Origin of the sequence: Enterobacter sp. BIDMC 26, assembly GCF_000534435.1 — a bacterium.
GTDB lineage: Bacteria > Pseudomonadota > Gammaproteobacteria > Enterobacterales > Enterobacteriaceae > Enterobacter > Enterobacter ludwigii.
Genome location: NZ_KI973182.1, coordinates 560,630 through 675,721 on the forward strand (window position 1 = coordinate 560,630; position 115,092 = coordinate 675,721).

Consider the following 115,092-nt stretch of genomic DNA (forward strand, 5'->3'; position numbering starts at 1 on the left):
GACGTGCTTTGACGAGGGAATAGCTTTGATATTAAGCCAGTAAAGAGATTCACGATCCTCGGGCAAATTTCCGCCGGTGCGCACGACACGCAGGACGTTATCCTCTTTCGCATCGAGACGAAACAGCGGTGGGGTGATCAGGAAGGGGGCTTTAGCCGGGTTTTTACCGCCAGAATCAACCCAGGACTGTACCAGATAATCCGTGGCATCTGGGTTTGAAAGACCCAGAGACGACTCCTTTTTGTCGCCCTGATAGACCAGGCGTGTGCCATTAATAACGACACCGGCATGGGAAGTGGCGGCTACCAGTAAAAGAGCACTCAGTAAATAACCGTGGCGCATAAAGGTATCTCAATAAAAGAAGAGATATTAACTCTCAGAACAGAGCTAATATCTCAGGATGGATAATATCAGTTATAAATAACGGTGAAGGTCGACACGGCGTTTGCCAGTCCTGCGGTGATTGCGGCCTGGGTCTGAATATAACGGGCTCCAAACTCCAGGTTATTGACCGCCGTACCGGAGGCTAACGGATATTGCTGAGAGGGCGTATACAAACTCACCGGTTGCTCAGACGCGTCCACCAGCTGAATAGCGACACCTATTGCAGCATCAACATCCGGCGTTAATGCAAGCGTAGTGTTGTTATCCGGATCCGGCGTGCCACCGAAGTTAATGGCGGCGGAAGTCACGGTCTCCGGGCAATTCTTTAATTGAATATCAAACTTGGTTAATGTGCTGGTTGATCCAGCCCCGGTAAATACCGTTTTAGACACTTTGCCTAACTGAACATTTAATGGATTACTTAACCCGTTCACTACCTGACAAGCAGAATCAATAATTTCACCGGTGAAGTTAATCTGACCTTCACCGTTTGTTGCCGCAAATGCGGATGCAGAACATCCTGCCGTTGCGGCGATAAATAAACCTATAGCAACCTTGTTCATAACAAATCCTGGTATGTTTCTGGTGAGAACGTTGCCTGGACGTTTTCACCGTTGACCTTAAATGATTTTCCGTTGGTTATTTAATCAGAAACGGGTGGGGTAAGAATCTTCAACGGCAATCACAAATAATTGAAATAGTGCTTGAGTTTCTTTTTTCATCATAAAAACAGAAGGATGATCCGGTTCAAAAACACTAACGGCCAGACGTTCTTCAGGGCTATATTGTTAACAAGAAGAAGCTGTCAGGAGAGATGTCGTGGATTATCGCAAAATTATCAAAGAGGTAGGACGAGGGAAAAATCATGCCCGCGATCTGGACCATGAAACCGCTCGTGCGCTCTATACGCATATGCTCAACGGTGACGTACCCGACCTTGAAATGGGCGGTATCCTGATAGCGCTGCGTATCAAAGGAGAAGGCGAAGCGGAGATGCGCGGCTTCTACGAAGCAATGCAGGCGCAGACCCTGCGCTTAAACGCGCCAGTGGCAAAACCGATGCCGATTGTGATCCCGAGCTACAACGGGGCACGCAAGCAGGCCAACCTGACGCCGCTGCTCGCTATTTTATTGCACAAGCTGGGCTTCCCGGTGGTGGTGCATGGCGTAAGCGAAGATCCAACCCGCGTGCTGACCGAAACGATTTTCGGCATGCTGGGTATCGAACCCACACGGCATGCCGGCCAGGCACAGGCGAAGCTTGATGGCCATCAGCCGGTTTATATCCCTGTCGGAGCACTCTGCCCCCCGCTGGAGAAGCAGCTTGATATGCGCTGGCGCATGGGCGTGCGTAACAGCGCGCATACGCTGGCGAAACTGGCTACGCCGTTTGGCGAAGACGCGGCGCTGCGTCTTTCCAGCGTCTCTCACCCGGAGTACGTGACGCGCGTGGGGAAATTCTTTGAAGACATAGGCGGCAGGGCCTTGTTGATGCACGGCACGGAAGGCGAGGTGTATGCTAACCCGCAGCGCTGCCCACAGATGATGCTGATTGATTCCGCTGGCACGCGCGCCATTCTCGAGCGAGGGGAAGAGCGCTCCGACGCGATCCTGCCTGACGCAAAAGATCCGCATACCACCGCCCACTGGATTGAGCAGTGCCTGGCCGGAAAGGTTCCGGTACCGCACGCGATCAAGTTGCAGATGGCCTGTTGCCTGCTGGCGACCGGTGAAGTTGAATCCGTAGAGGCAGGGATGGAACGCGTCGGGAAGACGTTTTAAGCCCAAAAAAAAGCCCGTCCAGTGGCGGACGGGCAAGCAAGGGTAACAACAACAGGGTCAATGAGGGTTGGAGCAGCTCACCAGAGGGTATGGCGAGGGTGGAGCATTCAGTCAATTACTTATAGATAACCGCAGTACCGCTCAGTTTGTTATTGGTGTTCGCGGAGGTGATGGTGTATCCGCTTGCACCGGCAGCAGCAGCTTTCTCAGCCAGTTTCGCTTCCAGACCGTCCAGAGTGGTCGCGCCTTCAGCACTTACCACACCGAGTTTGTTCATGCTCTGCGCCTGAGATGGAGACACAGGTTCTGCAGCAAAAGCGCCGAAAGACAGAGCGGACAGGGCAACAGCAGCAACAGCATATTTGATGGTTTTCATAATTAATCTCTCGCAGGTGATTCTGTTAAGGGGACGATGTTCCGTCGATGTGATAAGTATCACGTTTTTTTATGCGAGAGAAAATCGAAGAGAATTGACGTGGTTGCTCAAAAAAATTGAATGACAAATAACTTATTGAATATTAATAAATTCAGAGGACGACTTTACACTTCTTGTAGCTGCGCTTTACAGAAGCGACGAGAAGGGCACATTTTGCTACGCGGTTCGCAAAAAACCGTGAGCGTAAAGGTAACCGCTTGCGCCGTTAACTTCGGTAAAGGAAAGTCAACGTAGCTGGCTGTCTTTCGATCCTCTGCGATTATATCCTGAGTGTGCGCTATTTTTCGAATCTTTCTCCTGCTGGCAGGCGATGCATAACCGTACGCCCGGTATGGCTTTGCGCCGCGCTTCCGGGATCACTTCTCCGCACTCTTCACATTCATAGAGACTTTCACCGCGCGGAATTTCACCGCGAGCGCGCGCAACCGCATCTTCAATTGTACTGTTGATTTGTTCGTTAACGGCGTCATCATTCGCCCAACCGGAAGCCATGGTTTACTCCTGGGATCTGTTAAGCCCTGTTTTTACTATGGGGTGAAAAAACGTGCAGTCAAGGCAGAGAGGAACTGCATCTGTCAGGCAGATGCAGTTTGTTTATAGAAAGAGACCTTATTTATAAATGGTCGCCGTGCCATACATATGGTTATCCCCGCCCGCGGCGTTAACCACGAAACCTTTAGCCCCTTCCTGGCGGGCTTTTTCGGCGAGTTTATTCTGGAGATCGTCAAGGTTACTTGCGCGGCTTACCGAGACGGTGCCCGCAGGCTTGAGCTGGCTGGTATCTGTATTGTCGGTCAATGACTGTACCGCCATGGCAGAGAATGACGCGGTAGCCAGTGCACCCGCGAGAACAACAAGGGTCAGGTATTTTTTCATAATCACATCCTCATGAGGAAACAACAGGTGATTCCCTTTAAGTTTAGAAGCCTGGCGAGTGTGATTTAGCGCAAAAATTTGATGATGATCTGCTTATTTTTTGAACGATATAAACTGACGTTTTACTGACAGATCATAGACATAAAGGTGTTTGATTTATGACGGGTTTTTGAGCGTCGCAGAGAAATATTTACCGTTGAGCCTGCAAAGGGTATCTTACGCCGCTGTTTAAAGGAGAAAGCCATGACTTCCCAAAAGCCGGGATTGCACCCACGAAATCGCCATCGTAACCGCTATGACATGAATGCGTTATGTCAGAGCTGTCCTTCGCTGCAGGACTACATTGTGCAGACACCTGCCGGTGAACCTTCGGTCAACTTTGCCGATCCGCAGGCGGTTAAAATGCTCAATAAAGCCCTGCTGGCACGCTATTACGGTGTGGCGCACTGGGATATTCCGGAAGGCTTTCTCTGCCCACCCGTGCCGGGGCGGGCCGATTATCTCCACCATCTTGCCGATCTTCTCGCTGACGATCGCAACGGTGTCATCCCTGAGCAAGCATCCGTGCTTGATATCGGTACCGGGGCGAACCTGATTTATCCGTTGATTGGCGTTCATGAATATCACTGGCGCTTTACCGGCAGTGAAATCGGTAATGAGGCGTTTTCCAGCGCACAGGCGATTATCAACGCCAACCCTGGGTTAAGCCGGTCTGTCCGCTTGCGTCGGCAGAAAGATGCCGCATCGATCTTCAACGGGATTATCCACAAGAACGAAAGCTACGATGCCACCCTGTGTAACCCACCGTTCCATGACTCCGCGGCCACCGCCCGTGCGGGCAGCGAGCGCAAACGCCGCAATCTCGGTCAGGCGGAAGATGCCGCGCTGAACTTTGGGGGGCAGCAACAGGAACTGTGGTGCGAAGGGGGAGAAGTGGCATTCATCCTGCGAATGATTGAGGAAAGTAAAGTATTTGGCCGTCAGGTTAAATGGTTCACGACGCTGGTATCCCGTGGGGATAACCTGCCACCCCTCTACCGTGCACTGACCGATGTGGGTGCCGTTAACGTGGTGAAAAAAGAGATGGCGCAAGGCCAGAAGCAGAGCCGCTTTATCGCCTGGTCATTTATGGACGCTAACAAGCGCAGTAAATAACCCACAGGCAGGCCGGGTAAGGCGACGCCGTTACCCGGTCCCCACGCTATAAGGTGGGCTCCTGTGGCGGTGTGGGGGACGCCGGTGAGGGTAATACCTGATAGGTCTGCACCGGCATCCGCACCGCGGCCAGGTCAAAGTGTTTTTTCACCATACTGTCGAGCGCAAAGCGCACCGTCCACTGCTTCAGTGGCTGCGTGGTGAACGACACGCGCAGGGTAAATGCCGTGTTCGTCAGGCCGACAATACCGGCAAACGACGGCTCTCCAATCACCAGCCCGCGAATATCCTCCATCGCCATCAACTCTTCCACGGCGTCCCGTAGCGCCTGTTTCGCTTTATCTGCATCTTCATGACGGTCAACGTCGTAGTTGGCCACTACCGAACCAATGCCTCGGACAAAGTTAGCGAAAGTGGTTATCGATGACCATGGAATTATGTGGTACGCCCCGGTGTCCTGGCGCACGCCGACGGAACGAATGGACATGCGCTCTACTGTGCCGGTTAACGGCCCAATCGTGACCAGATCCCCGGTGTTCATCCCGTTCTCAAACTGGATAAAGACGCCGGTGATTATATCCTTCACCAGGGTTTGCGAACCAAAGGAGATAGCCAACCCCAGCGCGCCGGCACCTGCCAGCAGCGGCGCGATGTTCACGCCGATTTCCGAGAGCACAATCATGATGGTAATGGTGCTGATAATAACCGCCAGCGCATTGCGAAACAGCGTCAGCAGGGTGCGGGCACGGGCGCTGGGCAGGGGGCGGCCGTGAATGTCGGAGACCAGACGGTTCTCGATAAGGCTCGCCAGCAACGTCCAGCCAACCGCAGAGAAGAAGAGGATCAGCGCGATGCGAATTAAAATATCGACGGTCTTTTCGCCCGCGCCGTTGTGCAGCCAGTTCCAGAAGTCAAACAATCCCCATGCGTTAAGCAACAGCATAATCGCCACGCAGACGGTGAGAATGCGCGCCACTTTCAGTGATACCGAGATCCAGCCGTTGACCCTTTTTTGCAGTTCCGGATAACTGCGCTGCACCTGTGGCGAGAGGGTGAAGGTTTTCGATAGCCAGCGCGACAGCAGGCCAGAGACAAATGCCGCAATGCCAATGATGGCCAGGCTCTTGAACGTCGCCCCCATCATAAATTTCAGGCTGTTGCCCGGGTCGAACAGCGAGAAGAAGCACAACACGATAAAGTAGGCGCTCGCCAGCCAGTGCCACACCAGCGCGAAGGCGCGGATAAAGAGACTGAAAAACGACAGGGAACGATCGGCCAGATGCAGCAAGCTTTGGGTAATGGTCTTTTTGTTATGGAAGATAAGGTACAACGCCCAGACGGTAATGCAGATCATAATCAGCACATTCGCCAGGGCGCCAAACTGCACGTTGACCTGGTTAGAGATGATCGGCACGGCAACCAGCAGACCGTAACCAATCAATCCACTGAGCACGCTGAGGCGCAGCGCCCAGTATCTGGCGCTCTCATCCCGAATTGAGAAGGGGCGAAGATCCGGTACGTGCGGGCAAAATATCAAACGCAGCAGCGCCTTAAAGAACTCGATCAGCGCAAAGGCGTTGAGGAAGAGCGCCTGCTGGAAAGCGATGGTTTTATTGCCGGCGTTAAGCCTGTCGGCCAGGACCTGGCCCATAAACAGCGTCAGCGCCAGCAGCAGTAAATCGATGATAAACGCCGACGCTATCATCAGCGGCAGGTGTAACCAGCTGCTTTTCTGCTGGTTCTTCTTGCGCCCCCATTGCCCCATCTTACGGTAGAGCGGCCATGCGCACAGGCGTACCAGCCAGTAAAACAGAAATACAGCGCCCGCCAGCATCAAAAACTGCGTGGCGGCTGTCGTAAACGTATGGGGATTAAACGGTTTATGGGGCGAACCAATCAGGTTGCGATAGAGCTGGGCAAAGCGCGAGGAGAGCTCGCTTCCATAGTGACGGCTCACGTCGGTGACATTTTCCAGCACCGTTTTTTGTTCTTCCACTTGCGGAGGGGTAATTGTCGGCACCGGTTCCTGCGGTGGCGTGGCGGCGACTTTTCGCAATTGTCCGATTAACTCCTGCCGGGAGGTATCGTTTTCAAGCACATCGGCAAGGGCACTGTAGGCGGCTTTTTTCTGTTCAACATCCGGCTCTGGGGGCGGTGTCGTTTGCTGTGTGGCGGTCGTGCCGGTGGTGACGCCGGGGATGGAAACGGCGAACGATGGCGCACAAAACAGGCTAAGCAACAGCAAGATCCACGGCACGGCATCCTCCGGTGAAAATAATGAACAAAAAGATAAGTATAGAGGGCGAGGCGCGCGGGAGGATTTTTGGGAACAATCTGGCGTAAAAAAGCCGGGCATGCCCGGCTCAGAATGGCGTAACTGAAGCGCTATCAGGAGACGTGCTGCAGGAACTCCTGCAGGCGCTGGCTCGGTGGATTAGCGATCAGCGCTTGTGGGTTACCGTCTTCAGCGATACGGCCCTTATCAATAAAGATCAGGCGGGAAGCCACTTTCTCAGCAAAGCCGATTTCGTGGGTCACGATGACCATTGTCATCCCTTCTTCAGCCAGATCCTGCATGACTTTCAGCACTTCGTGACGCAGTTCCGGGTCAAGCGCCGAGGTTGGCTCATCGAACAACATCATCTTCGGTTTTACCGCCAGTGCGCGGGCGATAGCCACACGCTGCTGCTGTCCACCGGACAACTCAGAAGGGTAGTGATGAGCACGTTCCGCGAGGCCGACTTTAGCCAGCAGATCTTTAGCCAGCGTTTCCGCCGCCGCTTTGCTGGCGCCACGTACGCGCAGTGGACCAAACATTACGTTTTCCAGCGCCGTCAGGTGCGGGAACAGGTAGAACTGTTGGAACACCATGCCGGCTTCCTGACGAATCAGACGGTCGTCGACTTTCGGGTCATTCACCTTCAGGCCATCGACAATCAGATCGCCGCTGGTGATCTCTTCCAGCTTGTTGATGCAGCGCAGCAGGGTCGATTTACCGGAACCGGATGGCCCGATAATGACCACCACTTCACCCTGTTTGATGTTCAGATCGATATTGTGCAGCACCTGGGTTGGGCCAAAGTGCTTGGAAACGTTTTTAAATTCAATCACAGGATTTTCATCCTTCTTTCAAGACGACGCAGAACGAAACTCAGAACCAGAGTGATGATCAGGTAGACAACGGCTACCGCACTCCAGATTTCCAGCGCACGGAAGTTGCCCGCAATGATCTCCTGGCCCTGACGGGTCAGCTCAGCAACGCCGATAACGATGAACAGCGACGTATCCTTAATACTGATGATCCACTGGTTCCCCAGCGGTGGCAGCATGCGGCGCAGGGCCAACGGCAGAATGACGTGGCGGATCGTTTCGCGACGAGAAAGGCCTAACGCCAGACCCGCTTCACTGAAACCTTTATGAATCGACAGGACCGCACCACGGGTAATTTCCGCGATATAGGCACCTGAGTTGATCATAATGGTCACGACAGCGGCGCTGAACGGGTCAATGCGCAGGTCGGTGAAAGCCATTGGCAGGGCGAAGTAGATGAACATGACCTGAACGACAATTGGGGTGCCGCGGATCACTTCGATGAAAACCAGTGCGATGTGGTTTGCAATCCAGCCGCCGTAGGTGCGGGCGAAACCGGCGACAAGACCGATAATCAACCCACCAACCAGACCGAGGACCGAAATCCACAGGGTCATTTTAGCGCCTTCAAGCAAGATAGGAATGGCAGGCCAGATGGCGCTCCAGTCAAACTGCATGATAGTTTCCTGTTACTGTTACCGTGTTTCTAAAATAGCAGGGGCGAAAGTTCGCCCCCGAGTGAACGTCATTTTTAAGAATTATTATTTAGGCTCGGTACCGAACCATTTTTTATAGATTTCGTTGTAGGTGCCGTTCTCTTTCAGGGTTTTCAGCGCGCCGTTAACTTTCGTACGCAGGTCGTCGCTGCCTTTCGGGAACGCAATACCGTACTGCTGGGCTTCCAGAGAATCACCGACGGCTTTGAACTTGCCGTTGCCCGCCGTTTTGATGAAGTACAGGATGTTAGGGGTATCGTGCAGCACCGCGTCAGCACGGTTGGTACCCAGCTCCATGTAGGCGTTATCGATGTTCGGGAACTGACGCAGGTCTTTGGTTTTGATGTTTGCTTTCGCGTAATCAACAGAACCGGTACCGCCTTTCACCGCGACGACTTTACCGTCGAGGTCTTTCACGCTTTTTACGTCGTTATTATCGGCTTTCACCATCACCAGCAGGCCGCTTTTGTAGTAGCCGTCAGAGAAGTCGATCGCTTTTTTACGTTCTTCAGTAATGGTGATACCGGCCAGGGCCAGATCAACGTTTTTCGTTTGCAGTGCCGGGATGATGCCGCTGAAGTCCATTGGCTTCAGGGTGTAATCCAGTTTGAGTTCTTTTGCGATAGCAGCCCACAGATCAACATCAAAGCCAACGTACTTATCACCCTGTTTGAATTCAAACGGAACGAACGCCGTGTCGGTCGCCACAACCAGTTTGTCGGCAGCCTGGGAAGAGACCGCAAAAGCCAGGGTAAGTGCAGCCAGTGAAACTTTTAATACAGACTTCATAGCATTTCCTTTTATATCCACGGGGCGATCCCCTGCGAGAACGAGTGGCACAATGAAAAAATCGTGCCAACTTTACAAGCTGTTGTTTTACAAAGGGGATGATGTCATGCATTGCACAGAAAACGGGGCAATGAACTTTTATTGCACCAAAGTGGAGCACTGTTTTGGTGCGCGTCATTTGGCTCAACAGACGAAGCGTTATTTAGCGTAAATTCTGACGAAAAAACAATCTTCCGTTAACGGTTGTGTGAGGTGATTATTACAATTTTTTCACTTTTGCAGCGTCTCAGGCCAAAAACGTGCACCATAGATGTGCAAAACCCTCACCGGAGGGCGAGGGTTGTATAGGAAATTCTTATGAATTATTCGATGTTGGACTCAATGAACCACAGGAACTGGTCCAGGTCGCGGGAAGCGGCGGTGAAGATATCGGCTGTATCTTCGTCTTTCGCTTCGCCGATAGCTTTACGCACATCATTAGCCACTATCGCGTAGCGGTCTGCCAGCTCTTTCAGGTGATCCTGAACGGTATGGATATCCAGCGGATAACTTTTCAGTGGCGTCTTACTGTTAATCACCTGCGTGGTACCCAGTGCCACACCGCCTAACTGTACGGCACGTTCGGCCATGGTATCGAGGTGGGTAACCAGTGCTGTGCGGAAGCCATCCAGCATTTCATGAACGGCGATAAAGTTTGCACCGCGCATATTCCAGTGGGCCTGTTTGGTGATCAGCGAAAGATCGATGAACTGGATCACCTGGCGATTCAGCAACTCAATGGTCGCTTTTTTGTCGCTATCCGATACATCGTTACGGGTATAAAGCAGATTAGACGCTTTCGTTTTCACCAGTTTAGCGGTACTCATAATCTCATATCCTCTTGATGTTTGTGTCCCAGGTAATTTCGGGATTAAGTATAGCACCGGATTTTTTCCCTGCGGGGAGGCTCTGCCTATCAGTTTAATAGCGAGAAGGACGTTGTGTTTGTAATGATATGAAATTAAAGGGATTGTTTAAAATTGATGCAGATCAATCCTAATTCAGGAAAACGTTATCGACAGCGGGGGAAATATTTCACGAAGAGTGCAAAGTATGTAAAAAAATATTTTAAACGGGAAGCTGGCCTTTATTCTGCATGGCTATAAAGCCACGCAGAATATAGAGCGCTAATTGAGGTCAATTTTCTCAACTTTAGGTTCCGGGCGCATCGTCAGCGTTGAGCCCATTGAGGCGGCGATAATCGAACACAGGGCCAGCGTCTGGGCGAAGGTCAGGGTTTCCCCGAGGAAGACCATCCCTGACAGGGCGGCGAGCGCGGGCTCCATGCTCATCAGCGTGCCGAAAATGCGCGTCGGCAGGCGCGTAAGGGCTATCATCTCTAAAGAGTAGGGGAGTGCTGTGGAAAGAATGGCGACCGCCAGCCCGATGGGCATGACTGACCATTGCCAGATGGACTCGGTGGCCTGAGCCATACCCACCGGCACAAAGATGATAGCGGCAATTAATGAACCGATTGCCACCGTCGCCGGGCCATGCTCTTCCCCGGCGCGCTGTCCGGTCACTATATAGATAGCCCAGCAGGCACCCGCCCCCAGAGCCAGCGCCGCGCCCGTGAGATCGATCTCTGAGACGCTCTGACCCAGCGGCAGCAGGAACCACAGGCCAAGAACGGCTAAAATTACCCAGATAAAGTCAACGGGACGACGGGACGAGAAAAGCGCTACCGCCAGCGGGCCAGTAAACTCCAGTGCCACGGCAATCCCCAACGGAATTGTCTGGATGGAGAGATAGAACATGTAGTTCATCGCTCCCAGGGCCAGCCCGTAAAAAAGCAGCGGTAAGCGTTGTTCTTTTTTAAAGCGTAAACGCCAGGGTTTGAAAATCACCACCAGGATCGCGGTTCCGAGGGCAATACGCAGGGCCGTGACCCCGGGCGCACCGACCAGCGGAAAGAGAGATTTGGCCAGCGAGGCACCGCTTTGAATGGACAACATGGCGATGAGTATGACGACAACCGGCAACCAGACCGACGACGAGCGGGATAACCCAGGCATCCTTTCTCCTGTCAACTTATGTCAAATGAAGTAAAGGTTGCAGTGTAAAGGAAATAAGCTGCAACGGTTGAGAGACCGTTGAAAAAAAAACGTGTAAATTCCGTAAAATGGTTAAGCGCTGGTGGATTTATCGCCTGTCAGATTAGGAATAATCTGGATGAATGTAACGGCGCAGGCGCGCAGTATGAGCGTTTTATAGCGAAAATTGTATGTGATTTGAATGAGATAGCTGACACTGGAAACGTTCTGTTACAGGAAAGGTTCAGTTAGACATCACGAATCACAAAGAGTTTCGCAAATTTTTTTGATATATTTAAAACTTACGGACTTACTTGAAGCACATTTGAGGTGGTTATGAAAAAAATTGCATGTCTTTCAGCACTGGCCGCTGTACTGGCTGTTTCCGCAGGTACCGCTGTAGCTGCTACTTCTACTGTAACTGGTGGTTACGCTCAGAGCGATATGCAGGGCGTGATGAACAAAGCTAACGGTTTCAACCTGAAGTATCGTTACGAGCAGGATAACAACCCACTGGGCGTGATCGGTTCTTTCACCTACACCGAGAAAGATCGTTCTGAAAACGGCGCATACAACAAAGGCCAGTACTACGGCATCACCGCTGGTCCAGCTTACCGTCTGAACGACTGGGCAAGCATCTACGGTGTTGTAGGTGTTGGCTACGGTAAATTCCAGCAGACCGAAAACCAGGGTCTGAACCGCACTGCAAGCAACAGCGACTACGGCTTCTCCTATGGCGCGGGTCTGCAGTTCAACCCAATCCAGGACGTCGCTCTGGACTTCTCTTATGAGCAGAGCCGTATCCGCAACGTTGACGTTGGCACCTGGATCGCGGGCGTAGGTTACCGCTTCTAATCACTTCGGTGAGCCAGTAAAAAATCCGCCCAATGTGGCGGATTTTTTTTACGTTAACCCCTCGCCTTGCAGGAGAGGGTAGCAGATTGCCCGGATTATTTACTCTTAATATCGAAGATATCGGTTCCCAGATGGTTATAGTCAACTTTCTGTAACTTGAAGTTGGTAACGTAAACTGGGGGAGCCTTCTTGTTAGAGACAAACGGGTACGCATTTTTTATCTGCTGTGCCGAAATCCCCGTCCACTGCGAGAAGAAGGTCAGGAAATCATTGGCCGAACGCCGCGCTTTAATAATGCGATGCGTTTTATCATCACTCGACACAACCATAAACGGTACCTGGAAGTTCTGCTGGAACTTATCATCGTGCGCCAGATACTGCACCTCTTTACCGCGCTCTTTAAACGCCAGCCCGTGATCCGAGAAGTAGACCATCGAGAAACTGTCACCCGTATTGCGTAACTGATCGTACAGTTTGCTCAGCAGGTCGTCGGTTTGCGTCATGGTGTAGAGATAGCATGAGGTCTCCTTGGACTGCACAAACTCTGCGTATTTACCGCCGGTCCGATCGCAGGCCTGCGGGTGAGACCCCATCAGGTGCAGAACAATCAGCTGCGGCTGGGTACGCGGAGAGGCAAAGACCTGCGCCGTCATTTTCAGCAACGCTTCATCTTTCGTATTCTTGTCCGCTTCAAAATCACCGTTCTTCAGGAACTGCACTTCGTCGGCGCGTCTGGCGATACTGGCAATGGCCGTATCGTATTCGCCAATTTGGCCCTGATTGGAGAACCACCAGGTCTGGAAACCTGCGCGGTTCGCCAGGGTAACAAAGTTATCCTGAAACTGAGGTTTGTCGTCGACCACCCGGTTCAGCGTCAGGCCGAGAGATTTCTGCGTTGAGCCGCTGGCCGCAACATAATCGGTAAACAGGGTGCCTTTGACCGAACTGGCGAACGGCGTGTTGTCCCAGTGTCCGCCAAAGGCTCCCATGGCGTCGCGACGTGCACTTTCACCAATCACCACCACATAGGTGTGATATTTGGGCTTCACGGCCAGCACGTTCCAGGTGTCTTTCATATTTGAAAGCTCAGCCATACGTGCCTGTTCGTCGAGCACCTCTTTATTGTTAACGACGACGTCTTTCACAAAACGGAACACCGGATAGCCGGTATCCTTCAGCTTGAACACCCCACCCCAGGCCAGGTTTTGTACTGGTGCGACAAAGAATGCCACCACGCTAAACGCCAGGCACAGGTGCTCAATTTTTCCCCACGTTTTTTTCTCTTCCGCTTTACGGCGAACGGCTATCACGCCAAGGGCAAAGATAAAGAGGCCGACCACATAGCTGTACCAGGGGAAGATCGTCAGGATCTCTGTTGACTCTTCCATATTGGTCGAGTGCAGCGCCAGCAGGGTATTAAAGTTCGGCGAGCCGTAAGCCTGACCAAACGGGAAATAGAGTGCAGCGACCAGAGAACAGATTCCGACTAACGTTTTTTGCGCGCGCGGAGCCGTTCGCCACAGCACATGCAATATGCAGGTAAAGGCCACGGCATAGAGCAGGCTAAAGGGATAGCCCAGCGCAAAGTTAATCAGTAATGACTGCAAAAAGTAAAATCCCGTCCACGGGCTTAAGGCCCGGCTACGGGTAACAACGGTGTCTATCAGGGTTAAATTCATAGGTCACTATCATGGATAAAAACGCCATGTGCTCACCCTGGCGTCAAGGGTCATAACCTGCCTGACAGTGCGTGGAGAGGGAATGAGGGTCCGCTTCAGCGAGCCGCAAATTGTGCAGGGCTGCAAGAAGATAGTGCGAGCGCTAAATAATAGCAACAGTTGCTAAGCAGATGTTTTGCGAAGGGGATTGCAAATCCGTAAAAAAGATCGGGAATAGGGCGGCTAAAAGCCAGTGTACAGAGGGTTTGTGACGGAAAAATGAAGCGGCGTACCGCAACGCCGCTTAGTGGGAAGGTTTGTCGTCCTGATGCGGGGGTTTGTTGTTAAACATATCGCACAGCATGTTCAACAGCATCAGGCGTACTTTAAAGGGGGAGTGGGTAAACACGTTCATACACCTCTTGAATTCGTTCATGAGACCTCCTGATTTTTGATCCCTTCGATCCGTGAAGGGTGACTGCATTACATACAGATATAGCACAGGCTATATTGTATAGCTATGGCTATTTCGTTAATTTTTTGTGCTTGTAGAGGGATGGTTTACAATGTGCGCTCTCGATACCGGGCGCTGGAAGCGTCACCCCACTGAGGAAGTACAATGAACCGTCGCGCAGGTAAGCCAACAATCAGAAAAACGACGCAACTGGTGAATGTTGAAGAACATGTCGAAGGTTTTCGCCAGGTACGTGAAGCGCACCGTCGTGAGCTGATTGATGACTATGTTGAACTGATTTCCGATTTGATTCGCGAGGTCGGGGAGGCGCGCCAGGTGGATATGGCTGCACGGCTGGGCGTTTCCCAACCGACAGTGGCAAAAATGTTAAAACGTCTGGCCTCCGTGGGCCTGATTGAAATGATCCCCTGGCGCGGCGTCTTTCTGACGCCGGAAGGGGAGAAACTCGCCCAGGAGAGTCGCGAGCGCCACCAGCTCGTCGAAAACTTCTTACTGGTGCTGGGCGTAAGCCCGGAAATTGCCCGCCGGGACGCGGAAGGAATGGAACACCACGTCAGCGAAGAGACGCTGGTTAAGTTTCGCGAATTTACCCTTAAATATGGTCCCTCCGCTGAATGAACATCCCCGGACTGCAGGCCCTGGCACGCGATCGTTTCTTCCATCTCTTATTCATCATTGGCGCAGTATTAAGCATCTTTGTGCCGTTTGCGCCACACACCTGGCCTGCGGTGATTGACTGGCGCACCATCATTACCCTCAGTGGCCTGATGATGCTCACCAAAGGGGTAGAGTTGAGCGGCTATTTTGACGTCCTGGGACGTAAAATGGTGCGCCGCTTTGCCACTGAACGCCGTCTGGCGCTGTTTATGGTGTTCTCTGCTGCGGTGCTGTCGACGTTTCTGACCAACGACGTGGCGCTGTTTATCATCGTGCCACTCACGCTCACGTTGCGTAAGCTCTGCGAGATCCCGGTTAGCCGGCTGGTCATTTTCGAGGCACTGGCCGTTAACGCCGGTTCGCTTCTGACCCCTATCGGCAACCCACAAAATATTCTCCTGTGGGGACGCTCCGGGCTGTCGTTTGCCGCTTTTACCTGGCAGATGGCTCCGCTGGCGCTGGTGATGATGGTGTCGCTGCTGGCGGTCTGCTGGTTCGCGTTCCCGGTTAAAAAACTGCAGTACCACAGCGGTACCACGGGCCCGCAGTGGCAGCCGCGTCTGGTGTGGAGTTGTCTGGCGCTGTACATCGTTTTCCTGTTCGCGCTGGAACTGAAGTATGAACTGGCGGGCGTACTGCTCGTCGCCGCCGGTTTTTTATTCCTGGCGCGGCGCGTGCTGGTCAGCGTGGACTGGACGTTATTGCTGGTCTTTATGGTGATGTTTATTGATGTACATCTGCTTATCCAGCTTCCGGTACTGCAACACGTTTTGCACAGCGTCAGTGGCCTGTCGCAGCCGGGATTGTGGCTCACGGCGATTGGTCTGTCACAGTTCATCAGCAACGTGCCTTCCACCATTTTACTCCTCAACTACGTTCCCCCTGACACGCTGCTGGCGTGGGCGGTGAATATCGGCGGGTTTGGGCTGCTGCCCGGTTCGCTTGCTAACCTGATTGCCCTGCGTATGGCTAACGATCGTCGTATCTGGTGGCGTTTCCATGTCTGGTCGATCCCGATGCTGATTTGGGCCGCGGCGATCGGTTTCGGAATTTTCCTTCTCATATAGTGCGCAATTTGTCAGTTTTTCCTGGCAAACGTATAGCAACGTCCTAGCTTTAGTGAACGGCATAGTGTGATGCCGCTCACTGACAGGACTGTTGCTGACCTATGGCTGAAGATCAAAACCTGCCTGCTGACGAGCAGGAAAACAACACTAAACAGCGTAAGCGCCCGGGCAAAAAACCGTTAATCATCCTTGGCATTGTCGTGGTGGTGATGGTTATCGTGGCGCTGGTCTGGTGGTTTTTAACCCGTAACGAAGAGACCACTGACGACGCCTTTACCGACGGTGATGTGGTGACGATTGCCCCGAAAACGGCAGGCTATGTCACCGAGCTGCGTGTGCGCGATAACCAGCGGGTGAAAAAGGGCGACCTGCTGGTGGTTATCGATCCGCGTGATACCACCGCCCAGCGCGATCAGGCGCAAGCCCAGCTTGGGCTGGCGATCGCCCAGCTGCATCAGGCTCAGGCGCAGCTGGCGCTGTCAAAAGTCCAGTATCCCGCTCAGCGTGATGAAGCCAAAGCGCAGGTGATTAAAGCGCAGGCCGATCTGGCCAATGCGCAGGCGGAGTATCGCCGCCAGCGAGGCGTTGACCCGCGAGCGACCACCCAGCAAAGTATTGATACCGCCAATGCCCAGCTGCGCAGTGCCCAGGCGGGCCTGGCAAGTGCGCAGGCGCAGCTTGAAGTGGCAGAGCAGGTACAGCTGCAGATCCGCCAGCAGGAAACCAATGTGGAAGCGCGTCAGCGCCAGGTCGATCAGGCCAAAGCGCAGCTGGAAACCGCGACGCTGAACCTCTCTTACACCGAAGTCCGCGCCCCGTTTGACGGTTTTGTCACTAAACGCAACGTCCAGCCCGGCACCCTGGTGCAGGCGGGTACCGCGCTGTTTTCACTGGTCTCGCCGAATGTGTGGGTGGTGGCGAACTTTAAAGAGTCGCAGCTCGAACGCATGAAGCCGGGCGATAAGGTCGAGGTGTCCGTAGATGCCTGGCCGGATATGGCGCTCGAAGGCCATGTTGACAGTATTCAACAGGGCAGCGGCTCGCGCTTCTCCGCCTTCCCGTCGGAAAACGCTACCGGTAACTTTGTCAAAATCGTTCAGCGCGTGCCGGTGAAGATCGTGATTGATAAAGGGCTGGATCCCAACAAACCGCTGCCGCTTGGGCTGTCGGTGGCACCGAAGGTGACAGTGGAATGACGGATCACAGCCACGACAACTGGCGACCTGCCAGTAATCCGTGGGCGGTGGCGATTGTGGTCACGCTGGCGGTGTTTATGGAGATCCTCGACACCACTATCGTTAACGTGGCACTCCCGCATGTGGCCGGGTCGCTCTCGTCCAGCTACGACGAATCCACCTGGGTATTGACCAGCTACCTGGTGGCAAACGGCATAGTGCTGCCGATATCGGCTTTCCTGAGCCGGGTTTTTGGCCGCAAGCAGTTCTTCCTGATCTGCATCGTGATGTTCACCGTCTGTTCGTTCCTGTGCGGGATCGCCACCGAGCTGTGGCAGATCATTCTTTTTCGCGTAATGCAGGGCTTTTTCGGCGGCGGGCTGCAGCCCACGCAGCAGTCGGTGCTGCTCGACTACTTTAAACCCGAGGACCGGGGTAAAGCGTTTGGTCTGTCGTCAATCGCCATCATCGTTGCGCCGGTACTTGGCCCGACGCTGGGCGGCTGGATCACCGATAACTACTCCTGGCGCTGGGTTTTCTTCATCAACATTCCGGTGGGGATTGTAACGGTGCTGGCGATCTACCAGCTGCTGGAAGACCCGCCATGGGAAAGCAAATCGAAAGAGAAGCTGTCTATCGACTGGACGGGGATCGGCCTGATCGCGCTGGGGCTGGGCTGCCTGCAGGTGATGCTCGACCGGGGAGAAGATGAGGACTGGTTTTATTCGAACTTTATTCGCACCTTCGCCGTGCTGACGCTCATCGGCATTATTGGAGCGATTTACTGGCTGGTGTATGCCAAAAAACCGGTGGTAGATCTGCACTGCATGAAAGATCGCAACTTCGCCATCTCCAGCCTGCTGATGGCGGGCATGGCGATGATTCTGTACGGCAGTTCAGTGGTGATTCCGCAGCTTGCACAGCAGGATCTGGGCTACACCGCCACCTGGTCCGGGCTGGTCCTTTCGCCGGGCGCCGTGTTAATCGTATTGACTATCCCGTTGGTGCTGAAGCTGATGCCGGTGGTGCAGACGCGCTGGATTATCGCTTTTGGTTTTACCTGCCTGGCGGTGTCGTTCTTCTGGTCATGTACGCTGACCCCGGATATCGATTTCGAAACGCTGGTGCTGTTCCGCAGCGCCCAGTCGATAGGGCTTGGGTTCCTGTTTGTTCCTCTCACCACCATTGCTTTTATTTCGATACCGAGGCGGCTGAACGCCGATGCGGCGGCACTGTTTACCATGTTCCGCAACGTGGCGGGCTCAATTGGCATCTCGCTTTCTACGGCGGCCATTACCGAACGTTCCCAGGCGCACAGCGCGCATCTGGCCTATCACGCGTCACCGTTTAATGAACAGTTCCAGCTGGCGATACGCGAAAGCGCACAGGCGATCCAGAACTTCACCACTCAGGTCGGGGACCCTACCGGTATCGCCACCGGGCGCATGTACCAGACCATGATCGAGCAGTCGCGCTTCCTGGCGTATATCGACGTGTTCACCATTCTGAGCGTGGTAGCCATGTTACTGATTCCGTTTTGTTTGTTGCTCTCGCCGGTTAAGAGCGAGGGGAGTGCAGGAGCACATTGATGATACACAGACGTTTAACCCCCCTGATGATCATGCTGCTGGCAGGCTGTGCCGTGGGGCCAGATTACCAGCCGCCGGCGTCGCAGACCCCGACACACTGGAACGACCCGGGTGACAGCGGCGTGAAGTCAAAAACGGCCTCGACGGCAACCAACCCACGCTGGTGGAAAACCTTCGGTTCACCGCAGCTGGACAGCCTGATAAAGCGCGCGATCGCGGGAAATTTATCCCTGCAGCAGACGGTGTTGCGTATTGCCGGGGCGCGCGAACAGATTAACCAGGCGGGTGGGGCGTTTTACCCTTCCATAAACGGTAATCTGCAGGCAACGCGCCAGCAGCTTGGGCTGGAGGGAGAGCTGAAATCCCACGGCGTGTACGACCAGCTTGATAACGTGGATCCTGAACTCAGGGGCGCGCTAGGACCGCTGACGCAGCCGATCAATCTTTACCAGGGGAGCTTCGATGCGCAGTGGGAAATCGACCTGTGGGGCAAGGTGCGCCGACAGGTAGAGGCTGCCGAAGCGCAGCAGAAAGCGGCGATAGAGCAGCGTAACGACGCGCTGGTGTCGCTGGAGGCGGAAGTGGCGCGCGCATGGCTGCAGCTGCGGGGTGCGCAGAGCATCATTGCCACGCTGAACACCCAGATTAAGAGCGCGCAACAAACCCTGGAACTCACCGAAAGCCGCCAGCGGGGCGGGCTGTCACCGCAGATGGACGTTGAAAACGCGCGTGCCCAGTTGGGGAACCTCGAAGCGCAGCTTCCTCAGTATCAGGCCCAGGCACGGCAGGCAATGAATGGCCTCGCGATTTTACTCGGCAAGCCGCCGGGGGCGCTGGATGCGGAGCTGCAGTCGGCACAGCCGATGCCCGCCCTGCCGGATATCGTACAAACGGGTATCCCATCCACGCTGGCCCGTCGTCGTCCTGACGTACGCGAGGCGGAAGCCAATCTCCACGCCGCCACGGCGCAGATTGGCGTTTCCGTGGCGCAGCTGTTCCCGAGCTTTACCCTCTCCGGGCAGTTTGGTCTGCGAAACAGCGAAACCAACTGGCTGACGGACTGGAGCAGCCACTTCTACAGCTTCGGCCCGCAGGTCTCGATACCGATTTTCCAGGGCGGAAGACTGGTCTCGAGCGTGAAGGTGGCGCGTGCGCAGCAGGGCGCGGCAGTGCTCGACTACCGCCAGACAGTGCTCACCGCGCTCGGGGACGTAGAGAATGCGCTGGTGAGCTACCGCACCGATCAGCAGCGTGAAGCCGGCCTTGCTAAAACCATCAATGCGTTGCAAAACGCGTTTGATTTGGCAAGCGACAGCTACCGGCAGGGGATCGCCAGCTTTATTGACGTGCTGGATGCCCAGCGGCAGCTGGCGCAGGCGCAGCAGCAACGCGCGCAGGCGCAGGTACAAAGCGCTCTCGATCTGGTGGCGCTCTACAAAGCGCTGGGCGGCGGCTGGGAGCCGTATCAGCAGGTGCAATTACCGGATTACAAGGTCTTTGGTGAGGCTCCTCGTGGATAAGATTCAGAGGATTGGGCAAGAAACGGACAGGAACACCACATTCGCGATGGCTATGGGGCGGGTATAACTATCGGGTACCCATCGAACGACATGCGAGGATTATCTTATGCGTTATCAAAAACTGGGCAATACCGGTCTGTTTGTGTCTGAACTGTGCCTTGGCACCATGACCTTCGGCGGAGAAGGCGGCATGTGGGGCAAGATTGGTCAGCTGCAGCAAAGTGAAGCCGAGCAGCTGGTGGGCCGTGCACTGGATGCCGGAATTAATTTCATCGATACCGCGGATGTGTATTCGGAAGGGCGCTCGGAGGAGATCACCGGCCAGGCGCTGAAGAACCTGAAAATTCCGCGCGAAAACGTGGTGGTTGCCACCAAAGTGTTTGGTGAAACGGGCACGGCCGGGGTGAACTCCCGCGGCAGTTCGCGCTATCACATCATCAGTAGCGTCAAAGAGAGCCTGCGCCGTCTGCAGCTCGATCATATCGATCTGTATCAGCTCCACGGTTTTGACCCGGCAACCCCGGTCGAAGAGATGCTCTACGCGCTGGATAACCTGGTGCAGCATGGGCACGTGCGTTATATCGGCGTCTCTAACTGGGCGGCGTGGCAGATTGCCAAAGCGCTGGGCATTTCCGAACGCCTTGGACTGGCGCGTTTTGCTTCGCTGCAGGCGTATTACACCATCGCCGGGCGCGATCTTGAGCGTGAACTGATACCGATGATGCAGAGTGAAGGCGTCGGGTTGATGGTCTGGAGCCCACTGGCAGGTGGTCTGCTTAGCGGAAAATATGGCCGTGACGGGCAGAGTGAATCCGGCGGTCGCCGCCTGGAATTTGACTTCCCGCCGGTGAATAAAGAGCGTGCTTTCGATTGCGTGGATGTGATGCGCACCCTGGCCGAGCGCAAAGGTGTCTCTGTGGCGCAAATTGCGCTGGCGTGGTTGCTGCATCAGAAGGCCGTAACCAGCGTCATTATTGGTGCCAAACGTGTCGACCAGCTGGACGACAACATTGCCGCCACCGGGATCCGTTTAAGCGAAGACGAGCTTAAACAGCTTGATGCCGTCAGCGCGCTGCCGCGTGAATACCCGGGCTGGATGCTGGAGCGGCAGGGTGAATATCGTCGTCATCAGCTCGCACAACAATAACCGTCCTTCCCCCCGGTCTCGCTTCGCTGACCGGGTTTTTTTCCCGCCTTGCTCACAAAAAACGATCCTCCTCTTTGATTGATTTTTCGTCTTCGCCTATATGACTAGTCATGAAATTTTAAATGACTAGTCATATAGGGAGCGATCATGAATCAATTTCTGCCAGCCAATTTTTTATGGGGCAATTCCGTATCCAGTATGCAGACGGAAGGGGCCTGGAATGAGGGAGGAAAGGGAATGTCGGTATATGACATTCGCGAAGCCGGGGAGAACGTTTCTGACTGGAAAGTCGCGACCGATTCCTACCACCGCTATCGGGAAGATTTCGACCTGATGCAGGATCTGGGCATGAACTGCTACCGCTTTCAGATCGCCTGGAGCCGCGTATGTCCACAGGGCGACGGTGACTTCAACGACGAAGGTATCGCCTTTTATGACCGCTTTATTGACGATTTAATTGCCCGCGGCATTGAGCCGATGATCTGCCTCTACCACTTCGATATGCCGCTGGCGCTGGCGCAGGAGTACAACGGTTTTAACGATCGCCGTGTGATGGACGCGTTTATCCGCTACGGCAAAAAGATGATCGACTGTTACGGCGACCGGGTGAAGTACTGGCTGACGTTTAACGAGCAGAACATCTTCCACATGCCGGAAGCCTTCCGGATCTCGGGCTATATGAAAGGCGAGAAAACCCTGCGCGAGCTGTATGAACTGCAGCACCACACCATGGTCGCGCATATGACCCTGACCGAATACCTGCACCAGACCCGTCCGGGCCAACTGATGGGCGGTATGCTGGCGCACCAGTTGGTCTATCCGGCGACCTGTAAACCGCGTGATATCTTCTGCGCCCAGCAGTATGACGAATTCCTCAACCAGAACCTGCTGCGCGTCTTTGCCGGCCAGGGTTACAGCCCGGCGGTGATGGCGGTCGTTGAACAGCAAGGTTTTGCGGATATCTACCGCGCTGAGGATCTTGCGCTGCTGGCGCGTACCAAAAACGACTATATGGCCTTCAGCTACTATGCCAGTAAAACGCTCGACAGTGATGCGATCCCCGAAGGAACGCCGGTCAACGATTACCTTCTGCACGGTGATAAAAATAACCCGTACCTGAAAGCGACCGAATGGAACTGGCAGATTGATCCGCTGGGCTTTCGCACCATCATCACCCGCTATTACAACGACTGGCGTATGCCAGTATTCCCGATTGAAAACGGTATTGGGGTGATCGAGTCCTGGGACGGTGTGAATCCGATTGAAGATACCTACCGTATTGACTACCACCGGGCGCATATCGAGGCGATGAAACAAGCCATGTTTGAGGATGGCGCAGAGGTGATCGGTTACCTCGGCTGGGGCTTAATCGACATTCTGAGTTCACAGGGAGACATGCGTAAGCGTTACGGCGTGGTCTATGTGAACCGTGAAAACCACGACCTGAAAGACTTAAAGCGCGTACCGAAGAAGAGCTACGCATGGTTGAAACAGGTTATCCATACCAACGGACGCGAGATGTAAGCCGTACGCTGCCGGGCCGTTTTTGTGACTGATTGAAGGGAAATATCCGCTATGTCTGAAACAAAAATAACACCGCATATGCAGTCTTTTGTCGACAGATTTGTTGAGTTCTCGGCGCGCCTGGCAAACCAGGTGCACCTGCGTTCCCTGCGCGATGCCTTCGCCACGGTCATGCCCATTTTCATCCTTGCCGGTCTGGCGGTGCTGGTGAATAACGTGGTATTCCCATGGATTTTTGAAGGCGACACGCTGGCGCATTTTAAGGTGTGGGGCGAGGCGATTATTAACGGTACGCTGAATATCGCCGCGCTGTTGCTGGCACCGATGATTGCCTGGTCGCTGGCACGCAACAAAGACTTCGACAACCCGGTCTCGGCAGTGGTTATCGCCATCAGCAGTTTTATCATTATGATGCCGATGCGCTTACAGCTCACGCCCGTCGGCAGCGACGCCACGGTGAACGTCACGCAGGTGCTGACGTTCTCCAATATTGGCTCAACCGGCATTTTTGCCGGGGTGCTGATTGGTCTGCTCTCAACGGAACTGTTTATCGCCATTTCTCGTCTGAAAGCGCTGCACATTTCTTTAGGTGAAAATGTACCGCCGGCGGTCAGTAAATCGTTTACCGCGCTGATCCCGACGATCCTGACGCTTTCCCTGTTTGCCATACTGGCCGCGCTTCTGGCAAACGTGTTGCACACGGATCTCATCCATCTGATCACCACTTTTATTCAGCAGCCGCTGCGCCTGATCAACACCAGCCTGCCGGGCACGATTTTTATCTATAGCTTTGGTAACTTCCTGTTCACGCTTGGGATCCATCAGTCGGTGGTTAACAGCGTGGTGCTGGAGCCGTTTCTGCTGATCAACACCAACGAGAATATGCTGGCCTTTGCCAACGGTCAGCCTGTCCCACATATCATCAATAATATCTTTGTACCGACCTTTGGTATGGTGGGGGGCACCGGCAGCACGATTTCTCTGTTGATTGCCATTTTCGTCTTCTCACGGCAAAAATCGGCGAAACAGGTGGCCCGTTTGTCGCTGGCGCCGGGTCTGTTTAACATCAACGAGCCGGTCATTTTTGGCCTGCCGATTGTGTTCAACCTGCCGCTGATGATCCCCTTTGTGCTGCTACCTGCCATAGGTATCTGGTTTGCGTGGTTCTGCACGACCCTGGGGTTAATGTCGCGCTGTGTGGTTATGATCCCGTGGACAACTCCGCCCATTCTGAGCGCCTGGCTGGCAACGGCAGGGGACTGGCGCGCCGTGGTCGTGCAGTTGGCAATCATTGTATTTGGTGTATTCTTCTACCTGCCTTTCCTCAAAATTGCCGAGAGAGTGGCATTAAAAAACAGCGGGACAGAAAACTAACAGAAAGGAAGGACGATGGCGGCGAAGTACATCACCATAGCGCGGGAAATTAAGAAACGCATTATTAGCTCGCAATACGCCGCCAACGAACCGCTCCCGGACCAGTTTGCCCTGGCGGCGGAGTTCAGCACCAGCCGGATGACCATACAGCAGGCCATACGCCAGTTAATCGTGGAAGGGCTGATCTATACCCGTCAGGGGCAGGGGACGTTTATCCGCAAAAATTTCCTGCAACTCTCGCAGTGGGATCTTTCCGGCAGCGACTACTTCGGCGCAACAAAAACCTGGGAGCATCTGGGCACCGTTTCCAGCGTCGTGGTCCATTTCGAGTTGCGCTTTCCGAACGAGAAGGAGCAGGCCTCGCTGATGATTAACGCCGATGCGCCTGTCTATGACTTTGTTCGTCTGCGTCTGCTCAACGGTGAGCCGATGTCGCTGGACTCCACCGTAATGCCGCTTAATCTGGTGCCCGGTCTGAATAAAAGCCATCTTGAAGGCTCCGTGTTCCGCTACGTGCAGGAGACGCTGGGGCTGAAAATTATGGGGTCGTACCGGGTGGTGCGGGCGCTAAAACCGAACGCGCTGGATATGCAACACCTTATCTGCGAGCAGACCGATCCGGTGCTGGAGGTGGAGCAGGTTATCTATCTGGAGGATGGCACACCGCTTGAGTATGCCCACTGTCATTACCGTTACGACCACGGTGGGATAGTTATCGTCAATAACGGATAAAAAAAGCGGGCATCAGAGCCCGCTTTTTTATTCTCAGACCCGGTCAGCAAAGCGCCACCGGGCAGAGGGTCAGTTCAGACGCACTGGCATACCAGAACGGTTCTGAACGGCCTGGTCAACAATCGCAGTCTCTACATCCGGCTGAGAGGTCACGGACTGCACCGCGCTGTTCAGCGTAACCGGAACGACTTCGTTGTTGTTGATCTGGTCTTCGCTGGTGGACAGCGGGTTATGTACTTCAATGTAACGGCTGCCATCCGGCTCAGACGTCGCTTTAACCGGTTCGTTGATGAACTGGACGCGGGTACCGACCGGCACATTTTCGAACAGGAATTTGATGTCTTCGTTACGCAGTCGTACGCAGCCGTGGCTTACGCGCAGGCCGATACCGAAGTTGGCATTGGTCCCGTGAATCGCGTACAGACGGCCAATGTACAGCGCGTACAGACCCATTGGGTTATCCGGGCCTGCCGGTACAACAGCTGGCAGGGGTTCACCCGCAGCGATGTACTCTGCGTGCATTTTGGCGGTTGGCGTCCAGGTTGGGCCTGCTTTCTTACGCTCAACTTTGGTCGTCCAGTTCATTGGGGTGTCTTTACCCAGCTGGCCGATACCGATTGGCAGCACGATAACCGTGTTGGTGCCTTTCGGGTAGTAATACAGACGCATTTCCGCGCTGTTGATGACGATACCTTCATGGACGGTATCCGGCAGGATCAGCTGCTGAGGAATGTTCAGCACGGTACCGGCTTTAGGCAGATACGGGTCAACACCCGGATTCGCTTCCAGCATGTTAGACAGGCCCAACTGGTACTGCGCCGCGAAATATTCCAGTGGCTGAGCGTTACCTTCAGGCACCGTGACCACCTGGTTTTGACCAACCAGACGGCTACCGTCTGTCGGCAGCGGATAAGTCACCGCAGAAGCGGTTTTGCAAAAACCTACTACGGCTAACGCCGCCGCAAAAAGCGTTGTTAATTTCATGTTCATGTTGTGCGAGGTATCTAAGCCATTCCGGCGATGAGTTGATAAGTCTGAATCTTGATGGGAGCGCATTATATGTGCATTCCCGCTAACAGGGAATTCAGATGTGTACGAAATCACATTTTTTTCGATTTTGTTAAAGTTTAGCGGATTGCCGCAACGCGGGATCTCAATTCGGAATTGTGGCATAATGCCGTGTTTATCACACTTTTCGCAGGAATCTCCCCGTGTTAGTTACCAGCAACGTCACTATGCAGTTTGGCAGTAAGCCGCTGTTCGAAAACATTTCCGTCAAATTTGGCGGCGGCAACCGTTACGGCCTGATTGGCGCCAACGGTAGCGGTAAATCTACTTTTATGAAAATCCTCGGCGGTGATTTAGAGCCGACGCTGGGCAACGTTTCGCTCGATCCAAACGAGCGCATCGGTAAGCTGCGTCAGGATCAGTTCGCCTTTGAAGAGTTCACCGTCCTTGACACCGTTATCATGGGACACGCGGAGCTGTGGGAAGTGAAGCAGGAGCGCGATCGCATCTACGCTCTGGCGGAGATGAGCGAAGAAGATGGCTACAAAGTGGCCGATCTCGAAGTGCTGTACGGCGAAATGGATGGCTACTCTGCGGAAGCGCGTGCGGGCGAGCTGCTGCTGGGTGTGGGTATTCCGGTAGAACAACATTACGGCCCGATGAGCGAAGTCGCGCCAGGCTGGAAACTGCGTGTTCTGCTGGCGCAGGCACTGTTCTCCAATCCGGATATCCTGCTGCTCGACGAACCAACGAACAACCTGGATATCGACACCATCCGCTGGCTGGAGCAGACGCTGAACGATCGCGACAGCACCATGATCATCATCTCGCACGACCGTCACTTCCTGAACATGGTGTGTACACACATGGCGGACCTGGACTACGGCGAGCTGCGCGTTTATCCGGGCAACTACGATGAGTACATGACGGCAGCCACGCAGGCGCGTGAACGTCTGCTGGCGGATAACGCCAAGAAGAAAGCCCAGATTGCTGATCTGCAGTCTTTCGTCAGCCGCTTCAGCGCGAACGCCTCTAAATCTCGCCAGGCGACCTCTCGTGCGCGTCAGATTGACAAGATCAAGCTTGATGAAGTGAAAGCGTCCAGCCGTCAGAACCCATTCATACGCTTCGAGCAGGACAAGAAACTGTTCCGTAATGCGCTGGAAGTGGAAGCTCTGGCTAAAGGTTTTGAAAACGGTCCGCTGTTTAAAAACTTTAACCTGCTGCTGGAAGTGGGCGAGAAGATTGCCATTCTGGGTGCCAACGGCGTGGGTAAATCCACCCTGCTGAAAACCCTGGTCGGCGAACTGCAGCCGGATAACGGTACCGTGAAGTGGTCTGAAAACGCGCAGATTGGTTACTACGCACAGGACCATGAATACGAGTTCGAAAACGACCTGACCGTCTTCGACTGGATGAGCCAGTGGAAGCAGGAAGGCGACGACGAGCAGGCGGTGCGCAGCATTCTGGGTCGTCTGCTGTTCAGCCAGGACGACATCAAGAAGCCTGCTAAAGTGCTTTCCGGTGGTGAAAAAGGGCGCATGCTGTTCGGTAAGCTGATGATGGAAAAACCTAATATCCTGGTGATGGATGAACCGACTAACCACCTGGATATGGAATCTATCGAATCGCTGAACATGGCGCTGGAGATGTATCAGGGGACCCTGATCTTCGTCTCTCACGACCGTGAATTCGTCAGCTCGCTGGCGACCCGCGTGATCGAAATTACGCCTGAGCGCGTGGTGGACTTCACCGGTAACTACGAAGATTACCTGCGCAGTAAAGGTATCGAGAGTTAAAAAAAGCCCGGTGGCGCTACGCCTACCGGGCCTGTGTTTGATGCCCTCTCCCTGTGGGAGCGGGCATCAGGCCGCACTAGACCACCCATTCACTCCCTTCAATACCATTCACCAGCAGCGTGCGTTTTTCCCCGACCGGTAACGATATCTTCAGCGCTTTCCACGCCGGACGATAATCTCCCCGCGCACTGACCTTCAGGTTGATGGTGGCACCGTCGCATGCCATGTCCCATTCCACCCACAGCGCATTGCCGTTCTGATAGCCCCAGCTTTCACCATCGTCTTCAAACAGCAGGCCCGCGGTTGAACCGACGCCTTTCACCGGGAACAGTTTCAGCTCACGGGTAGTGTCTTTTTCCGCGCTGACATGCGTAATGCGTTCGCTGAGCGGCAGACCCGCACCGGCACGTACCAGCAGCGGCAATTTCTCCAGCGGCGCATCACGTACGATCCACTGCCCGCCAGCGAACCACTCGTGGGTGTAAAAATCGTACCAGCCTGTTTCGTTATCCGGCAGCCAGACGCGTCGCTCGCGCTGCCCGGCCTCCACCACGCTGGCCACCAGCAGGTCGCGACCCAGCAGGAAATCATCGTTCTCTTCAAACGTCTGCGCATCGTGTTCGTGGTCGAGGAAGGTCGGGCGTAGCATCGGTTCGTCGTCAGCATGCGCCTGCCAGAGCAGGGTATAAAGGTACGGCAGCAGACGATAACGTAATTCAATGGCACCACGAATAGCCGGCGTCACGCCCGGATACATCCACGGCTCGTTAACGGTGTGGTCATCATTCCATGAGTGAATGGTAAAGCGCGGATGCATCACGCCGTTTTGCACCCAGCGTACGAACAGTTCCGCGTCGGGTTTGTCGCCAGAAAAACCACCGACATCATGCCCCACATTAAACAGCCCGGACAGGCTCATTCCCAGACCCATGCGGGTGTTATAGCGCAGGGTATCCCAGCTGGTACGGTTATCGCCGCTCCAGGTCTGGACGTAACGCTGCATGCCCGCGCAGCCGGAGCGGGAAATGAGATACGGACGTTTTTCCGGGGCAAAACGCTGCTGCGCTTCCAGCGAGGCACGCATCATCAGCAGCGGCATCACCGGGCGAATGTGCTTGATCGCGATTTCCTTGCCAAAGCCGTGGCAGCGGGCTTCGCCATCCCACACTTCATATTCGTTGTTGTCGTTCCAGGTGGAGTCAATCCCCATCTCAAGCAGCTGCGTGGTTACCCCTTCCTGCCACCATTTCACCGTCTGTGGATTGGTAAAATCGAGGTGAGAACCTTCGTCATCCCAGAAGCTGGAGCGTTCTGGCGCGTCGGTTTCTGAATCGCGGATGAACAACCCGTTTTCCGCAACTTCGTTATAGCGCGGGTGATCCTGCAGCAGGCATGGCTTGATGTTGGCCGCCAGCTTTAACCCCGCGTCGTGGAAAGCCTGGGTCATCACCTTCGGCTGCGGCACCTTGTCGTGGTTCCAGTTAAAGACGTAGCGCTTGCCGTTGATCGAGGTATAGCCCGAAGAGAGCTGGAACGAGTCGCAGGGAATAGCATGTTCTTCGCACAGACGAATAAAGTTCATCAGCTGGTTCTGCGCATCCGGCGCGTCGGTGTAATGCATGGTCGAACCGCTGTAACCCAGGCTCCATTTCGGCCCGAAGAGCGTTTTCCCGGTCAGACGCACGAAAGCTTTGGTCACGTCCAGCGCCCGTTTGCCCGTGAACAGGTAGTAATCGATGTCGCCCGCTTCCGCCTGCCAGCGACGATAGGCGGTGTGATAGTTGTCAATCTCGTTGCCCAGATCCAGCCAGCAGCTGCTCAGGTTGTCGTAGAACAGGCCGTAGCTCACGTCATCGCGACGGGTGAGGGTGAACGGAATATGTTTGTACAGAGGATCGGTGCTGGCCGCGTTGTAGCCCATTGCATCGAGGTTGCGCATCTCGTAGCGTTTACCGTTACGCTGCAGATCGCCGGCTTTCTCACCCAGACCGTAGAAGCGTTCATCCTTGCGGCGGCTCAGGTAGTGCGCCGCACCGTCGCCATGGGCATTCAGCAGATAGGCACTGGTTGGACGGTCGTTGACCAGCGGCTGCCACTCACCCGCCTCATTGCGGTAGTGCCACTCCAGCCACAGCGGCTGATGCACGGTCACACGCAGCTGTTCGGTAGCAACCGTCAGCACGTCGCCCTGCTGCGTTAGCGTCCAGGCGGGGCAGGTGAAACCACTCAGATCGTCGCGGCGGCGACCTTCCCACGGCACATCTTGCTGCGGGGCGATGCTCCAGGTGCGATCCAGCGTCAGCTCACCTTTGCGTTTAATCAGCACGCGGAACAGATTTTCTTCCAGCACATACAGGCACAGACGGTGCTGGTTATCGACCAGCAGTTCCAGATGATTTGCCGACTGCTTATCAACGGTCCAGTTTTTCAGGGTTTTCATATGCAATACATCCACTATCAGGCGCGCTTGGCGCGACGTTCAGCAATAAATGCCACCAGGAAAACAGCGCCAATCAGGTCAAAGAACCCCATGGCAATAAAGAGCGGGTTAAAGCCGATTTTGTCGGCGGTCACTCCAATTAACAGAGAGAACAGGAAGCTGGCGATCCAGGCCGCCGAGCCGCGCATGCCGTTAACGGTCGCCATCTGACCTTTATCAAATGACTCCACGACCAGGGCGCTGAGCATGCAGGAGATGATCTGATGCCCGAAACCGCCGATGGAGATCAGCACGATGGTGATATACGGGTCGCGGGTAATGGCCACGACGGCCAGGGAGATCATCAGGAATGCCCCGGTGACGGAGCTGGCCACCACCGAGTTCACACGGCTGCAGCCGAACAGTCGGGCATACAGACGGGTGAGGTAGCCGCTTGCCACGCTGCCGAGGTCCGCGGCAAGGAACGGCAGCCAGGCAAACATCGCAATCTGCTTCAAATCCATGCCGTGCTCTTTGGCGAGATACAGCGGAACCCAGAAGCTCAGCACGGCCCAGGCCGGTTCGGCCATAAACGCCGGAAGGGCGATACCGTAGAAGCGCTTATTTTTGGAGACATTTTTCAGCGCGGTGAGGAAGGGCAGTTTTACCGCAGGCGGTTCGTTATCCTGCTTGATAAACGCCAGCTCGTCCTTGCTCAGGTTCGGATGCTGTTCCGGGTTGTGGTAAAAAGCCCACCAGAGGATCACCCACAGCAGCGCCAGCACGCCGGTAAACATAAACGCGCCCTGCCAGCCAAACGAGGCGTGCGCGAAATAGATGATGGGCGGTGCCAGCATCGCGCCAATGGAGAACCCTACGCCCGCCCAACCGGCCGCGACAGGACGTTCCGATTTCGGGAACCATTCGCCAATGGTTTTCGCATTCGCCGGCGTGGCGGCCGCTTCAGAAGCACCCATAAAGAAGCGCAGAATAGCCAGGTGCAGCCAGCTGCCCGCCCCGGCGTGGAAAATACACATCAGCGCCCAGATCCCGGCGCAAACCATAAAGCCAATCTTCAGACCAATCACGTCGATCAACCAGCCGCACAGAGGCTGGAAAATGGTGTAGGCAATCTGAAATGCCCCGACGATCCAGGAGTATTGCTCGGTGGTGATCCCAAGGCTCTCTTTCAACTCAGGGGCGAGAATACCCAGCGAGTTTCGGGTGATGTAGTTAACGGTGACGCCCAGTAAGAACAGCACCAGCACATACCAGCGCAGGTTCTTAATGACGCGACGGGTTTTGCTTGTCGCAACGGTATTATTGATGTCCTGACTCATTTTACTCTCCACAAGACGGACGGTAAGGGGACGGAGGTTCAGGTGTCACACAGATTTTTATGGCTTTGATTTCTATCCGTTTTAATTTAGAAGTTGCTATACAACTAGTATGGAAGTGGTGTGACAAATTCACCTTAAGGGAGAAAATGAGCAGGCAATAGTGGATTTTGTGCAAAATTTCTCATCAATGACATAAATCATCTGGCATGATGCTTTTTATGCCCGTTACTGCCTGATGAGTACGCTATGAAAATTTTTTCATTTCGCAAATGGAGCTAGATCACAAAATGGACAAAAGGCTAAAAATCACCGAAATTGCCGCCCGCACGCAGCTCTCCATCAGCACCGTGTCGCGGGTGCTGGCAGGAAAAGCGAACACCAGTGAAAAAGCGCGCGCCAGGGTACTGGCCTGTGCGCGGGAGCTGGGAGTGATGGACGGTCTGGCGGCGGGGCGTCTGCTGCTCAACAGCCTGGTGGTTTTTGCGCCACAGCGCGCCTTTGACGAGCGGTCCGACATCTTTTACTACCGCGTGATCCAGAGCGTGAGTAAAGGCCTTGCTTCCCACGATGTCCGTCTGCGTTATTGCGCGCTGGAGGAGAATGACAGCGACGCACAGCTTTTTCTGGCACGGATGAACGAGCCGGAGACACAGGCCGCTATTCTTCTCGGTATCGACGATCCGCATATCCACGATCTGGCGGTGGATGTGGGTAAACCCTGCATGCTGATTAACTGCCGCGACCGGCATATGCGCCTGCCTGCAGTGGCACCGGACCACCGCTCGATAGGTGAGCGGGCCGCGGACTATCTGTTTGAAATGGGACACCGTGAGGTGATGAATGTCCTCTGCCTGCGGCGTTACACCATGGAACTGCGTCTGGCCGGGATCCGCGATGCGTGGCAATCTCACAACCTGAAATTCAACGATAAACGCGATCTGCTGGTGGCTCCGAGCTTCAGCGCGCGTGAAACGGAAGAGCTGGTCACCTCCTGGCTCCGTCAAATGCAGGGTAAGGATCTGCCCACCGCATTTTTGGTCGGCGGCGATTTTATGGCGGCGGGCACCATCAGTGCGCTGCAAAAACAGGGCTTGCGCGTGCCGCAGGATATCTCGGTGATGAGCATTGACGGGTTTAATCTGGCGGCCATTCAGGATGTTCCGCTCACGGCGGTGCACGTACCGCGCGATGAACTGGGAACCGAAGCGGTGCATATGCTTCAGCAACGGCTGATGCGCCCGGATGCGCCGGTGGGAACATTATTGCTTAACGGCACGCTGGCCGTGCGGGGATCTGTCCGGCGGATACGTCAGGGGAAACGACGCACCGCCGTGGAGCGGGAAGGGTTATACGACAGTTAAGCCATACCCAGTGCACGCTTGCCGTGAATATTCAGATCGTTCACGGTAAAGCGGTCCTGCCAGTTTTTTTCATAATCTTCGCGCGGGAAATCGCCCGGCGATGCACCGGTTTCCAGTGCTGCTTTCACTTTTTTCGCATAGGCGAGGTTTTTCTCGCACATCGGGGCGGCAGGGATATACATTACGTTGCCCCAGCCTTGCTGATTTTCCACCGGTGCAACGGAGTGGATGACGTCACAGTGCCACCACACGGAATCGCCTGCTTCCAGTGCAGGAATGCTGCTCAGCGCTTCGATTAGCAGCGGATGCCATTTCTCGGAGACCGGCAGGACACGTCCCGGCGCGACGCCGCAGAGTTCATCTTCCGGGACATCATCCAGCAGCGGACGCAGCAGAATGTAGGCCATCGCTTCCGGAATAGGCACCACATGCAGCAACCCCTGACCCGGGATCATATCTGACAGCGCCGTCCAGCCCTGGAAGGTACGGAATACAGAACATTTTGTGGTGTTATCCACGGTGTACTCTTCCACTTCGGTACGGTGTGCGGCGTTCCACGGATCGTATTTATCCACGTTGCCGTCAAAAACGCGGGCAAAGACCTGCTGATAGGCCGGCAGCAGCCAGCGTTCCAGCGCGCCGGAATCGGTATGCGCACCCAGCCCTTTAGAGGTAGTACCCGGTGGGCGACGACGAATACGGTCCGGATAAATGACGCTGACGTCCGGATCGAACCACTGTTTGCCATTACTCTCGAAGGTCCATAAACGGTTCAGGAACGACTGTACCTGCGCCATCTCTTCACTCTGGCGGGCCTGCATTTGCGCCTGCGACCAGTAGATAGGATAAATTTCCGGACGTGAGGCGGTTAAGGTACCAAAGAAGTTATCGCCCGGACCTTTATAGACCTCATCAAACCGGTTGAGATCGAGGTAGTCGAGCATCGATTGATCCCACGCCAGCGCCTGCTCGCGAGGGAAGTGACCTTTAATCACCGCGCAGCCACGGCGTTTGACCGCGTCACGCTGTGCCTGGGTGATCGTCCCGTTTTTCACATCCGCAAACGGGATAACCGGCCAGACGGTTTCACCTTTGTTCTTCAGGGCATTAATTTCCGCCACGCGGGTCGCGATTTTATCGCTGAGCGTGTCGAATACCGCCTGAACGTCTCCGATCTGCGCACGTAATTCACGCTTCAACTGACGAATCGCTGCTTTATGGTCCGCAGGCAAACTTTCACTGGTAAACGTCATAACTGCCTCGCATCTTTCATTCGAAAGTAAAAATATCTACAAGTGATACTTTAAGTTAAAAATTAGTTAATGCAAGTTTAAATATTTGACGTGTGCCACAGGATGGAAAAAGAGTGAGGTGCCGGAGCAGTGCTCCGGCAAGAGAGAGATTACGCGTCGAACGGGGAGTGGTCGTCAAGCACGGCCTGAATCACATTCAGTGCGCCCTGGTGGTTGTTGTCATCCGTGCTGTAGCGGCAGATCGTTTTGATGCTCTGCGCCGCGTTGCCCATGGCAAAATTGTATTTCACCAGCTTCAGCATTTCCGCATCGTTGCCGCTGTCCCCGATTGCCACGCACGCCTGCGGCGAGATTTTCCAGCGCTTCAGCAGACGGCTAATGCCGTTGGCTTTGTGCAGGCCCGGGATAATCAAATCGACAAACCCAAAACCGCTGGTGACGGGTTTCATAATCCCGTCGAGGGAGACGTGCAGTTTGTCGACAAGATTCGGGATATCGCTGTCCGGCAAATTCAGGGAGAATTTGAACAGCACGTCGTCAATTTCGCGGTAATCACGGATGCGTTTTAAGCGGTGGTAGTGCTTTGACATGAGCGCCACAAACGCGTCCGGCGCCCGTTCGCTGACGTAGGCGCTCTCCAGCCCACAGGCCACAAAGTTGAGAGCGTTGTCTTTCAGCAACTCGCCAATGACAATTTGCGACTCATGGCGGGTCAGTTCACCGTGAAAAATCTGCTCACCGTGATCGAACACCAGCGCGCCATTTTCCGCCACGAAGGAGATCTGATCTTTCAGTTCCGGGAAGAAGGAGATGAGCTGGTAATACTGGTTGCCGCTGGCGACAACAAATTCAATATTACGGGTTTTAAGCTGCTCAAACTGTGCCTGAAAGCGGTCGCGGTCGTACTGCTTGGCATCATCAAGGAAAGTTCCGTCCATATCGGTGACGATAACTTTTACGGTCATACTGTGCTCCTGAGTCACTGCGTTTGAAACATTCTAATAACAAGGTGACGGAGAGCACAAATTTAATTTCATTCGAAAGTCAAAGCAAAGCGGCAACCGAAATTGCCGCTTAAAGACAGGTTCCCTCTCCTTGATGGGAGAGGGCATAAGTCTGAAAAGAGTTAAAGCGTGTGCTCGGTACGCGCAATAATATCGTCCTGCGCATCCGGCGACAGGGCGGTAAAGAACGCGGAGTACCCTGCGACGCGCACCACCAGGTCACGATACTGGTCCGGGTGTTTCTTCGCTTCCAGCAGCGTTTCACGCGAAACGATGTTGTACTGAATATGCCAGCCTTTGTGCACTTCAAAGAAGGTACGCAGAAGCACCATCAGTTTCTGACGGTCACTGTCATTTTCCAGCGTCGAAGGATTGAGCTTCTGGTTTAACAGTACCCCGCCGAGGATCGCTTCGGTTGGCAGTTTGCCGACAGAGCCAATTACCGCCGTCGGGCCGAGGTGGTCAGTACCGGAGGCCGGGCTGGCTCCTTCTGCCAGCGGAGTATGCGCCTTACGTCCATCCGGGGTTGCCATCGTTGCCGCGCCAAACGGCACGTTCGCGGAGATAGATGACGTGCCGGCATAGTAGTTACCGCCAATCGGACCACGGCCATAGCGCGGGTTATGGTACTGCTTCAGCTCGGCGATATAGGTTTCGTAGGCACGGGTCAGCAGCATATCCACGCTGTCGTCATCGTTACCGTATTTTGGCGCGCCGTTGATCAGCCGCTGACGCAGCTGCTCGTGGGTCAGCCCGTCGAAATCATCGGCCAGAGCGGCGGCCAGCTGTTGCTGACCTATCGTACCCTGTTCGAAGACCAGTTTTTTCACCGCGGCCAGGCTGTTGCCCAGGTTAGCAATACCCACCTGCAGGCCTGACACCCAGTCATACTTCGCGCCGCCTTGTTTGATGCTTTTCGCGCGTTCTATACAGTCATCCACCAGCGCTGAGCAGAGAATATCGGGGACGTTCTCTTCCAGCATCGTGTCCACCACATACTCAATCTCGATAGATTTGCGGGTGTAGTAGCGGATCTGGGTATCCCACGCTGCCATCACCTCTTCGAAGTTATCGAAGTTACCGGCAGAGAGTGCTTTCTCCTGTGGCAGGAATACCTTACCGCTGGTGGCATCGCGGCCGCCTTCCAGCGCTGCCAGCATCACGCGGGCGAAGTTGATAAAGCTCATGCCGGTGCAGCGATAACCCCATTTGCCACCCACTGCGGTTTCGATGCAGCCAATCGCGGCATAGTCATAGGCATCCTCTTTTTCGACGCCGAGCTTGATAAATTCCGGAATGACAATCTCATCGTTGTTGAACGCGGGCATACCAAAGCCGCAGCGGATCACCTGCACGCAGGCGTCGAGGAAGTCATTGCTCATGCCCGCATGATAACGCACGCTCAGGTTTGGCTGCGTGGAGCGCAGGCGACCGCAGGATTCCAGAATCGCGTAGCTGAGCGGGTTGACCGCGTCCATAGGCTCACCGTTGATCAGCGTCTGTCCACCGATGGTGACGTTCTGATACAGCGGGCTACCCGCTGAAGCTTTGGAGTGCGAACCGGAGCGGATTTTGTTCACTTCCAGCAGCTTCAGCCAGCAGCTGTGCAGCAGCTCGATGGCATGTTCGCGGTCGAGGCTCTGGTTCAGCTCCACGTCGCGGCGGTAGTACGGATAGAGGTACTGGTCCATGCGGGCAAACGAGACGGAGTGGCCGTTGGACTCAATCTGCAGAATCAGCTGAATGAAGTAGCACAGCTGCAGCGCCTGCCAGAAGGTTGTTGGCGGCTGATGGGCGATTACATCACAGTTTTCTGCCATCGCCAGCAGCTCGTCGCGACGGCTTTCACGGGATTCGGTTGCCGCCATTTCACGCGCCAGCGCGGCGAAACGTTCGATGTGCAGGCTGACCGCTTCCAGCACAATATCGATCGCTTTCAGGAACTGTTCCCCGTGAAGGTCGTCGAGCACCGTCAGGTTGATACGCGAACGACGCTCGGCCACTTTGTCGCGCAGACCATCGAGGCCTTTCTCCAGCAGCAGCGGGAAGTTAACCGCCAGGTGTGCGTCGCCGGAGGTCATGTTACCTTCCGCTTTGATAATGCCGGTTTCCAGCAGCCCTTTTTGCTCGTCGGTGAACATGCCGTAGCAGCGATCCTGCACCGTCTGGCCGCGCCACCATGGGCAGATCTCATGCAATACGCGCTTGTTTTCTTCGCTCACCGCAAAGCCTGCGCCCGGACGGTCCGCCAGATCGTCAATCTCTTTTTCAATCCACGAGACGGTGTATTCCGGGAAAATTGGCGCGGCGCGGACTTCACTGGCCTGGTTACCGATGATCAGCTCATCGTGTTTTATCCAGATGGTGCGCTGCGCGAGGTGATGCGCCAGCGCCAGCGCGCGACGCACCGGGATCGGCTTGTCCATATGCTGCTGGTACATCTCGGTGTAATGCAGGGCGCGCTCGGTACAGACCGGCGGCTTCACGATATGCACCAGGGCCGTTTTGTGTGCTTTTATGCGCTCGCTAAGGGTGCTGAGATTCAGGGTCGTCATAAGTTTATCCTCGTAAGGTCGCGGTTAACCCTTTCTGGCAGGCGTACTGCTGTGCGAAGTCCAGAAGCGCAGGATCATCCAGCGGTTTATCAGGGGCAGAGTAGGGTTGGCCGAGCAGGGTATATTTGTTCATGCCCAGCGTGTGGTACGGCAGAAAATGGATCTCGCGGACGTTGAGTTCGTCTGCGGCAAAGTTAGTGATGGCGGTAATCGACGCTTCATCGGCGTTGAAGCCCTGAATCAGCGGTACGCGGATGGTGACCTGTTTCCCGGCGGCGGCCAGGCGTTTCAGGTTATCAAGGATCCGTTTGGCGGAACCGTCGGTCCACTGTTTGAACGTCCTGCCATCAACGTGTTTCAGGTCCGCCAGGAACAGATCGACATACGGTAATGAGGGTGCAATATAATGCCATGGCACGTGGAGACAGCTTTCCACGGCGGTATGTATGCCTTGCTCATGGCTGGCTTTAAACAGGGCATGAGCCAGATCGGGATTCATAAACGGTTCACCGCCGGACAGGGTTATCCCGCCGCCGCTGCGGTCATAGAACGGTTTGTCGCGCAGTACGGTGGACATAATCTCTTCAACCTGCTTTTCTTCACCACAGACGGTGAGCGCCTGCGTCGGGCAGCAGTCGGTGAGGGCGTCGAGAGTCTTTTCGTTAAGCTTTTCACGGTGGATAACCAGCCCATTCAGCGCACGATCGATAATGCCCGGCGCCGCTTTCTGGCACAGGTCGCAGCCTTCCAGGCACAGCCGTGCGTCAAAGAGCACATCCCGGTGGCGGGAGCGGCTTTCCGGATTCTGGCACCAGCGACAGCCCAGCGAGCAGCCTTTCAGGAACACAACGGTACGAATACCGGGGCCATCGTGGGTAGAGTAACGCTGAATATTGAAGATCATGTTTTCGCCTCTCATCTTGCATATGAAGATTAAATTACTTTCGAATGAAAGTTATCTTGATGCAGGTCAACTCCTGAGCAGGTTTTGTCGTGATAGGGTAAGTGCAGGCTAAATTTGAGGGTTACATCATGGAACTTTATCTCGATACTTCCGACGTCGCGGCAGTGAAACGGCTGGCGCGTATCTTCCCGCTGGCGGGCGTGACCACGAACCCCAGTATCGTGGCGGCAGGGAAAACGCCGCTCGAGGCGCTGCTACCGGCGCTGCAGGATGCGCTCGGTGGGAAAGGTCGCCTGTTCGCGCAGGTCATGGCGACCACCGCTGAAGGGATGGTGGAAGAGGCGCGTAAACTGCGCACCATTATCAACGACCTGGTGGTAAAAGTGCCGGTAACGGCGGAAGGCCTGGCGGCGATCAAAATGCTGAAAGCGGAAGGGATCCCGACGCTGGGTACGGCGGTGTACGGTGCAGCACAAGGGATGCTGTCCGCGCTGGCGGGCGCTGAGTATGTTGCCCCTTACGTTAACCGCGTGGACGCGCAGGGCGGGGACGGGATCCAGACGGTGGTTGAACTGCAGCAGCTTCTGACGCTGCATGCCCCGCAGTCAAAAGTGCTGGCCGCGAGCTTCAAAACGCCGCGTCAGGCACTGGACTGCCTGCTGGCAGGTTGTGAATCCATCACCCTGCCGCTGGATGTTGCTCAGCAGTTTATTACTTCGCCTGCGGTGGATGCGGCAATAGTAAAGTTTGAGCAGGACTGGCAAGGGGCGTTTGGCAGAACGACGCTCTGATACGGTTGCCGGGTTATGCTAACGCTTGCCCGGCTACCATTTAGCGTCCGCATACCTCACAGCCGGGGTTGCGCATCAGTTTCATCTCGCGGAACTGGCAGGTCATCGCGTCATACATCACGATTTTCCCCGCGGCAGGCGTCCCGTAATGCGCCAGCACTTTGATCGCTTCCATAGCCTGCAACGAACCTATGACGCCGACTAACGGAGCCATGACGCCCGCCTCCACGCAGGTGAGGGCGTTCTCGCCAAACAGACGGCTCAGGCAGCGATAGCAGGGTTCGCCCCCGGCGTAGGTAAAGACGCTGATTTGGCCTTCCATTCGAATGGCGGCACCGGAGACCAGCGGCGTTTTGTGGGCAAAACATCCTGCATTCAACTGATTGCGAATGGTGACGTTATCGGTACAGTCCAGCACCAGATCGTGTCGTGCTATCTGTGCCGACAGCGCCTCATCATCCAGCAGGGCGTCAATCAGGGTGAACTTCACGTTAGGATTGATGCGCGCCAGCGCCGCGCGGGCAGATTCCACTTTTGGCTGGCCGAGGGTCGCGTCGCTGTGCAGTGTCTGGCGCTGAAGGTTCGACACTGACACGGTATCAAAATCCAGCAGCGTCATATTGCCCACCCCCGCCGCAGCCAGATACTGGGCCGCAGCGCAGCCCAGCCCCCCCAGCCCCACGACCAGCACCCGTGCTGCCTTAAGCGCTTCCTGGCCGTCGAAATCAAAACCGCGCAGAACAATCTGGCGGTTATAGCGCATCATCTCCTGGTCGCTGAGTTCAGCCGTCATGTTAGCCTCCGAAGAGGTGGTTAAAGCTTTCCACCTCAACCCATTCACCCGGCTCCACGCTGCCGCGTTCACGCTCGAGAACGATAAAGCAGTTGCCCTGGCTGAACGAGCTGAAGATGTGCGAGCCCTGGTGTCCGGTGGTGCTCACTTCCAGCTCGCCTTCAGCGTTGCGCGTCAGAATACCGCGCTGGAAATCAAGACGGCCCGGTGATTTCTTCAGGCGCGTCGCCGCTCGTACGCGCTGGCGAACCGGCAGCGGGTGGGCCTGGTTACCAGACAGTTTTGCCAGCAGCGGAATCACCAGCTGGTAGAAGGTCAGGGCGGCGGAAACCGGGTTACCCGGCAGGCCGCAGAACCAGCTGTGTTTCAGCTGACCAAACGCGAACGGTTTGCCCGGCTTGATGGCCAGTTTCCAGAAGCCGATCTCCCCCAGCTCTTCAAGAATGGTTTTGGTGTAATCCGCTTCACCTACGGAAACGCCGCCGGAGCTAATTACCACGTCCGCCGACCGGTCCGCTTCAATAAACGCGGCGCGCAGTTTCTCCGGATCATCCGCAATGATGCCAAGGTTAATGACCTCACACCCCAGCTGTTCAAGCATCAGGTGTACCGCGAGGCGGTTAGTGTCGTAAATCTGGCCGTCCTGCAGTGGCTGGCCCGGAAGCTGGAGTTCATCGCCTGTGGAAAAGACCGCCACGCGTACCTTGCGGATAACGTCAATTTCTGCGATGCCGAGCGAGGCCAGCACCGGCAGTTCGCCCACCGTCAGTTTCTGCCCGGCGGCAAATACCGTTGCGCCACGCGTGATGTCTTCACCGGTACGACGGATATTCTGTCCCGCTTTAACACTCGCGGTGAAGCGGATGCCCGCTTCCGTTTGTTCGGTCTCTTCCTGCATCACCACCGCTTCGCAGCCTGGCGGTACGGGGGCACCGGTCATGATGCGTATGCAGCTACCCGCAGGCCACTCACCGTTAAATGGCTGACCGGCAAATGCCTTACCCGCCACGGGCAGCGCCGTATCCGTCCGGATATCCGCCAGGCGTACCGCGTAGCCGTCCATTGCGGAGTTATCGAACCCAGGCACGTTAAGAGGAGAGACGATATCGCGCGCGGCAATACGACCAAAACAGCGCACCAATGGCAGCGTCTCGTGGTCGTGCAGGGGGGAAATTCGGTCAAGCATCTGCGTGAGTGCCGCCTCAAGCGGCATCAGTCCGGCGGTAAAATCCATGGTGGGCTCCTGCGGAGTAACGACGAAAGCGTCCATTATGGCAGAAAAGTGCCACTAACTGTATGACCCGATGGGTGTACGCTTTACATCACAGTTGCGTCTTTCTATATTCAAAAATCATCTGAAGTTTCAGCGACGATAATGATATTTATAGAAAAAGCCGCAAATCAGGCTAACGGGTGATGGGAATGGTTAATGCGGTAATCGCAATTCATGGTGGCGCCGGGGCAATCACCCGTGCCCTGCTCAGTCCCGAGCAGGAAAAACGTTATATTGATGCGCTGTATGCCATTGTGGAAACGGGCCAGCGGATGCTGGAGGCGGGCGAGAGCGCGCTGGATGTGGTTACCGAGGCGGTACGTCTGCTGGAAGAGTGCCCGTTGTTTAACGCGGGCATTGGTTCGGTCTTTACCCGCGATGAAACGCACGAGCTGGATGCCTGCGTCATGGACGGTGTCACCCTTAAAGCGGGCGCCGTCGCGGGGGTGAGCCATCTGCGTAATCCGGTGCTGGCCGCGCGTCTGGTGATGGAGGCGAGCCCGCATGTTCTTCTGACCGGGGCCGGGGCGGAGACGTTTGCCGCGGAACATGGCATGACGCCAGTTTCTCCCGATCTGTTTTCAACGCCGGAGCGTTATCAACAGCTGCTTGAGGCGCGCTCGGCAAACGTGACGCAGCTTGACCATACCGCGCCGCTCGATGAGCGCAGCAAAATGGGCACGGTAGGGGCGGTGGCTCTTGATAAAGCCGGGAATCTGGCTGCGGCTACGTCGACCGGCGGAATGACCAACAAACTGCCGGGCCGGGTCGGTGACAGTCCATTGCCGGGGGCAGGGTGCTATGCCAATAACGCCACGGCGGCAGTGTCATGCACCGGAACCGGTGAAGTGTTTATTCGCGCCCTCGCGGCGTATGACATCACCGCGCTGATGGATTACGGCGGGTTAAGCCTGGCCGAAGCCTGTGAGCGCGTGGTGATGGAGAAACTGCCCGCACTGGGGGGTATCGGTGGGTTAATTGCGGTGGATCGTGAGGGCAACGTGGCATTGCCGTTTAACAGCGAAGGTATGTACCGCGCGTGGGGTTATGCCGGTGATGAACCCAGTACGGGGATCTATCGTGAATAAGGGGGCAAAGCGTGCCGCACAGTGAAGAGCTGGACAACCGTGAAGTGCTGGCTGTCCATCAACTGAATATTGCGTTTCAGGAAGAGCGGCAGTTCATCCCCGCAGTACAGAATTTATCGTTCTCGCTCAACCGCGGCGAAACGCTGGCGATTGTGGGCGAGTCCGGTTCAGGGAAATCGGTCACCGCACTGGCACTGATGCGCCTGCTGGAACAGACCGGCGGACAGGTCAGCTGCGAAAAAATGCTGCTGCGCCGGCGTAACCACCAGGTCATTGATTTAAATGAGCTGAGCGCCTCGCAGATGCAGAGCGTGCGCGGGGCCGATATTGCGATGATCTTCCAGGAGCCGATGACCTCGCTGAACCCGGTCTTTCCGGTCGGTGAACAGATTGCCGAGTCCATCCGCCTGCATCAGGGGTTGAGTGGTGATGAGGCGCTTCGTGAAGCGAAACGCATGCTTGACCTGGTACGCATACCGGAAGCGCAGGCCATTCTGGGACGCTACCCGCATCAGCTTTCTGGCGGTATGCGTCAGCGCGTCATGATTGCGATGGCGCTCTCCTGCCGTCCCGCGGTGCTGATTGCCGACGAACCCACGACGGCACTGGATGTGACTATTCAGGCGCAAATTCTGCAGCTTATCAAAGTGCTGCAGCAGGAGATGGAGATGGGGGTGATTTTCATCACCCACGATATGGGCGTGGTCGCCGATATTGCCGATCGCGTGCTGGTCATGCACAAGGGCAACGCCGTGGAAACCGGCACGGTTGAGCAAATTTTCCATGCGCCGGTTCATCCTTACACCAAAGCGCTGCTGGCGGCGGTTCCGCGGTTGGGGGCGATGAATGGCAGTGATTTACCGCGCCGGTTCCCGTTGATTTCTCTCGAAGCGGCAGGCCAGCAGGAAGATGAAATCGAGCAGGATACCGTGGTACCCGGCAAGCCGATTCTGGAAGTGCGCGATCTGGTGACCCGTTTTCCCCTGCGCAGCGGAATGTTTAACCGCGTGAAGCGCGAGGTGCATGCGGTTGAAAACGTCAGTTTTGATTTATGGCCAGGCGAAACGCTGGCGCTGGTGGGAGAGTCAGGCTGCGGCAAATCCACCACCGGGCGGGCGCTGCTCAGGCTGGTGGAGTCCCAGGAGGGCAGCATAACCTTTAACGGGGAACGCATTGATACCCTTCCGGACAGCAAACTGCAGGCGGTGAGGCGAGATATCCAGTTTATTTTCCAGGATCCGTATGCCTCCCTCGACCCGCGCCACACGGTGGGGTATTCACTTACGGAGCCGCTGCGGGTGCATAACCTGCTCGACGGTGAAGCCGCGCAGCGTCGGGTGGCCTGGCTGCTTGAGCGTGTGGGGCTGAAGCCAGAACATGCCTGGCGTTATCCGCACGAGTTTTCGGGCGGTCAGCGGCAGCGTATTTGCATTGCCCGCGCGCTGGCGCTTAACCCGAAAGTGGTGATTGCAGATGAATCCGTCTCGGCGCTGGATGTCTCTATCCGGGCGCAAATCATTAATTTACTGCTCGATCTGCAGCGGGATATGGGAATTGCCTTCCTCTTTATCTCACACGACATGGCGGTGGTTGAGCGTATCAGCCACCGTGTCGCGGTGATGTTTATGGGACAAATTGTGGAGATAGGACCGCGCAGGGCGGTATTTGAAAATCCACAGCACCCTTACACACGCAAGCTTATCGCCGCAGTGCCGGTTGCCGACCCTGAGCATCGCCACGGCCAGCGTGTGCTGCTGCAGGACGAAATGCCAAGCAATATTCGTAAACGGGGCGAGGCGGTGGAGCGCGTGGCGCTGCGCGAGGTTGGCCCGGGGCATTTTGTGGCCCCTCCGCGTCAGGACAATGCATTCTCGCGGTTATAACTTAAAACAGGCAGGAGAACACAATGGTTAAATTTGTAGCGCGCAAATGGTTACTCGCCGCGAGCGTGACGGCAGCCCTGGCCGCCGCGCCGGCGTTCGCTGCCAAAGATGTGGTGGTCGCCGTCGGTTCCAATTTCACCACGCTGGATCCGTATGATGCCAACGATACGCTCTCCCAGGCGGTGGCGAAATCGTTCTATCAGGGGCTGTTTGGCCTGGATAGCGAGATGAAACTTAAAAATGTGCTGGCGGAAGGGTATACCGTTTCCAGCGACGGGCTGGTGTATACCCTTAAGCTCAGAACCGGCGTGAAGTTCCAGGACGGTACAGATTTCAACGCGGAGGCGGTGAAGATAAACCTCGATCGCGCCAGCAACCCGGAAAATAGCCTCAAGCGCTACAACCTGTATAAAAACATCGCCAGCACCGAGGTGGTCGACCCGACGACGGTGAAGATCACTCTGAAAGAGCCGTTCTCGGCGTTTATCAATATTCTGGCGCATCCGGCCACGGCGATGATTTCGCCTGCCGCGCTGAAAAAATACGGCAAAGAGATCGGGTTCCATCCGGTGGGGACCGGCCCCTACGAGCTGCTCACCTGGAACCAGACCGACTTTGTGAAGGTTAAGAAGTTTGCGGGTTACTGGCAGCCGGGTCTGCCGAAGCTGGACACCATTACCTGGCGTCCGGTGGTGGACAACAACACCCGCGCGGCGATGCTGCAGACCGGCGAGGCGCAGTTCGCGTTCCCGATCCCCTATGAGCAAGCCGCCATTCTGCAGAAAAACAGCAAGCTGGAGCTGGTCGCCAGCCCGTCCATTATGCAGCGCTATATCAGCATGAACGTGACGCAAAAGCCGTTTGATAATCCAAAGGTGCGAGAGGCCATCAACTACGCCATTAACCGCCAGGCGCTGGTAAAAGTCGCCTTTGCTGGCTATGCCACGCCGGCTACCGGCGTGCTGCCTCCGGCGATCGCCTATTCGCAAAACTATCAACCGTGGCCTTACGATCCGGCCAAAGCGCGTGAGCTGTTAAAAGAGGCGGGCTTCCCGAACGGCTTTAGCACCACGCTCTGGTCGTCGCATAATCACAGTACCGCTCAGAAGGTGCTGCAATTTACCCAGCAGCAGCTGGCGCAGGTAGGTATCAAGGCGCAGGTCACCGCGATGGATGCCGGTCAGCGTGCGGCTGAAGTGGAAGGGAAAGGGCAGAAAGAGAGCGGCGTACGGATGTTCTACACCGGCTGGTCGGCCTCTACCGGTGAAGCGGACTGGGCGCTGTCGCCGCTGTTCGCCTCACAGAACTGGCCGCCGACCCTGTTCAATACGGCCTTCTACAGCAACCCGAAGGTGGATAAAGACCTGGCGGATGCCCTGAAAACGACCAAACCGGAAGAGAAAGCGCGCCTGTATAAAGAGGCGCAGGATATCATCTGGAAAGAGTCACCGTGGGTACCGCTGGTGGTGGAAAAACTGGTTTCCGCGCATAACAAAGCGCTGACCGGGTTCTACATCATGCCGGATACGGGCTTTAGCTTTGATGAAGCAGATTTAAAATAATACTCATGCCCGCAGGCCACCGCCTGTGGGATGAGAGGGAAAGGCATGCTGAATTATGTTTGTAAACGCCTGTTGGGGCTTATCCCGACGCTGCTGATTGTGGCGGTGCTGGTGTTTTTGTTTGTTCATATGCTGCCGGGCGATCCGGCACGTCTGGTTGCAGGGTCAGATGCGGATGCAACGGTTATCGCGCTGGTGCGAAAACAACTGGGCCTCGACCAGCCTTTGTATATGCAGTTTCTCCACTATATTGGCAACGTTCTGCAGGGTGACTTTGGCACTTCTATGGTGTCACGTCGTCCGGTTTCGGAAGAGATTGCCAGCCGCTTTATGCCCACGTTCTGGTTAACCATTGCCAGCATGAGCTGGGCGGTGCTGTTTGGTCTTGGCGCAGGAATTGTCGCTGCCGTCTGGCGCAACCGCTGGCCGGATAAGCTGGGTATGGCTCTGGCCGTCACGGGCATTTCCTTCCCGGCATTTGCACTGGGGATGCTGCTGATGCAGATATTCTCCGTGGAGCTGGGCTGGCTGCCGACGGTCGGGGCCGACACCTGGAAACACTACATTCTGCCCTCGATGACGCTGGGCGCGGCCGTTGCGGCCGTGATGGCCCGCTTTACCCGCGCCTCGTTCGTTGACGTGCTGAGCGAAGATTATATTCGCACCGCCCGGGCGAAAGGGGTCAGCGAGAAATGGGTCATCCTCAAACACGGCTTTCGTAACGCGATGATCCCGGTGGTGACGATGATGGGGCTCCAGTTTGGTTTTCTGCTGGGCGGCTCGATTGTGGTAGAGAAAGTCTTTAACTGGCCGGGGCTGGGACGTCTTTTGGTGGATTCAGTCGAAATGCGTGATTACCCGGTTATTCAGGCCGAAGTCCTGCTTTTCTCACTGGAATTTATTCTTATCAACTTAGTGGTGGATGTGCTCTACGCCGCCATTAACCCGGCCATCAGGTATAAGTAAAATGCGATTGTTGAACTGGCGTCGTCAGGCCATGTTAAACGCTATGCCGGGGCTAAAGCCGGACCATATCCGCACGCCCTGGTCTGAATTCTGGCGGCGTTTTCGCCGTCAGCCGGTCGCCATGACGGCGGGGCTGTTTGTCCTGCTGCTGATTGTGGTGGCGGTCATTGCGCCGTGGGTCGCACCGTTTGATGCGGAAAACTATTTTGATTACGACCGTCTCAATGATGGACCGTCGATGCTGCACTGGTTCGGCGTGGACTCGCTTGGGCGCGACATCTTCAGCCGCGTGCTGGTGGGGGCGCAGATCTCTCTCGCCGCCGGGGTTTTTGCGGTACTGATTGGCGCGGCAATCGGCACCGTGCTGGGTCTGGTCGCCGGATATTACGAAGGCTGGTGGGACCGCATCATCATGCGTATCTGCGACGTGTTGTTTGCCTTCCCGGGCATTCTGCTGGCGATTGCGGTAGTGGCGATAATGGGCAGCGGTATGGCTAACGTCATTATTGCGGTTGCGGTCTTCTCAATACCGGCGTTTGCGCGTCTGGTGCGAGGCAACACGCTGGTGCTCAAACAGCAAACCTTTATTGAGTCTGCGCGCAGCATGGGGGCCAGCGATGCCACTATCCTGTTCAGCCATATTCTGCCGGGGACGGTGTCGTCTATCGTGGTCTATTTTACCATGCGTATCGGCGTGTCGATTATCTCGGCGGCCAGCCTGTCGTTTCTGGGGCTGGGTGCGCAACCGCCTACACCGGAGTGGGGCGCGATGCTGAATGAAGCAAGAGCGGACATGGTCATTGCACCGCACGTGGCCATCTTCCCGAGCCTGGCCATTTTCCTGACCGTGCTGGCGTTTAACCTGCTGGGTGACGGGTTACGCGACGCGCTGGATCCGAGGATTAAGGGGTAGGATGGAAACCCTCTCCCGGCGGGAGAGGGTGAAGGGAAGGGTAAACGCCTTTAAACCCGGGTTCCCCACAAATCATACTCGTCGGCGTTTTCAACTTTCACGCGGACAATATCGCCCGGCTTGACGCTGGTTTCGCCGTTCAGGTAGACCGCGCCGTCGATTTCAGGGGCGTCCGCCATGCTGCGGCCAATTGCGCCTTCTTCGTCCACTTCATCGATGATGACCAGAATTTCGCGGCCCACTTTTTCCTGCAGACGTTCAGCAGAGATCTGCTGTTGCAGCTGCATGAAGCGGTTCCAGCGCTCTTCTTTCACCTCTTCCGGAACCTGATCCGCCAGTTCGTTGGCGGTCGCGCCTTCGACCGGGCTGTATTTGAAGCAGCCTACGCGGTCCAGACGTGCTTCTTTCAGGAAGTCGAGCAGCATCTGGAAATCTTCTTCGGTTTCGCCCGGGAAGCCCACGATGAAGGTGGAACGCAGGGTCAGGTCCGGGCAGATTTCACGCCACTGTTTGATGCGTGCCAGCTGGCGATCGACGGAGCCAGGACGCTTCATCAGCTTCAGAATACGTGGGCTGGCGTGCTGCAGCGGGATATCCAGATACGGAAGAATTTTCCCTTCTGCCATCAGCGGGATGACATCGTCAACGTGCGGATACGGGTAGACGTAATGCAGACGTGTCCAGATACCCAGTTTGGCAAGCTGTTCGCACAGGCCAACCATGCTGGTTTTCACCGGCTCGCCGTTGTGGAAACCAGAGCGATGCTTCACGTCGACGCCATAGGCCGAGGTATCCTGGGAAATGACCAGCAGCTCTTTAACGCCTGCGTCTGCCAGACGTTTGGCTTCTGCCAGCACTTCACCAATCGGACGGCTGACCAAATCGCCACGCATGGACGGGATAATGCAGAAGGTGCAGCGATGGTTGCAGCCTTCGGAAATTTTCAGGTACGCATAGTGACGCGGGGTCAGCTTCACGCCCTGTTCTGGCACCAGGCTCAGGAACGGATTGTGCTTAGGTTTAGGGACATAGTGATGAACATGCTCCAGTACCTGCTCGTAGCTGTGCGGGCCGGTGATCTCCAGCACTTTCGGGTGCACTTCGCGGATCTGGTCCACTTTCGCGCCCAGACAGCCGGTCACAATCACTTTGCCGTTTTCCGTCAGGGCTTCGCCGATGGCTTCCAGTGACTCCTGAACCGCGCTGTCGATAAACCCGCAGGTGTTAACGATCACCATGTCGGCGTTGTCGTAGCTTGGCACCACGTCATAGCCCTCGGTGCGCAGTTCGGTCAGGATGCGTTCAGAATCCACCAGGTTTTTTGGGCAGCCCAGGGAGACGAAGCCGATTTTAGGCTGGTGCGTAACATTGCTCATAGGTTAAAAATTCATCAATTATGGAGTTATCAGGGCGGGATTTTACAGCGTTCCGCGGGGGATTTATACACTCTTTGCGAGGCGGATGACCGGCGAGAAGGTTGTAACATTGTAAATAATGTTAATCAGTTAAGAATTATTGATCTCAGGCATTAAACTGTACAAAAAATAACCTTATTCTGAATGTGCACAATGGCTGACAGAGGAGGAAAGAGCATGTCCGTTGACAGACTGAAACGCGATCTGCTTAACAAGCTGATCAATGCCCGAATCGACCTTGCCGCGTACCTGCAGTTGAGGAAGGCAAAAGGGTATATGTCAGTCAGCGAAAGCGAACATCTGCGTGATAATCTCTTTGAACTTTGCAACTTCATGCGTGAAAAAGCACCCGTCCTGAAAGCGGAATACGCCGAAAGCGAACTCGTTGCGCTGCACCGCGCCGCCGAGGTGCTCTCCATTGCAGGGGTATGTTTGATGAACGGACGCCACGACTGCCCGAATTTTATCGCTGTTAACGCGGAGAAGCTTGAAAACTGCCTGACCACGCTCTCTCTATGCATCATGTGTCTGAACAAGCACGAGACGCTTGAACAACACTGACACCGGGGGAGGCAACTCCCCCTTCTGATTAAGCTTTTGTAAAAGTGATAACGTGCCCGGACCCAGTGGCTAACCTTTATGCCATAAACCGATAAAGGAGCGCGTTATGCATCGATCTTCGCTGATTTTCCTGCCTGCGTTATTTTTCCCGATTTCTCTCCTCGCCGCCCCTGACGCGGTAAAAGTCGACGTTGTGCAAAACCGGCTCGATCATCCCTGGTCGATGGCGTTCCTGCCGGACAATAAAGGGCTGCTGGTGACCCTTAAGGGAGGCCAGTTAAAGCACTGGCAGGCCGGAAAAGGGCTTTCCGACCCGATCGTCGGCGTACCCAAGGTCTGGGCAAACGGCCAGGGCGGGTTGCTGGACGTGGCACTCGCCCCGGATTTTGAAAAATCACGCCGCGTCTGGCTGAGCTATGCCGAGGCGGGGAATGACGGCAAAGCGGGAACGGCGGTTGGCTATGGCCGCTTAAGCGATGATCTCTCCCGAATTGACGGTTTCCAGGTGGTCTTCCGTCAGATGCCGAAACTGTCCACCGGTAACCATTTCGGTGGCCGACTGGTCTTCGACGGCAAAGGCCATCTGTTTATTGGTCTGGGCGAGAACAACCAGCGTCCGACGGCGCAGGATCTGGATAAACTGCAGGGCAAAGTTGTGCGCCTGACGGAGGACGGCAAAGTGCCTGCCGATAATCCGTTTGTGAACACTCCCGGCGCACGGCCCGAAATCTGGTCTTACGGCATTCGTAATCCGCAGGGGATGGCGATGAACCCCTGGAGCGACACGCTATGGCTTAACGAGCACGGTCCACGCGGCGGGGATGAAATCAATATCCCGGAGAAAGGCAAAAACTACGGCTGGCCGCTGGCGACGCACGGTATCAACTACAGCGGTCTGAAGATCCCGGAAGCCCAGGGCGAGCACGTCGAGGGAACGGAAAAGCCGCTCTTTGTCTGGAAAGTCTCCCCCGCCGTGAGCGGGATGGCGTTTTACAACAGTGACGTATTCCCGCAGTGGAAAAACACGCTGTTTGTCGGGGCGCTGAAGGAGAAAGACGTTATCGTGCTGAGCGTAGAGGGCAACACGGTTACCGAGAAGGGGCGAATTTTAGGTGACAGAGACCAGCGCATTCGCGATGTGCGGGTGGGGCCGGATGGGTATCTGTATGTCCTGACCGATGAGACGGACGGGCAACTGTTGAAAGTCAGCCCGTCCGGATCGTAATCAGGTCACCGGGATCATCACCACGTGACGGTATGCCGGGCGCTCGCTCAGTTGCGTCAGCCAGCGCTCAAGATGCGGGCGCGGCGACCAGGTAACGTCAATGTTGGTCAGGTTCCAGATGAAGGGCGCAACGGCAATATCGCCTACGCCGAAGCGTTCGCCTGAGAACCACGGATGCTTCGCCAGTTCGTCGTCCATCATCGCAAACAGGTTTTCACAGGTGTCCTGGGCTGCATGAATGGCAGGATAGTCGCGGTCAGCTTCGGGGGTTCTGACAAGCCCCATCAGGATCACGCGGTGTGCGGGGGAGAGCGTCTGGTTTGCCCAGTCCATCCACTTTTCACCCTGAGCGCGTTGGGCAGGACTGTCCACCCACAGGCGGCTCTGACCATACTGTGCCGCGAGGTAACGCACGATGGTGTTGGACTCCCACAGCGTCACGTCGGTCTCTTCGTCGCGCAGCAAGGGCACCAGACCGTTTGGGTTCATGGCCAGATAGTCGGCATCTTTATTTACCCCAAACTGCAAACCTGCCATCACCTGCTTAAACGGTAAATCCAGCTCCTCCAGCGTCCAGAGGACTTTCTTAACGTTGGTTGAATTGTTCCTGCCCCACAGCGTAATCATAGAAACTCCCGAAATAGTCAAACAACCTGAGATGTGAATCAACGCCAGCGTTTTGCCATGGTGAGATAAACCTAACAATTACGCAACAGAAGACAAAAAAATCGCCTGAATCAAAGCGTATCTGAATGTTATTGCATAAACTTTAATAACTTTACCTTGGTTAGGTTTCTTTAACCGTTTTAGTGCGCTATTACTCATCGCTTCTTGCGACACGGTGATGTGACGTAATTTTTGAATGGACACTCGGGTGGCATTTATGACGCGAAAAATGACTTCTCTGCGCAGCCTGGCGGCAGGCTCTGCGCTCCTTTTCCTGTTTGTACCAACTCTCTACGCAGCGGAACAGGCTGCGCCCGAAGCGCCGCCTGTGGATGCGCGCGCCTGGATCCTGATGGATTATTCCAGTGGTAAAGTGCTGGCGGAAGGCAATGCGGATGAGAAACTTGACCCGGCAAGCCTGACGAAAATCATGACCAGCTATGTGGTGGGTCAGGCGCTGAAAGCGGGCAAAATCAAGCTTGACGATATGGTCACCATCGGGAAGGACGCCTGGGCGACCGGCAACCCGGCGCTGCGTGGGTCATCGGTGATGTTCCTCAAACCCGGCGATCAGGTATCAGTGTCTGATTTGAATAAAGGGGTTATTATCCAGTCCGGTAACGATGCCTGTATTGCGCTGGCCGATTACGTTGCGGGCAGTCAGGACTCCTTTATTGGCCTGATGAACGGCTACGCGCAAAAACTGGGCCTGACCAATACCACCTTTAAAACCGTGCACGGCCTGGATGCGCCGGGTCAGTTCAGTACCGCGCGCGACATGGCGCTGTTAGGCAAAGCGTTGATCCACGACGTGCCGGATGAATATGCCATCCACAAAGAGAAAGAGTTTACCTTCAACAAAATCCGCCAGCCGAACCGTAACCGTCTGCTGTGGAGCAGTAACGTCAACGTCGACGGTATGAAGACCGGCACCACGGCTGGCGCGGGTTATAACCTGGTCGCTTCCGCAACTCAGGGCGATATGCGCCTGATCTCGGTCGTGCTGGGCACCAAAACCGACCGCATTCGTTTTAATGAATCAGAAAAATTGCTGACCTGGGGTTTCCGCTTCTATGAAACCGTCACGCCCATTAAACCGGATGCCACGTTCATCAGCCAGCGCGTCTGGTTTGGTGACAAGAGTGAAGTGAACCTGGGGGCGGGTGAAGGCGGGTCGGTGACCATTCCCCGTGGTCAGCTGAAAAACCTGAAAGCCAGCTACACCCTCACCGACAGCCAGCTCACCGCGCCGCTGAAAAAAGGCCAGGTGGTCGGGACGATTGATTTCCAGCTTAATGGCAAATCGATTGAACAGCGTCCGCTGATTGTGATGGAAGCGGTAGAAGAGGGCGGTTTCTTTAGCCGGATGTGGGACTTCGTCATGATGAAATTCCACGGATGGTTTGGCAGCTGGTTCAGTTAAGCCTCCATTGTCGGGTGGCATCGCGCCACCCGGCATGACCTCTGCACCTGACTCAGTACATCAACTTCACCTGCTGCGCTTTCGCGTAGGCCACGGTCTCTTCATCCGGACGGCAATCGCTGACGATGGCGTCAAAGAGCGACAGCTCACCCATTCTTGCCGGACGAACCTTGCCAAACTTGCTGTGATCGACCACCAGCACATGGTACTGCGCGGCGCTTAATGCCCAGTGCTTGACCGGCAACTCTTCCAGGTTAAAGCAGGTTGCTCCCTGACGGACAGTGACCCCCGCTGCGGAATAAAACGCGATATCCGGACATACGTTGCTGAGCGTATCCTGCAGATTCAGCGGCTTAAAGATGGCATTGCTGGCGTGAAACTCACCGCCACAGAGGATCACCCGGCACTCGGGTTTCTCCTGCAGTGCCAGAAAGGTATTCAGCGAGTAACACACCGCCGTAAACGGGATGCTGCTGTCGATCGCTTCGATTATCCACGGCGTGGTGGTGCCGCAGTCAAAAAACAGCGTCTGATGCGGCTGCACCAGCGAGGCCGCAAGCCGGGCGGCTTTGCGTTTCTCTTCCACCAGGCGCGTCTTTTGGTCGCTGATCAGATAATGGCTGGCGCTACGCGGCTCAAGCACAATGTATCCGCCCAGCAGCACGACAGGCGCGCTCTCGCTGTTCAGATCCCGGCGAATGGTCATCTCAGAGACCCCGAGGAGGCTGGCGGCTTCCTTAAGATGAAGCTTATCACTGCGCTTCAGCGCCTGTATCAGCTGAGCAATGCGGTCATCGCGACGTGTTTCCATAGTTCCTCGGGATAAAAAAGTGAACCCCCGCAGGGCGGGGGTTCAAGTGTAACCTGTCAGACTGGGGTTAGTCACGTACCCAGCCTTTGCGGATCGGGATAGCAAAAAGGGTGCGATAAAGATAAGACAGGCCGCGGTAGAGCGCTTCACCGAAGAGATTCCACAGGAGCGCTGCGCTGACGCAGCCGATGAGACCGACCAGCAACCCCCCCACCATATCCATCGGCCAGTGGACGCCGAGATAAACGCGAGACCAGGCGATAGCCCCGGCCACCATCATCAGCACCGCACCCGACCACAGACGATGCCAGAACAGGAAGGCCAGCGCGAAGGTAAAGATAACCGTCCCGTGATCGCTTGGGAACGAGTCATCCGGAGCATGGTGCAGGAAAGTATACCCCGCGTGGTCGACGAAGGGGCGGTCGTGCGGGAACGTCAGGCCCAGAATGTAGCTGACCAGCACGCTGATCCCGAGGGCCATCGCCATCTTAATTACCAGCTGGCGCTGCGCCTTCACCTGGCTTCTCGGCCCCCACAGCCAGAGGATCGCCGCCAGTACCGGCACGATACTGATCAGATCTTTTGCCAGGAAGGTGGCGAAATCAATCATCCACTCTGGCGAGGCCGGAGTGGCGTTGATGAGATAAAACAGCTGGTAATTCAAATTCTCTAACATAGCGTTGTCACTCTTTTGCAAACCAGGTGGAGACCAGACCGTAGACCACCAACTGGGAAAACCAGACCCACCACCCAGCCCACAGGTTGTGAGAGAAAAAATGCGCCCCGCGCATGACCTGGCCGTAACCCATCGCCAGACCTAAAACGACGCCCAGCACGACGAAGCACCAGGCAAGACGCGGACGCTCGCGCCAGAAGGCAAAGAACAGTCCCATCACCATAAAGCCGCTGGAGGCATGACCGCCGGGGAAACAGCGCCCCGGACCGCTGTCAGCGGGAGCGGCACTGAACAGCGGATAAGAAACGGCCTTACCGCCATACTCCACCAGATCCCACGGGCAGCTGTGATGGCTTATGCTTTTCAGTACGCCAACCACCAGCGCGCCAAGCCCCATCAGCAGCGCGGCCGTGACCAGTCTCGCATTGCGCCTGAACGCGCCATAAATGAGCGCAACAGCACCTGCGGCGATGGCGATGTACTTCGCCAGTCGATGGTTCAGCAGGTCCAGCAGGTGGTCTTGCTGCAGTGGAAAACGGTGAGCAGCCGCGTCATACCATAAACCGGTGATCCATTTGTCGAGCGTTTCATCGCGGGATAGCCAGGTAAACAGCACGGCAAGGGCTATCAGTATTAAAAGCTGATAACCATAAAAGCGGGGTGGTAGACGGTAAAGTCGTTTTGTCTTATTTGTCTGTAAGTTAGACAATTCTGAACGGCTGGAAGTGGGTGCCATAATCCGGAGTCGTTGACGAGAAATGGGGCTATCATAAATCTGTCAACTTAAGGAAACCTTAAACAAAGACGATATGTGCTTTATTTCTGTTTCTTCTGGATAAATCACTATCTCGGGCCAGGGCATTTCATTACACTCGTCGCGATTTTGTCACGATAAAGAGATTGCATGTTAAACCGTTCTTCTTCTGGTTCACGTCTGGGTCGTCAGGCGTTGCTTTTCCCCTTATGTCTGGTGCTCTACGAATTCTCTACTTACATCGGCAACGATATGATCCAGCCCGGCATGCTGGCCGTTGTCGAACAGTACAACGCAGGGATCGAATGGGTACCGACCTCCATGACTGCCTATCTGGCTGGCGGCATGTTTTTGCAGTGGCTGTTAGGGCCGCTGTCGGATCGTATAGGCCGTCGTCCGGTGATGCTGACGGGCGTGGTGTGGTTTATCGTGACCTGCCTCGCCACGCTGCTGGCGCAAAATATTGAGCAATTTACCCTGCTGCGCTTCCTGCAGGGGGTGAGCCTCTGCTTTATCGGTGCCGTCGGGTATGCCGCCATCCAGGAATCGTTTGAGGAAGCGGTGTGTATCAAGATTACCGCGCTGATGGCGAACGTGGCGCTGATCGCGCCCCTGCTGGGGCCGCTGGTGGGCGCTGCCTGGGTACACGTTGCACCGTGGGAAGGGATGTTCGTGCTGTTTGCCGTGCTGGCCGCCGTCGCTTTCTTTGGCCTGCACCGCGCGATGCCGGAAACCGCTACCCGTCTGGGTGAGAAACTGTCGCTAAAAGAGCTGGGCCGGGATTACAAAGAAGTGCTGAAGAACGGCCGCTTTGTGGCGGGCGCGCTGGCGACGGGGTTTGTTAGCCTGCCTCTGCTGGCGTGGATTGCCCAGTCGCCGGTCATTATCATCAGCGGCGAGCAGCTCAGCAGCTATGAGTATGGCCTGCTGCAGGTGCCGATTTTTGGCGCGCTGATTATCGGTAACCTGGTGCTGGCGCGTCTCACATCCCGCCGTACGGTGCGTGCCTTGATCATTATGGGCGGCTGGCCCATCGCTGCCGGGCTGGTTCTGGCGGCGGTCGCGACAGTGGTGTCGTCCCATGCGTATCTGTGGATGACCGCAGGATTAAGCGTTTACGCGTTCGGTATCGGTGTGGCGAATGCCGGGCTGGTGCGCCTGACGCTGTTTGCCAGCGAGATGAGCAAAGGCACGGTGTCAGCGGCGATGGGCATGTTGCAAATGCTGATTTTCACCGTTGGAATCGAGGTGAGCAAACACGCCTACGCATTTGGCGGCAACGGTCTGTTCAGCCTGTTTAATCTGGCTAACGGCGTGCTGTGGGTTGGGCTTATCGTGGTGTTCCTGAAGGATAAACGCGTCGGGAATGCTTTACAGCCGTAAGCTGTTTTCCCTCTCCCGGTGGGAGAGGGCCACGGTGGCGTCAATGAAACGGCGCTTCGCCGTTCAACACCTTATCAATTACATCCAGCACGCCTTCGTCGTTATTGTGCGGGGCTTCAAAGCGCGCCACCGCCTTAATATGCGGCCTGGCGTTTGCCATCGCAAAGCTGAATCCTGACTGGCGCAACATTTCTACGTCGTTCCCGCTATCGCCAAAAGCCACCACTTCGCTGTCGTCGATGCCCCAGCGCTTTTGCAATATTCGCAGACCGTTGGCTTTATGCACCCCGGGGATGATGAGGTCGATACTGCCGTGGCCGGTCGTGACGGGCACCATAATGTCGTTCAGCTTTTCGTGCAACATCGCCTGAATACGCGGGATGTCGTCGTCAGAGACGTTAAGCCCGAATTTGAAGAAAATATCGTTCAGGTTGCCGAAATCACTCACCATTTCGAGACGGTGGTAGTACTTTGCCGCGATATCCTTAAAGCCGTCGTCATAATGCTTCAGCGTATAGGCGCTGCTTTTTCCGCAGGCGATAATCTCAATGCCCGGCACATCGTTTAACACGGCGGCAACGGTGTCGAAGTGCGTCTTCGACAGTTCACCGTTGAAGACATCTTCCCCGGCGCTGACCACCCAGCCGCCATTTTCCGCGACAAACGCAATTTCATGGGCAATCTCCGGGAAAAAGGAAATCAGCTGGTAGTACTGGTTGCCGCTGGCAACCGCAAAGCGAATGCCTTGCGCTTTCATTCGTGCATATTGCGCCAGAAAACGCGGGCGGTTATAGGTCTTGGCATCGCTCAGAAACGTGCCATCCATGTCGACGGCGATCAGTTTAACGCTCATATCCCTTCTCCAGTGTCGTTTGTTCCGTTTCCGGCTTCGCGACCGCGCGCGCTACCAGCGCTGCGATGATCACTAACCCTAACACCACCAGCATGGCGCTGCGCAGCCCGTAGTGCTCACCGAGGAAGCCAAGCAACGGTGGCCCCACCAGGAAGGCGAGGTAGCCCGTGGTGGCCACCACGCTGACGCGGGTCGGTGCATCCGGGCCAGTGTCGCTGGCGGCTGAAATGGTGAGCGGGAAGCCAAGCGATGCCCCCAGACCCCAGAGGATCACCGACACGCCGGCAATCCAGTCCACGTCCACAAAGATGATCATCGCAATCCCCAGCCCGCCCAGCAGGGCGCTGGCACGCACCACCGCCACGCGGCTGTAGCGGTCAATAAACCAGCCACCGGTAAAGCGCCCGACGGTCATCCCGAGGGTGAAACCGGCGTAGATCAGGGAGCCGGAGGTTGGGCTAAAACCGTGGCCGTCAACCATCAGCAGCGGCAGCCAGTCGTTAGCGGACCCTTCCGCAAAGGCCATCGCCAGCACCACCACGCCGATCAGCATCAGCTGAATGTCGCGGTAAAACGGCAGCCCTTTTTCCGCGGTGGCGTGTTCGTCAGAGGTGTTCTTGCCGGTGCCGTCAGGGATCGCCCGGATACCGGTCAGAATGGGGATAATACATACCAGTGCGGCCAGCAGAATATGCAGGTTCGCGGCGACGCCCGAGGCCGTCAGCGCCATCCCCACACCCGCACCGGCCAGCGTGCCAAGGCTGTAAAAGCCATGCATCATCGGCAGTACGGTTTTATTCATCTCACGTTCAACCGATGCCCCTTCAACGTTAATGGCCACTTCAGCGGCACCGAAGCTGCCGCCAAACACCGTCAGCCCAAGGGCAAACAGCACCGGCGAGGCAAGCCACAGCGCCACGCTCAGCACCAGCATCCCGAACACGGCACAGCACATGGTGGTGCGGATGACCGCCCGTGTACCGAAGCGTTTGACAAGCCACGCGGAGCACAGAATACCGCTCATAGAGCCTATCGACAGGCCAAACAGCACGATGCCCATCTCGGCCGTTGAGACGGATAAAATATCGCGAATGGCCGGGGTACGCGTGGCCCATGAGGCCATCAGCAGACCGGGAATAAAGAAGAACATAAACAGCGCCCACATGCGCAGCTGCAGGGTTCTACGGGGGGAGGTCAGAGTCATTGAAGTCAGCACCGGAAGTACAACAATAGCGACAACACTAGCAAGTTTGTGTACATTTGTACACAAACCACGTGGGGAATTTATGAGCAGAGCACCGAACGATCCTCAACGCCGGGAGAAGATCCTGCAGGCGACCCTGGACACCATTGCAGAGCACGGTATTCATGCCGTGACGCACCGGAAAATCGCCACCTGCGCGGGCGTGCCGCTGGGGTCGATGACCTACTATTTTGACGGTATGGAGTCGCTGCTGGAAGAGGCCTTTACGTGGTTTACCCGGCAGATGTCGCAGCAGTATCGGGATTTCTTCGCCGGCGTGACCGGGCCAGAAATGGCGTGCGAATCCATCACCACGCTGATCCACAGTTCGCAGGTCACGACGCCGCAGAATATGGCGCTGATGTACCAGCTCTATGCCTTTATGCACCGCAGTGCGGCGCTCAAAACGGTAATGCAGGACTGGATGAAGATGAGCCAGACCACGCTTGAGCAGTGGTTCGACCCGGTGACCACCCGCGCGCTGGATGCCTTTATCGAAGGGATGACGCTGCACTTTGTGACCGACAGAGCCCCGCTCACCCGGGAGGAGATCCGGGCGATGGTCGGCAGGATAGCGGGCGAGAGCGGACGTTAGATTGTGGTCGCGCCGGCCGTCATGTTTACCGTTGTGCCCGTGATGGCACCGGCTGCATCTGACGCCAGAAACGCGATGGTGTCTGCCACCTGCTCCAGCGTCGGCAGGCGATTCAGCATCGTGCTCTGTGCCGCGCCCTCCAGAAACTGCTCCACGGTGATGCCCATCGCCTGTGCCTTGATGGCGAACAGGTCACCCACACCGGAACCGGCCTGAACCGCGTCGGCTATCGCATGCGAACGTACGCACAGGACACGAATATTCTTTGCCCCCAGCTCCGCCGCGAGCGCACGGGTTAACGCTTCCGTCCCCGCACAGCCGACGATATGCCCGAGATGTCCCGGCATCGCCATATTTGCAGCCGGAGCAACGACGGTGATAAGCGTTCCGGCACGCTCACCGCCCATACGGGGTGCGACAGCTTTGGCGATGTTGAAATAGGCGGCCAGAAAAGGGTCGAACCCCTGTCTGAATTCACTGAGCGTTAATGCGTCGAGGCGTTTACCCTGGTCGTGCATAAAGCCCGTGGCATTCACGACGATATCAATCCCGGCAACGTCCGGGAGCGTCGCGTCGGCATTGAGAGCATCGAAAACAAACAGCCGGGCTGACCCGCCAGCGGCGTGAATGCGGTTAGCGACGTGCTCCAGCCTGGCCTGATCGCGTGCCGCGAGGTAGACCGTTGCCCCTTCACAGGCGAGCGCGTACGCAGTGGCGCTGCCAATAGCGCCGCTGCCACCAAAGATAACGGCGGTTTTATTTTTGAGACTCATACCTGCATCCCCTCACCAGACCGGTCCATCAAATTATGGGTCGGGTGACGGCGGATGCAACTCCGCCACGGGGCAGGGTATGTGACTGACAAGACTTAGGGCATCACTATCAGCGGATTAGCTGCCGGAGATTTTTTTTCCGCTGGCGTCCACCACCGCTTCGCCATCTTCTTTCGTAAACGCTCCTTTCTGTGCATCAGGCAGGATATCGAGTACGACTTCGGAAGGGCGGCACAGGCGAGTGCCCAGCGGCGTCACTACGATCGGACGGTTAATCAGGATCGGATGCTGCAGCATAGAATCGATAAGCTGGTCGTCGGTAAACCGGTCCGCGGCGAGGCCCAGCTGTTCATAAGGTTCGACATTTTTGCGCAGCAAATCCCGCACGGAAATCCCCATCTCAGCAATCAGTCTGGTCAGTTCATCACGAGACGGTGGGTTCTCAAGGTACAGAATAATTTCGGGTTCAGTGCCGCTGTTGCGGATCATCTCCAGCGTGTTGCGCGAGGTGCCGCAGGCTGGATTGTGGTAAATGGTGATATGGCTCATATCCGTTACTCATTACAGTGTGAAGGAGAGACGTAACGCCAGCGCGGCGAGCGTCACAAACAGAACCGGCAACGTCATGATGATGCCTGTCCGGAAATAATAGCCCCAGGTGATCGTCATGTTTTTCTGCGCCAGGACATGGAGCCAGAGCAGGGTGGCCAGGCTGCCGATAGGCGTGATCTTCGGACCCAGGTCGCAGCCAATCACGTTGGCATAAATCATCGCGTCTTTAATCACACCCGATGCCGTGCTGCCATCGACAGACAGTGCCCCAATCAGGACGGTCGGCATATTGTTCATTATGGATGACAGGAACGCCGTGATGAACCCGGTACCGAGCGTGGTGGCCCACAGGCCATGCCCGGCGAGGAGATTAAGAACCCCTGACAGATACTCCGTCAGCCCGGCATTGCGCAGGCCATACACCACCAGATACATCCCCAGCGAGAAGATAACGATCTGCCACGGTGCGCCACGAAGCACTTTTCCCGTATTAATGGCATGCCCGCGCTTTGCAACGGCAAACAAAATCAACGCGCCTGCTGTCGCGATAGCACTGACCGGAATACCGAGCGGTTCAAGTACAAAGAACCCGACAAGGAGCAGTAACAGAACAATCCAGCCCGTTCTGAAGGTTGGAAGATCGTTGATCGCGCGGGAAGGCTCGCGGAGTTTTGACAGGTCGTATGCTGGCGGAATGTCCTTTCGAAAGAACAGGTGCAGCATCACCAGCGTGGCCGCAATCGCGGCGAGATCCACGGGGATCATCACCGAGGCGTATTCGCTGAACCCCAGCGAGAAGAAGTCTGCCGATACGATATTCACCAGGTTCGAAACGATCAGCGGCAGGCTGGCAGTGTCGGCGATAAATCCAGCCGCCATGACAAACGCCAGCGTGGCCTGCTTGCTGAACCCGAGGGCGAGCAGCATGGCGATAACGATGGGCGTGAGGATAAGCGCCGCGCCGTCGTTGGCAAAAAGCGCCGCAACGGCCGCGCCCAGCAGAACGATATACGTAAACAGCAACCGGCCCTTGCCATTACCCCAGCGGGCCACGTGCAGCGCCGCCCACTCGAAAAATCCGGACTCATCAAGCAGCAGGCTGATGATGATGACGGCGATAAACGTGGCCGTCGCGTTCCAGACAATATTCCACACCACCGGAATATCGTTAATGTGGATCACGCCGCTGACCAGCGCCAGTACAGCACCCATCGTGGCGCTCCAGCCGATACTTAACCCTCTGGGCTGCCAGATGACCAGCACCAGTGTAAACAGAAAAATTGCCCCAGCCAGAAACATCGTGAACTCCGTTATATCTGTTTTTATGAATGTGTTTTAACACGCGCCCGGAAGGCGGTTTTTCAGCTTTGTGCGGGTCTCTTCCCGCAAGCAGTTCCAGCTGTTGTCAATCACGGTGGCAGCCCATGCCGGCATAGTGGGGGACAAACGGTAATAAACCCATTTCCCCTCCCGGCGATCGCTCACCAGCCCGGATTCACGCAGCAGCGCCATATGGCGCGATACCTTGGGCTGTGATTCAGCCGTGGCGGAACAGAGATCGCAGACGCACAGTTCCCCGGCTTCGCGCAGAAGCATGACGATGGACAGGCGAGTCTCGTCGGAGAGGGCTTTGAAAAGTTGGACCGGATGTAGCATCGGCTTTCCTGCGGTTGGTTATATATATGGTTAAGCATATATGTTTGGGTGGAAAGAGGGAAGGCGGAATGTTGAAGAGGGGAATTTCAGGCAACAAAAAACCCATCAACCTTGAACCAAAACGGCGGGGTTGATGGGCTCCACAAATTGGGGACATCAAAGAAAAGCAGTGGCAATAGTTATGACTGCCCCCTGATAAAAAAGTTCTGCGCGTAACGAAAATTTTTTCGTCGTGCGCAGAACTTAAGAGTTATCCGAGTCCAGGCCAGATGATGATGATCAGCGTACCCGCCAGCGTAAGCAGTACGTTAGCGATAGCGTAGGTGCCCGCATAGCCCAGCGCAGGAATATTGCTGCGTGCGGTATCACTGATAATTTCCATTGCCGGGGCGCAGGTACGGGCCCCCATCATTGCCCCGAAGAGCAGGGCGCGGTTCATGCGAAGCACATAAGCACCGAACAGGAAGCAAATCACGACCGGTACCAGGCTGACGATAAGTCCGGAAACCAACATCTGCCAGCCAACAGCACCCAGGCTGTGGCCAATGCCGCTACCGGCGCTTAAGCCGACACCCGCCATAAAGACCATCAGACCAAACTCTTTCACCATATTGAGCGCACCCTGCGGAATGTAGCCGAAGGTCGGGTGGTTCGCTCGCAGGAAGCCCAGCATGATGCCGGCGAACAGCAGCCCGGCAGCGTTACCGATGCCAAAGCTAAAGTTGCTGAACTGGAAGGTGATCATCCCGATCATCAGGCCGACGATAAAGAAGGCGCAGAAGGCCAGCAGGTCGGTGACCTGGCTGTGAATAGAGATAAAGCCGATGCGGTCCGCAACGGTTTTCACGCGTCGCGCATCGCCGCTGACCTGCAGAACATCGCCTTTGTTCAGCACGACGTTGTCGTCGATTGGCATCTCAATCTGGCTGCGGATCACGCGGTTGAGGAAGCAACCATGATCGGTCAGCTTCAGCTGCGCCAGACGACGGCCGACGGCGTTATGGTTTTTCACCACAATCTCTTCGGTGACGATACGCATGTCGAGCAGATCGCGGTCAAACACCTCTTTACCGTTGCGGAAGCTCGGGTCGAGGCGGGCGTGGGCATCCGGGTAACCGACCAGGGCAATGTCATCGCCCATCTGCAGCACAGCGTCGCCGTCCGGGTTTGCCAGAATGCCGTTACGGCGAATACGTTCGATATAGCAGCCTGTCTGGCGGTAAATCCCCAGCTCGCGGAGGTTTTTCCCGTCCGCCCATGCAACCAGCTCGGGCCCAACGCGGTAGGCGCGAATCACGGGCAGATAGACTTTACGCTTGCTGTCGGTGTCCAGACCGCGTTCGCGGGCAATTTGCTGGGCGCTGGTCTGCAAATCCTGGTGCTGCAGTTTTGGCAGGTAGCGGGCGCCCACAATCAGGCTCACCAGACCAATCAGATAGGTCAGGGCATAGCCCAGGCTCAGGTGGTCGAGCGCGGTAGAGAGTTGCGCACCGGCCATGCCGGAGTGGCGCAGAGTATCGCCTGCACCCACCAGCACCGGCGTGGAGGTCATCGAGCCGGCGAGCATACCGGCCGTCAGCCCGATATCCCAGCCAAACAGTTTACCCAGCCCTAAGGCGATCAGCAGCGCGCTGCCGACCATGACCAGCGCCAGCATCAGATAATTTTTGCCGTCGCGGAAGAAAATAGAAAAAAAGTTGGGCCCGGCTTCCACACCAACACAAAAAATAAACAGCATAAAACCTAAGTTGAGCGCGTCCGTGTTAATGCTGAAATGCTGCTGGCCTAATAATAGTGAGACGACTAAAACGCCAATGGAATTACCAAGTTGAACCGAACCAAGGCGCAATTTACCCAGGCAAAGGCCCAGCGCCAGTACCACAAATAATAACAGGATGTAATTCCCATTTAACAAGTCTGCGACGTTTATATTCACGGAGGCTAACTTCTTGTTTACCAGTAAGTTGTTGAATGAAAGGACTTTTTGGGCTACTGTTTTCTGGGTCAGGGAAAGGCTTTAACGCTCCCTGTTTCCAGCTTTATTCCCTAAAACATTAGCTGGCGGTTAGTTTAATCGTATTAGCTACTGACAGCCACCTATTATCGCTTCACCCTGTGTGTACTTTGGCAAGGATTGCCGCATTGCTTTATCTGACTGGGCGTCTACCCGACGAAAGTGTATTTGATAGAGATAAGTCAGGAGGATAGTTTGAACATTAAACGAAACTGGGCGGGGGTGATCAGCTGCTTTTTGCTGTTCATTGTCGTTTGCATGTCCCTCGCTTTTAATGTGAAGGGGGCGTTCAGGGCGTCGGGTCATCCGGAGCTGGGGTTGCTCTTTTTCACACTGCCAGGGGCTGCTGCCAGTTTTCTCTCCCGCCGGGGGGAAGTGGTGAAACCGTTACTGGGCGCAATACTTGCAGCGCCGCTGTGTCTGCTGCTGATGCGGTCACTGTATATTTCAACGCGAAGTTTCTGGCAGGAGCTGGCGTGGTTGCTGAGTGGCGTCTTCTGGTGCGCACTGGGAGCGCTATGCTTTTTGTTTGTCCACAGCATGTTGGCCCGGCGCAGACACCACAAATAAAAACGCCCTCAGGGTGAGGGCGTCTTAGCATTACTGAGCGGCAAACAGGCCCAGATGTTCTTTAGCGTATGCTTCAAAGTCTGTGCAACCGCCGATGTGTTTCTGATCGAGGAAAATCTGCGGTACGGTTTCAACCGGTTTACCCACGGTTTTTTCCAGATCGGCTTTGCTGATCCCTTCCGCGTGGATATCAACATAACGGAAGTTAAAATCATCACGCTCTTCGGTCAGTTTCTCAGCCAGCTCTTTCGCGCGCACACAGTAAGGGCACCCTGGACGACCAAAAATTACTGCAAACATTTCTCTCTCCTCGAAAACAAGCCTGACGGCGAATGGGTCTATAGTGCCCGATAACCTGCCGTCATTAAAGAAGGTTTCGCCTGTCGTTATAATACCTCTCAGCTATGTTTCGCCAATTACATCGCGCGCATCATTGCCTATACTGGCTGCGATATGATTCACGCAAGACAAAGAGAGACAAGATGACGCCAACCATAGACCTGCTACGTTCCCATCGTTCAATTCGCCACTTCACCGACGAGCCGATAACGCCGGCGCAGCGTGAAGCCATTATTGACAGTGCAAGGGCGACATCCAGCTCCAGCTTCCTGCAGTGCAGCTCCATTATTCGTATTACCGACCCGGCAATGCGTGAACAACTGGTGACACTCACCGGTGGACAAAAGCATGTGGCACAGGCAGCCGAGTTCTGGGTGTTCTGCGCCGATTTTAACCGCCACCTGCAGATCTGCCCGCAAGCCGAGCTTGGCCTTGCCGAACAGCTGCTGCTGGGCGTCGTGGACACCGCGCTGATGGCGCAAAACGCCTTCACGGCGGCGGAGTCGCTGGGGCTGGGCGGCGTATACATCGGCGGGCTGCGTAACAATATCGAAAGCGTTACCGAACTGCTGAAGCTGCCAAAACATGTTCTGCCCCTGTTTGGCCTGTGCCTTGGCTGGCCTGCGGATAACCCGGACCTCAAGCCGCGCCTGCCTGCGGCGATGCTGGTGCATGAAAACCACTACCAGCCTGTCGATCAGGATGTGCTGGCGCAATACGATGAAGAGCTGGCGCACTACTACATGACGCGCGACAGCAATAACCGTCGCGATACCTGGAGTGACCACATTCGTCGCACCATCATTAAAGAGAATCGCCCGTTTATTCTCGACTATCTGCATAAACAGGGCTGGGCGACACGATAGCCCATTCATCCTGCGCCTGCCTGCGTGTATGATACGCAGGCTTTTTCCATGTCTTTAGAGAGGTGCAGGGTGAAAATTGCCATTTTGTCCCGGGATGGAACGCTCTATTCATGTAAACGCCTGCGAGAAGCGGCGGCAAAACGGGGGCATCAGGTTGAGATCCTCGATCCGATGTCCTGCTATATGAACATTGATCCTGCTGCCTCATCGATTCATTACAAAGGCCGCAAGCTCCCGCATTTTGATGCGGTTATTCCCCGCATCGGCTCCCAGATAACCTATTACGGCACGGCCGCGTTGCGCCAGTTTGAGATGCTGGGCAGCTATCCGCTCAATGAATCCGTTGCGATATCTCGCGCCCGCGATAAGCTCCGTTCGCTGCAACTGCTTGCCCGGCAGGGAATCGATCTTCCGGTTACCGGCATTGCGCATTCACCGGACGACACCAGCGATTTAATCGATATGGTGGGTGGCGCACCGTTAGTGATCAAGCTGGTGGAAGGCACTCAGGGCATTGGTGTGGTGCTGGCCGAAACGCGGCAGGCGGCGGAAAGCGTGATTGACGCCTTTCGTGGGCTGAATGCCCATATTCTGGTGCAGGAGTACATTGAAGAAGCCAAAGGGCGCGACATTCGCTGTTTTGTTGTCGGTAACGAGGTGGTTGCGGCCATCGAACGCCAGGCAAAAGAGGGCGACTTCCGCTCTAATCTGCACCGTGGCGGCGTGGCGAGAGTCGCGGATATCAGCGATCGCGAGCGTGAGATTGCCGTGAAGGCGGCGCAAACGCTGGGGCTGGATGTGGCGGGTGTTGATTTACTGCGGGCGACGCGCGGACCGCTGGTGATGGAGGTGAATGCCTCACCGGGACTGGAAGGGGTGGAAAAAACCACCGGGGTCGATATTGCGGGTAAAATGATCTCATGGGTCGAGCGCCATGCAACGCCGGGCTACTGTCTGAAAACGGGCGGTTAAATGGATTACAGCGCACTTTTTGCGTACTCTATGCGAAGTTTTTATTAAAGAGGCTGCACCGCGATGGATTTACAGGTCGTTCCAACACTGGATACGTTACGTCAATGGCTCGATGATGCCGGTATCACTTTCTTTGAATGTGATTCCTGCCAGGCGCTGCATTTGCCTCATATGCAAAATTTCGATGGTATTTTCGATGCCAAAATCGATCTCATTAACGACGTGATCCTCTTCTCTGCGCTGGCCGAAGTGAAACCGTCTGCGCTGCTGGCCCTGGCCTCTGACCTGTCGGCCATCAACGCCAGTTCTTTGACGGTGAAAGCATTTCTCGATATACAGGATGATAATCTGCCCAAACTGGTCGTTTGCCAGTCTTTATTCTCCGGTGCCGGCCTCTCTTTCAAGCAGTTCTCCTGGTTTATGCGCTTGAGTGAAGAGCAAATTTCGATGGTAATGATGGAAGCCAATGCGCACCATTTGCTGTATAGCGCGGAAGATGATGCAGAGAATAATGATGCATCTCCCAATTTTCTTCACTAAGCCTGTCTGACTTTTGCGCAGTCGCTGCCATAGCGGCTGCATAACGCCATTTTTTCTGCTGCTTTTAACCTTTCTTTAAAGAATTTTTCACCTCCCCAAGCGCCATTTCGGCTTATCACGTAGACATAACCTGCATAAAAAATTGATAAAAGGCGTTTTTTCGTCTGGGCTATAGCCGGAGACACGGGCTACAGTTATTCTTGCGATGCTTAAAAAAGCGAGCGGATCCTGCCGGGTAAAGAGGTTTCTTTTTATTTCGTGCAGAGCGACAAACTATGCATGATTATTGCATATCTTCAGATTGCACAGTTTTAGTTCGTTTGTTAACGAGCTTTCAGAAGGAATAACGATATGATCGCCTTGAATAAAAAATGGTTATCGGGTCTGGTTGCGGGTGCTCTGATGGCCGTCTCTGCCGGCACGCTCGCTGCGGAACAAAAAACGCTGCACGTTTATAACTGGTCTGACTATATCGCGCCGGATACCGTCGCTAATTTCGAAAAAGAGACCGGCATTAAAGTGGTCTATGACGTTTTCGATTCCAACGAAGTGCTGGAAGGGAAACTGATGGCGGGCAGTACCGGTTTTGACCTGGTGGTACCTTCCGCAAGCTTCCTTGAGCGTCAGCTGACGGCAGGTGTTTTCCAGCCGCTCGATAAGAGCAAATTACCGAACTGGAAAAACCTCGATCCGGAAGTGCTTAAGCTGGTCGCCAAGCATGACCCGGACAACAAATACGCGATGCCGTATCTGTGGGCGACCACCGGTATTGGCTATAACGTCGATAAAGTCAAAGCGGTGCTGGGTAAAGATGTCAAACTCGACAGCTGGGACGTGGTGCTGAAGCCGGAAAACCTTGAGAAGCTGAAAAGCTGCGGCGTCTCTTTCCTGGATGCGCCAGAAGAGATTTTCGCCACCGTGCTGAACTACCTGGGCAAAGATCCTAACAGCAGCAAGGCCGATGATTACACCGGCCCGGCAACCGATCTGCTGCTGAAGCTGCGTCCGAACATTCGTTACTTCCACTCCTCGCAGTACATCAACGACCTGGCAAACGGTGATATCTGCGTGGCGATTGGCTGGGCAGGGGACGTATGGCAGGCGGCTAACCGCGCCAAAGAAGCCAAAAACGGCGTGAATGTTTCCTACTTCATTCCGAAAGAGGGCGCGCTGGCGTTCTTCGACGTCTTCGCCATGCCGGCTGACGCGAAAAACAAAGACGAAGCTTACCAGTTCCTTAACTACCTGATGCGTCCGGAAGTCATCGCGCATATCAGCGATCACGTCTATTACGCTAACGGCAACAAGGCCTCTGTGCCGCTGGTCAGCGAAGAGATCCGCAATAACCCGGCTATCTATCCGCCGGCGGATGTGTTTGCCAAGCTGTTCACCCTGAAAGTTCAGGATCCAAAAATTGACCGCGTACGTACCCGTGCGTGGACCAAAGTGAAAAGCGGTAAATAACGGCGTCCGGTACGGTTGCCCGGTGGCGAAAACGCTCACCGGGCCTGCTAAACCCGTCGGTCGGGCTGGCGTGAGCGCCGCCCGACGATGCGCACCCTGATGGTGCGTTTGCACCAGTTTTGATTTCTGCCGGAGAGCACCCCGTGAATGACGCGATCCCCCGCCCGCAGGCGAAAGTCCGTAAAGCGCTGACCCCGCTTCTTGAAATTCGTAACCTCACCAAATCTTTCGATGGTCAGCATGCCGTGGACGACGTCAGCCTGACTATCTACAAAGGTGAAATTTTTGCCCTTCTGGGCGCATCTGGCTGCGGTAAATCGACCCTGCTGCGTATGCTGGCCGGTTTTGAACAGCCTACCGCCGGGCAAATCATGCTCGATGGTGTCGATCTCTCCCGCGTGCCGCCGTATCAGCGCCCGATAAACATGATGTTCCAGTCTTACGCGCTCTTCCCACATATGACGGTGGAGCAGAATATCGCCTTTGGTCTTAAGCAGGACAAACTGCCGAAAGCCGAAATCACCGCCCGCGTGGCGGAGATGCTCAGCCTGGTGCACATGCAGGAGTTCGCGAAGCGTAAACCGCATCAGCTCTCTGGTGGCCAGCGTCAGCGCGTGGCGCTGGCCAGAAGCCTGGCGAAACGGCCAAAGCTGCTGCTGCTCGATGAACCGATGGGGGCCCTGGATAAAAAACTGCGTGACCGTATGCAGCTGGAAGTGGTGGATATCCTTGAGCGCGTGGGGGTGACCTGCGTGATGGTTACCCATGACCAGGAAGAGGCGATGACCATGGCCGGGCGTATTGCGATCATGAACCGCGGTAAGTTCGTACAGATTGGCGAGCCGGAAGAGATTTATGAGCATCCGACCACCCGCTACAGCGCGGAGTTCATCGGGTCGGTCAACGTTTTCGAAGGGCTGCTGAAATCGCGCGAGGATGACGGTCTGGTGATCGAGTCGCCGGGGCTGCAGCATCCGCTTAAGGTCGATCCGGATAGCTCGGTGGTGGATAACGTGCCGGTGTATGTCGCGCTCCGCCCGGAGAAGATCATGCTGTGCGAAGATCCGCCTGCCGATGGCTTTAACTTCGCCGTCGGGGAAGTGGTGCACATTGCTTACCTGGGCGACCTCTCCATCTACCATGTGCGTCTGAAAAGCGGGCAGATGCTCAGCGCCCAGCTGCAGAACGAACATCGTTATCGCAAGGGACAGCCGACCTGGGGCGATGAAGTGCGCCTGTGCTGGGATGCGGACAGTTGTGTAGTGCTGACGGTATAAGGAGCGGACAATGAGTACCTTAGAACCTCCAGCCCGCGTTGAAAAACCGGGTGGCTTTGCGCACTGGCTGGCGCGCATGCAGATGAACCACGGACGCAAGCTGGTGATTGCCATGACTTACGTGTGGCTGATCCTGCTGTTCCTGCTGCCGTTCCTGATTGTTTTTAAGATAAGCCTGGCGGAAATGGCGCGGGCGATCCCGCCCTATACCAACCTGCTGGACTGGGCTGACGGACAGCTGACGCTGACCCTTAACCTCGGCAATTTCCTGCAGTTGGCGGAAGATCCGCTCTATTTCGAAGCTTATCTGCAGTCGTTGCAGGTGGCGGCGATCTCGACGATCTGCTGTCTGCTTCTGGGTTACCCGCTGGCATGGGCCGTGGCGCACAGTAAATCCTCGACGCGCAACATTCTGCTGTTGCTGGTGATCCTGCCGTCATGGACCTCGTTCCTGATCCGCGTCTACGCGTGGATGGGGATCCTGAAAAACAACGGTGTGCTGAATAACTTCCTGATGTGGCTTGGGGTTATCGATCAGCCCCTGACGATCCTGCATACCAATCTCGCGGTCTATATCGGGATTGTTTACGCCTATCTGCCGTTTATGGTGCTGCCAATTTATACGGCGCTGACGCGTATCGATTATTCGCTGGTGGAAGCATCGCTTGACCTTGGTGCCCGTCCGCTTAAAACCTTCTTCAGCGTTATCGTTCCGTTGACCCGGGGCGGCATTATTGCCGGGTCGATGCTGGTCTTTATCCCGGCGGTAGGGGAGTTTGTGATCCCGGAACTGCTCGGTGGCCCGGACAGCATCATGATTGGGCGTGTGCTGTGGCAGGAGTTCTTTAATAACCGCGACTGGCCTGTGGCGTCTGCGGTGGCGATCGTGATGTTGCTCCTGCTGATCGTACCGATCATGTGGTTCCACAAACATCAGCAGAAACAGATGGGAGACCACGGATGAACAACTTACCGGTAGTGCGCTCCCCGTGGCGAATTGCCATCCTGGTGATTGGCTTTACTTTCCTGTATGCACCCATGTTGATGCTGGTGATCTACTCGTTCAACAGCTCCAAACTGGTAACGGTATGGGCCGGCTGGTCGACGCGCTGGTACGGCGAATTGTTCCATGATGACGCGATGATGAGCGCGGTGGGGCTGAGCCTGACCATCGCCGCGCTGGCGGCCACGATGGCCTCCGTGCTGGGGACCATTGCCGCGCTGGTCATGGTGCGCTTCGGGCGTTTTCGGGGGTCGAACGGTTTTGCCTTTATGATCACCGCGCCGCTGGTTATGCCAGACGTTATCACCGGTCTGGCGCTGCTGCTGCTGTTCGTCGCCCTGGCGCATGCCATTGGCTGGCCGGCAGATCGCGGCATGCTCACCATCTGGCTGGCACACGTCACCTTCTGTACCGCGTACGTGGCGGTGGTTATCTCTTCGCGTTTGCGCGAGCTGGACCGCTCCATTGAAGAGGCGGCGATGGATCTCGGAGCGACGCCGCTGAAGGTCTTCTTCATCATCACGCTGCCGATGATTATGCCGGCGGTGATCTCCGGCTGGCTGCTGGCGTTTACGCTGTCGCTCGACGACCTGGTTATCGCCAGCTTTGTCTCAGGACCGGGCGCGACGACGCTGCCTATGCTGGTCTTCTCCAGCGTACGCATGGGGGTCAATCCGGAGATTAACGCCCTGGCCTCGATTATCCTCGGGGTGGTCGGAATTGTCGGATTTATCGCCTGGTATTTGATGGCGCGCGCGGAAAAACAACGTGTGCGTGATATCCAGCGTGCAAGACGCGGCTGAAGGATTTAAAATTTCCAGTGATGTGCCGCGCATGACGCGGCACTGTTTTTCAGGGAAGTAAAACATTGGGATTATTAAAAAAATCACGTCTTACGCACGCTCGTCCAAACGTTCCTGCACTGGTGCAGGTGGCGGCGCTCGCTATTATTATGATCCGCTGTCTTGATGTGCTGATGATCCTTAACACCCTGGGTGTGCGCGGTATGGCTGAATTCATTCACCGCAGCGTACAGACGTGGAACCTGACGCTGGTCTTTTTGAGCAGCCTGGTACTGGTGTTTATCGAGATTTACTGCGCATTTTCGCTGGTCAGAGGACGCAACTGGGCACGCTGGGTCTATTTGCTGACGCAAATTACGGCGGCGAGCTATCTGTGGGCCGCCTCGCTGGGGTATGGCTATCCGGAACTGTTCAGCATTGCGGGTGGATCAAAACGCGAGATTTTGCACGCGCTGTTTTTGCAAAAACTCCCGGATATGCTGGTGCTGTTTTTCCTGTTCGTGCCTGCTTCCAGTCGGCGGTTCTTCCAGCTGCAATAATGTGTATAATCGCAGCCCTCGTGATTCTTAAGGTTTTGATATGCAGTGCGCACTCTATGACGCCGGTCGCTGCCGCTCCTGTCAGTGGATAGAACAGCCGGTTTCTCAGCAACTCACCGCCAAAATGGCCGACCTGCAACACCTGCTGGCAGACCATGCCGTGGGCGAATGGTGCGCACCCGTCAGCGGGCCGGAGCAGGGCTTTCGTAATAAAGCCAAAATGGTGGTGAGCGGCAGCGTTGAAAAACCGCTGCTGGGCATGTTGCATCGCGATGGTACGCCTGAAGATTTAACCGACTGTCCGCTTTATCCTGCCTCGTTTGCGCCGGTCTTTGCTGCGCTCAAACCGTTTATTGCCCGTGCCGGGTTAACGCCCTATAACGTTGCCCGCAAGCGCGGCGAGCTCAAATACCTTCTTCTTACCGAAAGCCAGGTAGACGGCAGCATGATGCTGCGATTTGTTCTGCGCTCAGAAGCCAAGGTGGAGCAGCTTCGCGCGGCGTTGCCATGGCTTCAGCAACAGCTTCCGCAGTTAACCGTTATCACCGCGAATATTCAGCCGGTGCATATGGCTATCATGGAAGGGGAGCGGGAGATCTTCTTCACCGAACAGCATGCGCTGGCAGAAACGTTCAACGATGTACCGCTGTGGATCCGTCCGCAAAGCTTCTTCCAGACCAACCCGACCGTCGCGAGTGCGCTTTATGCCACCGCCCGTGACTGGGTGCGGGCGTTAAATATCCATCATATGTGGGATCTGTTCTGCGGGGTGGGTGGCTTCGGTCTGCACTGCGCCACGCCAGACATGCAGCTTACCGGGATTGAGATCTCCGCCGAAGCGATTGCCTGTGCCAGACAGTCTGCCGCAGAGCTTGGGTTGACCCGGCTGCACTTCCAGGCGCTGGACTCCACGCAGTTCGCGACGGGGCAGGACAATGTGCCTGAACTGGTGCTGGTGAACCCGCCGCGCCGGGGCATCGGGAAAGCGCTGTGCGACTATCTGAGCCAGATGGCACCGGACTACATCGTCTACTCCAGCTGCAACGCGCAGACGATGGCTAAAGATATCGCGACGCTGCCGGGCTACCGCATTGAACGCGTCCAGCTGTTCGATATGTTCCCGCATACCGCGCATTATGAAGTCCTGACGCTACTCGTTAAATCTTAAACAAAATGTGAACTCTGTCCGCCTGCGAAATCAGGTAAGCTTATCTCATCAGAATTGAAGAAGGCTTACCCATGAAGCAGATCCTGCTGGTGGAAGATGACCACGATATCGCGGCGCTTCTGCGCCTCAACTTAGAAGATGAAGGCTACGCCATCACCCACGAGCCCGACGGGGGCAATGCCTTACAGCGCCTCGAGAAGCAGCCGTGGGATGCGGTGATCCTCGATTTAATGCTCCCCAATGTCGACGGTCTGGAGATTTGCCGTCGCATTCGCCAGATGACCCGCTACCTGCCGGTGATCATCATCAGCGCCCGCAGCAGTGAAACCGACCGCATTACCGGGCTGGAAACCGGGGCGGACGATTATCTGGCCAAGCCGTTTTCGGTACAGGAGCTGATCGCGCGCATCAAGGCGCTGTTCCGACGCCAGCAGGCGATGGGGCAGACGCAAAGTGCCGGGAATATTCAGGCTCACGGCCTGACGCTCGACCCGCTGGCGCGCAGCGTGCTTTTGCACGGTCAGGTGGTGGATCTCACCCCGCGCGAGTTTGAACTGCTGTACTTCTTTGCCCGTCATCCCGGTGAAGTTTTCTCGCGTCTGGCGCTGCTGGAACAGGTCTGGGGCTATCAGCACGAAGGTTACGAACACACCGTCAACACCCACATTAACCGCCTGCGCATCAAGATTGAGAAGGACGCCGCCGAGCCGGAGATCATTCGCACCGTCTGGGGCAAAGGCTACAAATTTGCGGAGCCAAACGATGCGCCGCTTTAGCCTGAGCCAGCGCCTGACGCTGTTGTTTATTCTGCTGCTGACGCTCTGTGCGACCATCGCCTGCGCGGTGCAACTTTACAGCACCACGCAGTACGGTAATGCGATGGTGCAGCGGCTGTCCGGTGGCCTGGCGCAGCAGATTGTCCAGCGGGAACCGATTCTGGATGCGCAGGGCAGGGTTGACCGCCACGCGCTGAAACCGCTCTTTGACCGGCTGATGACCTTCAATCCAAGCGTCGAACTGTACGTTGTCTCGCCTGATGGCGAACTGCTGGCTGACGCCGCGCCACCGGGGCATATCCAGCGGCAAAAAATCGACCTCGGGCCGGTGCAGACTTTCCTCAGTGATGCCGCGCGGCCGGTACTGGGCGATGACCCGCGAAGCCAGAACAAAAAGGTTTTCAGCGCAACGCCGTTGCGTCAGGACGGAGAACTGAAAGGCTATCTGTACATTATTCTGCAGGGCGAAGAGTCAAACGCGCTGGCGGAGATGGCCTGGCATCAGGCGCTCTGGAGCACCGTCCTGTGGTCATTGATGTGGGTCGCGCTGTTTGGTTTGCTGGCGGGGTTACTGGTCTGGTACTGGGTAACGCGTCCGGTCAAACGTCTTACGCAGGAAGTGGCCGGGCTGGAGCAGGACAGCATTAGCGCCATTAAGCAGCTGGCGGCGCAGCCTACAGAAACCACGGTAAAGGATGAAGTGGCCACGCTGCGCAATACGTTTATCGAGCTGGCCCGTAAAATCACCCTGCAGTGGGATCAGCTGGCCGACAGCGATCGTCAGCGCCGGGAGTTTATCGCCAATATTTCGCACGATTTACGCACGCCGCTCACCTCCTTGCTGGGCTATCTCGAAACGCTGTCGCTGAAATCCGCGACGCTGACGCCGCAGGAGCACCAGCAGTATCTCGCCACGGCGCTGCGCCAGGGTCAGAAAGTGCGTCATCTTTCGCAGCAGCTGTTTGAACTGGCACGTCTTGAGCACGGCGGCATCAAACCGCAGCGCGAGCGTTTTGCCATGGGTGAGCTGATTTCAGACGTGGCGCAGAAATTTGAACTTACGGCCCGCACGCGGGAGGTGAACCTGCGCATTGATGTACCGGGCCCGTTGCCGCTGGTGAATGCCGATGTCTCGATGATTGAGCGGGTGGTGACTAACCTGCTGGATAACGCGATGCGGCATACGCCGACCGGTGGAGAGGTTCGTCTGGCGGTCTGGCAGGAGAACGCGCAGCTACAGGTTGAGGTGGCTGATAATGGAACCGGCGTTGATGCTTCTCTTCGCAACGATCTGTTTGAGCGTCCTTCGGCGTTAAATCCGCAGGCATCACGGGAAAACCGTGGCGGGTTGGGGCTGTTGATTGTGAAACGCATGCTGGAACTGCACGGCGGGGGGATCAGGCTGATGGAGTCCACGAACGGGGCTCGTTTTCGCTTCTTTGTTCCACTGTGAAATTGCCGGGTTTGCCCGGCCTACAGACCACCCCCGTAGGCCAGGCTACCCGACAAAAAGCTGTTATTGCGGGAACCACCGATCGCTGATTTTCTTGTACGTGCCGTCAGCTTTAATTGCTTTCAGCGCGCCATTCAGTTTTTCCAGCAGGGCTTTGTTATCCGGACGCACCGCAATGCCCAGGCCCGTACCGAAGTACTGTGGATCGGTCACTTTTTCGGTCGCGGTGCCCAGCTGTGGGTTGGTTTTCAGCCACTCGTTCACCACCGCAGTGTCACCGAAGACCCCATCAATACGGCCATTTTTCAGGTCGATAATGGCATTCTGGTAGCTGTCATAGGCCACGGTTTTCACTTCAGGATGTTTGTCCTGCAGGTATTTCTGGTGCGTGGTGCCGTTTTCCATCCCAATGCGTTTGCCTTTCAGCTGGTCAAAGGATGTGTAAACCCCTTTCTTCGCAATGACCACCGCCGAGTTGGCGTAGTACGGGTCGGTGAAGGTGACCTGCTTGCTACGCTCTGGGGTGATGTCCATCCCGGAGATCACCGCGTCGTATTTCTTGAATTTCAGCGACGGGATCAGGCTGTCAAACGCATGGTTAGTGAACGTGCAGTCGGCCTGCATCTGTTTGCACAGGGCTTTGGCGAGGTCGATATCAAAACCGACAATCTGGTTGCTGGCATCCAGCGACTCAAACGGCGGATAGGTGGCCGAAACGCCGAAGTTGATTTTATCTGCAGCTGATGCGCCAGCGGCGAAAGTGGCCAGTAAAGCGGCCAGAACTAACTTTTTCATTGTAATGCTCCCGTCTGTCAGTCTGTCTTATGCGCCGTGTCTGCGGCATGGAAATACAATGCCATTTAATGAATTTATATTCAATAAAAATGATTAAATATTATTTAGTCCATAAAAAAAGACGGGCAGTCGTTAGACTTGCCCGTCTTCGTCAATAAAATTTATGCAAATCGATGATTAATTACGGCGCTCAAACGCCAGCGATTTACGCTCGATAAGGCGCATCATCAGCGTCAGCAAACCGTTTACCACCAGATAGACCACGCCCGCGGCACCAAACACCATTACGTCGTAGGTGCGTCCGTAGAGCAGCTGCCCGTGGCCCATGACCTCCATCAGCGTGATGGTGTAGGCCAGAGACGTACTCTTGAAAACCAGCACCACTTCGTTGGAGTAGGAGGAGAGCGCACGTTTAAACGCGTACGGCAGCAAGATAGCCAGCGTGTCTTTCTTGCTCATGCCCAGCGCACCACAGGACTGCCATTGCCCTTCCGGGATGGCACGGATAGCCCCGTAGAACAGCTGCGTGGTATAGGCCGCACTGTTCAGCGAAAGGGCAATCAGGGCGCACAGCCATGGCTCAGAAAGCAGGTGCCAGATAACCGGATACTCCTGCAGCGACGGGAACTGACCCGGGCCATAGTAAATCAGGAAGATCTGCACCAGCAGCGGTGTACCGGTGAACAAGGTAATGTAGGCTCGCACAATCCATACCAGCACCGGCGTTTTTAGCGTCAGGACGATGGTAAAGATCAACGCCAGGATCAGCGCCACGATGATCGATGCGACGGTCAGCGTCAGGCTGGTGTGCAGCCCTTTCATCAGCTCCGGAAAATATTCAAGCATCAGCCTGGTCTCCGTTCAAAGCGCGTCGCACGCAGATCAATGCGCTTGAGGATGTACTGACTCACCAGCGTGATCACCAGGTAGATAGCCGCCGCCACGATGTACCAGGTAAACGGCTCCTGGGTACGGGTCGCGATACTTTTGGTTTGCAGCATTAAATCGTTCACGCTGATCAGGCTTACCAGCGCGGTATCTTTCAGCAGCACCAGCCACTGGTTACCCAGCCCGGGCAGCGCATGACGCCACATCTGCGGCATCACCAGACGGAAGAAGATCGCCGATTTCGACAAGCCTAACGCCTGGCCAGACTCCCACTGTCCCTGCGGAACCGCTTTCAGCGCACCGCGCAGGGTTTGCGAAGCATACGCGGAATAGAGCAGAGAGAGGGCAATCACGCCGCACAGGAACGGGCTGACGTCAAAGTTCTCAATCTGCATCTGCACCGGGATCTGCACCACACCCAGATTGAGGGTGAAGCCGTCCGACAGCGTTAACAGCAGCTGCGAGGAGCCAAAATAGATAAACAGGACCACCAGAATTTCAGGCAGCCCGCGCAGCACGGTGACCAGCGCTGAGCCGGCCCATGCGACAGGGAACCATTTTGCTGATTCCCATACCGCAAAGATCATCGCCAGCACAAGGCCGATAATCAATGCGCAAACGGCAAGGCCGACGGTCATCCCGGCGGCGCTTGCTAAAGGAAAAATTTCATTCATCAGGAATTACTTCTGGAACCATTTTTTGTAGATGGTTTCGTAGGTGCCGTCTTTCTTCACTTTTTCCAGCGCAGCGTTGAATTTCTGCTGCAGCTCAGTGTTGCCCTGACGAACGGCAATACCCAGACCCGTGCCGAAGTAATCCTTGTCGGTCACTTTATCGCCCACTGGCGCCAGTTTATCGTTGGCTTTCAGCCACTCGGTCACCACGGCGGTGTCGCCGAACACGCCATCAATACGGCCGTTCTGCAGATCCAGCTTCGCATTCTGGTAGCTGTCATACGGAACGGTGGTGATTTCCGGGTGTTTATCCATGATGAATTTCTGGTGCGTGGTGCCGTTCTGCACGCCCACTTTCTTGCCTTTCAGCTGATCAACCGACGTGAATTTGCCTTTCTGACCAATAAACAGGGCAGAGTTGTCGTAGTAAGGGGTAGTGAACAGAACCTGTTTTTCACGCTCAGGGGTGATATCCATTCCGGCCATAACGGCGTCGATACGGCGGAACTTCAGGCTTGGGATCAGGCTGTCGAACGCCTGGTTGCTGAAGGTACAGGTTGCGTCGATCTCTTTACACAGGGCGTTTGCCAGATCCACGTCAAAGCCGACAATTTTATTGTTCGCATCAATGGATTCAAACGGAGGATAAGACGCTTCAGTCGCGAAACGAATCGTCTGGGCTGCGGTAGCGGAAAGGGTGACGCTGGCGAGCAGCGCGGCAAGTAATACTTTTTTCATTATCATTTCCCCTGACACAATCAATGAGATAAATAGTTTTTGAACGCATCGGTTTGCGGGTTTGAGAAGCAGCTCGCATCACCTTGCTCAACGATATACCCGTTTTCCATGTAGACCACGCGGCTGGCCGTTTTGCGCGCCACTTCCACTTCATGGGTTACGATGACCTGAGTAATATGGGTTTCCGCCAGCTCGCGAATGATGCTCACGATCTGGGCGGTAATTTCGGGATCCAGCGCCGCGGTCGGTTCATCAAACAGCAGTACCGCAGGCTCCATCATCAGCGCACGGGCAATCGCCACACGTTGCTGCTGACCACCGGACAGGTGCAGCGGATAGCGGTCGCTGTAAGGCTTGAGGCGCAGACGCTCCAGCAGCTTATCCGCACGCGCGATCGCCTGATCTTTACTTAAGCCCAGCACGCGGCACGGGGCTTCGATCAGGTTTTGCAGTACGGTCAGATGCGGCCAGAGATTGTATTGCTGGAAGACCATGCCAACGTTTTGACGCAGTTCACGAATCGCTTTATCAGACGGTGTTTTCGCGAAATCAAAATGGTTACCGGCGATAGCCAGCGTACCCGAACGGGGCATTTCAAGCAGATTAAGGACACGCAGAAGGGAGCTTTTACCTGCACCGCTTGGGCCAAGCAAAACCAGCGTTTCGCCTTCCGGGCAGTCCAGCGTGATGTCAAACAGCGCCTGGTGTGCGCCGTAGAAGCAGTTAATGCCGTTTAGTTTAATACTCATCGGGGCAGTCTTTACTCATCCAGGCAATCTATAGCAATTGAGGCCGCAGATAGTACCGTTGACAGAATAGTTATGCAATATTTCTGCGTTAAAAGTTAAATATAACCCGCAATACCCTCTAAACATAGCACAAAATAGCGAGCGGCAATGTCGGCGAGTATAAATGTCGGCATTCCGCATGAAATGCCGCACATTTTACGGGGTTAACGCTTTTTAAACGGGAGGCTTAGCGGTTTTCAATCGACTGGCGGAGCGTGCCTGCCGGGGCGTGAACGCTGCCACCGACGTACCTTACGTCGTCCACCGCCCAGCACTGACCTTCACGGACCATCAGCACTTCATCCTGCCAGGTTTGGGTTCCCTGGGTCAGTTTGACGCGCAGGGGAATGTTTCGCGCATCGGTGTTTGGGATCGTTGAAGCACTGGTGACCTCGGCGCTGTCAGGCAGCGTGGCGCGGCTGGAGAACGGATCGGATTTAAGCAGTGCATTATGCTGCGGATCGCGGGTGGCGTCGCTCAGCAGTTTCGCCAGGCCGTCACTCAGATACGGACGCAGAGCGGTAATATCATTGCTGCGGTGCTGTATGCGGTAATCGTAGAACTGTTGCGCCACGGTATCCGGGCCGCCCACAATGCATGGGCCGCTGCGGGTACCAATATCCTTAAAGGCTGGCGTGACCGTGGTGGTGCAGGCGCTGAGCACCAGCGCGCAGGGCACGAAAAGTGTTAAAGCTGAATAGCGCATGTTGATTTCCTTATTTATTAACTATCCTTTCAATCATAGCGTAACGAACCGATAATGCTGTACCTAAGGCATTGAACGCTAAAGAAGGAGAGAAAGTATGCAGTTTTCAACAACGCCTACCCTGGAAGGGCAACCCATTACCGAGTATTGCGGCGTGGTCACCGGCGAAGCCATACTGGGCGCGAACATTTTCCGGGACTTCTTTGCCGGCATTCGCGATATCGTGGGGGGACGTTCTGGCGCGTATGAGAAAGAGCTGCGCAAAGCCCGCGAAATTGCGTTTAAAGAGCTTGGCGAGCAGGCCAAGGCGCTGGGGGCAGATGCCGTGGTAGGCATCGATATTGACTACGAAACGGTCGGTAAAGATGCCAGCATGCTGATGGTGAGCGTAAGCGGTACGGCGGTGAAAACCCGTCGATGAAGCGCTCGCTTGCCACACTCCTGCTGGCGCTGTTGCTGGCAGGGTGCGCCACGGAAAAAGGCATTATTGATAAAGGTGCCTATGAGCTGGATACCCGCCATCAGGCCCAGGCGGCTTACCCGCGTATAAAGGTGCTGGTGATCCACTACACCGCCGATGACTTTGACAGCTCGCTGGCGACGTTAACCGACAAGAATGTCAGCTCTCACTACCTGATCCCCGCCAAACCGCCTGCCCCTGAGGGCAAACCGCGTATCTGGCAGCTGGTACCGGAGAGTGAATTGGCATGGCATGCCGGCATCAGCTTCTGGCGCGGCACCAACCGTATTAATGACACCTCCGTGGGGATTGAGCTGGAAAACCGGGGCTGGCAAAAAACGGCGGGAGTAAAACACTTCACCCCGTTCGAGCCGGCGCAAATTGCTGCTCTGATCCCGCTCGCCAAAGACATTATCGCCCGCTACGACATTAAGCCGCAGAACGTCGTCGCGCACTCTGATATTGCCCCCCAGCGTAAAGACGATCCCGGCCCGCTGTTCCCCTGGCGCGAACTGGCGCAGCAGGGAATTGGTGCCTGGCCCGATCCGGACCGCGTCAACTTTTATCTCAATGGGCAGCCACGCTATCAGGAAGTGGACAGCGCACTGCTGCTCGATCTGTTAGCGCGGTATGGCTATGAAGTGCCGGAGGCTGCCACAGCCCAGCAGCAGAAAAGAGTGATTACCGCGTTTCAAATGCACTTCCGTCCACAGCTGTGGAATGGTGTGGCTGACCGGGAAACGCTGGCCATCGCTGAAGCGCTTCTGGAAAAGTACGGACAGGGGTGATCCTGCGGGATACCCCCTCGTAAGTATTTTTCGCGTAATTTAAGTAAGATTAATCTTAAGTACAAACTCAATTCATTTTTAGTTAATTGACTTAAAATTATCCGGATTTAAGATGGACACATAGCTTGCTAAGTAAAGCAGCAAATTAACGTAAACAATTTCTACTTTTATTTTCTCCTTGAGTGTTTCATCAGGAAAATATTCCTGGGTTGAGGCCTTACGTCTTAATCCTGAGTTTTATATTTCACATCTTAAATTGGGTATAATAATGTTAAGCATCTACGGTAAAAAATTACGTCCGCAAAACGAAGTCAACGCAATTATTTCTGCAACGTCAGGATTTGAAGAGAAGACGTTAAAAAAGTGGCAGAAAATATCTACCAGTGATTCACAGTATATTCATATTATCGTCAGTGGCGACGTTGAGTTCCGCCGCGAATCTGATGAACTGTGCATGTTCACCGTTCAGGGGCCGTGTATATTTGGGCTTTGTTCTATGTTTTACAGCGCCACGCACATGTATGGCCTCATTCGGTCAAATACCGTCGTGCGCTCGATAAAAAAAGAGGCCTTCGCCCAGCTAATGACTGAAAACAATCTGTGGCCGGAACTGACGAAAGTGCTCTCCTGGTATATTTGTATGCTGAGCAAGCGTGACGATGTGCTGGTTGCCCGCAGCGCCTATTCGGTAGTGCGCGAATTTTTATACGAGATTAATGAACTGATTGTTCAGCATCAGCGTGATATCAATATATATGACTATATTCAGGAATACACCAACCTGGCACGCAGTACCATTATTAAAATTCTCTCCGACCTGAAAAAAGGTCAGTATATTGTGGTGGAAAAGGGACGACTCCTTAACCTGACATCCTTGCCTGAAAAATATTAATTACTCCAGCCGGTCCCCTTTATGACGTAAAGGGGACCGGGAAATATCCTGCGTTTCGTCAACCGGCGGCGCGGGAATTTTGCCTTGCGAATAATCCTGCTCTTGTTCTTTTAACGCCTGCTTAAACAATTCTGTTAATGAGGAACTGTCACTGCCAGCCCGTGCAGAAGCGTCGGTGTGCGCCCCGGTTCCGGGTAACGTATCCCGCGCGGTATCGTGCTGAGACGCTCCTTCAGGCGCCTGCTGCCAGTCGGTATCATCGCCGTTAATCGGCAGATCCTGCAGGGCAGGCATATCCTCATGCACCGGCGCAGGTTTAGGGTGCGGATGCGGGAAGGGTTTGCTCACATACACATAATGCATATCTGAAAGCTGTGTTTCCGGTCTGGCGCTGCTCGCGTTGATGGGGGCGGGGGCAGGGTGGCGCAGATCCCAATACACATGCGCGTACAACCCGGCCATCAGCATGGCGCACAGACCCAGGAGTCCTAAAACGGTGTGGGCAAAAACGTGTCTCAGTACGGGAAGGCGATATGAAAACCAGACCGCTTCCCCGGTGGTGTAACTGCGCTGAGCCGCAAGGCTGATAGTAGACATCAGGAATGCTTCTCCTGCATTTTCGCATCCGGTATTGCATGCGAAGCCTGGATCAATACGCTCGGCGTGGTGTTGGTTTCCCGCATTAACTGCATCAATGTCTCTTCGCCGGGAATACCGTCCACATGCAGATGCATTTTTTGCTGGAACGCGCGGGTGCGTTTCATCATCTCCGCAGTCCAGCGCTGAGCGTGAGTTTCAGGTTGAGAAAGGGCCTGGCTCAGCTGCTGATCAAGCCAGGTCATCTCTTTGCCGTCACTGGTTGCGCTGATGGCGTCTTTACCTTCCGGCGTCAGGCGGTGCAGTTGCGTATAGTTTCCGGTTGCATGCCGGTTAAACCAGTTGCGACTGACCTGCCAGGTCCGGTTATTCATCAGCAGGTCCATCGAGGTTTCTCCGACGCGGGCGACCACCGCATAGTTAAGATGATTGCCGGTTTTGAGCTCGCTCACCCACGGATAACCTTCGCCTGCCAGCGCATCCGGAGAGGCATTTCCCTGCTTACACATCAGGTTTACCTTCACCGCGTTTTGACACAGCGCATCGTCCGCCGAGGCGTCATACCCCCACATCAGATAAAGCTGATGCATCGCGTCCGGCTGATTGACTATTTCCTTGTCGATAACCGGCACGACGGGGGCCTGAACGGGGGCGGCCGGGTGTTTCCAGCTTATCGGAACCGGCAGAGAAACCGGGAGGCGAGCAGTCATTGAGGCGGTGAAATACCAGCCGCAAGCCGCGAACAGCACAGAGGCAAACAGTGAAACCGTTGCCAGACGCTTACCCTGTTTTTTCGCGGGCAGCACCTCTGCGGCCGCCAGGCGTAAATGTCGCGGACTGACCTGGCTTGCGCGTTCGGTCCAGGCCGCGAGCATCGACAGGTGCGCCAGCGCATTCAGTTCACTGATTTTCCCTTTTGTCATTGCGTGCATCTTACGCACGCGCGCCGGGGATAACGGCGAGCTTTCGCCCCCGTGCTCTTCGCACTGCGCCTGCACGTAGCTGAGATATTCACGGCAGGTCAGGGGGCGCAAGGTGTGGTGGGTATGCACATATTCACGCAGATCAGATTGCTGTAGCAGCGCCGCCTGATTTTCCGCGCCCGTCAGCACCACCGATAAATGAAACCCCAGCTCCTGCGCACGGGTGAGCAGCATCCCCAGCACCGTCCGGCAGGTCTCTTTCATGGCTTCAGTATGGGAAATGACCAGCACGGTGGCCTGCGTTTTCCCGGCTTGCCACTGCTGCAGCACGGTATCGACCGCCTGAATACGGCTGGCGATTGCTTTCGTGTCCGGGCTGAGCTTGTACAGCAGGCTACTGGCGCTCAGTTTTGGAAACGCGTTGATGGCAAGAACGCGGTTGTCGCTGTTTTTCAGCGCATCGCTGAACTGGCCCAACAGCGAAGTATCGTCGCTAAAGAGCCCGCATATTCCCGCCTGTTGGGTTTTCTCTTTCAGCAGGTTAAATACGTCCTGATGATAAGGCACCAGAAAATCCCCGGATAAGCGGGTGACCTTCCTGAAGGGCGGGGTTTTAAAAGTAAAGTGGCTCTGATACATAACGACTTACCGTCTCTGATTAGGAATAGCAACAGGTCGTAAAATTACGGTAAGGAGACGGGGCGATCAATTTTTCAACTGGGTAAAAATATCCGGCAGAAATGTCCTAACACCTCGATTTTAGACGGTCAATAATTTTCTTTATTAAAGTTGGTGGCGAAGTCGATGGTCGTATTCACCGCGTCTCATTACTCTCTTCACACGTTTTGTCGCAGCGTGATGCTGCTTATTTTCGCTTTGTTAAAGGCCAGATGAAAAATGAGGTTCTCATTTCTGTCACGGTGGATAACCCCTTGTATGATGTTGGCGCTGTTAATTTTTAGCGGCCAGCAAGGGTATTTCACGTTTAAAGATTATAAAAAGGTTACGAATAGGTTGGCTAACGCCGATGCGCAGCCGCTGAAAAACCGCCGCGAAGAGAAAACATTCACGCTTTTCACGGCTGCAGCACGTCAGGACACTGGGCCGGCTGCGCTAAAAGCCCCGCTGGCGGCGGAAATAGAAGGCATTGTGCGCAGTGATGACCCCTGGCTTTCCTTCGCTGTTATTAAAACGCCCGCGGGCCAGAAGAGCTACCGCGAAGGGGAGCCGCTGACCGGTTTTAACGATGCCTTTATTCAGGAAATTAACAAAGACAGTGTCGTCGTGAATTATGAAGGCATCACGCAGACGCTGGCCTTAAAGAAACCGGATTATTTCAAGGGCGGCGTTGATAGCGGCCCGGTAACCAAATCGACAAAAGATGCAGGCGCAGACATGCTGCATCTGAATGATTATCTGGTATTAAAACCGGTTGTCGAAAAAGGCCAACTGGAAGGCTATACCATTAATCCCCGGAATGCCTCTTCCTTTTATAGCCATTCAGGACTGAAAAAAGGGGATGTGGCAGTCGAAGTGAATGCTGTCGATATGACCGATGAAGTCAAGGCAAAAAATATTATTGCTGAATGGTCAAAAATGAAAGAAGCGGAGGTTGTCGTCAGACGTCACGCTCACCTTGAAAATATTCGGGTCAATGTTCTTAACAATTAATAAGTGTACAGACATGAAGAAATTTCCATGGGCGTGCGTGGCGCTGACCGCATTGTCGTTATATTCGGGTTCGCTGCTCGCAGCCAACTTTAGCGCGAGTTTTAAAAATACCGATATCCGCGAGTTTATCGATACGGTAGGCCGCAACCTTAACAAAACCATTCTCGTCGACCCGTCGGTTCAGGGCTCTGTATCCGTCAGAACCTACAACGTGCTGACGGAGGATGAGTATTACCAGTTCTTCCTGAGCGTGCTGGATCTCTACGGTCTCTCGGTGATCCCGATGGATAACGGCATGGTTAAAGTGGTGCGCTCAAGCGTGGCCCGCACCGCCGGTGCGCCGCTGGCAGACAGCACAAACCCGGGCAAAGGCGATGAGATTATTACCCGTGTCGTGCGCATGGAAAACGTGCCGGTGCGTGAACTCGCGCCGCTGTTGCGTCAACTGAACGATGCTACCGGCATCGGCAACGTGGTGCACTTCGAGCCTTCCAACGTGCTGCTGTTAACCGGTAAAGCGTCCGTGGTGAACCGGCTGGTGGATCTGGTCCAGCGCGTGGATAAAGACGGTGTACAGCGTCGCGAAATCGTCCCCCTGCGCTTTGCTTCCGCCAAAGCGCTCTCCGACATGTTGAATAATCTCAACAACGAAGAGCAGAAAGGGCAGAACGCGCCGCAGTTGGCCACCAAAGTGGTGGCGGATGACGAAACCAACAGCCTGGTGATCAGCGGTTCGGAGGATGCGCGCACGCGTACCCGCAGCCTGATCCATGAGTTAGATCGCGAGCAGAACAACGAGGGGAATACCCGCGTCTTCTATCTCAAGTACGCCAGCGCCACCAAAGTGGTTCCGGTGCTCACCGGTATTGGCGAACAGCTGAAAGACAAAGCCGGCACCGCGAAGGCGAAAACCGCCACCGCGGCAACCGATCTGAATATTACCGCCGACGAGTCAACCAACTCGCTGGTGATCACCGCGCAGCCTAACGTGATGAACTCCCTTGAGAAGGTGATCGACAAGCTCGACATCCGCCGTCCGCAGGTGCTGGTGGAAGCCATCATTGCTGAAGTGCAGGACGGCAACGGTCTGGATCTGGGCGTGCAGTGGACCGGCAAGCACGGTGGTGTCCAGTTCGGCTCCACCGGCCTGCCCATTAGTCAGATAAAAAATGGCACCATCAAGGGCGCCAGCTTTACTGGCCTGGCGACCGGCTTCTTTAACGGTGATTTCGGTGCGCTGATGACCGCGCTCTCAACTGACGGCAAAAACGACATTCTTTCCACGCCAAGCGTGGTCACGCTGGATAACAAAGAGGCGTCATTTAATGTCGGTCAGGACGTGCCGGTGCTTTCCGGTTCGCAGACCACCAGTGGTGATAATGTCTTTAACTCCGTAGAGCGCAAGACGGTGGGGACCAAACTGAAAATTGTGCCGCAAATCAACGACGGCGACATGATCCACCTGAAGATTGAGCAGGAAGTCTCAAGCGTCGACAACAGCGCAACGGAAGACGCCAGCCTTGGCCCAACCTTTAATACCCGAACCATCAATAACGAAGTGATGGTGCACAGCGGGCAAACGGTGGTGCTCGGTGGCCTGATGGAGAATGTCACTAAGCAGTCGGTCTCCAAAGTGCCGCTGCTGGGGGATATTCCGCTGGTCGGGCAGCTTTTCCGCTACACCTCGCAGGACGCGTCCAAACGCAACCTGATGGTCTTTATTCATACCACCGTGCTGCGTGACGACGACAACTACAGCGCGGCGTCGAAAGAGAAATATGACCAGATCCGCGCCCGTCAGCAGCAGCGCGTTGAGGAGAAAAAGCTCGGGATCATTGAACCGGCGGATAACGCCGTGTTACCCGCGTTCCCTGCTGCGAGTGCTGCAACGGTGAAAACCAGCGCGTCCCGCAATCCGTTTAAAGAGTAAGGCGGAGGTATCACGTGGACGAACTGAGCAAAACCCTGTGTAGCAGCGGCTACGCAAAAGATAACGGCGTTTTATTTTTTCACGATGCGGTCTATATCCGTGATGACACCCCGGCACTCGCGCTGCTGGAAGTGCGTCGGGTGCTGGGACGCGCGTTTGTCCCGGTCACCCTGACGGCGGAAGCCTTCGATGAAATGCTGGCCAGGATCTGGCAGCAGAGCAGCGGGGTGTCCCAGCAACTGGTGGACGATATGGACGCCGATATCGATCTGATGGCGTTAACCGAGGAGATCCCGGACAACGAAGATCTGCTCGATAACGATGAAAACTCGCCGGTGATCCGCCTGATCAACGCCATTCTCGGCGAGGCGGTAAAAGAGGGCGCGTCGGATATTCATATTGAAACCTTCGAGCGTACGCTGAGCATTCGCTTTCGCGTCGACGGCGTGCTGCGACCGGTGTTGCAGCCCGCGCGTAAGCTCGCGCCGCTGCTGGTTTCGCGTATCAAGGTGATGTCCCGGCTGGATATCGCGGAGAAACGTCTGCCGCAGGATGGCCGTATTTCCCTGCGCATTGGCCGTAAGGCGGTCGACGTGCGCGTATCGACCATTCCGTCCCAGTATGGTGAACGCGTGGTCATGCGTCTGCTCGATAAAAGCAATCTCAAGCCTGATATCAACAAGCTTGGGCTGATTGATGAAGAACGGGAGAAGTTACAAGGGCTGATTGACCGTCCGCACGGCATTATCCTGGTCACCGGGCCAACGGGTTCCGGTAAAAGTACCACCCTGTACGCGATTCTCTCGGCGCTGAACGGCCATGAGCGCAACATCCTGACCGTAGAAGATCCCATTGAATACGAGCTGGAAGGGGTGGGGCAGACGCAGGTTAACCCGCGCGTGGACATGACCTTTGCCCGCGGGCTGCGCGCGATTCTGCGCCAGGACCCGGACGTGGTGATGATCGGCGAAATCCGTGACGCCGAGACGGCACAAATTGCGGTGCAGGCGTCGCTCACCGGTCACCTGGTCATGTCTACGCTGCACACCAACAGCGCCGCCGGGGCGATAACCCGCCTGCGGGATATGGGGCTGGAGTCGTTTTTAATCGGTTCATCGTTACTGGGGGTCATTGCCCAGCGTCTGGTGCGTCGGCTGTGTCCGCACTGCCGTACCACCAGTCCGCTGGATGACAATGAAAAGGCGCTGTTCAGCTTTATGGACCAGCCGCCACACGCGATTTATCGCGCGGTGGGGTGCGAACACTGTCGCCAGAGCGGCTATCAGGGGCGCGCCGGTATTCATGAGTTTCTGGTGGTCGACAGCACCCTGCGCCGCGCCATTCATGAAGATAAAGACGAAATGGCCATCGAAACCGAGCTCTTTAAGCAGGCCTACAGCCTGCGTGAGAACGGGCTGCTGAAGGTGATCGACGGCGTCACTTCGCTGGAAGAGGTGATGCGCGTCACCGCCGAGCGCGGAGGAGATGCGTAATGGCCTTCTACGCCTGGACGGCGAGGGATACCGCGGGCAAAACCCGGCGTGGCACGTTGCAGGCTGAGGGGCAAAAGCAGGTTCGCCAGATGTTGCGCGAGCAAAAGCTGATGCCCGTCAGCATCAACGAAACCCGTGAGGTTGCGGCTGCCGGTAATGCGAACGCCGGGGCAAAACTCTCCACGCCGGTGCTGTCGATGTTTACCCGTCAGCTGTCGACGCTCGTCAACGCTGCGCTGCCGCTGGAGAGCGCGCTGAAGGCAATCGCGAAACAGACGGAGGACAAAAAGCTCGCGGCGATGGTAGTGGACATCCGCGAGAAGGTGGTGGAAGGGCATACGCTGTTTGAGGCTTTCAGCCAGTTTCCGCGCAGCTTCGACAAGCTCTACTGCACGCTGGTAATGGCCGGTGAAAAGACCGGCCATCTGGGCGACGTGCTGGAAAAGCTGGCCGAGTACAACGAGCAGCGTCAGAAGATGAAAAGTAAACTGACGCAGGCGATGGTCTACCCGATCACCCTGACCGTGGTGGCCATCGCGGTGATCGGCATTCTGCTGGTGGCGGTTGTGCCCCAGGTGATTGAGCAGTTCACCCATATGAAACAGCAGCTGCCGATCACCACCCGCACGCTGATCGCGGTAAGTGATTTCCTGCAGGTTTACGGCCTCTATATCGTCGGCAGCCTGGCAGGCGGGATGATGGGTTTTAAGGCCTGGCTTCGAAACGCTAAAAATCGTTTTCGCTGGCACGGCTGGCTGGTGAACGGTTCACCCGTCAAAAAGCTGGTCTGCGCCATCAACAGCGCCCGCTATATCCGTACCCTGAGCATTCTGCAGGCCAGTAGCGTGCCGTTGCTGGAGGGGATGTATATCGCGATGGACGGGATCGAAAACCGGTATGCCCGGCAGGTGCTGGAGCAGGCGGCGGATACCGTGCGCCAGGGGGCATCGCTTTATGCGGCTCTGGAGCAGGCGAAATTATTCCCGCCGACCATGCTGTATATGATTGCCTCCGGGGAAGAGAGTGGGGAATTAGGCCATTTAATGGACCGCGCGGCGGAAAACCAGGAATCGGCATTACAGCATCGTATTACGTTAACGTTGTCGGTATTTGAACCGGCACTGGTGGTATCTATGGCGACGATTGTTTTATTCATCGTCCTGTCAATATTACAACCGCTTCTGCAACTTAATAATATGGTAGGTTAAATCATGGCTATAAAACGTAAACACCTGGCTCGCCAGGCGGGCTTCACCTTGCTCGAATTAATGGTGGTTATTGTTATTCTCGGCGTACTCGCGAGTATGGTGGTACCCAATTTAATGGGTAATAAAGAAAAAGCGGATACCCAAAAAGCGACCAGCGATATCGTCGCGCTCGAAGGCTCGCTGGATATGTATAAGCTGGATAATCACCGCTATCCCACCACCGAGCAGGGCTTGCAGGCGCTGGTCACGAAGCCAGAGATTGCGCCCATTCCCAACGGCTACCGTGCGGACGGTTATATCCGCCGCCTGCCGCAGGACCCGTGGGGCGGGGATTATATTCTGGTCAGCCCGGGTGAACACGGTGCCGTAGACGTTTTCTCCGCAGGTCCGGATGGCGAAGCCAATACCGCCGATGATATTACAAACTGGTCTCTGGATAAGAAAGAGAAATAATGAAACGTCAACGCGGCTTTACGTTGCTGGAAATTATTCTGGCGCTGGTGATATTTGCCAGTTGCGCCATGATGGTGGTTTCAACAATACCCTCACGCAGCGGTGCGGATATATTTGGTCAGCAATTAAAAGCCCTCGTTGATTATGGCTCAGACCGGGCAGTGATGGACGGAAATATCGTGGGGTTGGTTATGACCGCGGATAAATACCGGCTGGTGACGCTCGAGGATAAAAACGGTGAACGTCACTGGGTGTCGTTATCCGCGGGGCGGATAACGACCCGGGGTGATTTCCCGCCGGAGATGCACGTCTCGCTCACGCCGCAGCGTCTCGCCGCCACGGTGACATCCGAACCGCAGGTGCTATTTCTGCCAGACGGTGAAATCAGCCGCTTTACGCTGGCGCTGCAAAGCCGCGACAACGCGCACCATTTCCGCGTGGTGTCGCAGGGTGCGGCCCCTGTAACGGTAGAAAACGATGGCTAACGGCAAGAGAAAGCAAAAGGGGATGACGCTGCTGGAGGTGATGGTCGCGCTGGTCATCTTCTCCACCGCCGCACTGGCGCTGATGAACTCGGTCTCCATGAACGTGCGTTTCACCCACGGGCTGGCCGATACATTGCAGGCCAGCTGGGTCGCCGAAAATCAACTGGCGGAGGCGCAGCTCAACAGACGTGATTTTCCTGACGCTGAAGCGCAGGGGGCAGAGGTCATGGGCGGGCGCAGCTGGGCCTGGCGAAAGCAGCGCGTAAAAACCGCGGCTAACGGCTGGGCGAATGCCATCCGCGTCTATGCAGAAGGCGATGAAAGCCAGCCGGTTATTTCACTGCAGGTCATCGCGCCGGGAGAGGAACCGTGAAGAAAATCCGACGCCAGCGGGGATTTACCCTGCTGGAGATCATGATTGCGCTGACCATTTTTGCGGTGATCAGCACCCTGGCCTGGCAAATCCTCGACGGGGCGATGCGCACCAGTTCGGCGACGGAGGCCAGCGCGGCAAAGTTCAATCAGCTTCAGCGTGCCTGGAGCCTGATGGAGCGCGATTTCTATCAGCTTCAGGCGCGTGCGCCGCGCAATGAGCCGGATACATTTCGTCAGGGGGATGACGGCCTTGAGCTGACCACGCTGAACGGCGTGAGCGGAACCGTACAGCTGGAGCGCGTGCGCTGGCGGCTGGAAGAGGGGCGACTGTACCGGGATGTCTGGCCGGTGATTGACAGCCCGGCGGATGCCAGACCCGATGCGGTGCCGATTGTCGGCGAGGTGAAATCTCTGCAGTGGCGTTTTTACCGTCAGGGCTGGCAAAAAAGCTGGAACGACCCGGCACATCTGCCGGATGGCGTCGAGCTGACGCTGACGATGGAAAACGGGGAAACCTGGCGCTGGGTGTTTACAACGCCGGGCGATATCCCCGAGGCCGCCGCGCCAGCGCCCGCAGACGCACCTGCCGCGCCACCTGCAGCGGAAGCGACATCATGAAGGCTTTACGTAAACAGAAAGGCGTCGCGCTGCTGGTGGTACTGATCCTGCTGGTCATGATGTCGGCGCTGGCTGCCAGAATCAGCCAGCAGTTCTGCCGCAATCTGCAGAAAACCCATTACCAGGTGAGTCAGCAGCAGCTGCGCTGGGCCATGCAGGCTCAGGAGAAGGTGGTCAAAGATCGTCTGCAGAGCGACGCCAGCGGTGAGAGTAAAGCCCTTAGCCTGCAGGGTGACTGGCACCAGCCGCTGGAGACCCGGGGTGACGATTACACGGTGGTCAGTCAGGTGGAAGACGCCCAGGACTGCTTCAACGTCAATAACCTGCTGGCGGCCGATGACATCGCGCAGGGGCAAAATGCACCCGCGGTGCCGGAAAAACCGCGGAAAGAGCAGATTGTTGAGCAACTCCTGACCGGGAGTGGCCTCAGCCAGTCCACGGCGCACGAGGTTTACTCGCAGCTGGTGGACTATCTGGATGGCGATACCACCACGGCCAGCGAGGGGGCGGAGAGCGATGCCTGGGCGGGCGTGGTGCCCCCCCGGCAGCCCGCAAACCAGATGATGCGCACGATCGCTGAGATCACGCTGCTGCCGGCATTTCCGGCAACGGCATACCGGAAGGTGAGCACGCTGCTGTGTGCCTTACCGGATACCGCCAGCAAGGTGGATGTGAACACCCTGAAACCGGAACAGGCCGCCTTACTGGCCGCCATGTTCCCCGGAAAAATAACGCAAGACGATGCCGTTCGCCTGATTGAATCGCGACCTGAAACCGGCTGGGAAAATATGGAAACCTTCAGCAACGCGCTGGAGCAGGCCTTCCCGCAGGTGAAAGACGACCTTCCGCAGGTGGCCGGACAACTCTCCACCCAAAGCCGGTACTTCCGCGTTAACTATACCGGCAACACCGATGCGCTAACGCTTCGCGTGGTAAGCCAGCTTCAGGTCAATAACGAAGCCGGTGAGATCGTGACGTGGCAACGTCGTTACCGAATGATTGAATAAGAAAAGCAGATGGCTATGAAACAGGTACTTTTTGTTCGTCCCGACAGCCGTGAGGGCGGGAAAATAATGTGGTGTGCTTCCGGCAGCCAGCAGGTTGACGTTGTGGAGCGCCTTGACGCGCTGGCAGACCATCCTCTCGCGGCCCGGGTCTGTTTACTGTTGCCCGCAGGCAACATGATCTTCCGCCATTTTACGTTGCCGAAAAAAGTTGCCTCTCAGACGGCGGCGTTCTCGTGGCTGGCGGAAGAGACGCTCATTGGCGAGGTGGACAACCTTCACTGGACGGTGCTTCACAAAAAGGGGGCCGACGTGGACGCGGTGGCGATTGATACCGATCTTCTGCGCGGGTGGTTAGCCCGTTGCCAGGAGGCCGGTTTGAAGGTGGTTCAGGTGCTGCCGGATGCCTGGCTGCTGCCGGTGACGGCAGGAGGAAGCACGCTGGTTGCCCTGGATGACCGCTACTGGCTGCGCCTGTCGCCCCATGTCGCCAGCGAAATGGAGGCCAGTCTGCTGCCGCTGCTGATGCAAAAAACCCCAGACGGTGACGTGTGCTGTTACGGCGAACCGCCAGCCGGTGTCGGGGTGGATCTTCTGCAACCGTGGCAGCATCCGCTGGTGCTGATCCAGCCCCAGTGGCAATCCTGTCGGGTCACCCTCCTGCACGGTGAATTCAGCCCGAAGGCAGGGAAAGGCAGCGCGTCTAAAGGAATAAAAATCGCGATGGCGGCGGCGGGCCTGTTGTCTCTCGGGCTGTTGCTGGGCCCGCGGATCGCGATGGCCTGGATGCTGGTACAGCAGGAAAATCGGGTTCAGCAGGAGATCGTTCAGGTTTATCAGCACCATTTTCCCAGCATGCGCCAGCAGACCAATATCAAATACCACTTTGGTCAAAACATGAAAAAGCAGCACAAAGGGGTGTTCCTGCAGCTGGATGATCTTGAGCAAGCCAGGCAGGCCGTACCCGCACTTGAGATCTCCCTGCTTGAGTACGATGCGCAACAAAATGCGCTGACCCTGAGCGTCAGTGCGCAAAGCCAGGCCGCGCTGCAGTCGTTTGTGGAGAAAACAGGGGAGCATTTTGAGTTCACCCTACAGCCTGTTTCCACCACTGCACCTTATACCGCCATGATCGCAGGGAAATATAAATGAAAGAGCGAATCACGAAGCTTACGTCGCGTTATCAACAATACAGCATCCGGGAGAAATATATTTTAAAAACCGGTGCCGTTGCCCTCCTGGCCGCGGCTGTTTATTACGCGGGCATGATGCCACTGGATAATATGATTCAAAATAGCAAATCAACGCTGACCCGACAAAAAGAGACGCTGAACTGGATGCGCAGAGAAATAGATAAACACCACCTTCCGGTGATGGTCATTAAAACGGATAACCCGCGCACGGTGGTGGAGAACAGCGCTCATGAAATTAACCTTTCCCTGACGGAGGTGCGTCAGGACGGGCAAACCTTATCGTTCGTGGTGAACCGCGTAAACGTGTATGAATTAAAAAACTGGCTGCGGGAAATCAACCAGACCTCCGGCGTCAGGCTGCAAAAAATGAACCTTACGCCGGTCGATCACCTCAGTGATGTGAAAGCCGAAGTGCAGCTCACCTGGCGCGAAACCGCATGAACACCGTTGCGCTGATGCGGGAAGTCTACCCGGTGGGGTTCCCGGTGATGAGTGCGATCCTGGGCAGCATGGTGGGCAGTTTTCTGGGGGTTGTCGCCGAGCGCGTGCCGGGCATGGTGATGGAGGAGGAAGGCGCGGGCAACTTGCTGTTTCCGGCCTCTCACTGCCCGGTGTGCCAGCATGATCTTGCGGCCTGGGAGAATATCCCGCTGGTCAGCTGGCTAGTATTGCGCGGGCGCTGCAGGCAGTGCGGCACGGCCATCCCGCTGCGCTTATTGATGCTCGAACTCGTCACCGCGCTCTTTTTTGGCCTCACCGCCTTGTGCATTCCGGGCGAACCGGCGTTGTTCTCACTGTGGTTGCTGGCCGCATTTCTGCTGCCGCTGGCGATGATTGACTGGCAGCATCAGCTGCTCCCTGACTGTCTGACCCAGCCGTTGCTGTGGGCAGGACTGTTGTTACACCTCGTTGACCACACGCTGCCGCTTAAGGATGCGCTGGTGGGGGCGGTGGCTGGCTACCTTTCGCTCTGGTCTCTTTACTGGATATTTCGTCTGCTTACCGGACGAGAAGGATTAGGCTATGGCGATTTTAAACTTCTGGCGGCGTTAGGCGCCTGGTGCGGCTGGCAGGCACTGCCCACCCTGGAATTGATTGCCGCGTTAAGCGGTATTGTCGGATATTTCGCGACAACACATGCGAATAAAAATAACCGCGTTATTTCTTTCGGTCCTTATTTAGCTTTTGCCGGCATGACGGTTTTTGTTTATCAGGTTGCCTGTTCCACATTCTGAATACACCGGTCAAGTTTTTTTAGTGATTTTTTCGATTGGGGAATGAAAGGAATACAATATTTATTCAGCGTATTGTTAAAGACATAAGCTTCACAGAATTCGAGCTTGTATCTTTTAATGGAGGAATACAGCGCGCCACAGAAATAGCGGTTAACGATTATTGCTTAAGTTGAAATTCAAAGTCTGTAAAAAACTATTCCATGTTTTAAAGGAAGACATGGGTCATTAACGTTTACAAATAAATTTATCAGGAAATAAAAATGAAATTTATGAAGCCTAAATATCTGGCGCTTTTCGTTGCAGCGGCGTCCAGCTCTGCCTTCGCGGCGGCGCCAGGTACGCCAACCCTCAGCAGTGGCAATGATAAGTTTGCGATTGTTGAAGTTGACCAGGCAGCGCAAGACTATAACAGCCTTGTGAAAGTCCATGATGGCGCGGATGTGAAAGTTGAGTGGAACGTCTGGAGCGGCGATGCGCCAACCTCGGCGAAAGTGCTTCTGGATGGTCAGGCCGTGTGGAGTGGCGCCGCAAGCGCCTCCGGGTCAGCCACCTTCAAAGTGAAAAAGGGCGGACGCTATCAGGAGCAGGTTGAACTCTGTAACGCCAGCGGGTGTTCTAAAAGTGCCAGCAAACTGATCATCGTGGCGGACACGGACGGGAGCCATCTGCTGCCGCTGAACACCACCCTGAAGGAAAATAACAAAACTTTCTCTCAACATACGGACAAAGTGGTGGGTGCTTATTTCCCTGAGTGGGGCGTCTATGGGCGTGAGTTCCCGGTGGATAAAATCCCTGCGGCGAACCTGAACCACATTTTGTACGGTTTCATTCCGATCTGTGGTGGTGATGGCATCAACGACGGGTTAAAAACGGTTGAGAACGGCAACAGCTTCGCCGCGCTGCAGCGCGCCTGTGCGGGCCGTCAGGATTACACCGTGGCCATTCACGATCCGTGGGCGGCATTGCAAAAACCGCAGGCCGGCGTGACCAACTGGGACGACCCCTACAAAGGTAACTTTGGTCAGTTGATGGCGCTGAAAAAAGCCCATCCGGATCTGAAAGTGCTGCCTTCCATTGGCGGCTGGACGATGTCCGATCCATTCTTCCAGATGCATGATTCAGCGATCCGCGCGCGCTTCGTCTCTTCCGTGAAAGAGTTCCTGAAAACCTGGAAATTCTTCGACGGGGTTGATATTGACTGGGAATTCCCGGGGGGTGGTGGCGTGTCGGAAAATCTTGGCAACCCTGCTCAGGACAAAGCCACCTATACCGCGGTGATGCACGATCTGCGCGCGATGCTGAACGAGCTGTCAGCAGAAACGGGCCGTACGTACGAACTGACCACCGCCATTGGTTCCGGTAAAGACAAAATTGAAGACGTGGATTACACCACGGCGCAGCAGTACCTCGACCACATCTTCCTGATGAGCTACGACTTCTACGGCGGCTGGAGCAATACTGATCTCGGCCACCAGGCGGCGTTGCACGGCGCGGAGTGGAAACCGGACACCAACTACACCACTGAGAACGGCGTGAACGCGCTGCTGGAGCAGGGCGTGCAGCCGGGCAAGATTGTTGTGGGGGCGGGCATGTACGGCCGCGGCTGGACCGGCGTTCATGGCTACACCGGCGACAATCCGTTCACCGGTACGGCAACGGGCGCGGTCAAAGGCACCTGGGAACCGGGCGTGGTTGACTACCGTCAGATTGCGAACGAGTACAAAGGCAAGCCAGGCTGGGAATACAAATACGATGCCGCGGCAGAAGCGCCGTATCTGTTCAATAAAGCCACCGGCGATCTGATTACCTATGAAGACGCGCGTTCTACCACGGCAAAAGGTAAGTATGTGCTGGCGAAAAACCTGGGCGGTCTGTTCTCCTGGTCCATCGACTCGGACAATGGCGACATCCTCAATGCGATGAACGAAAGCCTGTTGGGCGGCGGTTCAACGCCGGTTGATCCCGTTGTCACCAACCATGCGCCGATCGCTGCGGCTGCCGATCAGACCGTGACCGGGCCTGTTACCGTCACCCTCGATGGCTCTGCGTCTGGCGATCCGGACGGCGACGCCATTACCTATAAGTGGACCCAGATTTCCGGTCCAGCCGTGACCCTTACCAACAGCACGAAAGCCAAAGCCTCCTTCGGCGCGGCGGCAGTGACTCAGAACCAGACGCTCTCCTTCCGCCTGACGGTGAAAGATGCGAAAGGCCTGACGAACGCCATTGATGTTCAGGTCGTGAACAAAGCACCTAAAGCGAACCAGGCACCGGTGGTCAACCCGATGGAAAGCATCACGCTGCAGGCGGGTGAAACCTATGCCCTGCATGCGCAGGCGGCCGATCCGGATGGTGACGCGCTGACCTATGCCTGGAGCGTGCCGGCGGACATGAACGCAACCGGTACTGACACCGCGAACGTGAATATCACCGCACCGGCTGTCGCTTCCGATTCCACCTACACCCTGAGCGTGGTGGTCAGCGACGGTAAAACCAGCGTTCAATCGAACGTGCAGGTTATTGTCACGCCAAAAGCAGCCGATGAGGTCACGCCACCAGCTGACGAGGTGACACCACCAGCCGATGAGGTCACGCCGCCATCTGACGAGGTGACACCACCAGCCGATGAGGTCACGCCACCTTCTGATGAAGGCTCTGCCACCGGTAGCTGTGATGCACCTGTTGATGCCAATGCCAGCCAGTACCCGGCCTGGAGTGCGAGCAAAATCTACAACAGTGGTGACACCGTGAGCGCCGACAACCTGGTGTGGAAAGCGAAGTACTGGACACAGGGCAATAAACCTGGCTTTGACGCGGATGCGTGGGAGCTGGTCAGCCAGGTGAAAATGAACTGGCGTTCAGATGTGGTTTACAACGGTGGCGATACGACCACCTACCAGGGGTATGTCTACCGTGCGAAATGGTGGACCCGTGGTGATAAACCAGGTAACAGCGATGTATGGGTGAAAGAAGGCGCGTCAGCAGACTGCAAATAACCTTCTTAGCCTGAGGTTGCGGGTTTGATATCGCCTGCAATCGTTGACCACACCCCGTTTCGGGTGTGGTCAACCCCTTCCGGAATAAGACAGCGTGCGCAAGGAGAAGGATCGTCAGTAAATAAACAGGTAATGAGATGAAACGCTTTTTATTGTTATTGCTTATTTTAAGTCAGAGTGCGGCAGCAAATTGCTGGGATAATGCGGCGCATTATTATCATGTCGATCCGTATTTATTATATGCCATTGCGCAGGTGGAATCCGGTATGAATCCGAATGCCGTGGGGTGGAATCAGGATGGCTCGCGGGATGTGGGATTAATGCAGATTAACAGCACGCATTTCAGCGAACTGCAGCGCCAGGGCATTGATGAGAACCGGCTTGTGACCGAGCCCTGCACCTCCATTATGGTGGGCGCGTCAATACTGTCGACGATGATCAACGTATATGGCTATAACTGGGAAGCCGTCGGGGCTTATAACGCGGGAGTGAAAAAAGAGAATTATTCAAAGCGTATGAATTATGCCCGCAAGGTCTGGGCGAAATATCAGGAGATAAAACCTCGTTCCTCTTATTAATTCTGCTTTTTGTTTTTTGAAGCGTACCCAGAGGTGCGCTTCAGAAAATGAAAAATTACCGCACTCTTTGGTTTATTTATTAAGGGAATAATACATAAACCGTGATTGCATTAACCCTTGTTGCTATATATAGGATGAGTTGAAATGACCAAAAGGACCTTACTGAGCGTGCTCGTTGCGGGTGCATGCATTGCGCCTTTCATGGCACAGGCTGCGACGCTGCAGGCAACCACCAGCGAGCCGTTCACCCTGAAAGCCAGCGATCTGGCGAAGAAAGAACAGGAACTGACTAACTTTCCACTGATGGCGTCGGTTAAAGACACCATTCGTACGCTGGATAATGCCCAGGTTGAGCTGATTGAGCCAGGCCGTGCAGCGAACCCGGATAACGTTAAACGCGTTGAAGGCATTGTGAAGGCCAGCGACTGGGAATACCTTTTCCCGATGCGAGCGCAGTCCTACACCTACAGTAACTTTCTGAAAGCGGTGGGCAAATTCCCGGCGCTGTGTAAGACCTACAACGACGGCCGTGACAGCGACGCCATCTGCCGTAAAGAGCTGGCCACCATGTTTGCCCACTTCGCACAGGAAACCGGTGGCCACGAAAGCTGGCGTCCGGAAGCCGAATGGCATCAGGCGCTGGTTCACGTTCGCGAAATGGGCTGGACCGAAGGGCAGAAAGGTGGTTACAACGGCGAATGTAATCCTGATATCTGGCAGGGACAAACCTGGCCGTGCGGCAAAGACAAAGACGGCGATTTCGTGAGTTACTTTGGCCGTGGGGCTAAACAGCTGTCTTATAACTACAACTACGGTCCGTTCTCTGAAGCGATGTTCGGCACTGTCCGCACGCTGCTCGACAAGCCGGAGCTGGTGGCTGACACCTGGCTGAACCTGGCAAGCGCCATCTTCTTCTTCGCCTACCCGCAGCCGCCGAAACCGAGCATGCTGCAGGTTATCGACGGCACTTGGCAGCCAAACGATCATGACAAAGCCAACGGCCTGGTTCCGGGCTTCGGCGTGACCACCCAGATCATTAACGGTGGCGTAGAGTGTGGCGGCCCGACTGAGATTGCCCAGTCTGAAAACCGTATCAAGTACTACAAAGAGTTTGCGAAGTACCTGAAAGTGCCTGTCCCGGCAAATGAAGTGCTCGGCTGTGCCAACATGAAGCAGTTCGATGAAGGCGGCTCCGGTGCGCTGAAGATTTACTGGGAGCAGGACTGGGGATGGAGTGCCGATACGCCAGACGGTAAAACGTATTCCTGCCAGCTGGTCGGTTATCAGACGCCGTTCAGCGCCTTTAAAGAGGGTGACTACACGAACTGCGTGAAGAAATTCTATAACGTCAACATCATCAACGATGACGGTTCCGCCGTGACGCCGGACGAGCATCCGGTCACTCCGGCACCGACGCCATCGGAAGATGAAACCCCGGCACCGGCACCGGTTCCGGACGAAACGCCGGCAGAACCGACCGTGGTGAACCACGCCCCGGTCGCGCAGATTGCGGGCCCAATCGGTGCGGTGGAAGCGGGCGCGCAGGTATCCCTGAGCGCAGAAGGATCCACTGACCAGGACGGCAATACGCTGACCTACACCTGGCGTTCACAGGATGGCCAGACGGTCACCGGTGAAGACAAGGCGGTGGTGACCTTTACCGCGCCCGAGTCTGCGACGGCTCAACAGTACGAAGTCAGCCTGACCGTGAGCGATGGCGAGCTGAGCAGCACCACCTCCTATCTGCTGAACGTTAAAGCGAAAGCCACGACGCCGTCTGAAAACGACGGTACCTCAGGTGCTTACGCCGCGTGGAGCGCCAACAGCAAGTACAAGGCAGGCGATATCGTGAATAACCACGGTAAACTGTTCCAGTGCAAACCGTTCCCGTACAGCGGCTGGTGTAACAATGCCCCGGCGTACTACGAGCCAGGCGCGGGTCTGGCGTGGTCAGACGCCTGGACGGCGCTGTAAAACAAAACGGCAACCTTCGGGTTGCCGTTTTCGTCTCTGTTCTCTGAGATGTGCGTGCTTAACTAGCGATGCAATTTACCGTGGTCACGCAGCCAGGCGGCAGTACGCACAATCCCTTCATCCAGGGAGACAATCGGCTTATACCCCAGTTCGTTCTCTGCGCGGGTGATATCCAGCGTAAAATCGAAGTTGAGCTTTGAGACACCGTAGTGCGTCAACGCAGGCTCTTTCGCCGATTTACTCCCAAGACGCTCCATACTGCGGGCAATCATATCCAGCATCGGGTAGGGCACGGAACGAATACGGCAGTCGATTTGCAACTCGTCAATCAACCTTTGCACGATGCTGCGCAGCGTGCAGGGCTCACCGTTGGTGATATTGTACGCACGACCGGAAATCAGGGTATCGCAGTCGGGCTGGCTTGCCAGCCACATGGCGTGGACCGCATTTTCGTAGTACGTCATATCCACCATCGCATCGCCACCGCGGGGCAGCAGCACGCTGCCGTAGTGGTGCATCATCTGCGCCAGACGCGGGATAAACACTTTGTCATGCGGGCCGAACAGGCTCTGAGGACGCAATACGGTAAAACGGGTGTGCGGGTTCGACTGCGCCAGCAGATCGATCACCTCTTCGCTGGCCGCTTTACTGCGGGCAAACTCACAGGCAAAGCGCGCCGGGCGAAAATCTTCCTGCACGTCGCGGTGATGGTGATAGTCGAAATAGAGAGACGGGGAGGAGATATGAATAAAGTTACGCACGCCCCAGGCCACGGCCCATTCACCCAGACGACGGGTGGCACGCACGTTGGCGAGGTCAAAAGCTTCCTGGGTACCCCACGGGGAGGTAAAACTGGAGCAGTGCCACAGCGTATCGATACCGGCCAGCATCACCTTGGCCTGAGAGGAGACCAGCTCCGTCAGGTCGGCATGGACAAACTCTGCGCCCATTTTTTGCAGCAGTTTACCCATCGCTTCGTTGCGACCGGTGGCCCTGACGCTGATGCCTTTGTTGCGCAGAAACTCGACCGCATTTCGGCCTAAGCCGCTGGTCGCCCCGGTAACCAGTACCTTCATATCAATCCACTGTGTTGAAAAAGAATTTCGTGCGCATTCTTTCGTGAATTACGGCGGGTTGCAATGGGAAAGGTGAAAGAATAAGAGTTTTATTGAGTTATTTTCGTCTTTTGTTCTGCCAGCTGCGCGATACGTTTCGCCATTCCGCGAAAGATAAACAGGTGAGCGGGGATCATTAACAACCAGTAGAAAAGCCCCGGCATACCGTGCGGGTGCCACCATGCACGAACGTCCAGTTCACGATGGTCGCCTTTGTCTTTTAGCGTAAAGCACAACCGTCCCAGACCGGGCGCTTTCATGCCAAACAGCAGCGCCAGCTGTTTTTCGGGCTCGACGATAATTACCTTCCAGCTGTCAACCGTATCGCCTACCGCAAGATACGGGTGCGCAGGACGGCCTTTCGCCAGCCTGTGTCCTACCAGCAGATCCAGTGCGCCACGGGTTTGCCAGAGGATATTGCCGAAGAAATAGCGTTCTTTGCCGCCAATCTGATTCACCACCTCCCACAGGTCTGCCAGAGTTGCCGGGGTGTTCACCGTGCAGCCCGCCTGTTTAGGAAAGTAACCGTACTCAGGCCGCCAGCGGGCAAACGCCTGGGCGTCGTAGCCCCAGTCGCTGGAGTTCATCAGCTGTTCCTCTTCCTTGAGCGTATTGCGTACCGCATCATCGAAACGGATCAGCGTCTGGGGGATCAGCGCACGCAACGCGCGATCGTCGGCCAGCAGATCGTGTTTGAGCCCCTGGATCAGCGCTTTTGCGGTCGTCGGCGGCACGGACGTAATGACGTTTAAAAACCACACCGAGATCCAGCGGGTAGGGAAGGGAATGGGGATCAGCCAGCGTCGGCGGCCGCTGACACGCATAAAATGTTCGAACTGTTGCTGGTAGCTCAGCACTTCCGGGCCGGCAGCCTCAAGCACACGGTGTTGCTCAGCCGGATGGTCCAGCAGGGCCACCAGATAATGGCGTAAATTTTCCAGCGCAATCGGCGTGGTGCGCGATCGCACCCAGCGCGGCGGGGTAAGCACCGGCAGGTTGTACACCATGTCGCGCATCACTTCGAACGCGGCGGAGCCGGCCCCGACGATGATCCCCGCCCGCAGTTCGGTGACGGGAATATTGGCGCCGCGCAGGGTTTCAGCCGTGAGCTGACGGGCGCGAAGATGATCGGACTGCTCGTTAGCAGGCGCCTGCAGCGAGCTTAAAAAAATCACCTGCTTCACCGGTGTGCGCAACAGCGCGTCGCGAACGTTCATCGCCACCTGACGCTCGTGGGCGATAAAATCGCCCCCTTCGCCCATGCTGTGAACAAGGTAGTAAAGCGTGTCGACCCCTTCCAGTAACGCCGGCAGCGTCGTGGGCCAGTTGAGATCGACGTTGTGACAGGTCACCCCGGGCAGGTGCAGTTTTTGCAGACGCTCCGTGTTGCGTGCCACGGCCAGCACCTGGTGTCCCTGCTGACTTAACGCAGTGGTGAGATGCTGACCGATATACCCACTGGCACCGAGTACCAGAATACGTTGCGGCACGCTCTGCTCCTTAGCGCTGTAAAAACGCCTGCCAGTGTTTCACCACGTCTGCCAGCTGCTGACGATTAACGTCTAAGTGCATAACCAGGCGTACCACCGGCGAGGCGTTGATCAACACGCCACGGGCTTTCATAAACTCACCCAGCGCGGCAGCGTGCTCTTCGCCCACGCGAATGAAGAGCATGTTGGTATCGTGGCGCATAACGTCTGCACCAATCTCGCGTAGCTGTGCGGCCATCCACGCGGCGTTTTCATGGTCGTCTTTCAGGCGGGCCACGTTGTTTTTCAGGGCGTACAGTCCGGCTGCCGCCAGAATACCGGCCTGGCGCATCCCGCCGCCGGTCATCTTACGCCAGCGGACCGCGCGTTTGATGTAGTCCGCATTGCCCACCAGCAGCGAGCCAACGGGCGTCCCCAGCCCTTTAGACAGGCAAATAGTGAACGAATCGCAATACTGCGCGATGTCTTTCAGCTCGCAGCCATACTCCACCACGGCGTTAAAGATGCGCGCGCCATCCACGTGCAGCCCGAGTTTGCGCTCGCGGGTGAATTCCCACGCTGCTTTCAGGTACTCGCGCGGCAGCACTTTGCCGTTGTGGGTGTTTTCCAGACTGAGCAGCCTGGTGCGGGCGAAATGTACATCATCGACTTTGATTTTCGCCGCGACCTTGTCGAGCGGCAGGGTGCCGTCCGGGGCAGCATCAATCGGCTGAGGCTGAATGCTGCCCAGTACCGCCGCACCGCCTGCTTCGTACAGGTAATTATGCGCACCCTGACCGGCAATATACTCTTCACCGCGTTCGCAGTGGCTGAGCAACGCCACCAGGTTGGCCTGGGTGCCGGATGGCAGAAACAGGGCGGCCTCTTTACCGCTTAGCTCGGCGGCATAACGCTGCAGCGCATTCACCGTTGGATCGTCACCGTAGACGTCGTCCCCGACCGGGGCGGCCATCATCTCTTCGAGCATGGCGCGACCCGGACGGGTAACGGTATCACTGCGTAAATCAATCATTTCACATCCCTTTAATTTAAGAGGTTATGTGAAATGTTTTACCTGAGCCAGTTGGTTTTTGCCAGTTCGATTACCTCATCACCGCGTCCGCTGATGATGGCGCGCAGCATATAGAGGCTGAATCCTTTGGCCTGCTCGAGTTTAATCTGCGGTGGGATCGCCAGCTCTTCTTTCGCCACCACCACATCCACCAGTACCGGACCGTCGATGGAGAAGGCGCGCTGCAGGGCTTCATCGACTTCTGAGGCTTTCTCTACGCGAATACCCGTGATGCCGCAGGCTTCAGCGATGCGCGCGAAGTTGGTGTCGTGTAGCTCGGTGCCGTCCGTCAGATAGCCACCTGCCTTCATCTCCATCGCCACAAAGCCCAGCACGCTGTTGTTAAAGACCACGATTTTCAGCGGGAGCTTCATCTGCACAACCGACAGGAAATCGCCCATCAGCATGCTGAACCCGCCGTCGCCGCACATCGCCACCACCTGACGCTCTGGTGCGGTGGCCTTGGCCCCCAGCGCCTGCGGCATGGCGTTGGCCATCGAACCGTGGTTGAACGACCCCAGCAGACGGCGTTTGCCGTTCATCTTCAGATAGCGTGCCGCCCAGACGGTCGGGGTGCCCACGTCGCAGGTAAAAATGGCATCGTCGTCCGCGAAATGGCTAATTTGCTGCGCCAGATACTGGGGATGAATGGCTTTGTCGCTCGGTTTGGCAAGATCGTCCAGTCCTTTGCGTGCATCGCGGTAATCACTGAGGGCTTTGTCGAGGAACTTCCGGTCGGTTTTTTCTTCCACCAGCGGCAGCAGGGCGGCGAGGGTGGATTTGATGTCCCCTACCAGCGCCATATCGACTTTGCTGTGGGCACCAATACTGCCCGGGTTAATATCAATCTGAATGATTTTGGCATCCGTCGGGTAAAACGCGCGGTACGGGAACTGGGTGCCGAGCAGGATCAGCGTGTCGGCATTCATCATGGTGTGGAAACCGCTGGAAAAACCGATCAGTCCGGTCATGCCCACGTCATACGGATTGTCATATTCGACATGCTCTTTGCCGCGCAGGGCGTGAACAATCGGGGATTTTAACTTGCCGGCAAATTCCACCAGCTCTTTGTGCGCGCCCGCACAGCCACTGCCGCACATCAGGGCGATATTGCTGGAGTAACGCAGCAGCTGCGCGAGCTTTTTGAGCTCTTCTTCAGCCGGCGTGATGACAGGCTGTGGGGCGTGATACCAGTGCGAACTGGCACCTTCAGGCGCGGCCTTCAGCGCCACGTCACCGGGAATAACGACCACCGAAACACCGCGGTTAAGCACGGCTTTGCGCATTGCAATGGCCAGAACCTGAGGGATCTGTTCTGGTGAGGAAACTAATTCGCAATAGTGGCTGCATTCACGGAACAGCTCCTGAGGATGCGTCTCCTGAAAATAGCCGCTGCCGATTTCGGAAGAAGGGATGTGAGCGGCAATCGCCAGGACCGGTACGTGATTGCGGTGGCAGTCAAACAGGCCGTTGATCAAGTGAAGGTTGCCCGGTCCGCACGATCCGGCGCAGACGGCCAGTTCACCCGTTACCTGCGCTTCCGCCCCAGCCGCGAAGGCGGCAACCTCTTCATGACGGGTTGGCATCCATTCAATGGTCTTCATCTTATTGAGGCTATCGCTCAGCCCGTTCAGGGAGTCGCCGGTTACGCCCCAGATGCGCTTTACGCCTGCCTGCTCGAGGGTTTTTGCTATGTATGCAGCCACGGTTTGTTTCATGGGTGTCCATCTCCTTTAAGTGATATCGCTTACAAGCTTAGAAGAAAGTCACTGTATTGCCGCGCTTTCCCCCTTATTAAAAGGTGCTTTTCACCCGCAATGATTCGGCATAATCTGGTCATCACACAGATGAAAACAGGAATCATTTCAAATGGTTAAATCATTGTTAATTGCTGTTAATGAAAAGCTATCGTGCGACGATGCCGGCAAACTCTTGTTACGACTTGCCGTCGGTGGGCTGATGCTTTTTCACGGTTTACACAAGTTATTGGGTGGCGTGGGGTTCATCAGCGGCATGCTGGTGGAAAAAGGATTACCGGGGTTTATCGCCTACGGCGTGCTCATTGGCGAAGTGGTGGCACCTGTCCTGATTATCGTGGGGCTTTTTACGCGCCCGGCGGCACTGGTGCTGGCGTTTACCATGATTGTGGCGTGGCTGATGGTCGGGACGGGGGAAACCTTTGCGCTGGACGCGGTAGGTGCCTGGGCGATTGAGAGCCTGGTGTACTTCTTTATCGGTGCGCTGGCGGTAGCATGTTTAGGCGCTGGGCGTTTTGCGTTGGGGAAAGCGCCGGTCTGGCGGTAGGCGTACTAACCGGGGGTAAACGCGAGCGCTTACCCCCGTCATTCGCTACGCCAGCACAAGATCGCCCTGTGGATGACACGAGCACGCCAGCACGTATCCGTCGGCGATTTCTGCCTCGGTCAGCGTCATGGTGCTCGTCACGGTGTACTCACCGGAGACCACTTTGGTCTTGCAGCAGCCACACACGCCAGCACGGCATGCTGCCACCACCGGCACATTGTTGCTTTCCAGCGCGTCCAGTAGCGTGGTGCCGACCCGGCCAAAGAAGGTCTGAGCAGGCTGCAGTCTGGTGAACGTAATTCCGCTGGTTGCCGCTTCCGCCACCGGGGTGAAGAACTGCTCTTTGAAGAAGCGGGTCACGCCCAGCGCTTTCACGTCCTGCTCAACGATATCCATATACGGCGCCGGCCCACAGGTCATCACGGTACGATCCGCGAGATCCGGGACGCTTTGCAGCAGTTCACGGCTCAGACGTCCGGCGACAAAACCGTGGGTTGCGTTATGTTCCGCCACCAGCGTCACCGGATAGTTACGCCACTCTTCGGCAAAGATCACATCTTCCGGCGAGCGCACGCTGAAGATCACCTGAACATCAGCCTGCGGACGGTTTTTCGCCAGCCAGCGACGCATTGACATGATCGGCGTGACGCCGCACCCGGCGGCCAGCAGCAGGAATTTATCTTCCGCTTTATCGTCACAGGTGAAATCCCCGTGTGCGTCCGACAGCCAGAGGTAATCCCCGCGCTTCACGTCCCGGGTCAGCCACTGCGAGCCTGCGCCATCATCGATACGGCGGATAGTGAGCGTGATGTACTCGCTCACGCCCGGCGTTGAGGAGATCGTGTAGGCGCGCAGCGTGTCCGCTGAGTTGCGGACACTGACCAGCGCATACTGACCTGCACGGTACGGATAGTAGTCATGGCACAGCAGGGACAGCGTCCACACATCCGGCGTCTCCTGATGGATGTGATGAACCTGCATCCGCCACGGACATTGTGAGGTTGGCATGGTCATGAATAACTCCTTACGCGCTCAGCAGCTGCTGCATATCTTCTTCTACGGTGGTCACGGAACGCAGACCAAACTTCTCGTTCAGCACGGCCAGCAGATCCGGTGTCAGGAAGCCGGGTGCGGTGGGGCCGGTCACAATGTTGGTCACACCGAGAGAGAGCAGGGTCAGCAGGATGACAATCGCTTTCTGTTCAAACCAGGAGAGCACCAGCGACAGCGGCAGATCGTTGACGCCGCAGCCCAGTTTTTCCGCCAGCGTGACGGCCAGAATGATGGCAGAGTAGGCGTCGTTACACTGACCCGCATCGACCAGACGTGGCAAACCTTCAATGTTGCCGAAGTCCAGCTTGTTGAAACGGTATTTACCGCACGCCAGCGTCAGGATCAGGCAATCTTCCGGTACGCTGGTGGCGAAATCGGTGAAGTAGTTACGCTCACCGCGCGCGCCGTCACAGCCGCCAATCAGGAAGATATGGCGCAGTTTTTCACGGCTCACGAGGTCAATCAGTGAATCCGCGGCACCGAGCAGGGTTTCGCGACCAAAGCCGACGGTGATCAGATGTTCGATTTCGCTGTACGGGAAGCCACCCATCTGCTGCGCCTGGGCGATGACCGGGCCGAAATCATCCCCTTCCAGGTGGCTCACACCCGGCCAGCCAACGATGCTTCGGGTCCAGATGCGGTCGTCATACGCGCCAACGGTGGGGTCGATGATGCAGTTAGAGGTCATCACGATGGGACCCGGGAAACGGGCGAACTCAACCTGCTGGTTCTGCCAGCCGCTACCGTAGTTCCCGACCAGGTGTTTAAATTTACGCAGTTCCGGGTAGCCGTGTGCGGGCAGCATTTCGCCGTGGGTATAGACGTTAACGCCCGTGCCTTCGGTCTGCTTCAGCAGGTTATAGAGGTCTTTCAGGTCATGGCCGGAGATCAGGATGCACTTGCCTTCGGTCGCTTTAACGTTAACCTGCGTCGGCGTCGGGTGGCCGTAGGTGCGGGTTTCACCGGCATCCAGAATACGCATCACGTTGAAGTTCATCTGGCCGATTTCCATTGAACATTCGAGCAGCGGATTCATCTCGGCAGGCCAGGTACCCAACCACGCCATGATTTTGTGGTACTGAGCATAGATAGCGTTATCGTACTGGCCCAGAACGTGCGCGTGTTCCATATAGGCCGCGGCCCCTTTCAGGCCGTACAGGCAGAGCAGACGCAGGCCGAGAATGTTCTCGCCAATCGCCGCTTTGTCTTTGTTGGGGGTGAATTCTGCTGCCTGACGCTGCAGCTCGCCCAGGTCATCGCTCACCAGCTGCAGGTCTGCCATTGGGTTTTCTACCCGCGCGTTGGCATCGGCGCTCAGGCACTGCGCTTTCAGCGCTTCACGCAATGCAATTGCTTCGCGGGCATAGCCGACGATGCGCGGGGAATCAAAGTTAACGTTAGTCAGCGTGGAGAAAAAGGCGCGTGGGGCGAAACTGTCTACATAGTGGTCAATAATGCCATATTCGCGGGCCTTGAAGGCCCATGCGGAAAGGCCTTGCAGGGCGGCAATCAGCAGATCCTGCAGGTCTGATGTTTCTGCGGTTTTGCCGCACATACCTTGCGCATAAGAGCAGCCATTGCCTGCCGGGGTACGGATGGTTTGTTCACATTGCACACAAAACATAATCACACCTGTTAAAGTTATATTTGATATACATGTTTGAGATTATGCTTGTGACTGAACGGTGAAAAGGGCTTTCTTCTACAAAATAGAGGGAGATTGATTTAGCGCAATTTTGGCGGCAGAAAGCCTACCGCCAGAGGAGTATCAGGCGGAGAAAAACGCCATCAGAACGGGAACCAGCAGGCTCAAAATAAAGCCGTGTACGATGGCGGCAGGCACCATCTCCAGCCCACCTGAACGCTGCAGAACCGGCAGGGTAAAGTCCATCGACGTGGCGCCACACAGACCCAGTGCGGTCGAGCGACTGCGGCGCACCAGGCCCGGGATCAGCATAATGGCAATTAATTCTCGCGCCAGGTCGTTAAAGAAGGCGGCGCTCCCGATGACCGGACCGAACGATTCAGTCAGCAGAATACCGGAAAGGGAATACCAGCCAAATCCGGAGGCCATTGCCAGACCGGTTTTTAACGGCAGGCCGAGGATAAAAGCGTTAATCACGCCCGCCACCAGTGAGCTAATGACGACGATAACCGCGACGATCATTCCACGGCGATTAAGGACAATCTGTTTCAACGTCATGCCATTATTTCGCAGCTGAATACCGATAAGGAACAGCAGGAAAATGAGGGTATATTCACTGGCTTCCGTCGCGTGCTGTAAAAAATTCCATCCGCTTAACCCAAGAACAAAACCCAGCACCACGACGCCGCATAATTTTAAAGATTCCAGCGCCATTGCAATTCGTGACGGCAGTTTTTCCTGATGGTGGTGATTTTTCCACGGAATAGTGCGCTCAAGCCAGAAAAGTGCGGCAATATTGCACAGCAAAATAACGGCGCAGGTGACGACAGAATAATGCAGGATCGCCAGCAGATTGGTGGCCAGATTATCCAGAAACGCCAGGCTTATCCCCATAAAGAAAAGAATGACGTAGACAATCCAGCTCAGAAAACGGTTGATAAGCCGTAACGCGGATTCGCGATGCAGCGGGATAAGGTAGCCCACAATCAGAGGCAGCAGAATGATGAGGAGTCCTGAAAACATGAACAACGGGTCCTTGTGAGTATCTGTTAAGCGCCAGAGACACTACCCAATAAACGTTGTCAGGTAAAGGAGCAACAAAAAAGCCGGGTGGCAGCAACGCCTGACCCGGCCTGAGTGTTGTCATGCAGGTCGGGTAAGCGTAAGTGCTACCCGACTGCACACGCAATTAATCGCGTTTTTCCAGCAGGGTGCGATACAGCACGCCGCCCAGAATACCGCCGATGATTGGCATTACCCAGAACAGCCACAGCTGCTCAAGCGCCCAGCCGCCCTGGAAAATAGCGACGGCAGTACTGCGCGCCGGGTTTACGGAGGTGTTGGTGACCGGAATAGAGATCAGGTGGATAAGCGTCAGCGCCAGACCAATGGCAATAGGTGCAAAGCCCGCCGGGGCGTGTTTGTCGGTTGCGCCGTGGATCACCAGCAGGAAGCCTGCGGTCAGCACAATTTCAATCACGATGGCAGAGAGCATGGAGTAACCGCCAGGGGAGTGTTCGCCGAAACCGTTTGAGGCGAAGCCGCTTGCGGCGGCGTCAAAGCCGGCTTTACCGCTGGCAATAACGTACAGAACCGCTGCAGCAATAATCCCGCCAACAACCTGGGCCACAATATAACCAATGACTTCTTTAGCAGGGAAACGACCGCCCGCCCATAAACCTAATGTCACCGCCGGGTTAAAATGACCACCGGAAATATGACCCACGGCAAACGCCATGGTTAATACGGTTAAACCGAATGCCAGCGCAACGCCGACAAAACCAATACCTAATTCCGGAAATGCTGCTGCCAGAACGGCGCTACCGCAGCCACCAAACACCAGCCAGAATGTACCAAAGCATTCTGCTGCTAATTTTCTAAACATAACCACCTCAATAATAAACTTCACACGCGTTCCTGCGTGCGGGATATCGTCAAAAAAGGGATGACGACTCAAAGAGCCATTATTTTAAAAACAAAAACATCCCTTCGCCACTAAAATTAATTCGGTTAATTTGATTTATGGCAACGTGATGTCATTCCTTGTTCAAATCGACGGTAAATAGAGCATAGACCAATTCTCTACAGCACGAAGGTTGTGCTGTCGTGTCAAAGTTCCTGCCGCTATACTGCTGATAACTTAAAGGAAAAAGTGATCATCTCGCGGGGGATTTATGCTTCTCGAACGTGTGGAAATTGTTGGGTTCCGCGGTATTAACCGCCTGTCGCTGCAGCTTGAGCAGAACAACGTCCTGATCGGTGAGAACGCGTGGGGTAAGTCCAGCCTTCTGGATGCGCTGACGCTGCTGCTTTCGCCCGAAGACGATCTGTATCACTTTGCCCATGATGATTTCTGGTTTCCTCCCGGCGATGTGAATGGCCGCGAAAAACACCTGCACATTATTCTGACGTTCCGCGAATCCGAGCCGGGGCGTCACCGCGTGCGTCGCTTCCGGCCGTTATCACCCTGCTGGGTCCCGTGCGACGACGGTTTCCACCGGATTTTCTACCGGCTGGAAGGTGAGATGGCAGAAAACGAGGGCGTATTAACCCTGCGTGATTTCCTCGATGAGAAAGCCAACCCCATTCCGCTGGATGACATCGACGACCTGGCTCGCCACCTGATTCGCCTGATGCCGGTGTTGCGCCTGCGTGATGCGCGTTTTATGCGGCGGATCCGCAACGGCACTGTACCAAATATGCCGGAAGTGGAAGTGACCGCCCGCGAGCTGGATTTCCTGGCGCGAGAGCTGGTGGCGCGTCCGCAAAATCTGACCGATGGTCAAATCCGCCAGGGGTTGTCGGCAATGGTACAACTGCTGGAACACTATTTTTCCGAGCAGGGGACGTCGGAGTCGCGCCATCGTCTGATGCGCCGCCGCTCTCACGATGAACAACGCAGCTGGCGTTACCTCGATATCATAAACCGGATGATTGACAGGCCCGGTGGCCGTACCCATCGGGTGATTTTGCTGGGGCTGTTTTCGACGCTTCTGCAGGCCAAGGGCACCGTTCGTCTCGACCGTGACGCCCGGCCGCTGCTGCTGGTGGAAGACCCGGAAACGCGCCTGCACCCGATCATGCTCTCGGTGGCGTGGCACCTGTTGAATCTGCTGCCGCTGCAGCGCGTGACCACCACCAATTCCGGCGAGTTATTGTCCCTGACCCCGGTTGAGCACGTCTGCCGTCTGGTACGTGAGTCTTCCCGCGTCACCGCCTATCGCCTCGGGCCGGGCGGGATGAACGCGGAAGAGGGACGTCGTATCTCGTTCCACATCCGCTTTAATCGTGCGTCGTCGCTGTTCGCCCGCTGCTGGCTGCTGGTTGAGGGAGAAACGGAAACCTGGGTTATCAACGAACTGGCGCGTCAGTGCGGCCACCATTTTGATGCCGAAGGTATCAAGGTCATCGAATTTGCCCAGTCGGGGATCAAGCCGCTGATCAAATTCGCCCGGCGGATGGGCATTGAATGGCATGTGCTGGTGGATGGTGACGAGGCGGGGAAAAAATATGCCGCGACCGTGCGTGGCCTGCTAAATAATGAGCGCGAAGAAGAGCGCGACCACTTAACCATGCTGCCGGCCATGGACATGGAGCACTTTATGTACCGTCAGGGGTTCGACGACGTGTTCCACCGGATTGCGATGGTGCCGGTGGATGTGCCAATGAACATGCGGCGCGTGATTGCCAAAGCCATCCACCGCTCTTCAAAACCTGATTTAGCGATTGAGGTGGCGACGGAAGCGGGGAGACGTGGCGTGGAGTCCGTGCCGACACTGCTGCGCAAGATGTTCTCCCGCGTGCTGTGGCTGGCACGCGGGAAAGCGGATTAAGCGCGGGTCGCCTGCGTGACGTGTTGCGTCAGGCTGTCCAGTAGCGCATAGCGGCGGCGGTACTCAGCGCGCTTTTTGCTCGCAATCTCTTCCATCGGCTTACGGGGCATGGCGAGCGGCAGCATGAAGTGGCCGTTATCCTGTTTTTGCCCACCGAGGGAGAGCCAGAAGCTGTCATAATCGGCCAGCAGTTTTCCCTCTTTTTTCTTGCGGTAACGCCAGCTGCGGTAGATATGCGTGGCGTTACTCACCGCGACAATATGCTCAACCGGGAAAGCTGCGCCAAGCGTCATTGCCGTTTCAACCAGCAGGCGTTTCGGGAACAGGCCGTGACACGCTTTGGTCGCCCCCTGGATCAGTTCATGTGGAACATGTGCTTTTGCCCCCTGCAGGCCGCCAATGAACAGCGTTGTTTTTCCTTCAAACGGGCACAGCGTGAAGGTCATTTCCGCCAGCACGGTATTCTGATGGTTACAAAAGACGAGGGTGGCTTCACCCTCTTTATCCATGAAGGCGTCGGCGCACAGGCGCACAGTAAACTGCTGTTCGTCTTTTCCGGTCAGGGTCAGCAGGGTTGCCCCCTGCGGTGAAAGGTAACCCTTGACCAGCGTTGCCGGAAGCTGGCGCGTCATTGTCTGGTAGTGCCAGGTCAGCGATTCCAGCGCCTGTCGGCGATCCATGTCCACCGTTAACCACGGGCGGTGCAGGCGGCACGGCAGCCCCGGCTGCACCTGCAACATTTGCATCAGGCGCGGCTGCTTTGCCAGCGCTGACAGCAGACGCG

The 115,092-nt window shown here is 55.7% G+C and carries 109 protein-coding genes (2 of these 109 only partly in view); 57 read left to right on the plus strand and 52 right to left on the minus strand.

The window, feature by feature from the left end:
* Positions 1 to 342, minus strand: partial view of a fimbrial biogenesis chaperone gene (locus tag L462_RS20600; RefSeq protein ID WP_032677726.1) — the 5' portion only. 333 nt of this gene lie to the left of the window's left edge; only the first 342 of its 675 coding nucleotides appear in the window; its start codon is at positions 340 to 342; its stop codon lies off the left edge, out of view.
* A gap of 68 nt (positions 343 to 410) precedes the next feature.
* Complete coding sequence (locus tag L462_RS20595; protein WP_032677727.1) at positions 411 to 947, minus strand: fimbrial protein; 537 nt, start codon at positions 945 to 947, stop codon at positions 411 to 413.
* 256 nt (positions 948 to 1,203) lie between these two features.
* Between L462_RS20595 and ybiB the strand changes: the two genes are divergently transcribed.
* The gene (gene ybiB / locus L462_RS20590; RefSeq protein ID WP_032677728.1) at positions 1,204 to 2,166 is read left to right on the plus strand and encodes a DNA-binding protein YbiB; all 963 of its coding nucleotides are present in this window, start codon (positions 1,204 to 1,206) and stop codon (positions 2,164 to 2,166) included.
* A gap of 115 nt (positions 2,167 to 2,281) precedes the next feature.
* On the opposite strand, the gene ybiJ is transcribed toward ybiB, so the two are convergent.
* The 3 genes from ybiJ to mcbA all read right to left on the minus strand — a co-directional run bounded on the left by ybiJ (position 2,282) and on the right by mcbA (position 3,478).
* Positions 2,282 to 2,542, minus strand: coding sequence for a DUF1471 family protein YbiJ (ybiJ, locus tag L462_RS20585; protein ID WP_020884917.1), 261 nt, complete (start codon positions 2,540 to 2,542; stop codon positions 2,282 to 2,284).
* A gap of 285 nt (positions 2,543 to 2,827) precedes the next feature.
* On the minus strand, positions 2,828 to 3,094 hold the full coding sequence (locus tag L462_RS20580; RefSeq protein ID WP_014169247.1) for a DksA/TraR family C4-type zinc finger protein: 267 nt from the start codon (positions 3,092 to 3,094) through the stop codon (positions 2,828 to 2,830).
* Positions 3,095 to 3,211: 117 nt separating this feature from the next.
* A complete protein-coding gene (gene mcbA / locus L462_RS20575) occupies positions 3,212 to 3,478 on the minus strand; it encodes a DUF1471 family periplasmic protein McbA (RefSeq protein WP_032677729.1) in 267 nt (88 codons plus the stop codon).
* Between the two features lie 243 nt (positions 3,479 to 3,721).
* Between mcbA and rlmF the strand changes: the two genes are divergently transcribed.
* Positions 3,722 to 4,633, plus strand: a complete 912-nt coding sequence (rlmF, locus tag L462_RS20570; RefSeq protein ID WP_032677730.1) for a 23S rRNA (adenine(1618)-N(6))-methyltransferase RlmF — start codon at positions 3,722 to 3,724, stop codon at positions 4,631 to 4,633.
* Positions 4,634 to 4,679: 46 nt separating this feature from the next.
* Here rlmF and ybiO read toward each other — a convergent pair whose 3' ends face one another.
* The 6 genes from ybiO to rhtA form a co-directional block, all read right to left on the minus strand.
* Positions 4,680 to 6,890, minus strand: a complete 2,211-nt coding sequence (gene ybiO / locus L462_RS20565) for a mechanosensitive channel protein (protein ID WP_032677731.1) — start codon at positions 6,888 to 6,890, stop codon at positions 4,680 to 4,682.
* 131 nt (positions 6,891 to 7,021) lie between these two features.
* Positions 7,022 to 7,744: a glutamine ABC transporter ATP-binding protein GlnQ gene (glnQ, locus tag L462_RS20560; RefSeq protein ID WP_014169252.1), complete on the minus strand. Its 723-nt coding sequence runs from the start codon at positions 7,742 to 7,744 to the stop codon at positions 7,022 to 7,024.
* Positions 7,741 to 8,400: a glutamine ABC transporter permease GlnP gene (gene glnP / locus L462_RS20555; protein WP_014169254.1), complete on the minus strand. Its 660-nt coding sequence runs from the start codon at positions 8,398 to 8,400 to the stop codon at positions 7,741 to 7,743. The genes glnQ and glnP overlap by 4 nt, the downstream gene beginning before the upstream one ends.
* A gap of 84 nt (positions 8,401 to 8,484) precedes the next feature.
* Positions 8,485 to 9,228: a glutamine ABC transporter substrate-binding protein GlnH gene (gene glnH, locus L462_RS20550; protein WP_014883108.1), complete on the minus strand. Its 744-nt coding sequence runs from the start codon at positions 9,226 to 9,228 to the stop codon at positions 8,485 to 8,487.
* 362 nt (positions 9,229 to 9,590) lie between these two features.
* On the minus strand, positions 9,591 to 10,094 hold the full coding sequence (gene dps / locus L462_RS20545; RefSeq protein WP_010428924.1) for a DNA starvation/stationary phase protection protein Dps: 504 nt from the start codon (positions 10,092 to 10,094) through the stop codon (positions 9,591 to 9,593).
* Positions 10,095 to 10,394: 300 nt separating this feature from the next.
* Entirely contained in the window at positions 10,395 to 11,282 is an 888-nt protein-coding gene (gene rhtA, locus L462_RS20540) for a threonine/homoserine exporter RhtA (RefSeq protein WP_032677732.1), read from the minus strand.
* 354 nt (positions 11,283 to 11,636) lie between these two features.
* On the opposite strand from rhtA, the gene ompX reads away from it, so the two are divergent.
* The gene (ompX, locus tag L462_RS20535; protein WP_020884910.1) at positions 11,637 to 12,155 is read left to right on the plus strand and encodes an outer membrane protein OmpX; all 519 of its coding nucleotides are present in this window, start codon (positions 11,637 to 11,639) and stop codon (positions 12,153 to 12,155) included.
* A 95-nt stretch (positions 12,156 to 12,250) separates the two neighbouring features.
* Here the strand turns inward: ompX and L462_RS20530 are convergent, their stop codons facing one another.
* A complete protein-coding gene (locus tag L462_RS20530) occupies positions 12,251 to 13,834 on the minus strand; it encodes a phosphoethanolamine transferase (RefSeq protein WP_032677733.1) in 1,584 nt (527 codons plus the stop codon).
* A 283-nt stretch (positions 13,835 to 14,117) separates the two neighbouring features.
* Positions 14,118 to 14,249 carry a manganase accumulation protein MntS gene (mntS, locus tag L462_RS20525; protein ID WP_020884908.1) on the minus strand — a complete coding sequence of 44 codons (132 nt, stop codon included), beginning with the start codon at positions 14,247 to 14,249 and terminating at the stop codon, positions 14,118 to 14,120.
* Positions 14,250 to 14,432: 183 nt separating this feature from the next.
* Here mntS and mntR point away from each other — a divergent pair, with 183 nt between their 5' ends.
* From mntR to L462_RS20480, 9 genes are all read left to right on the plus strand, one after another.
* A complete protein-coding gene (mntR, locus tag L462_RS20520) occupies positions 14,433 to 14,906 on the plus strand; it encodes a manganese-binding transcriptional regulator MntR (RefSeq protein WP_014169260.1) in 474 nt (157 codons plus the stop codon).
* Complete coding sequence (locus tag L462_RS20515) at positions 14,903 to 16,012, plus strand: anion transporter (protein ID WP_032677734.1); 1,110 nt, start codon at positions 14,903 to 14,905, stop codon at positions 16,010 to 16,012. The genes mntR and L462_RS20515 overlap by 4 nt, the downstream gene beginning before the upstream one ends.
* Before the next feature lie 101 nt (positions 16,013 to 16,113).
* Entirely contained in the window at positions 16,114 to 17,208 is a 1,095-nt protein-coding gene (locus L462_RS20510; protein ID WP_020884906.1) for an HlyD family secretion protein, read from the plus strand.
* Positions 17,205 to 18,776: a DHA2 family efflux MFS transporter permease subunit gene (locus L462_RS20505; RefSeq protein ID WP_032677735.1), complete on the plus strand. Its 1,572-nt coding sequence runs from the start codon at positions 17,205 to 17,207 to the stop codon at positions 18,774 to 18,776. The genes L462_RS20510 and L462_RS20505 overlap by 4 nt, the downstream gene beginning before the upstream one ends.
* Positions 18,776 to 20,296 (plus strand): efflux transporter outer membrane subunit, encoded by a 1,521-nt coding sequence (locus tag L462_RS20500; RefSeq protein ID WP_032677736.1) that lies wholly within the window; start codon positions 18,776 to 18,778, stop codon positions 20,294 to 20,296. Before L462_RS20505 ends, L462_RS20500 begins: the two co-directional genes overlap by 1 nt.
* A gap of 106 nt (positions 20,297 to 20,402) precedes the next feature.
* Positions 20,403 to 21,443, plus strand: a complete 1,041-nt coding sequence (locus tag L462_RS20495) for an aldo/keto reductase (protein ID WP_014169266.1) — start codon at positions 20,403 to 20,405, stop codon at positions 21,441 to 21,443.
* Between the two features lie 147 nt (positions 21,444 to 21,590).
* Positions 21,591 to 22,967, plus strand: a complete 1,377-nt coding sequence (locus L462_RS20490) for a glycoside hydrolase family 1 protein (protein ID WP_032677737.1) — start codon at positions 21,591 to 21,593, stop codon at positions 22,965 to 22,967.
* A gap of 51 nt (positions 22,968 to 23,018) precedes the next feature.
* Positions 23,019 to 24,341 (plus strand): PTS sugar transporter subunit IIC, encoded by a 1,323-nt coding sequence (locus tag L462_RS20485; RefSeq protein WP_032677738.1) that lies wholly within the window; start codon positions 23,019 to 23,021, stop codon positions 24,339 to 24,341.
* 15 nt (positions 24,342 to 24,356) lie between these two features.
* On the plus strand, positions 24,357 to 25,073 hold the full coding sequence (locus L462_RS20480; protein WP_032677739.1) for a GntR family transcriptional regulator: 717 nt from the start codon (positions 24,357 to 24,359) through the stop codon (positions 25,071 to 25,073).
* 69 nt (positions 25,074 to 25,142) lie between these two features.
* On the opposite strand, the gene ldtB is transcribed toward L462_RS20480, so the two are convergent.
* Positions 25,143 to 26,063 carry a L,D-transpeptidase gene (ldtB, locus tag L462_RS20475; protein WP_032677740.1) on the minus strand — a complete coding sequence of 307 codons (921 nt, stop codon included), beginning with the start codon at positions 26,061 to 26,063 and terminating at the stop codon, positions 25,143 to 25,145.
* A gap of 221 nt (positions 26,064 to 26,284) precedes the next feature.
* Here ldtB and L462_RS20470 point away from each other — a divergent pair, with 221 nt between their 5' ends.
* Entirely contained in the window at positions 26,285 to 27,880 is a 1,596-nt protein-coding gene (locus L462_RS20470; protein ID WP_014169271.1) for an ABC-F family ATPase, read from the plus strand.
* A gap of 76 nt (positions 27,881 to 27,956) precedes the next feature.
* Here L462_RS20470 and L462_RS20465 read toward each other — a convergent pair whose 3' ends face one another.
* Positions 27,957 to 30,320 carry a glycoside hydrolase family 31 protein gene (locus L462_RS20465; protein ID WP_032677741.1) on the minus strand — a complete coding sequence of 788 codons (2,364 nt, stop codon included), beginning with the start codon at positions 30,318 to 30,320 and terminating at the stop codon, positions 27,957 to 27,959.
* Between the two features lie 17 nt (positions 30,321 to 30,337).
* Positions 30,338 to 31,639 carry an MFS transporter gene (locus L462_RS20460; protein ID WP_020884899.1) on the minus strand — a complete coding sequence of 434 codons (1,302 nt, stop codon included), beginning with the start codon at positions 31,637 to 31,639 and terminating at the stop codon, positions 30,338 to 30,340.
* 287 nt (positions 31,640 to 31,926) lie between these two features.
* Between L462_RS20460 and L462_RS20455 the strand changes: the two genes are divergently transcribed.
* On the plus strand, positions 31,927 to 33,000 hold the full coding sequence (locus L462_RS20455; RefSeq protein ID WP_025204616.1) for a LacI family DNA-binding transcriptional regulator: 1,074 nt from the start codon (positions 31,927 to 31,929) through the stop codon (positions 32,998 to 33,000).
* Here L462_RS20455 and L462_RS20450 read toward each other — a convergent pair.
* The 4 genes from L462_RS20450 to L462_RS20435 form a co-directional block, all read right to left on the minus strand.
* A complete protein-coding gene (locus L462_RS20450; RefSeq protein WP_014169275.1) occupies positions 32,997 to 34,253 on the minus strand; it encodes a DUF1479 domain-containing protein in 1,257 nt (418 codons plus the stop codon). The two genes, L462_RS20455 and L462_RS20450, sit on opposite strands and share 4 nt — an antisense overlap.
* Before the next feature lie 149 nt (positions 34,254 to 34,402).
* On the minus strand, positions 34,403 to 35,218 hold the full coding sequence (locus L462_RS20445) for a Cof-type HAD-IIB family hydrolase (RefSeq protein WP_032677742.1): 816 nt from the start codon (positions 35,216 to 35,218) through the stop codon (positions 34,403 to 34,405).
* A gap of 161 nt (positions 35,219 to 35,379) precedes the next feature.
* Entirely contained in the window at positions 35,380 to 37,812 is a 2,433-nt protein-coding gene (locus L462_RS20440; protein ID WP_025204613.1) for a formate C-acetyltransferase/glycerol dehydratase family glycyl radical enzyme, read from the minus strand.
* Positions 37,813 to 37,816: 4 nt separating this feature from the next.
* Positions 37,817 to 38,716 carry a glycyl-radical enzyme activating protein gene (locus L462_RS20435; protein ID WP_032677743.1) on the minus strand — a complete coding sequence of 300 codons (900 nt, stop codon included), beginning with the start codon at positions 38,714 to 38,716 and terminating at the stop codon, positions 37,817 to 37,819.
* Positions 38,717 to 38,844: 128 nt separating this feature from the next.
* On the opposite strand from L462_RS20435, the gene fsa reads away from it, so the two are divergent.
* Positions 38,845 to 39,507: a fructose-6-phosphate aldolase gene (fsa, locus tag L462_RS20430; protein WP_020884894.1), complete on the plus strand. Its 663-nt coding sequence runs from the start codon at positions 38,845 to 38,847 to the stop codon at positions 39,505 to 39,507.
* Positions 39,508 to 39,547: 40 nt separating this feature from the next.
* Here fsa and moeB read toward each other — a convergent pair whose 3' ends face one another.
* The gene (moeB, locus tag L462_RS20425) at positions 39,548 to 40,300 is read right to left on the minus strand and encodes a molybdopterin-synthase adenylyltransferase MoeB (RefSeq protein ID WP_032677744.1); all 753 of its coding nucleotides are present in this window, start codon (positions 40,298 to 40,300) and stop codon (positions 39,548 to 39,550) included.
* Position 40,301: 1 nt separating this feature from the next.
* Complete coding sequence (gene moeA, locus L462_RS20420) at positions 40,302 to 41,534, minus strand: molybdopterin molybdotransferase MoeA (protein WP_032677745.1); 1,233 nt, start codon at positions 41,532 to 41,534, stop codon at positions 40,302 to 40,304.
* Between the two features lie 188 nt (positions 41,535 to 41,722).
* On the opposite strand from moeA, the gene iaaA reads away from it, so the two are divergent.
* Genes iaaA through gsiD form a run of 5 tightly spaced genes read left to right on the plus strand, consistent with a single transcriptional unit; the run spans position 41,723 to position 47,985 of the window.
* Complete coding sequence (gene iaaA, locus L462_RS20415; protein ID WP_032679658.1) at positions 41,723 to 42,661, plus strand: beta-aspartyl-peptidase; 939 nt, start codon at positions 41,723 to 41,725, stop codon at positions 42,659 to 42,661.
* 11 nt (positions 42,662 to 42,672) lie between these two features.
* Entirely contained in the window at positions 42,673 to 44,544 is a 1,872-nt protein-coding gene (gene gsiA / locus L462_RS20410; protein ID WP_032677746.1) for a glutathione ABC transporter ATP-binding protein GsiA, read from the plus strand.
* 23 nt (positions 44,545 to 44,567) lie between these two features.
* Positions 44,568 to 46,106, plus strand: a complete 1,539-nt coding sequence (gene gsiB, locus L462_RS20405) for a glutathione ABC transporter substrate-binding protein GsiB (protein WP_032677748.1) — start codon at positions 44,568 to 44,570, stop codon at positions 46,104 to 46,106.
* A 45-nt stretch (positions 46,107 to 46,151) separates the two neighbouring features.
* Positions 46,152 to 47,072 (plus strand): glutathione ABC transporter permease GsiC, encoded by a 921-nt coding sequence (gsiC, locus tag L462_RS20400; protein WP_020884889.1) that lies wholly within the window; start codon positions 46,152 to 46,154, stop codon positions 47,070 to 47,072.
* A 1-nt stretch (position 47,073) separates the two neighbouring features.
* Positions 47,074 to 47,985: a glutathione ABC transporter permease GsiD gene (gene gsiD, locus L462_RS20395; protein WP_020884888.1), complete on the plus strand. Its 912-nt coding sequence runs from the start codon at positions 47,074 to 47,076 to the stop codon at positions 47,983 to 47,985.
* Positions 47,986 to 48,035: 50 nt separating this feature from the next.
* Here the strand turns inward: gsiD and rimO are convergent, their stop codons facing one another.
* On the minus strand, positions 48,036 to 49,361 hold the full coding sequence (gene rimO / locus L462_RS20390; RefSeq protein WP_032677749.1) for a 30S ribosomal protein S12 methylthiotransferase RimO: 1,326 nt from the start codon (positions 49,359 to 49,361) through the stop codon (positions 48,036 to 48,038).
* A gap of 216 nt (positions 49,362 to 49,577) precedes the next feature.
* Here rimO and bssR point away from each other — a divergent pair, with 216 nt between their 5' ends.
* Positions 49,578 to 49,961, plus strand: a complete 384-nt coding sequence (bssR, locus tag L462_RS20385; protein WP_032677750.1) for a biofilm formation regulator BssR — start codon at positions 49,578 to 49,580, stop codon at positions 49,959 to 49,961.
* A gap of 106 nt (positions 49,962 to 50,067) precedes the next feature.
* Complete coding sequence (locus L462_RS20380; protein WP_020884886.1) at positions 50,068 to 51,186, plus strand: PQQ-dependent sugar dehydrogenase; 1,119 nt, start codon at positions 50,068 to 50,070, stop codon at positions 51,184 to 51,186.
* Here the strand turns inward: L462_RS20380 and L462_RS20375 are convergent, their stop codons facing one another.
* Positions 51,187 to 51,813, minus strand: a complete 627-nt coding sequence (locus tag L462_RS20375) for a glutathione S-transferase family protein (protein ID WP_032677751.1) — start codon at positions 51,811 to 51,813, stop codon at positions 51,187 to 51,189. It lies immediately after the preceding gene.
* 256 nt (positions 51,814 to 52,069) lie between these two features.
* On the opposite strand from L462_RS20375, the gene dacC reads away from it, so the two are divergent.
* On the plus strand, positions 52,070 to 53,275 hold the full coding sequence (gene dacC, locus L462_RS20370; protein WP_020884884.1) for a serine-type D-Ala-D-Ala carboxypeptidase: 1,206 nt from the start codon (positions 52,070 to 52,072) through the stop codon (positions 53,273 to 53,275).
* 52 nt (positions 53,276 to 53,327) lie between these two features.
* Here the strand turns inward: dacC and deoR are convergent, their stop codons facing one another.
* The 3 genes from deoR to L462_RS20355 form a co-directional block, all read right to left on the minus strand.
* Positions 53,328 to 54,086, minus strand: coding sequence for a DNA-binding transcriptional repressor DeoR (gene deoR, locus L462_RS20365; protein ID WP_032677752.1), 759 nt, complete (start codon positions 54,084 to 54,086; stop codon positions 53,328 to 53,330).
* Between the two features lie 67 nt (positions 54,087 to 54,153).
* Complete coding sequence (ybjG, locus tag L462_RS20360; protein ID WP_032677753.1) at positions 54,154 to 54,762, minus strand: undecaprenyl-diphosphate phosphatase; 609 nt, start codon at positions 54,760 to 54,762, stop codon at positions 54,154 to 54,156.
* 7 nt (positions 54,763 to 54,769) lie between these two features.
* On the minus strand, positions 54,770 to 55,498 hold the full coding sequence (locus tag L462_RS20355) for a phosphatase PAP2 family protein (protein ID WP_032677754.1): 729 nt from the start codon (positions 55,496 to 55,498) through the stop codon (positions 54,770 to 54,772).
* 168 nt (positions 55,499 to 55,666) lie between these two features.
* On the opposite strand from L462_RS20355, the gene L462_RS20350 reads away from it, so the two are divergent.
* The gene (locus L462_RS20350; protein WP_014169295.1) at positions 55,667 to 56,899 is read left to right on the plus strand and encodes an MFS transporter; all 1,233 of its coding nucleotides are present in this window, start codon (positions 55,667 to 55,669) and stop codon (positions 56,897 to 56,899) included.
* A gap of 40 nt (positions 56,900 to 56,939) precedes the next feature.
* On the opposite strand, the gene L462_RS20345 is transcribed toward L462_RS20350, so the two are convergent.
* On the minus strand, positions 56,940 to 57,752 hold the full coding sequence (locus L462_RS20345) for a Cof-type HAD-IIB family hydrolase (RefSeq protein WP_020884881.1): 813 nt from the start codon (positions 57,750 to 57,752) through the stop codon (positions 56,940 to 56,942).
* Positions 57,742 to 58,956 carry an MFS transporter gene (locus L462_RS20340; protein WP_032677755.1) on the minus strand — a complete coding sequence of 405 codons (1,215 nt, stop codon included), beginning with the start codon at positions 58,954 to 58,956 and terminating at the stop codon, positions 57,742 to 57,744. The genes L462_RS20345 and L462_RS20340 overlap by 11 nt, the downstream gene beginning before the upstream one ends.
* An 82-nt stretch (positions 58,957 to 59,038) precedes the next feature.
* On the opposite strand from L462_RS20340, the gene L462_RS20335 reads away from it, so the two are divergent.
* Entirely contained in the window at positions 59,039 to 59,590 is a 552-nt protein-coding gene (locus L462_RS20335; RefSeq protein WP_020884879.1) for a TetR/AcrR family transcriptional regulator, read from the plus strand.
* Here the strand turns inward: L462_RS20335 and L462_RS20330 are convergent.
* From L462_RS20330 to L462_RS20310, 5 genes are all read right to left on the minus strand, one after another.
* Positions 59,587 to 60,363: an SDR family NAD(P)-dependent oxidoreductase gene (locus L462_RS20330; RefSeq protein WP_032677756.1), complete on the minus strand. Its 777-nt coding sequence runs from the start codon at positions 60,361 to 60,363 to the stop codon at positions 59,587 to 59,589. The genes L462_RS20335 and L462_RS20330 overlap by 4 nt on opposite strands.
* 117 nt (positions 60,364 to 60,480) lie before the next feature.
* Positions 60,481 to 60,912, minus strand: coding sequence for a glutaredoxin-dependent arsenate reductase (arsC, locus tag L462_RS20325; RefSeq protein WP_032677757.1), 432 nt, complete (start codon positions 60,910 to 60,912; stop codon positions 60,481 to 60,483).
* 12 nt (positions 60,913 to 60,924) lie between these two features.
* Complete coding sequence (locus tag L462_RS20320) at positions 60,925 to 62,214, minus strand: arsenic transporter (protein WP_032677758.1); 1,290 nt, start codon at positions 62,212 to 62,214, stop codon at positions 60,925 to 60,927.
* Positions 62,215 to 62,250: 36 nt separating this feature from the next.
* The gene (locus tag L462_RS20315; protein ID WP_032677759.1) at positions 62,251 to 62,571 is read right to left on the minus strand and encodes a metalloregulator ArsR/SmtB family transcription factor; all 321 of its coding nucleotides are present in this window, start codon (positions 62,569 to 62,571) and stop codon (positions 62,251 to 62,253) included.
* A gap of 250 nt (positions 62,572 to 62,821) precedes the next feature.
* Complete coding sequence (locus tag L462_RS20310; RefSeq protein ID WP_014169303.1) at positions 62,822 to 64,507, minus strand: aspartate:alanine antiporter; 1,686 nt, start codon at positions 64,505 to 64,507, stop codon at positions 62,822 to 62,824.
* A 273-nt stretch (positions 64,508 to 64,780) separates the two neighbouring features.
* Between L462_RS20310 and L462_RS20305 the strand changes: the two genes are divergently transcribed.
* Positions 64,781 to 65,155: an inner membrane protein YbjM gene (locus L462_RS20305; RefSeq protein ID WP_032677760.1), complete on the plus strand. Its 375-nt coding sequence runs from the start codon at positions 64,781 to 64,783 to the stop codon at positions 65,153 to 65,155.
* A gap of 30 nt (positions 65,156 to 65,185) precedes the next feature.
* On the opposite strand, the gene L462_RS20300 is transcribed toward L462_RS20305, so the two are convergent.
* Complete coding sequence (locus L462_RS20300; RefSeq protein WP_014169305.1) at positions 65,186 to 65,455, minus strand: GrxA family glutaredoxin; 270 nt, start codon at positions 65,453 to 65,455, stop codon at positions 65,186 to 65,188.
* A 182-nt stretch (positions 65,456 to 65,637) separates the two neighbouring features.
* Here L462_RS20300 and nfsA point away from each other — a divergent pair, with 182 nt between their 5' ends.
* The 11 genes from nfsA (at position 65,638) to L462_RS20245 (ending at position 76,355) form a co-directional block, all read left to right on the plus strand.
* Complete coding sequence (nfsA, locus tag L462_RS20295; protein WP_025204598.1) at positions 65,638 to 66,360, plus strand: nitroreductase NfsA; 723 nt, start codon at positions 65,638 to 65,640, stop codon at positions 66,358 to 66,360.
* 69 nt (positions 66,361 to 66,429) lie between these two features.
* Positions 66,430 to 67,332, plus strand: a complete 903-nt coding sequence (rimK, locus tag L462_RS20290) for a 30S ribosomal protein S6--L-glutamate ligase (protein ID WP_020884872.1) — start codon at positions 66,430 to 66,432, stop codon at positions 67,330 to 67,332.
* Between the two features lie 63 nt (positions 67,333 to 67,395).
* On the plus strand, positions 67,396 to 67,872 hold the full coding sequence (locus tag L462_RS20285; RefSeq protein WP_014169308.1) for a YbjN domain-containing protein: 477 nt from the start codon (positions 67,396 to 67,398) through the stop codon (positions 67,870 to 67,872).
* 351 nt (positions 67,873 to 68,223) lie between these two features.
* Positions 68,224 to 69,336, plus strand: a complete 1,113-nt coding sequence (potF, locus tag L462_RS20280) for a spermidine/putrescine ABC transporter substrate-binding protein PotF (protein ID WP_014169310.1) — start codon at positions 68,224 to 68,226, stop codon at positions 69,334 to 69,336.
* A gap of 143 nt (positions 69,337 to 69,479) precedes the next feature.
* Positions 69,480 to 70,613: a putrescine ABC transporter ATP-binding subunit PotG gene (potG, locus tag L462_RS20275; protein ID WP_020884870.1), complete on the plus strand. Its 1,134-nt coding sequence runs from the start codon at positions 69,480 to 69,482 to the stop codon at positions 70,611 to 70,613.
* A 10-nt stretch (positions 70,614 to 70,623) separates the two neighbouring features.
* Positions 70,624 to 71,577 carry a putrescine ABC transporter permease PotH gene (gene potH / locus L462_RS20270; RefSeq protein ID WP_032677761.1) on the plus strand — a complete coding sequence of 318 codons (954 nt, stop codon included), beginning with the start codon at positions 70,624 to 70,626 and terminating at the stop codon, positions 71,575 to 71,577.
* Positions 71,574 to 72,419 carry a putrescine ABC transporter permease PotI gene (gene potI, locus L462_RS20265; RefSeq protein WP_020884869.1) on the plus strand — a complete coding sequence of 282 codons (846 nt, stop codon included), beginning with the start codon at positions 71,574 to 71,576 and terminating at the stop codon, positions 72,417 to 72,419. Before potH ends, potI begins: the two co-directional genes overlap by 4 nt.
* Before the next feature lie 65 nt (positions 72,420 to 72,484).
* Positions 72,485 to 72,958: a YbjO family protein gene (locus L462_RS20260; RefSeq protein ID WP_014169315.1), complete on the plus strand. Its 474-nt coding sequence runs from the start codon at positions 72,485 to 72,487 to the stop codon at positions 72,956 to 72,958.
* A 40-nt stretch (positions 72,959 to 72,998) separates the two neighbouring features.
* Entirely contained in the window at positions 72,999 to 74,126 is a 1,128-nt protein-coding gene (gene rlmC / locus L462_RS20255; protein ID WP_032677762.1) for a 23S rRNA (uracil(747)-C(5))-methyltransferase RlmC, read from the plus strand.
* Positions 74,127 to 74,197: 71 nt separating this feature from the next.
* On the plus strand, positions 74,198 to 74,902 hold the full coding sequence (locus L462_RS20250) for a response regulator transcription factor (protein WP_032677763.1): 705 nt from the start codon (positions 74,198 to 74,200) through the stop codon (positions 74,900 to 74,902).
* Positions 74,889 to 76,355, plus strand: coding sequence for a sensor histidine kinase (locus L462_RS20245; RefSeq protein ID WP_020884866.1), 1,467 nt, complete (start codon positions 74,889 to 74,891; stop codon positions 76,353 to 76,355). Before L462_RS20250 ends, L462_RS20245 begins: the two co-directional genes overlap by 14 nt.
* A gap of 63 nt (positions 76,356 to 76,418) precedes the next feature.
* Here the strand turns inward: L462_RS20245 and artJ are convergent, their stop codons facing one another.
* The 6 genes from artJ to L462_RS20215 all read right to left on the minus strand — a co-directional run bounded on the left by artJ (position 76,419) and on the right by L462_RS20215 (position 80,944).
* Positions 76,419 to 77,150 (minus strand): arginine ABC transporter substrate-binding protein ArtJ, encoded by a 732-nt coding sequence (gene artJ / locus L462_RS20240; protein WP_032677764.1) that lies wholly within the window; start codon positions 77,148 to 77,150, stop codon positions 76,419 to 76,421.
* A gap of 177 nt (positions 77,151 to 77,327) precedes the next feature.
* Positions 77,328 to 77,996: an arginine ABC transporter permease ArtM gene (gene artM, locus L462_RS20235; RefSeq protein ID WP_032677765.1), complete on the minus strand. Its 669-nt coding sequence runs from the start codon at positions 77,994 to 77,996 to the stop codon at positions 77,328 to 77,330.
* A complete protein-coding gene (gene artQ, locus L462_RS20230; protein WP_014169322.1) occupies positions 77,996 to 78,712 on the minus strand; it encodes an arginine ABC transporter permease ArtQ in 717 nt (238 codons plus the stop codon). Before artQ ends, artM begins: the two co-directional genes overlap by 1 nt.
* A gap of 6 nt (positions 78,713 to 78,718) precedes the next feature.
* Positions 78,719 to 79,450, minus strand: a complete 732-nt coding sequence (gene artI, locus L462_RS20225; protein WP_020884864.1) for an arginine ABC transporter substrate-binding protein ArtI — start codon at positions 79,448 to 79,450, stop codon at positions 78,719 to 78,721.
* Between the two features lie 20 nt (positions 79,451 to 79,470).
* Positions 79,471 to 80,199, minus strand: coding sequence for an arginine ABC transporter ATP-binding protein ArtP (gene artP, locus L462_RS20220; protein WP_014169324.1), 729 nt, complete (start codon positions 80,197 to 80,199; stop codon positions 79,471 to 79,473).
* A 226-nt stretch (positions 80,200 to 80,425) separates the two neighbouring features.
* Positions 80,426 to 80,944, minus strand: a complete 519-nt coding sequence (locus L462_RS20215; RefSeq protein WP_032677766.1) for a lipoprotein — start codon at positions 80,942 to 80,944, stop codon at positions 80,426 to 80,428.
* A 97-nt stretch (positions 80,945 to 81,041) separates the two neighbouring features.
* Here L462_RS20215 and L462_RS20210 point away from each other — a divergent pair, with 97 nt between their 5' ends.
* From L462_RS20210 to L462_RS20200, 3 genes are all read left to right on the plus strand, one after another.
* Positions 81,042 to 81,365 carry a heavy metal-binding domain-containing protein gene (locus L462_RS20210; protein WP_006174327.1) on the plus strand — a complete coding sequence of 108 codons (324 nt, stop codon included), beginning with the start codon at positions 81,042 to 81,044 and terminating at the stop codon, positions 81,363 to 81,365.
* Positions 81,362 to 82,192 carry an N-acetylmuramoyl-L-alanine amidase gene (locus L462_RS20205; RefSeq protein WP_032677767.1) on the plus strand — a complete coding sequence of 277 codons (831 nt, stop codon included), beginning with the start codon at positions 81,362 to 81,364 and terminating at the stop codon, positions 82,190 to 82,192. The genes L462_RS20210 and L462_RS20205 overlap by 4 nt, the downstream gene beginning before the upstream one ends.
* A gap of 268 nt (positions 82,193 to 82,460) precedes the next feature.
* Positions 82,461 to 83,084: a helix-turn-helix domain-containing protein gene (locus L462_RS20200; protein WP_032677768.1), complete on the plus strand. Its 624-nt coding sequence runs from the start codon at positions 82,461 to 82,463 to the stop codon at positions 83,082 to 83,084.
* Here L462_RS20200 and L462_RS20195 read toward each other — a convergent pair whose 3' ends face one another.
* On the minus strand, positions 83,085 to 83,681 hold the full coding sequence (locus tag L462_RS20195; RefSeq protein ID WP_032677769.1) for a hypothetical protein: 597 nt from the start codon (positions 83,679 to 83,681) through the stop codon (positions 83,085 to 83,087).
* The gene (locus tag L462_RS20190) at positions 83,681 to 85,243 is read right to left on the minus strand and encodes an ExeA family protein (RefSeq protein WP_032677770.1); all 1,563 of its coding nucleotides are present in this window, start codon (positions 85,241 to 85,243) and stop codon (positions 83,681 to 83,683) included. Before L462_RS20190 ends, L462_RS20195 begins: the two co-directional genes overlap by 1 nt.
* Before the next feature lie 300 nt (positions 85,244 to 85,543).
* Between L462_RS20190 and gspC the strand changes: the two genes are divergently transcribed.
* From gspC to L462_RS20115, 15 genes are all read left to right on the plus strand, one after another.
* Positions 85,544 to 86,275, plus strand: coding sequence for a type II secretion system protein GspC (gene gspC / locus L462_RS20185; protein ID WP_032679660.1), 732 nt, complete (start codon positions 85,544 to 85,546; stop codon positions 86,273 to 86,275).
* Positions 86,276 to 86,288: 13 nt separating this feature from the next.
* Positions 86,289 to 88,205, plus strand: a complete 1,917-nt coding sequence (gene gspD, locus L462_RS20180) for a type II secretion system secretin GspD (protein WP_032677771.1) — start codon at positions 86,289 to 86,291, stop codon at positions 88,203 to 88,205.
* Between the two features lie 14 nt (positions 88,206 to 88,219).
* A complete protein-coding gene (gene gspE / locus L462_RS20175; RefSeq protein WP_020884857.1) occupies positions 88,220 to 89,698 on the plus strand; it encodes a type II secretion system ATPase GspE in 1,479 nt (492 codons plus the stop codon).
* Positions 89,698 to 90,906, plus strand: a complete 1,209-nt coding sequence (gspF, locus tag L462_RS20170) for a type II secretion system inner membrane protein GspF (protein WP_032677772.1) — start codon at positions 89,698 to 89,700, stop codon at positions 90,904 to 90,906. Before gspE ends, gspF begins: the two co-directional genes overlap by 1 nt.
* A gap of 3 nt (positions 90,907 to 90,909) precedes the next feature.
* Entirely contained in the window at positions 90,910 to 91,359 is a 450-nt protein-coding gene (gene gspG / locus L462_RS20165; RefSeq protein WP_014169334.1) for a type II secretion system major pseudopilin GspG, read from the plus strand.
* On the plus strand, positions 91,359 to 91,844 hold the full coding sequence (gene gspH / locus L462_RS20160) for a type II secretion system minor pseudopilin GspH (RefSeq protein WP_014169335.1): 486 nt from the start codon (positions 91,359 to 91,361) through the stop codon (positions 91,842 to 91,844). Before gspG ends, gspH begins: the two co-directional genes overlap by 1 nt.
* Positions 91,837 to 92,217 carry a type II secretion system minor pseudopilin GspI gene (gspI, locus tag L462_RS20155; protein ID WP_032677773.1) on the plus strand — a complete coding sequence of 127 codons (381 nt, stop codon included), beginning with the start codon at positions 91,837 to 91,839 and terminating at the stop codon, positions 92,215 to 92,217. Before gspH ends, gspI begins: the two co-directional genes overlap by 8 nt.
* Positions 92,214 to 92,837 (plus strand): type II secretion system minor pseudopilin GspJ, encoded by a 624-nt coding sequence (gene gspJ / locus L462_RS20150; RefSeq protein WP_032677774.1) that lies wholly within the window; start codon positions 92,214 to 92,216, stop codon positions 92,835 to 92,837. Before gspI ends, gspJ begins: the two co-directional genes overlap by 4 nt.
* On the plus strand, positions 92,834 to 93,844 hold the full coding sequence (gene gspK, locus L462_RS20145; protein ID WP_032677776.1) for a type II secretion system minor pseudopilin GspK: 1,011 nt from the start codon (positions 92,834 to 92,836) through the stop codon (positions 93,842 to 93,844). Before gspJ ends, gspK begins: the two co-directional genes overlap by 4 nt.
* A 15-nt stretch (positions 93,845 to 93,859) precedes the next feature.
* Positions 93,860 to 94,993: a type II secretion system protein GspL gene (gene gspL, locus L462_RS20140; protein WP_032679661.1), complete on the plus strand. Its 1,134-nt coding sequence runs from the start codon at positions 93,860 to 93,862 to the stop codon at positions 94,991 to 94,993.
* On the plus strand, positions 94,990 to 95,475 hold the full coding sequence (gspM, locus tag L462_RS20135) for a type II secretion system protein GspM (RefSeq protein ID WP_032677777.1): 486 nt from the start codon (positions 94,990 to 94,992) through the stop codon (positions 95,473 to 95,475). Before gspL ends, gspM begins: the two co-directional genes overlap by 4 nt.
* Positions 95,472 to 96,269 carry a prepilin peptidase gene (locus tag L462_RS20130; RefSeq protein WP_032677778.1) on the plus strand — a complete coding sequence of 266 codons (798 nt, stop codon included), beginning with the start codon at positions 95,472 to 95,474 and terminating at the stop codon, positions 96,267 to 96,269. Before gspM ends, L462_RS20130 begins: the two co-directional genes overlap by 4 nt.
* A gap of 260 nt (positions 96,270 to 96,529) precedes the next feature.
* A complete protein-coding gene (locus L462_RS20125) occupies positions 96,530 to 99,265 on the plus strand; it encodes a glycosyl hydrolase family 18 protein (RefSeq protein WP_032677779.1) in 2,736 nt (911 codons plus the stop codon).
* 137 nt (positions 99,266 to 99,402) lie between these two features.
* A complete protein-coding gene (gene iagB, locus L462_RS20120; RefSeq protein ID WP_032677780.1) occupies positions 99,403 to 99,843 on the plus strand; it encodes a type III secretion system invasion protein IagB in 441 nt (146 codons plus the stop codon).
* 144 nt (positions 99,844 to 99,987) lie between these two features.
* The gene (locus tag L462_RS20115; RefSeq protein WP_032677781.1) at positions 99,988 to 101,817 is read left to right on the plus strand and encodes a chitinase; all 1,830 of its coding nucleotides are present in this window, start codon (positions 99,988 to 99,990) and stop codon (positions 101,815 to 101,817) included.
* A 62-nt stretch (positions 101,818 to 101,879) separates the two neighbouring features.
* On the opposite strand, the gene L462_RS20110 is transcribed toward L462_RS20115, so the two are convergent.
* The 4 genes from L462_RS20110 to poxB form a co-directional block, all read right to left on the minus strand.
* Positions 101,880 to 102,893: an NAD-dependent epimerase/dehydratase family protein gene (locus L462_RS20110; protein WP_020884845.1), complete on the minus strand. Its 1,014-nt coding sequence runs from the start codon at positions 102,891 to 102,893 to the stop codon at positions 101,880 to 101,882.
* An 89-nt stretch (positions 102,894 to 102,982) separates the two neighbouring features.
* Positions 102,983 to 104,422 (minus strand): SDR family oxidoreductase, encoded by a 1,440-nt coding sequence (locus tag L462_RS20105; RefSeq protein WP_032677782.1) that lies wholly within the window; start codon positions 104,420 to 104,422, stop codon positions 102,983 to 102,985.
* Between the two features lie 10 nt (positions 104,423 to 104,432).
* Positions 104,433 to 105,434, minus strand: a complete 1,002-nt coding sequence (gene ltaE, locus L462_RS20100) for a low-specificity L-threonine aldolase (RefSeq protein WP_020884843.1) — start codon at positions 105,432 to 105,434, stop codon at positions 104,433 to 104,435.
* A 38-nt stretch (positions 105,435 to 105,472) separates the two neighbouring features.
* Complete coding sequence (poxB, locus tag L462_RS20095; RefSeq protein ID WP_014169348.1) at positions 105,473 to 107,191, minus strand: ubiquinone-dependent pyruvate dehydrogenase; 1,719 nt, start codon at positions 107,189 to 107,191, stop codon at positions 105,473 to 105,475.
* Positions 107,192 to 107,342: 151 nt separating this feature from the next.
* On the opposite strand from poxB, the gene L462_RS20090 reads away from it, so the two are divergent.
* Positions 107,343 to 107,777, plus strand: a complete 435-nt coding sequence (locus L462_RS20090; protein ID WP_032677784.1) for a DoxX family protein — start codon at positions 107,343 to 107,345, stop codon at positions 107,775 to 107,777.
* 45 nt (positions 107,778 to 107,822) lie between these two features.
* Here L462_RS20090 and hcr read toward each other — a convergent pair whose 3' ends face one another.
* The 4 genes from hcr to aqpZ all read right to left on the minus strand — a co-directional run bounded on the left by hcr (position 107,823) and on the right by aqpZ (position 112,360).
* The gene (hcr, locus tag L462_RS20085) at positions 107,823 to 108,791 is read right to left on the minus strand and encodes an NADH oxidoreductase (protein WP_014169350.1); all 969 of its coding nucleotides are present in this window, start codon (positions 108,789 to 108,791) and stop codon (positions 107,823 to 107,825) included.
* 10 nt (positions 108,792 to 108,801) lie between these two features.
* Complete coding sequence (hcp, locus tag L462_RS20080; RefSeq protein WP_032677785.1) at positions 108,802 to 110,454, minus strand: hydroxylamine reductase; 1,653 nt, start codon at positions 110,452 to 110,454, stop codon at positions 108,802 to 108,804.
* Between the two features lie 144 nt (positions 110,455 to 110,598).
* Positions 110,599 to 111,498, minus strand: coding sequence for a LysO family transporter (locus tag L462_RS20075; protein WP_020884841.1), 900 nt, complete (start codon positions 111,496 to 111,498; stop codon positions 110,599 to 110,601).
* Between the two features lie 166 nt (positions 111,499 to 111,664).
* Positions 111,665 to 112,360, minus strand: a complete 696-nt coding sequence (gene aqpZ / locus L462_RS20070; protein ID WP_025204573.1) for an aquaporin Z — start codon at positions 112,358 to 112,360, stop codon at positions 111,665 to 111,667.
* A gap of 289 nt (positions 112,361 to 112,649) precedes the next feature.
* On the opposite strand from aqpZ, the gene L462_RS20065 reads away from it, so the two are divergent.
* Positions 112,650 to 114,308 (plus strand): ATP-dependent endonuclease, encoded by a 1,659-nt coding sequence (locus tag L462_RS20065; protein WP_014169354.1) that lies wholly within the window; start codon positions 112,650 to 112,652, stop codon positions 114,306 to 114,308.
* Here L462_RS20065 and L462_RS20060 read toward each other — a convergent pair.
* A protein-coding gene (locus tag L462_RS20060) for a VirK/YbjX family protein (protein WP_032677786.1) crosses the window boundary here: on the minus strand, positions 114,305 to 115,092 show its 3' portion. Its footprint extends 169 nt past the window's final position; the window shows 788 of its 957 coding nt (coding positions 170-957); the start codon falls outside the window, past its right edge; it ends in the stop codon at positions 114,305 to 114,307. The genes L462_RS20065 and L462_RS20060 overlap by 4 nt on opposite strands.

Excerpts from the sequence above, each read along its gene's own strand:
- L462_RS20595 (WP_032677727.1), bottom strand. The coding sequence starts at position 947 with ATGAACAAGGTTGCTATAGGTTTATTTATCGCCGCAACGGCAGGATGT.
- ybiJ (WP_020884917.1), bottom strand. The coding sequence starts at position 2,542 with ATGAAAACCATCAAATATGCTGTTGCTGCTGTTGCCCTGTCCGCTCTG.
- L462_RS20580 (WP_014169247.1), bottom strand. The coding sequence starts at position 3,094 with ATGGCTTCCGGTTGGGCGAATGATGACGCCGTTAACGAACAAATCAAC.
- mcbA (WP_032677729.1), bottom strand. The coding sequence starts at position 3,478 with ATGAAAAAATACCTGACCCTTGTTGTTCTCGCGGGTGCACTGGCTACC.
- rlmF (WP_032677730.1), top strand. The coding sequence starts at position 3,722 with ATGACTTCCCAAAAGCCGGGATTGCACCCACGAAATCGCCATCGTAAC.
- glnP (WP_014169254.1), bottom strand. The coding sequence starts at position 8,400 with ATGCAGTTTGACTGGAGCGCCATCTGGCCTGCCATTCCTATCTTGCTT.
- glnH (WP_014883108.1), bottom strand. The coding sequence starts at position 9,228 with ATGAAGTCTGTATTAAAAGTTTCACTGGCTGCACTTACCCTGGCTTTT.
- dps (WP_010428924.1), bottom strand. The coding sequence starts at position 10,094 with ATGAGTACCGCTAAACTGGTGAAAACGAAAGCGTCTAATCTGCTTTAT.
- rhtA (WP_032677732.1), bottom strand. The coding sequence starts at position 11,282 with ATGCCTGGGTTATCCCGCTCGTCGTCGGTCTGGTTGCCGGTTGTCGTC.
- ompX (WP_020884910.1), top strand. The coding sequence starts at position 11,637 with ATGAAAAAAATTGCATGTCTTTCAGCACTGGCCGCTGTACTGGCTGTT.
- L462_RS20530 (WP_032677733.1), bottom strand. The coding sequence starts at position 13,834 with ATGAATTTAACCCTGATAGACACCGTTGTTACCCGTAGCCGGGCCTTA.
- mntS (WP_020884908.1), bottom strand. The coding sequence starts at position 14,249 with ATGAACGAATTCAAGAGGTGTATGAACGTGTTTACCCACTCCCCCTTT.
- mntR (WP_014169260.1), top strand. The coding sequence starts at position 14,433 with ATGAACCGTCGCGCAGGTAAGCCAACAATCAGAAAAACGACGCAACTG.
- L462_RS20515 (WP_032677734.1), top strand. The coding sequence starts at position 14,903 with ATGAACATCCCCGGACTGCAGGCCCTGGCACGCGATCGTTTCTTCCAT.
- L462_RS20510 (WP_020884906.1), top strand. The coding sequence starts at position 16,114 with ATGGCTGAAGATCAAAACCTGCCTGCTGACGAGCAGGAAAACAACACT.
- L462_RS20505 (WP_032677735.1), top strand. The coding sequence starts at position 17,205 with ATGACGGATCACAGCCACGACAACTGGCGACCTGCCAGTAATCCGTGG.
- L462_RS20500 (WP_032677736.1), top strand. The coding sequence starts at position 18,776 with ATGATACACAGACGTTTAACCCCCCTGATGATCATGCTGCTGGCAGGC.
- L462_RS20495 (WP_014169266.1), top strand. The coding sequence starts at position 20,403 with ATGCGTTATCAAAAACTGGGCAATACCGGTCTGTTTGTGTCTGAACTG.
- L462_RS20490 (WP_032677737.1), top strand. The coding sequence starts at position 21,591 with ATGAATCAATTTCTGCCAGCCAATTTTTTATGGGGCAATTCCGTATCC.
- L462_RS20485 (WP_032677738.1), top strand. The coding sequence starts at position 23,019 with ATGTCTGAAACAAAAATAACACCGCATATGCAGTCTTTTGTCGACAGA.
- L462_RS20480 (WP_032677739.1), top strand. The coding sequence starts at position 24,357 with ATGGCGGCGAAGTACATCACCATAGCGCGGGAAATTAAGAAACGCATT.
- ldtB (WP_032677740.1), bottom strand. The coding sequence starts at position 26,063 with ATGAACATGAAATTAACAACGCTTTTTGCGGCGGCGTTAGCCGTAGTA.
- L462_RS20465 (WP_032677741.1), bottom strand. The coding sequence starts at position 30,320 with ATGAAAACCCTGAAAAACTGGACCGTTGATAAGCAGTCGGCAAATCAT.
- L462_RS20460 (WP_020884899.1), bottom strand. The coding sequence starts at position 31,639 with ATGAGTCAGGACATCAATAATACCGTTGCGACAAGCAAAACCCGTCGC.
- L462_RS20455 (WP_025204616.1), top strand. The coding sequence starts at position 31,927 with ATGGACAAAAGGCTAAAAATCACCGAAATTGCCGCCCGCACGCAGCTC.
- L462_RS20450 (WP_014169275.1), bottom strand. The coding sequence starts at position 34,253 with ATGACGTTTACCAGTGAAAGTTTGCCTGCGGACCATAAAGCAGCGATT.
- L462_RS20445 (WP_032677742.1), bottom strand. The coding sequence starts at position 35,218 with ATGACCGTAAAAGTTATCGTCACCGATATGGACGGAACTTTCCTTGAT.
- L462_RS20440 (WP_025204613.1), bottom strand. The coding sequence starts at position 37,812 with ATGACGACCCTGAATCTCAGCACCCTTAGCGAGCGCATAAAAGCACAC.
- L462_RS20435 (WP_032677743.1), bottom strand. The coding sequence starts at position 38,716 with ATGATCTTCAATATTCAGCGTTACTCTACCCACGATGGCCCCGGTATT.
- fsa (WP_020884894.1), top strand. The coding sequence starts at position 38,845 with ATGGAACTTTATCTCGATACTTCCGACGTCGCGGCAGTGAAACGGCTG.
- moeB (WP_032677744.1), bottom strand. The coding sequence starts at position 40,300 with ATGACGGCTGAACTCAGCGACCAGGAGATGATGCGCTATAACCGCCAG.
- moeA (WP_032677745.1), bottom strand. The coding sequence starts at position 41,534 with ATGGATTTTACCGCCGGACTGATGCCGCTTGAGGCGGCACTCACGCAG.
- iaaA (WP_032679658.1), top strand. The coding sequence starts at position 41,723 with ATGGTTAATGCGGTAATCGCAATTCATGGTGGCGCCGGGGCAATCACC.
- gsiB (WP_032677748.1), top strand. The coding sequence starts at position 44,568 with ATGGTTAAATTTGTAGCGCGCAAATGGTTACTCGCCGCGAGCGTGACG.
- gsiC (WP_020884889.1), top strand. The coding sequence starts at position 46,152 with ATGCTGAATTATGTTTGTAAACGCCTGTTGGGGCTTATCCCGACGCTG.
- gsiD (WP_020884888.1), top strand. The coding sequence starts at position 47,074 with ATGCGATTGTTGAACTGGCGTCGTCAGGCCATGTTAAACGCTATGCCG.
- rimO (WP_032677749.1), bottom strand. The coding sequence starts at position 49,361 with ATGAGCAATGTTACGCACCAGCCTAAAATCGGCTTCGTCTCCCTGGGC.
- bssR (WP_032677750.1), top strand. The coding sequence starts at position 49,578 with ATGTCCGTTGACAGACTGAAACGCGATCTGCTTAACAAGCTGATCAAT.
- L462_RS20380 (WP_020884886.1), top strand. The coding sequence starts at position 50,068 with ATGCATCGATCTTCGCTGATTTTCCTGCCTGCGTTATTTTTCCCGATT.
- L462_RS20375 (WP_032677751.1), bottom strand. The coding sequence starts at position 51,813 with ATGATTACGCTGTGGGGCAGGAACAATTCAACCAACGTTAAGAAAGTC.
- dacC (WP_020884884.1), top strand. The coding sequence starts at position 52,070 with ATGACGCGAAAAATGACTTCTCTGCGCAGCCTGGCGGCAGGCTCTGCG.
- deoR (WP_032677752.1), bottom strand. The coding sequence starts at position 54,086 with ATGGAAACACGTCGCGATGACCGCATTGCTCAGCTGATACAGGCGCTG.
- ybjG (WP_032677753.1), bottom strand. The coding sequence starts at position 54,762 with ATGTTAGAGAATTTGAATTACCAGCTGTTTTATCTCATCAACGCCACT.
- L462_RS20355 (WP_032677754.1), bottom strand. The coding sequence starts at position 55,498 with ATGGCACCCACTTCCAGCCGTTCAGAATTGTCTAACTTACAGACAAAT.
- L462_RS20350 (WP_014169295.1), top strand. The coding sequence starts at position 55,667 with ATGTTAAACCGTTCTTCTTCTGGTTCACGTCTGGGTCGTCAGGCGTTG.
- L462_RS20345 (WP_020884881.1), bottom strand. The coding sequence starts at position 57,752 with ATGAGCGTTAAACTGATCGCCGTCGACATGGATGGCACGTTTCTGAGC.
- L462_RS20340 (WP_032677755.1), bottom strand. The coding sequence starts at position 58,956 with ATGACTCTGACCTCCCCCCGTAGAACCCTGCAGCTGCGCATGTGGGCG.
- L462_RS20335 (WP_020884879.1), top strand. The coding sequence starts at position 59,039 with ATGAGCAGAGCACCGAACGATCCTCAACGCCGGGAGAAGATCCTGCAG.
- L462_RS20330 (WP_032677756.1), bottom strand. The coding sequence starts at position 60,363 with ATGAGTCTCAAAAATAAAACCGCCGTTATCTTTGGTGGCAGCGGCGCT.
- arsC (WP_032677757.1), bottom strand. The coding sequence starts at position 60,912 with ATGAGCCATATCACCATTTACCACAATCCAGCCTGCGGCACCTCGCGC.
- L462_RS20320 (WP_032677758.1), bottom strand. The coding sequence starts at position 62,214 with ATGTTTCTGGCTGGGGCAATTTTTCTGTTTACACTGGTGCTGGTCATC.
- L462_RS20315 (WP_032677759.1), bottom strand. The coding sequence starts at position 62,571 with ATGCTACATCCGGTCCAACTTTTCAAAGCCCTCTCCGACGAGACTCGC.
- L462_RS20300 (WP_014169305.1), bottom strand. The coding sequence starts at position 65,455 with ATGTTTGCAGTAATTTTTGGTCGTCCAGGGTGCCCTTACTGTGTGCGC.
- nfsA (WP_025204598.1), top strand. The coding sequence starts at position 65,638 with ATGACGCCAACCATAGACCTGCTACGTTCCCATCGTTCAATTCGCCAC.
- L462_RS20285 (WP_014169308.1), top strand. The coding sequence starts at position 67,396 with ATGGATTTACAGGTCGTTCCAACACTGGATACGTTACGTCAATGGCTC.
- potF (WP_014169310.1), top strand. The coding sequence starts at position 68,224 with ATGATCGCCTTGAATAAAAAATGGTTATCGGGTCTGGTTGCGGGTGCT.
- potH (WP_032677761.1), top strand. The coding sequence starts at position 70,624 with ATGAGTACCTTAGAACCTCCAGCCCGCGTTGAAAAACCGGGTGGCTTT.
- potI (WP_020884869.1), top strand. The coding sequence starts at position 71,574 with ATGAACAACTTACCGGTAGTGCGCTCCCCGTGGCGAATTGCCATCCTG.
- rlmC (WP_032677762.1), top strand. The coding sequence starts at position 72,999 with ATGCAGTGCGCACTCTATGACGCCGGTCGCTGCCGCTCCTGTCAGTGG.
- L462_RS20250 (WP_032677763.1), top strand. The coding sequence starts at position 74,198 with ATGAAGCAGATCCTGCTGGTGGAAGATGACCACGATATCGCGGCGCTT.
- L462_RS20245 (WP_020884866.1), top strand. The coding sequence starts at position 74,889 with ATGCGCCGCTTTAGCCTGAGCCAGCGCCTGACGCTGTTGTTTATTCTG.
- artJ (WP_032677764.1), bottom strand. The coding sequence starts at position 77,150 with ATGAAAAAGTTAGTTCTGGCCGCTTTACTGGCCACTTTCGCCGCTGGC.
- artM (WP_032677765.1), bottom strand. The coding sequence starts at position 77,996 with ATGCTTGAATATTTTCCGGAGCTGATGAAAGGGCTGCACACCAGCCTG.
- artQ (WP_014169322.1), bottom strand. The coding sequence starts at position 78,712 with ATGAATGAAATTTTTCCTTTAGCAAGCGCCGCCGGGATGACCGTCGGC.
- artI (WP_020884864.1), bottom strand. The coding sequence starts at position 79,450 with ATGAAAAAAGTATTACTTGCCGCGCTGCTCGCCAGCGTCACCCTTTCC.
- artP (WP_014169324.1), bottom strand. The coding sequence starts at position 80,199 with ATGAGTATTAAACTAAACGGCATTAACTGCTTCTACGGCGCACACCAG.
- L462_RS20215 (WP_032677766.1), bottom strand. The coding sequence starts at position 80,944 with ATGCGCTATTCAGCTTTAACACTTTTCGTGCCCTGCGCGCTGGTGCTC.
- L462_RS20210 (WP_006174327.1), top strand. The coding sequence starts at position 81,042 with ATGCAGTTTTCAACAACGCCTACCCTGGAAGGGCAACCCATTACCGAG.
- L462_RS20205 (WP_032677767.1), top strand. The coding sequence starts at position 81,362 with ATGAAGCGCTCGCTTGCCACACTCCTGCTGGCGCTGTTGCTGGCAGGG.
- L462_RS20200 (WP_032677768.1), top strand. The coding sequence starts at position 82,461 with ATGTTAAGCATCTACGGTAAAAAATTACGTCCGCAAAACGAAGTCAAC.
- L462_RS20195 (WP_032677769.1), bottom strand. The coding sequence starts at position 83,681 with ATGTCTACTATCAGCCTTGCGGCTCAGCGCAGTTACACCACCGGGGAA.
- L462_RS20190 (WP_032677770.1), bottom strand. The coding sequence starts at position 85,243 with ATGTATCAGAGCCACTTTACTTTTAAAACCCCGCCCTTCAGGAAGGTC.
- gspC (WP_032679660.1), top strand. The coding sequence starts at position 85,544 with ATGTTGGCGCTGTTAATTTTTAGCGGCCAGCAAGGGTATTTCACGTTT.
- gspD (WP_032677771.1), top strand. The coding sequence starts at position 86,289 with ATGAAGAAATTTCCATGGGCGTGCGTGGCGCTGACCGCATTGTCGTTA.
- gspF (WP_032677772.1), top strand. The coding sequence starts at position 89,698 with ATGGCCTTCTACGCCTGGACGGCGAGGGATACCGCGGGCAAAACCCGG.
- gspG (WP_014169334.1), top strand. The coding sequence starts at position 90,910 with ATGGCTATAAAACGTAAACACCTGGCTCGCCAGGCGGGCTTCACCTTG.
- gspH (WP_014169335.1), top strand. The coding sequence starts at position 91,359 with ATGAAACGTCAACGCGGCTTTACGTTGCTGGAAATTATTCTGGCGCTG.
- gspI (WP_032677773.1), top strand. The coding sequence starts at position 91,837 with ATGGCTAACGGCAAGAGAAAGCAAAAGGGGATGACGCTGCTGGAGGTG.
- gspK (WP_032677776.1), top strand. The coding sequence starts at position 92,834 with ATGAAGGCTTTACGTAAACAGAAAGGCGTCGCGCTGCTGGTGGTACTG.
- gspL (WP_032679661.1), top strand. The coding sequence starts at position 93,860 with ATGAAACAGGTACTTTTTGTTCGTCCCGACAGCCGTGAGGGCGGGAAA.
- gspM (WP_032677777.1), top strand. The coding sequence starts at position 94,990 with ATGAAAGAGCGAATCACGAAGCTTACGTCGCGTTATCAACAATACAGC.
- L462_RS20130 (WP_032677778.1), top strand. The coding sequence starts at position 95,472 with ATGAACACCGTTGCGCTGATGCGGGAAGTCTACCCGGTGGGGTTCCCG.
- L462_RS20125 (WP_032677779.1), top strand. The coding sequence starts at position 96,530 with ATGAAATTTATGAAGCCTAAATATCTGGCGCTTTTCGTTGCAGCGGCG.
- iagB (WP_032677780.1), top strand. The coding sequence starts at position 99,403 with ATGAAACGCTTTTTATTGTTATTGCTTATTTTAAGTCAGAGTGCGGCA.
- L462_RS20115 (WP_032677781.1), top strand. The coding sequence starts at position 99,988 with ATGACCAAAAGGACCTTACTGAGCGTGCTCGTTGCGGGTGCATGCATT.
- L462_RS20110 (WP_020884845.1), bottom strand. The coding sequence starts at position 102,893 with ATGAAGGTACTGGTTACCGGGGCGACCAGCGGCTTAGGCCGAAATGCG.
- ltaE (WP_020884843.1), bottom strand. The coding sequence starts at position 105,434 with ATGATTGATTTACGCAGTGATACCGTTACCCGTCCGGGTCGCGCCATG.
- poxB (WP_014169348.1), bottom strand. The coding sequence starts at position 107,191 with ATGAAACAAACCGTGGCTGCATACATAGCAAAAACCCTCGAGCAGGCA.
- L462_RS20090 (WP_032677784.1), top strand. The coding sequence starts at position 107,343 with ATGGTTAAATCATTGTTAATTGCTGTTAATGAAAAGCTATCGTGCGAC.
- hcr (WP_014169350.1), bottom strand. The coding sequence starts at position 108,791 with ATGACCATGCCAACCTCACAATGTCCGTGGCGGATGCAGGTTCATCAC.
- hcp (WP_032677785.1), bottom strand. The coding sequence starts at position 110,454 with ATGTTTTGTGTGCAATGTGAACAAACCATCCGTACCCCGGCAGGCAAT.
- L462_RS20075 (WP_020884841.1), bottom strand. The coding sequence starts at position 111,498 with ATGTTTTCAGGACTCCTCATCATTCTGCTGCCTCTGATTGTGGGCTAC.
- aqpZ (WP_025204573.1), bottom strand. The coding sequence starts at position 112,360 with ATGTTTAGAAAATTAGCAGCAGAATGCTTTGGTACATTCTGGCTGGTG.
- L462_RS20065 (WP_014169354.1), top strand. The coding sequence starts at position 112,650 with ATGCTTCTCGAACGTGTGGAAATTGTTGGGTTCCGCGGTATTAACCGC.